Source organism: Arenibacter certesii DSM 19833 (assembly GCF_000429545.1).
GTDB classification, from domain to species: Bacteria; Bacteroidota; Bacteroidia; order Flavobacteriales; family Flavobacteriaceae; genus Arenibacter; species Arenibacter certesii.
In genome coordinates this window covers 115,343-219,463 of the sequence record NZ_AUCB01000004.1, presented here as the reverse complement: position 1 = coordinate 219,463, position 104,121 = coordinate 115,343, and the positions used below count along the sequence as shown (strand labels likewise).

Here is a 104,121-nt window from a genome sequence, read left to right as displayed (position 1 = left end):
TGTCGGCCATGGCGCTGGAAAAAGCGGCATAGGGACTAGCGATCCGAAACTTCGATGGGAAAGGTATGCCAGAACCTCACTAAAACGACCAAAAAGCCCTCTTAAACCGGACGAAAATCCACTTCGAAAATAAACCATAAAAAAAATCCCGGAAACATCGATGTTCCAGGATTCGTTCTGTCCAGTTTTTAGTGAAAATCGGCCTACTCCCGAATATCCCAATATAAGTCATTTATAAATTATATTTATCCCTTATTCTTATAAACAGGTGATAGAATAGGCTGGCCATTCCACTCCCTATTACTGCCCCAGTGAAAATATCTAAAGGAAAATGCACTCCTATATAGATTCGGCTATAAGCGACCACCATCGCCCAAACCACCAAGATTAATCCTAAAGCGCTATAATTTGTTCTTAACAATAGAATGAAGAAAGTTGCCACTGCAAAGGAGTTTCCGGCATGAGCGGAAAAATATCCGAATTGACCTCCACAGGAAGCTTTAACCAATCGCACCGATTCCCCTATTTCTAAATCGAAACAAGGCCGTAATCGTCCTACTCCATATTTAAAAAAGTTTGCAAGCTGATCGGTAGCCAAAATAAGTACTGCAATGCTGGCCATAACCAAAAGCAATTGCTTTATACCAAAAGATTTATAAGTAAGGAAGGCTAAAAATAAATAAAGAGGAATAGCGCTCCATTTACTCGTTATAAATAGCCAAAATCCATCCCATTGAGAGGTTCCCAAATGATTGAGGAAAAGAAACAACTCCTTGTCATACTTCACTAATTCTTCCAACATCTTTTTTATTCTTCGTACCTAAAGATTTCCCTGTCGTAAAAGGCTGTTGCTGCTTCAATTAAGTTTACCGATTCCTCTTCCAGTTCTTTTTCATCTTCCTTGTCAAAGTCCTCCAACCATTCCACTTCATCATTTTCTAAATTGATGATAAATCTAGGATATTCGGTATGTATTATAAAAATAGCGGTAGGATAATCAGTATTATCGCCTAACAAAAATTTAGGGAATTCCATAAGTTTTATTGTTTAGTATAGGTATATCCTTCCTTAATCAGATCAAGAATATACAATTGTTTTTATGCTTTATTTTGGACTAAAATATCCTTGGTCTGTATTAATTTTCTGGTCAAATAATTAAATCGAATATACAACATTATAGCAGATGCAGTAAGTCCCACCAACAATCCAATCCATATTCCAATACTACCTAGGTGGGTATAAACTCCTAGATAAAGGCTGATTGGGAAACCAATAAGCCAATATGCCACAAAAGTAATCATAGTAGGCACCTTTACATCTTGTAAACCACGCAAAGCTCCCAGTACAACTACTTGCACCCCGTCTGAAATTTGAAAAAATGCCGCAACAAAAAGCAACTGAGCAGCCAACTTAATAACCTCTGTGTTGTCCTGTATATTAGCCATATCACCAACATCCAAATAAATGGTAGGCAACCAATCTTTTAAAAGGATAAAAGAAATAGCGAAGACTACCTCCAATAAAAAGGTAAGTAGAAATATGGATTGGGCAATACGCCTTAATTCTTTAAACGAACCCAGTCCCTTTTGGTTTCCTACCCGTATCATAGCAGCGACACCAAGCCCCATACCCACCATAAACGTCATGCTACTTAAGTTTAGTGCAATCTGATTTGCAGCTTGGGCATTTTTACCCAGAACACCACTAATCCAAACGGCAGCGGTAAAAATAGCTACTTCAAAAAACATTTGCAGCGCCGAAGGAAAACCGAGATCTATGATTTTTTTCATCACCTTTTTCTCTATTTTCCTGAAATTGATACCGGTTACATACTCTTTAAACTTCTCTTTTCGCTTAATAAGTACCCACAAAAATATAACCATGACCACTCGGGAAATCAAGGTCCCTATAGCCGCACCTACAATTCCCATTTTTGGAAAACCAAAATTACCAAATATGAGTAAGTAGTTAAGTACAATGTTTACCACATTGGCAATTACTGTAGCATACATAGGATAGGTAGTCTGTGATAGTCCTTCGGAAAATTGTTTTAGTGCCTGAAAAATAATCATGGGCACTAAGGAAAAAGCAACGAGGTCTAAATATGGCATTGCCAATTCTACAACTTCTACAGGCTGCTTCATCATGTACATTAGCGGTTTGGCCAAAAGTATAACTCCAAAGAGTCCAAGCCCCATAATGGTACACAGCACCAAGCCATGTTTTAAAGCACTTTTCCCATCAGCCGTATTATTGGCCCCATCGGCCTCAGCTACTAATGGGGTTATGGCAGTAGAAAATCCTATTCCTAAGGACATAGCGATAAACACAAAGCTATTCCCAAGCGAAACCGCAGCAAGCTCTGCTGTTCCCAACTGGCCTACCATAATATTATCAGCAAACTGGACAAAAGTATGCCCCAGCATTCCCAAAATAACCGGAAAGGATAACATTAAGTTGTACTTAAACTCCTTTGTATATTTCTGTAGCAAGACTTATTTTTTTTAAAGGGGCAAAGATAAAGTATCCGAACCGAATTTTAGGTACAGAATACCTCAATAGTATATTACAAATAAATTAAAAGCAGTATCGCCAAACCAACCCCCGTCTGGAATTGAAAGAGGCAACACTAAGAAATACTAATAGAAAGATTTTATAATAGATATTGGGCTTTAAACCGTTTTAGCCTCTTCCCAAAAAACATCCATTTCATTCAAGGTCATATCTCTTAAAGCTTTACCCTGCTCTTTGGCCTTGCCTTCTAAATATTGAAACCGTTTAATAAATTTTTTATTGGTACGTTCCAGCGCATTTTCGGGGTTGATTTTTAGAAATCGAGCATAATTGACCATTGAGAATAGCACATCCCCAAATTCGGCTTCCATAGCATCTTCGTTATTATTGCTTACCTCCTCCTCAAATTCTTTCAACTCTTCTTTAACCTTCTCCCATACCTGTTCTGGCTTCTCCCAATCAAAACCAACTCCGGCTACCTTATCTTGAATACGGCTAGCTTTCACTAAAGCGGGCAATCCTTTGGGCACTCCTTCCAAGACACTTTTCTTCCCTTCCTTTAGCTTTATATTTTCCCAGTTCCGTTTCACCTCCTCTTCGTCTTGTACTTGAACATCACCATAAATATGTGGATGCCTGTTGATCAATTTATCACAGATCTCATTGGCCACATCAGCAATGTCAAAATCCTTTTTCTCACTACCAATTTTAGCATAAAAAACAATATGCAGCAGTACATCACCGAGCTCCTTTTTAACTTCCTCTAAATCGTTGTCCAATATCGCATCACCTAATTCATATGTTTCCTCGATAGTAAGATGCCTAAGACTTTGCATGGTTTGCTTTTTATCCCATGGACATTGCTCTCGCAACTCATCCATAATAGTCAACAATCGATCAAAGGCCTGCAACTGGGTTTCCCTGGAATTCATAAAAATAGCTTTTTCACAAAAATACAAACTCTCCACGGGATGAGACTTCCGTAATCCCGAGTTTTTTGGCTAACTTTAGAGGATTAACACCAATAAACTACCTAATAAACAAAGCTTGTAAAGAACTACAAACTTAATTGGGCCAATTAAGCTATTGAATGTTGAAAGTAAGATCAATAAATACAATTTATAACCATTTTAAATATTGAAGAATCCTATGACCGCTACAAACCATCCCACTTTAAACTTCTTGTTGGGAATTTCCCTATTAGTAAGCTTATCCTGTAAATCTCAGGAAACACCTTTAATTGCAAATGGGGCCGAACTCAAGGTAGTGTCCGACACCTATTCATTTACGGAAGGGCCAGCAATGGCACCCAATGGAGATATCTATTTTACCGATCAGCCTAACGACCGTATCGTAAAATGGTCTGCCGCTAATAACTCCGTCTCTGTTTTTATGGAACCATCAGGGAGATCTAACGGTCTTTATTTTGATAACGAGGGTAATCTTTTGGCGTGTGCCGATGAAAAAAATCAGTTATGGCAAATAGATACCAGCAATAAAGAGGTTACGGTTTTAATAGATGATTACAAGGGTAAAAAATTAAATGGCCCAAATGATCTCTGGGTAGATAAAAAAGGTGGAATTTATTTTACCGACCCCTACTACCAGAGAGATTATTGGAAAAGAACCGAAATGGAACTAGAGAAACAGCAGGTGTATTACTTGTCACCGGACAAAAAAAATATATCCGTTGTAGCCGATGACTTAGTACAGCCTAACGGGATTATAGGTAGCGCTGATGGTAAGACACTCTATGTCGCGGATATAGGTGACAAAAAGACCTATTCTTATAAGATGAATACCGATGGTAGTTTAAGCGATAAAACCTTATTCACAAATCTAGGCTCCGATGGGATGACACTAGACAACAAGGGAAATGTATATCTTACAGGCAAGGGAGTTATCGTATTCAATAAAAAGGGAGAGAAAATTCTTCATATCCCTATAGACCAAAATTGGACGGCCAATGTCACTTTTGGAGGAAAGGATCAAAAAACCCTTTTTATTACGGCGATGAACACCGTTTACACCCTGGATATGAATGTATCAGGGGTCCGCTAAAAGCTATCCAATAACTCATAAAAAAAAGGAACAAAACACCATATATCCAAATAATATGAATACCACCAAACGCCTGTTCCCTATCCTAAGTTTTTTGTTGTTTTTTGGCTCCTTGGCATTCGGGCAATCCATTATCAAGGAGGCGTCCAATGCTGTTATTGCTGGTGTTGACAAAGAAAGATTACACAGATATGATAAGTTCTTACAGAAAGAAATTGAGGAAGAAAGAATTCCAGGAGCCGTCTCATATATTATTAGAAAAGGAGAGGTAATTCACAAAGCGGCCTATGGTTATAGCAGTATGACGGATAGTTCTCCCATTAAGCAAGATCAACTCTTCCATATTATGTCCATGACCAAGCCCATTGTAACCGCGGCCTTTATGATGTTGTATGAAGAAGGATATTTCTCATTAACCGACCCAGTATCCAAATACCTCCCTCAATTTAAAAATATACGAGTAGCAAAAAACGTAGAACAGGGCGTTAAAGGGGAGACTGTCCCGGCAAATAAAGAAATTACCATTAACCACCTATTGACACATACCGCTGGGTTCTCACATGGGTTAGGGGGAACAACTTTAGATAATGACTATGTAAAGGCGCTTTACTCAGAGCCTCATAAAAACATTGAAAGTAGCGTAAATGCAATGCTAAAATTACCTTTAGTAGGACAACCAGGGGAACAATGGTACTATAGTGCTTCGCCGGATGTACTCTCACTCCTTATAGAACACTTTAGTGGATTGACCACCTCTGAATTTCTAAAAACACGTCTCTTTGAACCCTTAGAAATGGAAGATACAGGATACAACATATCCCAGGATAATCGTTACAGATGGATGCCTGTCCACAGTATTGATAAAAATGGGAAACTTATAAATTCTCCCAACCAATTGCCTATAGAGGGTAATACTATCTACGGCGGCACCCATGGTCTTTTTTCTACCGCTTCAGACTACATGAAATTCTGCCAGATGTTGCTCAATAAGGGGGAGTATAATGGCAAACATTTGCTAAGTCCCAAAACTATAGAAATAATGACCATGAATCAGGTAAGCGATCTTTATCAGGCTCCTGGACAAGGTTTTGGACTTGGTTTTGGAATTACTACAAACTTGGCAGACAGTAAAAGTTTAGGGTCTGTTGGACAGTATTATTGGAGTGGCGCTTATTGCACTTATTTCTTTATTGATCCCAAAGAGGAGCTTGTGGTTATTTTAATGAGCCAATTACAGCCTTACAATAACTATTATGGTGAAAAAATGAGACAGATGGTGTATCAGTCCCTTGTACAAGAGTGACCTTAAATACTTTAAAATAAATCATATTTTACCGACTATTAACGATAAAAATAAATACCAATAGCACACCTCTGGTGTTCCCTGTCGAAATTTGTTTGTCAATTCCTACGATATAATTAATTTAACCTTTAATTTTCACGAATTTGAAACCTCGATTCTATCTTCTTTTTTTATTATCCGCAATTGCATTTGGCCAAAATAATTGGGCTTACAACAACGAAGTTCAGGCCCTTAAGGCAAAATACGATACTATATGGGATAGTAGCAAAGAGACCACTGTTTTTACAGGAAGTTCCAGTATAAGAATGTGGAATAACCTTGAATCGATGTTTCCAGGACATCAAATAGTAAACACCGGGTTTGGAGGATCCCAAGCTACCGACCTATTACAACATCTAGAAGAATTAATTCTGCGCTTTAACCCTAAGAACGTCTTTATATATGAAGGCGACAACGATATCGTCTCAAATAAAAGACCTAAACAAATTATTGAGACCACTGAGCAAATAATAGCCAATATAAAAAAAGAAAACAAAAACGTTCAAATCATCCTCATCTCCGCCAAACCCAGCACTGCCCGTTGGAACTATAAAAGAAAGTACAAAAAATTGAATAGAAAATTTAAAAAACTAGCGCGTAAAGAAGCTGGAGTGGAATATGCTGATGTGTGGAATGCCATGCTAAATGGAAAGCATGTTAGGCAAGATATTTTCATAAAGGACGGATTACATCTAAATGAAAAAGGATATGACCTGTGGTTCTCTGTAATCGCTCCCATTATGAACAACGAGAATACGAACACCACTAAATAAATAATAACTTTTATCAACACATATATATTATGAAAATAACTTCTCTTCTTAAATCAATTCTGATTCTCACGGCAGTCTTAGCAATTACAGCATGTGAACAGAAAAAAAAGAAAATCATCGATTTTCCCAAAACCGATTTGGCCAAGGAAAATATGATTCCCAAACCGTTGAAGATAAATGCAACTAACAGTGCTTTTGGGTTGGACCAAAACACCGTTATACACACTTCACCAGATTCAGAAGATTTACATGCAGTGGCACAATATTTATCCGATAAAATAAAATGGCATACACAATTGGACCTTGTAGTAAACAACATGTCCAGTTCATCTTCCGATAGGGTCATTTTAATTAAACAATTGGAAGGAAGCGATAACACCAATAATGAAGCATACGAACTAACCATATCTCAAGATTCCGTTATTTTAAGTGCAACCACCGCTGAAGGTGCCTTTAGAGGCGTACAGACTCTTAGACAACTTATTCCCGAAATTAGCAATGACACCCTTTCTGATACTGAAATGTGGCTAATCCCCTCAGGAGAAATTGCAGACCATCCTAATTTTGAATACCGGGGTTCTATGTTAGATGTGGCACGACACTTCTTTAACGTGGAAGACGTTAAGAAATATATAGACCTTTTGGCCTATTATAAGATGAACACACTACACTTACACCTCACGGACGATCAGGGATGGCGAATTGAAATAAAGTCTTGGCCAAAACTTACCGAAATTGGTGGAAGCTCTGAAGTAGGTGGTGGTCCCGGCGGATTCTATACCCAAGAGGATTATAAAGACATAGTAGCTTATGCTGCCAAACAATACATAACCATCATCCCTGAAGTGGATATGCCAGGACATACCAATGCGGCGTCCCTAGCTTACCCCTTTCTTAACGGAAATGGAAAAAAGATAGAACCCCATACTGGGATAGAAGTAGGCTTTAGCACTTTTGACACCAGGAAAGATACAGTTTACGCTTTTATAGACGATGTAGTTAGGGAGATTTCTGAAATAACCCCCGGCCCTTATTTCCATGCAGGAGGGGATGAAAGTTTGGTTACAAAGAAAGCGGACTTTAATTATTTTATTTCCAGAGTGGATAAAATTGTCAAAAAATATAACAAGCGAATGATAGGTTGGGATGAAATAGTCCATGCCGATATTGACACTACCGCTATAGCCCAATTTTGGAGCAACGAAGAGAATGCCAAGATTGCCGTTGAAAAAGGAATGAAAGTTATCTTGGCTCCTGGTAAAAAGGCATATTTAGATATGAAATATGACACCGTTTCCCAGTACGGTTTGCATTGGGCAGGTTATATCCCTGTAGATACTGCCTATATTTGGACTCCAGAAAAGTATATTAAGGGAATTAATAAGGAGCACATCTTGGGAATAGAAGCGCCACTTTGGTCAGAGACTATTACTAATATGGAAGAGTTGGAGTATTTGGCCTTTCCTAGGGTAATCGGGCATGCAGAACTTGGATGGAGTACCGAAGAAAATAGAAATTGGGAAGATTATAAAGTTAGAGTAGGGAACCAGGCCCCATACCTAGATAAAATGAACGTAAAATATTACCCTTCCAAGTTAATAGATTGGAAAAAAAGTAAACACACTTACAAAACAATTTTAAAAGATTAGAGCCTTCAAATAATAAAGGTTAGTTGGAAAATATACGCACCTAAAAGTTCAAGATAACTAAAAAGCCAATAAATCCATTGCGATTTATTGGCTTTTCTTTAAGTCTTAAATCAATACTCATTTAAAGAAATTAAAAGTGAAAACACTCATTGTAATTCCCTTAAGTGCAATCCTTAACGCAGCATATTAACCATTAACCACAAATAATAGACGTGTAGCTTATCTAATTAAAAAACTGTGGTTTCTACTATAATCACAGTGAACTCCTAATAGGTTGTACCAGATAAAGATAATGACCTGAACTACTTCCATTCAAAATCGCCATTTTCAATAGACCAATCATTCCCAAAAAATCCAGCACTTTTGATGCCTGAGGTTCCTTGGTCCAAAACAGTTTCATCGAATAGTAAGAAATCTGGGAAAGTACTTCCGTTTACCAAGTAGTGATTGGCATAAGCAGCTTTCATCCCAGCTATACCTGTAGCGGTAACTACTCCCACACTTGCGACATCACTATCTTCTCTTGGAACAATAAAATATAGGCCCCAATTACTTCCTGTTAAATTTCTACCATCAAAATCAAGCATATTATTAGCCACTTGAACCGGACTATTTTTCAATAATTTCCCCCAAGCAGCATTATTGCTTTTATTGCCGTATACCACTACATTGCGGTTTGGATAATCTGTTGGGGAAAAGTCCGTATCCGCAATCAACTCAATATTACCATTTGCCTTATACCAAAAAGTGTCCGCATCAAATCTTGCCTTATTATAATACCAGTCATTTTCTAATTTGGAGCCTTTAGTCCCATAAACAAAAATTACATTGTTTCTAAAAGCATCCTTAAAACCTCCGTTTCTATGGGGCCCTTTTTCAGTCCTGGAAGGTCTTGAAGCAACGCTCCAATTCCCGTTGGTATCCTTAAAAAATGTACTTTCTTTTAAGGCTATGGGAATTTCCGTACCATTGAGAACAATAGCATTGATCTCCCCTGGGACTTGTGAAAAATCTATTTCTATAAGGGAAACATTTTCAGTTTCTATTTTAAAACTGTTTTCCCATGAAAATTCAAACGAACTGATTTTAAAGGGAATTTGCTGCTGATGGATGGTGATAAAATGGGAAGTGGAAGAAACTCCTGGAGAGCCGGTACTAAACTCCAATTTTTTAATATCCTTTACTTCGGGAATAGTACGTCGTTTGAAAAAATTAAAAATGGGGTCCCAATCTACACTGTGATTCCCATACCAATGGGTTCCTCCGGGATATTCATAATAAGTAAAGTCTGGATGAAACTTCCCCAATCGCTCCCTCATATCCTGAGCTATGTGCGTAGGAACTACATTATCCTTTTCGCCGTGTAGCACATATACCCCATGGTGCAGGTAGTTCCTAATTAATTTTAAAGTCCTGGTTGGTGTCCCTGCCCGTTCGACGATGTTTTCTACTGTCGTGGGAACAATTTCAGTGCTCAACCGTTCAAACATTTTGGGGCTAACACCATATTTACTTCGCTCTTCTTCAGTGAGTGCCAAAATCCTATCCGATCTTCCGTTGCGATACATTAATAGATCAGGATATCCTGCACATGGTGCTATTGCCGCAAAATGGTCGGGGTAAGTAGCTCCCAAATACCAAGTCCCATGTCCTCCCATAGAGTGACCGGTCAGATAAATTTTACTTTCATCGGGCTTAAAGAGCTTTTTACTATCTGCCAACACCTCCATGGCGTCCATTCTCCCCCAGTCTTCCCATGCAAATCCAAATGGTCTTCTATTAGTAGGTGCAACCAAAGTTCCCCAATCTTTTTGTGTATAGGCATTGGCCTGGTTAACTGCCTCTACAGATGCTCCATGTACGGAAAGAAATAGTGCCGCCCCCTTTTGATCTTTCTTGGTATTGGGTGCCACACTATAGTATTGGACACTATGATCTATTGCACTTACAAAGGTTCTCTTGTGGTGCTTATATTTAGATTTCACATCTAGAAATAACGTCTCCTTAGAGACTATATCTTTATTTTTACGCTGTAAACTCAGATGTAGCTCCACTTTACCATCAACCTGACCCAAGTCGGAATTGGGAATGGAAAAAGGCATCTTATAAACGGTATAGGGTGGAATATCGGGGACAGCAGTAGAAAGCTCGGCTTTATTAACCTTAGCCACTATACTATGCTGTTTCACCCAATTCCCTGTAGCATTGATTACCCTAATGGCAGCTATATATTCTTTATTCTCCTCTTTTAGTAGATCGGGAACGGTTAAATCACGCGTCGTAAATTGCACCTCTGATTTGGGTTTTAATAGTCGCGCTCTGATCCTGGGGAAACGGCCTACTTTTAATACAAATGTATTATTCCCTTTTTCTAATTTCAGCGGAATAAGATTCCAACCAAAATCATAATGGTCACCCTCATAGGGATACCCATTTATTGAAACTACAGAATGTCCCGAGGCTTCGAACAATACTGTTTTTTCAGTGCTCGAATAATGTGTCAGATAAACATAACTAGATCTCAGACCTCTATCAGAAAAGCTATTTGTACTGTCTACCTCTATTGTGCGCCATTTCATTTCTTGACCTAAATAATCAATATCGAAAACCGCTCCCTCAGATACCTTCGTTTTTGGATTCATCAGAAACATGTTAAATACGCGGTCAACGGGAAATGTTGGCGATTCTCCGCCCAAAGTCGGAACTGATAGGGCTAAGCCCTTTTTAAAAACATGAACAACCTCTCCCTCATGGATGTCATCAACTTTTTCCTTGCCAAAATATTCCACAATATTTCCAGTACGTTGCTGGCCCAAAAAAATCAGAGGAATCATCAGGAATAAGACCAGAACAAAGGTGCTTTTTTTACATAATCTATTCATTGCATTCAAAAAATAAATCAATTAATATCATAATTTCCAGAATTCTTATGCCGTAGCACAACAATTTAAACCAATAGCGAAATACCGTAGCTAAAGGGATTAGCCTCCCTATTTGAGCAAGGAAATCTCCCCTATAAATTTACATGATTATCGAGCATAAAAAAACCTTCGAAAACGAAGGTTTTTTTATGCTTTTATTGAAAAATCAATTCTATTCTTTATCCTCAGAAGCTACTTTTTCCTCTTCTTCTGTAGCAAATTCAGTTATACCATGGTCATGCAACAAATTGTACCATTGAATAACTTTTTTAATATCGCTTGCATACACACGATCTTCGTCATAATTAGGCAACACTTCAAAAAAGTATTCCTCTAATTTTATTTTATCGTCCTTATGACTCACCGTAGTTTTCCCACCGTCTTCCTTTTCTTTTATCTTTTCAAAAATATCCTTTAGAGGTACTTCCTCCTCCAAGGTATAGATTGCAATTTCGGATAGAACACTTACATTGTTCTTAAAACTAACGGTAATTTTCTTACCATCTAATAATGATTCTGCTACAAATCCAGCACGTGTCTGGGTCAATAACTTATAAAGTCCTGGTTTTCCGGCTATGGATAATATTTTATTTAAACTCATCTGATATTTTAAATTTCAAGCGCAAATATTACACTTTTTGTTTATAAAAGAAATTGTTTTAACGTGCTTTTTTTTGAAGTGGGAAACGCATTCTGTAATCTACCTTTACTTTTCCCTTTGATATATTGGTCAGCCTGCCTTTTAATAATCTCTTTTTCAAGGTAGATAATTTGTCCGTAAACAAAACTCCTTCAATATGATCATATTCATGCTGGATTACCCTTGCTAGAAGCCCTTCATAGGTTTCTGTATGGGATTTAAAATCGGCATCCAAATAGGTAATGGTAAGAGTATCTTTTCTTGAAACATCTTCCCTTACATCCGGAATACTTAAACAACCTTCGTTAAAAGCCCATTCCTCACCGGTTTCCTCCACAATTTTTGCATTTATAAACACTTTTTTAAAGCCTTTTAATGCTTTCTGCTCTTCTTCGGACAGGTCCTCATCCTCAGAGAATGGAGTAGTATCTATGGTAAAAAGTCGTATAGGAAGTCCTATTTGGGGTGCTGCAAGTCCAACTCCAAACGCATTGTACATAGTATCCCACATATTGGCCAATAATTCATCCAAATTGGGATAATCTTTATCAATATCTTCTGCTACTTTTCTTAAAACGGGATCTCCGTAAGCTACTATAGGTAATATCATGCTACTATTTTCTATTTAAATATGCTTGAAGGATTAAGGTTGCACTAATTTCATCGATCAATGCCTTATTTTTTCTTTTTTGTTTCCCAATGCCGCTATCAATCATAGACTGTACAGCCATTTTTGAGGTAAACCGTTCATCTTGCCGGACTACCGGAATTTTAGGAAAAACCCCTTCTAGGGTACGCAGAAAAGGCGTAATGAACTCTTCCGACTCGGAGGGCTGGTTATTCATTTGCTTTGGTTCCCCTACTACAAATAGCTCTACATTTTCTTGTTCTACATAAGACCTAAGAAAATTCAAAAGTTCCTTGGTATTAATTGTAGTTAAACCCGAGGCAATTATCTGCAATTCATCCGTTACAGCAATTCCCGTCCTCACTTTTCCAAAATCCAAGGCTACTATTCTTCCCAAACTTATTTTTTCGCAAAAATAAACCATAAATTGTTATAAGTGTAAAAACGAAAGGTTAATTACAAAGTTGCCCCTATATTTGCCTAAAATTCAAAATACGACAATGACAGAATTAAGAAAAATCATAGAGAATGCGTGGGATAATCGTGATCTTTTAAAAGAGACCTCTACACAAGATGCTATCAGGGAAGTAATAGATTTATTGGATAAGGGAGAATTGCGTTGTGCAGAACCCACTAATGACGGGTGGCAAATAAATGAATGGGTAAAAAAGGGGGTAGTTCTCTATTTTCCGATTCAAAAAATGGAAACCTTGGAAGCAGGAATCTTTGAATACCACGATAAAATGCCTTTAAAACGGGGCTATGCCGAAAAAGGGATTAGGGTGGTTCCCAATGCTGTTGCCAGACATGGTGCGTATATTTCAGCCGGAACCATATTAATGCCAAGCTATGTTAATATTGGTGCTTATGTAGACGAAGGTACTATGGTTGACACATGGGCTACAGTAGGAAGTTGTGCTCAAATTGGAAAAAACGTACACCTTAGTGGCGGTGTAGGTATTGGAGGGGTTTTGGAACCCTTGCAAGCAGCTCCAGTGATTATAGAGGATAATGCCTTTATTGGATCTAGATGTATTGTTGTAGAAGGAGTACGGGTAGAGAAAGAAGCTGTTTTAGGTGCCAATGTAGTGCTTACCGCCTCTACAAAAATTATTGATGTTACGGGGGAAACGCCAGTAGAACGAAAAGGACTGGTTCCGGCCAGATCAGTAGTTATACCAGGAAGCTATACAAAATCGTTCCCCGCGGGCGATTTTCAGGTTCCTTGTGCATTGATAATAGGAACTAGAAAAGAGAGTACAGACAAAAAAACTTCTTTAAATGATGCCTTGCGTGAATACGATGTTGCCGTATAATGCTAACTTTGCATCATGAAAATACTGGTTGTACAACAAAAAATGATCGGGGATGTTCTTACTAGCACCATACTGTGCGAACATCTTAAGAAGAACATCCCCAACAGCCAGATTCATTATTTGATCAATACCAATACGGAACCAGTTGTAACCAACAACCCTTATATCGATCAGGTGGTACTATTTAAGCCCGAATACAGGGACAGTAAACTCGCATTCTATAATTTCTTAAAATCTATTTCAAAAGAGCGCTATGATGTAGTTATAGATGTTTACAGCAAACTAGAAAGCAATCTAATCACCTTATTCTCTGGTGCAGAAACCAAAATTTCTTACGAGAAGTGGTACTCAAAATTCATTTATACCCATACCCATATATATGTTAGATCTGGGGAAACTAAGGTAGGTCTTGCCATTGAAAATAGGCTTGCCTTACTAAGACCAATCCTCCCAGAAGTAAATTTTATTGTACAACCACCCCAAATTTATCTTACGCAGCAAGAAAAAGACGAAGCAAAAATTTTTTTAGAAGAAAAATCGGTAAATTTTTCTATTCCGATTTTAATGATAAATGTTCTTGGAAGTAGCGCCAATAAAACGTATCCCCTTCCTTATATGGCCCAGATGTTAGATGAAATTGCCCAGCAAGGAAAGGTTAACCTATTATTTAATTATATACCTTCTCAGCTGGAGGAAGTAAAAAAGGTATATGAACTTTGCGCTCCAGAGACCCAGGCCATGATTTTATTGGATGTATTTGCCCCCTCTCTACGCACATTTTTAGGGTTATTATCTCATTGCAACGCCTTACTAGGAAATGAAGGTGGTGCGGTAAACATGGCTAAAGCTTTAAACATTCCTGCATTTAGCATATTCTCTCCTTGGATTACAAAAGTAGCTTGGGAGACTTTCCCCAACAATAAAGTTAATATAGCGGTACACTTAGAAGATTTCCTCCCGCACCACTTGGAGGGGAAACCCGTAAAACAACGAAAGAAAGAAGCAGCAAATCTATACAACTACTTTGTGCCCGATCTTTTTACAGATCGGCTACAGCAATTCCTAGAAGCTGAAATTTTTACGCACTAACAGTATTTGATACTCGTTAAGGAGTATTTTCCATTCCTTTTTAAGCATATAGGCTGCCACCAATTTACCTTTTCCACCATTAGGCAGATCACAATCATCTATTAAAACGATAGAATTATCGTGCAGATTATCTTCAATAGCAACAAATTCATTTAAGTGGTGCACCTGACTTTTAATTTGTACTTCGGGATCATCATCATAATCATAGCTGTCAAGGTATATAAAATCTACCTGCTCCTCAAAATCACCCAAGAAGGCTACAGAATCTGAATGGTGAATTTGCACCACTTCATTTACACTTTGACTATTAATCTTCTCTTGGGACTTGGCAACAGATTTTTCACTGATATCCACCGAATGTAGAAAGGCGTTCTTTTGTTTCGCCCATTTCCCAAAAACTACCGTGGCGGCCCATTACTCTTAGCTCCTCGCAACCCTTCCCTAAAAGTACCCGTTTCTATAATTGTTTTTGCTGCAATCTTATTTAACAGTTCCATGGTTTTCCTAAAGGAATCCCTACGCTTTCTAAGATTGAACTGGAATGGCATAAACGGATATAAGGACTTATGCTTCATTAACTTCCCTAATAAAAACCCAAAAAGGCCTAACGCGCCAATAATTAAAATAATCTTCATAAATGAGGAGGGTAAAATTTTACTTAAATATAAGTAAACGCAAAGAATTCTATTTAACCTACATTAACACAAACTGTTTAATAAAATGTAAAGTGGCCGACAATTTCATATATCAGCGAATTAAAATTAACTTTGCCACACAAATCGAGCGATTCCTTATTGAAGTTAATGCAGTTAAATAAGAGCTATTTTACGTTACCTGTATAGCTAACTATAAGCAGCAGTATGGCGAGTATTGTTCTTGCCAGCAGTATAGACTCCAAACTTAGCAAGTCCCTGGATATCCATCTTATTGCAGCAAGGTATATGGATATTAATACAAAAGTGATGGAAAAAAATTGGAACAAAGATTACCTTGGGAAGAATTTTAAAAATTCTCCTGCACGGACCAATTAAACGCAACCGAAATAGATTCTTTACATCTAAATGCATGAAAGTAGATTTTAAGGGTAATTTCAGGAAAATCACTAAGCCATTACAACAATGAGGGTAATTCTATTTTGTGAAAATGTCGATTCCTATGGAGTTTTAGCACCCATTAGAGATATTCTTCAGGAAAAGAATCACACTTACCTATGGTATATATCCAATAATTTACTGGACAATTTCCCCTTTAAAATTGAAAATTTCACAGTTAGTATCTTAGACCTACAGATCTTTGAAAGTGATGTTATTTTTGTTCCGGGCCAGGAAGTACCATACTATTTAAGGGGATTAAAAGTCAATGTCTTCAACAATTTGAAAGGGAAAAGATGGGATAATTTTAAATCTAGACCTTATTTTGACCTTTACTTAACACAAGGCCCCTATTTTACGGAAAAGTTAAATCGATTAAAGAAAAAACATCAGGATTTTGAAGTCATTGAAACGGGATGGCCAAAAATAGATATATATTATAAGGAGAAGTCGAAGTACGATTTTGAAAAAAATGCGATACTGGAACAGTATCAAACGGACAAAATCATACTATATGTTCCAAGCGCCACCGCTAAGCATAGCTCGGCGCCACATTTAATACATGAAATAAAGAACTTAGCGAAAACAACTGGTTTTGTAGTATTCGTAAGGCTAAAAGAACAAATGGATAACCATTGGATTCAAGACTACGAGAAGTTAGCGATGAAGGTCCCTAATATTCTTATACGCCACGAAAAGGATATTGTAAAATGTTTTATTCAGGCTGATGTTCTTATAAGCGATACTTCACCCTATATTTATGAGTTTATACTTATGGATAAACCCGCAATCTCCTATAAGTATAGTTCTGGAAAGATCCTTTGGGACAATGCCCACAGTTATACCCAACTAACAGAAAAAGTACTACAGAATTTACAAGAAGACCCCTACGCTGCGGAGAGGAGCTATATTAGTATGAAACTCCATCCTTATAAAGATGGAGCATCGGCACAGCGAATGGTAGCTACTGTACAAGAGCACATTAAAACTAATGGAGTTCCCGAAAAACGCAACTTATCACTCTCCAAGAAGCTAAAAACTAACACCAAATTTGGAAAGCCCGTGAACCACCCTTTCAAAGGCAAAAAAACAGCTAAGATTTCCGCTGTCCTAATAACGTATAACGAAGATATCCATATCAATGCCGTTTTGGAGAACTTAAAATTTGCGGATGAGATTATTGTGGTGGACTCCAGTAGTACCGATGGCACTATTGAAAAAATTAAAAAACATCCTAATGTAAAATTAATTATTCGTCCTTTTGTTAACTATACTGATCAAAAAAGCTTTGCTATGGAGCAAGCTTCACACGATTGGATACTTTTTTTGGATGCAGATGAACGTCTGACGGATGCCCTAAGGAACGAAGTTTTACATACCGTGAACGCAAACCATGCAACCGCTGATGCCTATTATTTTTATAGGACATTTATGTTTAAGGATGAGGTCCTTAAATTTAGCGGTTGGCAAAGCGACAAAAATTATAGACTGTTCAAAAAGAGCAAAGTGCATTTTACCCAAGAAAGAATTGTCCATGAAACTTTGGTAGTAGATGGAAAATCCGATGTCCTAAAAAATAAATTGATCCACTACTCCTACAAGGATTATGAGGACTACAAGGATAAAATGATAAAGTATGGCAAAATGAAAGCGGTGGAGGAATTAGAGAAAAATTACGACCCTAATATCTATCATTTTGTATTCCGCCCCTTTTATAAATTTTTCAACCACTATATCATTAGATTAGGCATATTAGATGGTAAAAAAGGAATTATAATTTGTTACCTAAATGCGCTAGGGGTTTATGCCAGGTACAAAGAATTAAAAAAACTAAGAAAAAATAATTAATAGTACAATTATGGATGACATTCGCACCGAAATCAACCAATGTATAGAAGTCTTAGCCAACGGCGGATTAATCCTTTACCCTACTGATACCATTTGGGGAATTGGTTGTGATGCTACAAATGAGGCTGCTGTTGCCAAAGTCTATGCCTTAAAACAAAGGGTCAATACCAAAGCTATGATCTGTTTGGTAGGAAACGATTTTATGTTAGAACAGCACATCACTAAGGTTCCCGATCTGGCGTATGACATTATGGACTTGGCAACCAAACCTACTACCATAATCTATGATTCCCCAAAGGGAGTAGCCAAAAATTTGGTTGCCCAAGACAATACATTAGGTATTAGGGTTGCCACGGACACCTTCTGCCAGAACCTTATTAAAAAATTAAAAAAACCCATCGTTTCCACCTCAGCCAATATTGCTGGAGAAGCTACGCCAAGATGTTTTGAAGAAATCACTGATGAGATTTTAAAAGGTGTGGACTATATAGTAAATTTGGAGCGCGATAAATTAAAGACCACACCATCTTCCATTATCCTCCTAGGAAATGATGGTACGGTTAAAGTGATCAGAGAATAATAATGACGAAGACAAACCAAGAAGCAGCTTTAGATAATCCTATATTTTCCACTATTTCCAATGCCGCTAAGGAACTTTCCATAGATGCTTATGTTATTGGTGGCTATGTTAGGGACCACCTTTTAAATAGGGGGGTCCCAAAGGATATTGATATTGTTGCGATAGGTAGCGGGATAGAACTTGCCCATAAAGTAGCATCAAAATTACCAGGAAGTTCCGATGTTTCGGTGTTTAAGAATTTTGGTACCGCTATGGTCAAGCATAAAGATATTGAAATTGAGTTTGTTGGAGCCAGAAAGGAAAGTTATCACCGCGATAGTAGAAAACCAGTAGTGGAAGATGGTAGCTTGGAGGATGACCAAAAAAGGAGGGACTTTACCATTAACGCACTGGCTATCTCATTGAATCAGGATGACTATGGAAATCTCCTGGATCCTTTTAATGGGGTAGCGGATTTAAAAATAAAGCTAATCAGAACTCCCTTGGATCCCAATATTACCTATTCGGACGATCCTTTAAGAATGATGAGGGCTATTAGGTTTGCAACGCAATTAAATTTTACTATCCATCCAGATTCCCTAAAAGCAATAACTGACAACAAAAGTAGAATCAAAATTATTTCCAATGAGCGGATAGTGGATGAGCTGCATAAAATTCTTGCAAGCCAGAAACCGTCCATAGGATTTTCCATTCTACATAAATCTGGCCTACTCAAATATATACTACCCGAACTATTGGCATTGGAAGGAATAGAAGAGGTAGAAGGTCAACGTCATAAAGACAATTTTTGGCATACTTTGGAGGTAGTGGATAACATTGCTGAAAACACCGATAATGTATGGTTGCGATGGGCGGCATTACTACACGATATAGGCAAAGCACCAACTAAAAAATTTGACAAAAAAATAGGCTGGACGTTTCACGCACACGAATTTATAGGCGCTAAAATGGTCTATAAATTGTTTAAACGCTTGAGATTACCATTAAACGATAAAATGAAATTCGTTCAAAAAATGGTCCTTATGAGCTCTAGGCCAATCGTACTTTCCGAGGATTTTGTGACGGATTCTGCAGTCAGGCGACTTATTTTTGATGCAGGAGAACATGTAGAAGACCTTATGACCTTATGCGAGGCGGATATCACCACAAAAAACCCTAAAAAGCAAAGGAAATATAAAAACAATTTTAAAATTGTCCGTCAAAAAATTGAGGAGGTAGAAGCTCGCGACCACATTAGAAATTTTCAACCTCCAGTTAGTGGTGAGGAAATTATGGCGGCTTTTAACCTAAAACCTTCCAAAGAAATTGGAATTATAAAAGAAGTGATCAAAGAGGCCATATTAGAAGGGGAAATCCCAAATAATTATGATGATGCCTATGCCCTTATGTTGAAAAAAGGAGAGGAAATGGGATTAATAGCCCAATAGGCTACCATGGCAAATCCTTTTAAAAGTTATGATCCACTTTAGAAATAATAAAAGTGGACAAAAGAATGGTATATACAGTATTAAGAAACGCTTTCAATCTTTCAGATGCAGAATAATTTTATAAAAATTGCCAAGGTTGCTTTGGTTTTGGTTTATTTGGTCATTATAGCAGGGGCTGTGGTAAGAATGACAGGAAGCGGGATGGGCTGCCCAGATTGGCCTAAGTGTTTCGGATATTACATTCCTCCTACCGATATTTCTGAGCTGGAATGGCAGCCGCAAAGGGCATTTAAAAAAGGACAGGTCATCATAGTAGATGAAACCTTACAAGTAGCCAAGTCAGATTTCACTACTGCTGATAGCTTTCAGGACGACAATTGGTCCCTATACACCAAACACGACTATGCAGTATTTAATCCATCACATACCTGGGTAGAATTTATAAATAGGCTTTTTGGCGCTTTGGCAGGACTAGGAACCTTAATTATGGCAATAGCCTCCTTCCGCTATTGGAAAAGGAAGAAAAAGATTACTATCCTCTCCTGGGTAGTCGTATTTGCTATGGGTTTCCAAGCATGGCTAGGCGCCACAGTTGTGTACTCCGTACTTGCCCCTGCAAAAATCACCGTTCATATGGTAATGGCTTTGGTTATTGTGGGTATCATCCTTTATATTATTCATGCCGCAAATGAAAAAGTGAGGCCTAACAAACCGGACACACTGGCCAAAAATTTAATTTTCATCACCTTATTTGCCACCCTATTACAGGTAGTATTTGGAACTCAAGTAAGACAGTTTATAGACGAACAGATTATGGTGTATGGGGATAGTGCCCCAGAATTATGGTTAAGCAACCCCGATATTAATTTTTACATACACCGCTCCTTCTCCATAATCATAGTACTTTTAAACCTGTACCTCGCTTTTAGGATCACAAAGTATAATTTAGGATATTCTAAGATATATTGGGTTCTATTTATGTTGCTTATTGAAGTAATTACTGGGCTAGCAATGTATTTCCTAGATTTCCCTTTTTCCACACAAGCTATACACTTGGTCATGGCCTCCCTCCTATTTGGATTTCAGTCCTATTTAGCTTTGGAAGTCATAAATGCTTTTAAAACGAGGAAAACTTTGTAACTTTGCCACCACAAAAATATGGACGAGATGATATATAAAATAAGGGTAATTCTAGATGCAGAAGATGATATCTTTAGGGATATAGAAATAGAGGGATCTACTACCTTGGAAGAGTTTCATAATGCCATTACCCAAGCTTTTGGTTTTTTGGGGAATGAAATGGCTTCATTCTACACCTGTGACGAAGAATGGCACCAAGATGAGGAAATTGCCCTGTTTGATATGAGCGAAAGTGGCTCAGATGTTCGGTTAATGAGCCAGGTACTTTTGCAGGATGTGGTTACAGAATCTTCCACTAAGCTTATTTATGTCTATGATTTTTTGAGTATGTGGACCTTTTTTGTAGAATTGGCCGATATTGTAGAAAGAACAGACGGACAAATATATCCTAATATTCTTTTTAGTTTTGGAGAAATTCCAGATTCCCCACCAGAAAAGAAGTTTGAGGCAGACGAAAGCGAATTCGATTTTGACAATACCTTGGACAACTACGAAGACCTAGATTTTGATGAAAATTGGAATTAATTTTCCGCATTACCAATCCCTTTGTAATATGTTATTTACCCTAGAATCGACTTGGTGTTTTATTCCGGTCAGCGCTAGTGTGCGCTAATACTTAACCCTTAACAATAGTTTTATGATCAATTTATATACTACCCAGATTGAAACCATTTCCATACACCGTGTGGGAAATAAGAATAAGAGTGAGGGTGTTTTTTTATCCGAAGAACCGTTTGCCCTTAATGATGAAACTACTGGTCTATTAAAAGAATATTTCTTTAAACCATTTAGGGAGAAGGAAGAAAATTACTTCCATTTTTACAACGAAGTAGATTTTGAGTTCAACGAAATCTACAATATCGTAGACACTATTTTCAAGGATCCAAATACCCTCCACGAAAATTCTAAAAAAGTCGCTGCCCATTTGTTCGACCAGTCCAATCACCCACACATTAAAAGTGGTGAGCTTTACGTTACCTACCTTACAGATTTAATGTTAGATAATGTAAAGGTAAATGCAGTAGGAATATTTAAAAGCGAATTGAAGCATGACTTCCTTCAATTCCAAGAAAACGGTGCTAATCTAGATATATTGGTACAACAGGGAATTAACATCAATAAATTAGACAAAGGCTGCTTAATCTTTAATACCGAAAGAGAAGCAGGCTACAAAGTATTATCCGTAGATAGCAACCGTTACGACGCCAAGTATTGGTTAGAAAATTTCTTGGATGTAGAACCCTTATCCGACGATAACTTTAAAACAAAAAACTACTTGAAATTTTGTCAGAACTTTGCCAAGGACGTAGTCCTACCAGCGGAAGACAAACAACAAGAGGTTCTTTTTATGAATAGGGCCGTGAACCATTTTGCAAAAAACGATTCTTTTGAAGAGACCAATTTCTTAAACGAAGTGATGGAAAACCCGGAGCTTATCCCTGAGTTTAAGCACTATAAGGAAGAAAAAGGGCCAAAATACAGTATAGAGGATGTTGCTTCCTTTGATATTGTGAACAAAGCGGTTTCGGATGCACGAAAAAAGATAAAAAACGTTATTAACCTAGACACCAATATCCAGATAAAATTGGATTTCATCAACCCAGAATCTGCAGAAAAGTTTGTGGAAAAAGGCTGGGATGAAGAACGACAGATGTATTACTACCTTGTGTATTTCAACAAGGAACAGAAGAGCTAAGGACTGCAACAGAATAAGGGAAGATTTAAAACTTCCCTTATTCATTTAAATAGGTCTCATAAATCTGTAATACTATATTAGAGGATATTAGAACTTTATCTTATTTTCTAAAATCTGCTTCATACTAACATCCTCATAATTCCTTTTTACAAAATCCAACGCTAAGGCTAGCACTTCTCCCATCGACTTACAATCCTTAAAAGCGATATCACCTGTAAGGTCGTGTATATGTTGGGACAGCGCTTCTATATTTTCAGGAATCGAGATCTTGTCGGACTTACTAATTGAAATCAACCTCTTGATTCTATTACCGGAACTCAAAATTCTTTTTGCTACTATGGAGCGTTCTTCGATTTTATATTGATCCACGGAATTACGTTGTAGTTTATCTTTGACCAACATAACCATTAAATAGTTTTCCTTAAAAAACTGAGGTCGGTAAACCTTTAATTTACCTTCATAGCACTGCTGGTCAAAATCGATTGCCCGTATTCTATAGACCACATGATCAAAATCATGAGTAGGCACAATCACGTAATTATAAGAACGCATATCTCCCAAGAGTCGGATCATACAGCGCTCGTTAAACTTGACAAACTCCTTTGCCAACTGGGATTTTTCTGATTCCGTACACTTAGGTAAAAAGTCTTTAATAAACACATCACCTGGAATTCCAGCTATATGTTCCTCTATTAAAGTATCCTTATACACCAGAAAGTTTAAGTTATAAGGAGATAACATATGTTCTAGTTCTAGACCGTAAATTCTAGAAGCATCCGTCTTTTTTACATAAAAATAGGTGAAGTTATCATTAAGGACATTCCTAACCCTTATCCTAAACGGTTTAGAGTTCCCAAAGGTGCAAAAATCCACCGCATCTACATTTAAAAAGGGGAAAATACTATCACTCCCATCAGAATGCAAAATGGAATAAACTTTTTTTAGACTACTATCTATCTCCATCCTATCATACTCACTGTAAAAGACCCTCACCCAAAGTGTATCCTTATCATCAGCATCGTAAACCGCTACGGAGCCAGAGAACCTAAGAAGGTCATCATAGAAAATCGGAATTTCTGTTTTCCGACTGTAATGGGCTAAGTAAGCGTCCAACTTTTCGCTGACCGGAAAGGCCGGCTTTTTTTTGGACATTAATTTTTCTGACATAAGGTGTTATTTTATTTATCGTATTTAAAAGTTGTGCTGTTGTATATTTTAGCATGTTTTAATCCAATATACATAACCTACCCATCATTTAAAATTTAAAAATGATAAAAAGGGGATATCCAACAGCGATATTTTTGCTTTCCTCTCCTCTATAAAATATCAATATTTATGCAATTCTCAAATTGACTTTTTTTTAAAACCAAGATAGTATACCATGTCTAAAGTAGGCTAGAATCCTATTTGCGGCTTACATGAGTCGTAATTTGAACCCCTTTTCAAAAAAACGGTACAACAGTACCCATAAGACACAGGAACCGTGCCGTTTATACTATTTCTTAAAAGACCGTATTCCTAAATTAAATTTTGATGTAATAAACCCACGTTCAAACGTTTTAAAGCACTGCTGTACTATAAGTTAAAATGTAATTCTATATCCTATTATCTTAATTGACTCTCATCTACTTTACAACAACCATAATACGTACATGATGCACCCACTTTTACAAAAGCGGCTTACGTTTGTAGAATTACCTTCCAAAAGCATTACGTGTATTAATATTTAGAACCGTGATTACAAATAGAAGGAAGACATATAGGATGAATCCATAATTGAAAATCACATTATTTTCTTTACATTGTAACAAAACCACCAGTTGTTCGTCATCTAGCTACAAACCACTGAAAACCCACCTAATTTGGAAGCGATTTTAACTGTTACCAACCTGACCAAAAAATTTGGTTTTCTCACTGCTGTAAAAGACCTCTCCTTTACTATTGAAAAAGGAAATGTATACGGAATCCTAGGCCCCAACGGTAGTGGGAAGTCCACCACCCTTGGTATTGTACTGAATGTAGTAAACCCCAGTGGAGGTAGGTTCTCTTGGTTCAATGGTAGGCTTACTACGCATCAAGCCTTAAAAAAGGTGGGAGCTATTATAGAGCGCCCCAACTTCTATCCCTATATGACTGCCATTCAAAATTTGAAATTGGTCTGCAAGATTAAGGAAGTACCTAATGATAAAATAGAGGAAAAGCTGGAATTAGTAGGGCTCCTAGAACGTAAGAACAGTAAGTTTAGCACATATTCCCTAGGGATGAAGCAGCGTTTAGCCATCGCCTCTGCCCTACTTAACGATCCCGAGATATTAATCCTGGACGAACCCACCAACGGCCTGGATCCACAAGGAATCCATCAGATAAGGGAAATTATAAAAAAGATCGCTTCACAAGGTACCACCATTTTATTAGCTTCCCATTTATTGGATGAGGTTGAGAAGGTCTGTAGTCATGTTGTAATTCTCAGAAAAGGAGAAAAATTATATTCAGGACGCGTTGAGGATATGCTCGCTAGTTATGGCTTTTTCGAATTAAAATCGGACCAAACCGAAGCGTTGCTCGATTTTCTTGAAAAACATGCCAGTTTTGGTACAGTAAAGCATGAAAACGGGTTGATAAAAGTCATCCTAAAAGAAGAAATGGATGCTAAGACCCTAAATCAGCATTTATTTGAAAAGGGTATAGTTCTTTCCCATTTGGTAAAACGAAAAGAGAGCCTGGAAGAACAATTCCTTACCCTTACCAACAATACCCAAAAACAAGCTTAAACTGCCTAACCAATCTAAATTATGTTGCGATTATTACAGATAGAATTTATAAAGTTGTGGAATAATAGGGCCAGTAAAATCCTAATAATATCCTATTTCACCCTACTTTTATGCATGGCATTATTGGCGGCCATAAAGTTTGATATCGGTCCGGTTAAGTTCCACATTGCCGATCAGGGCGTTTTTAATTTCCCCTATATATGGCATTTGAACACTTGGATTGCTGGGGGATTAAAACTGTTCTTCGCCATTGTAATCGTCTCCATGATGGCCAACGAATACAGCAATAAGACCATAAAGCAAAATTTAATAGACGGACTTAGCAAGAAGGAATTTATTGCCTCTAAATTTCTTACGGTTTTTACATTCTCCCTAATCTCTACCCTATTTGTATTTCTAGTCTCCTTGGTTTTAGGGTTGATTTATTCCGATTACACGGAGATTTCTATAATTTTATCCGGTTTGGAATACCTCGTCGCCTACTTTTTTAAATTATTGGGTTTCTTTTCCTTCTGTCTTTTCTTGGGGATATTGGTAAAGCGATCGGCTTTTGCACTAGGCTTCCTAATTGTATGGTTTGCTATAGAGAATTTAGCCCTGCGATTTTTGGTATGGTGGTTGGCCGGAAGCGAAGCCTCAGCCACTTTTATGAAATACCTTCCGCTGGAATCCATGTCTAACCTCATCAAAGAACCTGTATCCCGATTTAAAGCAGTGCAGAGTGTAGTGGCACAAATGGGAGAAGAGTTTAACAAGGACTACAATGTACATTTCCATGAAATTTTGATAGTATTATGCTGGACGGCCATTTTTATTTACCTGTCTTATGCATTATTGAAGCGACGGGATTTATAGAATAGCCGCATTTCTTTTAGACTGCTAACACACTTTTGAGAAATTTGAGCCTAATAAAAGTATGTTTTAAACTTCGAAAATTAGTACCGCAACCATTACAGTCTTAAATTCTAGCTAAAGCGCAAAGGCTATTGGGCAGGTTTTAGTATTTTTAAAAAATGAAATTTAAAGTTGTTTCGGATTTTAAACCTACGGGCGATCAGCCGTCGGCAATTAAACAGTTACGGGAAGGTTTGGATACCGATGTCCGTTACCAGACCCTATTAGGTGTTACGGGATCTGGGAAGACCTTTACCGTGGCTAATGTAGTAGAAGAGGTGCAACGCCCTACTTTGGTGCTTGCCCATAACAAAACCTTAGCAGCCCAGTTGTATTCGGAGTTTAAACAATTTTTTCCAGAGAATGCCGTGGAATATTTTGTCTCCTACTACGATTACTATCAACCAGAAGCTTATATCCCCAGTAGCGGAACCTATATAGAAAAAGACCTTTCCATAAATGAGGACATTGAAAAGTTGCGATTGAGCACTACCTCCTCCCTACTCTCCGGAAGAAGGGATGTTCTAGTGGTAGCCTCCGTATCTTGTTTATACGGAATAGGGAATCCGGTGGAATTTAAAAAGAACGTAATTAACGTACATAAAGATCAGGTAATTTCAAGGACTAAACTCCTACATCTATTAGTACAAAGTTTATATTCTAGAACTACGGCCGATTTTAAGAACGGAAATTTTAGGGTGAAGGGAGATGTAGTAGACGTATTCCCCAGTTATTCTGACCATGCCTTTAGAATTCATTTCTTTGGGGATGAGATTGAAGAAATTGAGGCCTTTGATCCGCTCAAGAATAGGATTCTTGAAAAATACGATCAATTGACGCTGTATCCTGCGAATATGTTTGTGACTTCCCCAGATGTGCTCCAGAATGCCATTCACCAAATTCAGGAAGATATGGTGAAGCAGGTGGCCTATTTTAAGGAAATAGGAAAGCATTTGGAAGCAAAGCGCTTGGAAGAGCGTACCAATTTTGATTTGGAGATGATTCGGGAATTGGGCTATTGTTCTGGTATAGAAAACTACTCTAGATACTTGGATGGTAGGTTACCCGGTACTCGCCCGTTCTGTTTGTTGGATTATTTTCCTGACGATTATTTAATGGTGGTTGATGAGAGTCACGTTACCATTCCACAGGTACATGCCATGTATGGTGGGGATAGGTCTAGAAAAGAAAATTTAGTGGATTATGGATTTAGGCTTCCCGCGGCTATGGATAACCGCCCCTTGAAATTTGAGGAGTTTGAAGCGCTCCAGAATCAGGTGATCTACGTTAGTGCTACCCCAGCAGATTATGAATTGGAATTGAGCCAAGGAATCTATGTGGAACAGGTAATACGCCCCACAGGGCTGTTGGACCCTATTATTGAAGTGCGCCCTAGTTTAAACCAGATCGACGATCTTATTGAAGAGATTCAAATTCGAGTTGAAAAAGACGAGCGGACCTTAGTAACCACCTTGACCAAACGGATGGCTGAAGAATTGGCAAAATACCTCACCAGAATAAGTGTAAGGTGTAGGTATATACACAGTGATGTAGATACTTTGGAACGGGTTGAAATAATGCAGGACCTCCGTAAAGGCATATTTGATGTTCTTATTGGGGTTAACCTACTGAGAGAAGGTCTCGATTTACCTGAAGTCTCCTTAGTAGCTATTTTGGATGCCGATAAAGAAGGCTTTTTACGAAGCTCTAGATCGCTAACCCAAACCGTGGGAAGGGCGGCAAGACACTTAGAGGGTAAGGCGATTATGTATGCGGATAAGATTACCAAGAGCATGCAACAGACGATAGATGAGACCAATTACCGCAGGGAAAAGCAGACCAATTACAATACAAAGCATAATATCACTCCTACTGCTTTGAATAAAAGTTTGGACAGTGTGCTTGCGAAAAATTCGGTTTCTACCTATCACTTTGAAAAGGAGGGAATGAGAGCTGCAGAACCTGATATGATGTACTTGACACAGCCCCAAAAGGAAAAGATGATAAAGGAAAAGCGGAAGGCTATGGAGAAAGCGGCCAAAGAGCTGGATTTTATGCAAGCCGCTAAATTGCGTGACGAGATCAAAGCTTTACAAGAACAGGAATAAACAGTCAGGTTGCATAATTTGTTATTATTTGCAGCAGGTAGTTTAATTATAAACCGCCAGAATAACAACCTAAGGCAGTTTCAGACCTTACTACAAGCGTTTAGTGCTGTTTGTGTAAATAGTATCACTAAGAGAATAAACTATTTAGAGTGACTTCTATGCGGTTTACACCTCTTATTTAACACCTACTTTCTTCGCTACGTTTAGAGCACATTATAAATTATCAAACCCCCAAATAGTAAGGCAATAGGCGCAATTATTTGGATGTATTTAGGTTTAAGGATATCGGCACTTTTCATTGCAAACTGATGATGGATTTTTCTTGGAACTACATAAAGCATCAGGGATGTGATCACCATAATCCAACCTAAAAGTTTAAACCCTATTGGAAGCTTAGAAGAGTCTGAGGTTACGATTAGGGAAACTGCTGGAATCAGCCGAAGGGTAATTTCCATATAGTTAATAACATTAGTACTCCCTGCTTTTCTTAATGTTAATCTTGCTTTTTGTGGATTAAACAGCATTAGGAGTCCAACTAACAATATAAAAGCTCCGAACAATACCACCACCCATTTTGCAGACTCAATAAGCATAGTTTCGGTTGGTATCAATGTTTGATTTGTTAATTGACGCTATTTGGCAAGTTCCGCTTTTTGATTTTCTATATACCTATTAAATTTCATTTCAGTAGTTTCTTCTCGACTTAACAGATTGATTGCTGCCCATAATCTATTCTTAGGAATATTGAAATCAAAACGCGAATGATTCCTAGCAAACCAATTTGCATCGCATGTTGAAAACCCTCCAGCATTTTCAAACTTCTTACGTATTCCATAATAATAAGCATCACCTTTTCCTACGTTTTCAAGATATAACATATACTTACTAAATGGTTTGATGTACAATTGTGGGAAATTTTTAAGATTTCTATAAACAGTATCCTTAATTCTTATCATGACGATGTCTCTTTCAAATCGCCATACGGTGGACAACTGAAGGGAATCTAGACTTTTTAAAAATTCATATTTTGCGTCTTCTCTAAATGGAATCTTATTTGGCGCTTGTTTAATTCCTTCAAAATAAAAATGATAGGCTTCATTGATATCGGTTGAGTGTCCATATTCTAAAACCATTTGGTCCACGTACTGAACCATCGCATTTAGACCATTTATTTCGATATCCTTAAAAACTTTGGTAAACGCCTTATCGCTTCTTAAGTCAGTTTTATTTTGACTAACCAATTGCGTGTTACTTAACAATAATAACAAAAGCACAATTATACTCTTCATGGTTTTAAATTTTGGTTTGGTTTGGTTGTGGTAGAAGGTCTTCTTACAAGCTTATTTTATCAGTAAGAAAATACTACTGCAATAAAAATAGTGATTTTATTACATAGTAGTAATATTTATAACAGGGTTGTTTGCTTTAATGTTTCTATTGATAATCTTGGAACCTCAACCACAAAGACATGGACCTTTTAGCACGAGTTTAGAGTCGTCAAACAAGGAAAACCATTTGGATATTATCCCTGCCGTGAAGTACTGAATATGGCATTTGAAGGTGGTGTTGTTAATATGTCATAACTAAAGGCACGGCGATCCTCTTAACTCACAATAGGGCTACAAATGTGGGGTTCGCTATGGGACCAAGGGCTTGTTATATTCGTATTGCTAAAATGAGTTTCCGAATAGGTTCGACCCCCTTTTTGGAGTGCTGAAATAGGGTCCGAATCCTAAGCCAGCCTAATTTTATTCATCATATCAAGGGGCTATACAAGGACACTGATGTTATAAGGCAGTATTATACTCCTTTCTTTTTCGGATTTTGTCGATTAGAGAACAAGGATATGATTTCAATATTTTCATTATAAACCCTATAACATAGATTATTGTATTTTTCAACAACGGCTTTTCGAATCCCCAATTTTCTGTTGAAGAAGGGAATAGTTCAGGAGTTTTAGATAATAATTCAATGGTGTGTTCGGGTTTTGCAGAAAAATTTCTCAACTCTCGTTCAGTCCAATTGGTTTCCAAATATTTAATAGTCTCTTCTAGTGCGGTTAGCGCGTGATCAGTCCATAAAATTTTATAGCCACTTCTCATGGGCATTCTTTGCGGTTGAGTGAGAAGTTAGTTTTCCGTCATTGGCATCTTGCATTCCTTTCTCAATAGATTCTTTTTCGAGCGAAGCTATCTCATCCCACCAATCAGTACTTTCTTCTTCTCTCAACTTCATCAACTTATCAATTAAAGACATATCGTTCAACGTTGAAAGCCACTGAATCAATTCGATTTTCTAATTTTATAGATTTATATCCATATTATCAAAGTTGCTAATTTAGTGTAATATCCCAATCTATCCTGAATGCTAAATCATTAATCATAGCTAATGCATAAAGTAAGTTTTTGATATATATTTTGCATCCTATATAATATAGGTCTTTTAGTTAATTAACTTAAATAATATGGCATCTAGATGCTGGAATTCTTATATACCATACCTAACGGCACGCTTATCCTTCTTATATACAAAATAAGGGGATATTATGGAACAAAAGGCTTTCAATATACTAAAACGAATGCCCTCAATAGTTTGGCCACCATTTTGGAATACTGGAATAGAGTCCAATTTCTAATTGATCCCAAATTGCCCGTTGGTAAAAGGGTCTAGGTAGGTACTTTTCGTAAACCTATCAATATATGTTAGGCTTACTATTGTAAGGTAGGCCGACTTATTTTTTTAATTCAATTCTGACTCAATTTGTCTAAGCTCTGCCAATAATTGTTTTCTAGCTTCCATATCATTAACATTCTTTAGCTTTTTGGAGGTCACGATATAGTTATGCTTCTTTCTAAGAAAGGATTCAGAACTTTCAAATGCTTTCAACCAATCAGTAAAATCGGAAAGTTCTTTTTGATCTGAATTATAGTTAAAATGCTCAGCAAATTCCGGAATTGCCCAATTGGAATATTCATATTTTTCAATTGGAACTATTTTTCTGCCAAAGTATTTATCAAATAGGTATGAATTGGCAAAGAATACTTGATAAGCCTTTTCCTCCGCTCCTTTCAGATTTTTTGTTTTAAAGAGAATTATAAGCCATTCAAATAGGAAGTTGGGCATTCCCATATCATCATTAAAATTCTTATCAAACCATCTCAAATAGGTCAGACCACCTTTGTAATCCTGAATTTTTATAAAGAGTTCAGGCGGCATATATCTTAAACCACGACTATCGTCGAACCCACCATACTTTCTTTTCTCCGCAACCAAAGTAGCTCTAATACTTCTTATTTTGGTTTTAATTTTTTCGATTTGTCTTGGTGTCATAATATTTACGAGTATCCATTTGTTTCTCCAGGGCCTCTATTTCCTACAATAAAATAGAAAGATCGTGAACGGATTCTTAGAAACGGTAAAAGGCGTGTCTAACGTGTTGTAAAGGAGAACCTTTATTGCTGCTTATTGTGCTCCACCCAAAGTAGGTCCGAGGTATTATATCCAATATCCTCAGCAATCTTTAGATAGTTGTTTTTTATATTTTTGGGGAGTTGGGTCTCCCGAGAAAGGATCCATAAGTATTTTAGGTTTTTCCCTGCTACCATCGCATACTTGTACTCCTCATCCAATGCAATAACATTGTATCCAGAAAAAAATGGCCCAAAAAAGGATACTTTCAGCTTGGCAATGGTATCTTCCCCAATAAACTTAGCTTTCCCAATTGCTTGGGTCCACTCTTCCTTCTTGGTATTATACCCCTGATTATCCACCTTAATGGTACCATCGTCATTTAAAGAATAGGTTGCGGTGGTATTGTTCAGATTCCTTTCAAACTTAAAATCCAGCCTAGCGATCTCATACCATTGGCCCAAATATTTTTCTTTGTCAAAAGGTTTCACTGCTACTGCCCCTTTAGGTATAGTAGCACAAGAGAAAAGTCCCATCATCATAATGCTTATTAGTGGTATGTAAATAAGTTTAGTAATTTTCATAGTTGTGAAGTTAGCGATTGCAGTCCTTAAACCGATTTATAGTAAGCCTCCTGAATCCAATCTTTTAGTTGCGCATCAATATCATCCAAACCAAATAGCTGTACTCTATGGGTGCACATAGTACCAAAAGGACCAGAATTTTCTAGCTTTTCCGTGGTAGGCTTATCCTTGAGCTTAAGTCCTAAATCGATTCTTGTTTTGGTCGCCGGTTTAATCAATACAAATTGTCGCTTCCGTACAATGCTAACACTTCCTTTTTTGGGTGTTATTGTTATATCAGCGCCCAACGTTTTAATATAGGTAATGAGTTTTTCATAAATGGGAAATAAATGCTCCTTGCCTTTATACTGACTTACCACAAGGTCTTCATAAGTGCTATCTTCTTCCTTGGAAAGTGTAACAATAGTATTGGCAAATCCGTGGGTAACCTGATACTCCGCCTTCAAATAATTTACCCCTTCTGTATGTTTGGCAAAGGATTTTTCTTTTAGTATTTTTTTCCATTCCCCTAAAGATTTGCCTGTTTTCTCAGGCATATTGTCAATCATGGTTTGTAGCGCTTTATCCATAGTAGTATATTTTATTTTTTAGAAGCGATATACTCATCTACAAAGTCCTCCAACACATTTAGTGGGATAGCACCTTGGGAAAGCACTACTTCATGGAATTCTCTAATATCAAATTTATCTCCTAGAGCTTCTTTTGCTTTTTCGCGCAGTTCTACAATTTTTAACATCCCAATCTTATATGCTGTTGCTTGACCTGGCATTACTATATGCCTTTCTACCATTTTAATGGCATCTAACTCCGCATTTGGGGTATTTTCCGTATAATATTTAATACCCACTTCCCGGGTCCATTTTTTGCTGTGAATGCCTGTGTCCACTACTAATCTACATGCTCTCCATAATTCCATAGCTAAACGCCCAAAATCTGAATAAGGGTCGGCATAGAAGCCCATTTCTTTTGGAATTAACTCGGAATACAATCCCCATCCTTCAGAGTATGCGGTATAACCTCCAAACTTTCTAAACATGGGTACTTCTTCTAATTCTTGCTGAATTGCCAATTGCATATGATGCCCAGGAATTCCTTCGTGATAGGCCAAGGCTTCCATTTGATAAGAGGGCATAGATTCCATATCATATAGGTTGGCATAATAGATTCCCGGTCTGGATCCATCAGCTGCAGGACGACTATAGAATGCTTTTCCTGCCGATTTTTCTCTAAATGGCTCTACTGCTTTTACCATGATATCTGCTTTTGGCTTAGATATGAATATTTCATCCAATCGCGTTTTCATAGTTTCTATTAATCGCACTGCTTCCTTGATATACGCTTCTTTCCCAGATTTGTCCTCGCTATAATAAAATTGAGGGTCCGTTCTCATAAACTGAAAAAAGTCTTGCTGTGTTCCTTCAAAATCTACCTTCTTGCGAATAACTTCTATTTCCCCATGGATCCTAGCCACTTCACTCAAACCTATTTCGTGAATTTCATCTGCTGTTAGATCGGTTGTGGTTGTTCTTTTAAGCGCATTGTTATAGAATGCCTCTCCATCGGGGAATTTCCACGCACCGTGATCGGAATTTGCTCTTTCCTTTTGTTCATTCATAAAAGAAATCAAAGCAGTATAAGCTGGTTTTACTGAAGTTAATAACGCTTGTTTTGCTTCAGTTTCCAATTTGGACCTGGTCTCAGCATCTAGATCTAACTTGTCTATCTTATTCAGGAAATCTTCCATTAAGGTACTTGGTTCTTCACTAGAATCAAAAGGTCCTCCAATCAGTATATTTTCCGAATCCACTATCACCTTATCAAATACAAATTTTGGCGGCACCACCCCAATGGCTTCACGTTCTTTTAAATTTGCTACCAATTGGTAGAAAAACGTTTTAAAACCATTTAACCTAGATATATAGGCTTCAGCATCCTTAATATCATCAATCCGATGCATATTTATCAAAAATGCTGGCTTATCTGCTTGCGCTCCAAACATCTGATTTACGGGGTAATTGTGTAGTCTGTACTTATAATCCGCAATATGGTTTTCTACATTTTGCTTATAGAGATTATAACTTAACAATACGTCCTCTGAAAGTGCCTCTACATTAACCGAATGTATTAACCAATTTAGATGTTCCTTGTTCATTTTTAGAATTTCTTCTTCTAGAGCAGGAGAATTATCATTCAATTTTCCGTAATCCTTCTTAATTCCAAGTCTTGTTTGAAACTCCGGATACCTATCTACTCTATCATCAAAACTTTTCTGTAGGAAGTCGTAAACTTTCTTAGATTCTACAGCAATTTCCTTTTCCGTAACTATTTTTACTCCTTCCTCTTTACAAGAAATGAATAAGGCAACAGCACAAAAAGTCAATAAGGATTTTAAAAACAATTGGCTCATAAGGTATCTATATTATCGTTTGGGGTTTTTAAAACAGATGGGGACGTCCACGTATAGGAACTAACACCTTTAGTTAATTTTGACTAAGATAAGATTTTTAACAAACATCATAGTTTGTTTAAACTATCAGGAAAATAGAAGGTGGATTACTACTGAACCGTATAAAAAAAGGAAGGCGCTTTAATTGCTTAAAGCGCCTTCCCCAACTAACCAACCAAACTATGAAAACCTTCCCTGAGAACAGGGAAATTCAATCTAAACTTATGCTACTGTAATTGCTCTTTTAGGTTTTGGCAAAGCTTCTTCCTTCTTAGGCATTACAAATTTTAAGATTCCGTCTTCGTAAGAGGCATCAATTTTATCTAGGTTTACCGTTTCAGGCAACGTAAATACACGTTTAAAGGAACTGAAAGAGAACTCTCTTCTAGTGTAATTATCCTCATTCTTAGTATCCTCGGTTTCAACCTCAGAAGAAATGGTGAGAACTTCGTTATCGATCTCTACTTTAAAATCTTCTTTTTTCCTTCCTGGAATAGCCATTTCCAACTCAAATCCAGTTTCGTTTTCCTTTACGTTAACTGCAGGTGTATTGTGATTAAAACTATCCATACCACCAAACCAATCCGGTCTTAAAATTTCATTCATTAAGGATGGAAAAACAACGTTATTTCTTTTTACTATACTCATGATCTTTATTTTTTAATTAGACTTATTTTTTCTTTTGTTCATGAGGATAATTGCAAAACCTATACCAGCGCCAAAATACTGCCGTTATGTCGGTTTTACAGGTATTGTTAGCGACATAATGTCACTTAACAGTGAGGACAGGAGATAAAATAGGGCAAATAGGATCTATAAAGCTGCGCTTTAGTTATAGTGCGCTTTAAAAATGTTGATCAATACATTCGGTGGAACCACCTTATTGGGATAATTGTGCATTACTTTAAGCACCTGATCGATAGCGGTATGCGGCAATCCGAATCGCAATCCGATATTATGGAGCCTTTCCACTTCAGTTGAAGTTTGCTCCTCATCTACATTCATTAATAGCACCAAGCGGTGAAACTGCAGAATCCGCTCTCCCTCTGAGCGGGGCACCACTTTTTCCACTTTGTTATGAAATAGCGCATTAAAGGTTTCTTTATCTACCCCCAATTGATTAGCAACCTGCACTAGAAATTGATACTCAGCATCTTTAATGGCTCTATCTGCTTTAGCAAAAGCAATCATTTCTGTTAAGAGGCTCAATTTCTCTTTCTGCGTATTCATACATGAATGTTTTATTCTAAATTACATTAAATATTTTAGTAAAAACGGCCAATACCATTGTAAAATAAGAAACAGATGGCTGTTGAGTTTATTTTTTGTAATATCTTGCCAAAAAATTACAGCATGACCAATAACGATATTCTAAAAAAGTTGCGGGTAGCCCTAAAGCTTCGAAATGATGAGATAGTAGATATTTTAGCTCTAGTAGATTTTAAAATAACTAAAAGTGAGTTAGGTGCTTTTTTTAGAAAGGAAGACCACCCCAATTATGTGGAGTGTGGGGATCAGATTTTAAGAAATTTCCTAAACGGCATGGTCATTCACTACCGCGGAACTAAAGAAAACCCTATAGACCCTGAAACTAGCTTACCAAAACCGGTAACATCCGCCCAACCTAAGGCACACAAAGCTGCAACACCACCTTCTTACAAAGACAAACAGAAGCGTAAAATAGATCAAGACATTTCACCCGTTAGATATAAGAATAAAAAAAAGTCCTGAGAATCATTCAGGACTTTTTCTAACAACAGATTATATTAACCTTTAATCCTAACGGGAATCTTATAGGTTATCCCCATCTCATAATCGGAGCACTCTACTTTAATGTAATTAAGCCTACCCTTTACATAGGATTCCAACGCCTCTTCATTAGTCAGCACAGAAAGTACCACCATTTCCTTTTCAGAATTTACTGTAAAATACACTACACCGCTCATCTCTGCATCCAATGGAACCCTAAGTGCATTATTGGATAATAATTCCTTAATTTGCTGTGACAAAGATTTAGCAGGTTTATCGTCTAAACGACTATTCGCAGAAATACTACCGATAGAAAGTAGCATTACAGCTACAAGAATTAAATTAAATTTTCTCATGATGATTGTTTTTTAGATTGATGAAAAATTGTTTAACGTATTGATTAGATACACATAAGAGACGCGGATCATAAAAAATTGTTACGCCTGTTATTTATTTTAACAAGTATTTAACACAAAGTAAATAGGCATAAAAAAAAGCAGTTCCAAATTGGAACTGCTTTTTAAATATGTTGAATATTAAAATTCTTAGGCTAAAACCTCCTTTACCTTATCAGCGGCCTCTTGGAAAAGAACGGCAGAATGAACAGCCAATCCTGAGTTATCCAAAATCTCCTTTGCCAATTCGGCATTGGTACCTTGCAATCTAACAATGATTGGAATTTTGATTGCATCTCCCATATTCTTATAGGCATCAACAACTCCTTGTGCTACCCTATCACAACGTACTATTCCTCCAAAAATATTGATAAGGATACATTTTACAGCTGAATCTTTTAGAATAATCCTAAAGGCTTCTTCCACTCTTTTTGCATCTGCAGTACCACCTACATCCAAAAAGTTTGCAGGTTCACCCCCGGCCATTTTAATTAAATCCATAGTAGCCATAGCCAATCCAGCTCCGTTTACCATACATCCAACGTTACCATCAAGATCCACATAGTTAAGACCTACTGCACGTGCTTCTAATTCTATTGGGTTCTCCTCTCTAAGATCCCTCATTTCGGAATACTGCTTTCTTCTATATAACGCATTATCATCAATAGCTACTTTTGCATCTACTGCCATAATCTTATCATCCGAAGTCTTTAAAACTGGATTTATCTCGAACATACTTGCATCACTTTCCATATACGCTTTGTATAGGCTAGACACAAATTTTGTCATTTCTTTAAATGCGGTTCCTGAGAGGCCTAAATTAAAGGCAATCTTTCTAGCTTGAAAAGGAAGCAATCCCGTTGCAGGGTTTATTTCTTCCGTAAAAATAAGGTGTGGAGTACTTTCTGCTACTTCCTCAATATCCATTCCGCCTTCGGTTGAATACATAATCATATTCCTACCGGTTGCTCTATTTAGCAAGACGGACATATAAAATTCACTGGTCTCGCTATCTCCGGGATAATAAACATCTTCTGCTACTAAAACCTTATGCACCTTTTTCCCTTCTGCAGAAGTTTGTGGGGTCACAAGGTTCATTCCAATAATGTTTCCTGCGATCTCCTCAACCTCCCGTAGGTTCTTGGCTAGTTTAACACCGCCACCTTTACCACGCCCTCCAGCATGGACCTGAGCCTTTATTACATGCCAGCCGGTCCCGGTTTCCTGCGTTAATTGTTTGGCAGCCTCTACAGCTTCCTTTGCATTATGTGCAACAACTCCGCGTTGAATACGCACTCCAAAACTTGCTAAAATCTCTTTTCCCTGATATTCGTGAAGGTTCATAAATTATAGGTATCTATTTGTTACGTTGCAAAAATAGCAAACGCAACGGATTTACCCTAATTAAATAAATCAGAAAACATTAAGGTTATAGTTTAAGTCAAAATACGCTACACAATACCACACAACTAGCACATTTTAAGAATGTTATATTCTAAACCAATTACAGCAATAATTTTTTAAAATTTAAAACTCTTGAAATCCAATGGGTCAAAGCTTTTAAAATGACCATTCATTCCAATCATTTCCTTTGCCCGATCTACCTGTACCAAAACCTGGATCATATTACGCAAATGTGCACGTAGAAACCGAAGACGCTCACTCTCATAATCCATTTGAAGCAACAGGTATTCCTGAGCTAAGGATAAACCAATTTTATGTACCCATAAATGCAGATCCAGATTTCCAGTATCGTTAACCAAAACAGCTGTACCCATTAACTCATACAATTTGGCCACCAATTGGAGTACCTCTATTATATCCGCATCCGACCCATCTTCATGGTACGCTAAAAATGAAACCCCTCCCCCAGCATACTTCTTAAGGTGCACCGTATTTTGAAAGGAATTAATTTTAAATACCCTTAGAGCGCTACAAACTATATCTAGCTTTCCATCAAGATACGTCTTTCTTATACCCTCCAATTTCATTTCCGTCCCAACTTCAATCTTCTCTGAGATATAGACGGGGGTGCCAAACAATCTATCCCCTCCTTTAACATCGCTGATCAATTCCTTGTAGCGATCTTCAAAAATATGTAAGTGAACCGTTTCACCTGGGAAAAAGATCGACTCTAAAGGAAACATTGGCAACCACATACTTTTTATTTTTTATAAACTCCCTCCCTTAGAGCAGAGAGAGCGAAACTATATATTGTTTTAAATATAACATTCTGTTACATTATTCTAATATACCATAATATTTTTGCTATCTAACGAGAAGTAGTCTAGATTTGCTTAAAATTCAGATAAAATGCAACGAACTGATCTATTAAAGATAGCAAAAACTTACGGGGATCCAGTATATGTTTACGATTCGGAGAAAATAATTTCCCAATTCCACCGATTGACCAATGCATTTAAAGGTGTAAAAAAATTACAATTAAATTATGCCGCCAAAGCGCTTTCCAACATAACTATTTTAAGGTTAATGAACAGCTTGGGCAGTGGATTAGATACCGTTTCCATACAGGAAGTCCGACTTGGATTATTGGCCGGATTTAAGCCCAGCGATATTATCTATACGCCTAATGGGGTATCTTTAGAGGAGATTGAAGAAGCTTCCGCATTAGGGGTTCGCATAAATATTGACAACTTATCTATCTTGGAACAGTTTGGCAGCAAACATCCTAATGTTCCTGTTTGCATTAGGATTAACCCACATGTTATGGCAGGTGGAAACTCCAATATATCCGTAGGACATATCGATTCCAAATTTGGAATTAGTATCCATCAAATTCCACATTTGCTCCGTATTGTTAAGTTGACAAACATGAACGTTAATGGGATACACATGCATACCGGGAGTGATATTTTGGATATTGATGTGTTTTTATATGCTTCAGAAATTTTGTTTGAAACTGCCAAGAATTTTGACAACTTAGAGTTTATCGATTTTGGCAGTGGCTTTAAAGTTCCTTACAAAGACGGTGATATTGAGACCAATGTAGAAGAATTGGGCAGCAAATTAACCCAACGTTTTAACGCATTCTGCAAGGAGTACGGAAGAGAACTTACGCTGGCTTTTGAACCAGGAAAGTTTTTGGTTAGTGAAGCTGGATTTTTCTTGGCAAAAGTGAATGTGGTTAAACAAACTACTTCTACAGTATTCGCTAGTGTAGATTCTGGATTCAATCATTTAATCCGACCTATGCTTTATGGTGCAACTCATTTTATAGAGAATATTTCCAATCCAAACGGACGTGAACGGTACTACTCCGTCGTAGGTTATATCTGTGAGACGGATACATTCGCTAGCAATAAAAGGATAAAAGAGATTAGCGAGGGCGATATTCTTTGCTTTAGAAATGCTGGTGCCTATTGCTTTACCATGGCCAGTAATTACAACTCTAGATATAGACCTGCAGAGGTGCTTTGGCATGAAGGTAAGGCGATATTAATAAGAGAACGCGAAACTTTTGAGGACTTAATTAAGAACCAAGTAGATGTAAAAGAGTTATTTGCTCCTGCTCCTGAAAAAGCGACTGCAAAATAAATCTTGATTTTTTCCGTTAGGATGTCAATACTAACGCGACAAAACACAAAAATAAGTTTGACTATGGTAAAAAGATCCGTTTACACCTTTATCGCATTATTCAGTTTAGCCCTAATCCCATATAGTGGTACGGCTCAGACTGTAGAATGGATGAGCTGGGAAGAGGCCGTAAAACTGGCAGAAACTGATAAAAATCCAAAGAAAATATTTGTTGACGTCTATACCGATTGGTGCGGATGGTGCAAAAAAATGGATAAGGACACGTTTCAAGACCCTAAGGTTGCAGAATACATGTCCCAAAAATACTATATGGTAAAACTTGATGGGGAGCAAAAAGACCCCATAGAATATAAAGGACAGACTTTTAAGTTTGTTGCATCTGGGAAAAGCGGGTACCACGAGTTTGCAGCTGCTCTAATGCAAGGAAAACTAAGCTATCCCACCACCATTTTCTTGGATGAGAAAGTAAATATGCTATCTCCAGTTCCCGGATATCAAAAACCAGAACCCTTCTTAAAAATCGCCAAATATTTTGGTGAGGATATCCACAAAGAAAAAGATTGGCAAGCGTATAGCAACGAAACCAAATAACTACAATACCTACAAACATAAAATATAAAAAGCCCCTTCTTGGGGCTTTTTATATTTTATACAAGTGATTTTTTACAACTTATCTGCTGTAGTTTGGAGATTCCTTGGTAATGGTTACATCATGTGGATGACTCTCATTAATACCACTAGAGGTAATCTTAACAAATCTTCCGGTATCCTGTAAGGTGGCAATATCCTTTGCCCCACAATAACCCATTCCTGCACGCAGACCGCCAATAAATTGATGGATACTTTCATACAAATCACCTTTATAAGGAACACGACCTACAATACCTTCCGGCACCAATTTCTTAATATCGTCTTCTACATCTTGGAAATAGCGATCCTTACTCCCTTGTCTCATGGCCTCAACAGAACCCATTCCTCTATATGTCTTATACTTACGACCTTCATATATAACGGTCTCACCAGGAGATTCCTTTGTTCCTGCCAATAAAGAGCCTAACATAACCGAATCGGCACCAGCAGCGATAGCTTTAGGGATATCACCAGTGTATCGGATCCCTCCATCTGCTATAACAGGAATGCCACTTCCTTTAATAGCCGCTGCAACTTCCATAACTGCAGAAAACTGAGGAAAACCAACCCCTGCAACCACTCTAGTTGTACAAATAGACCCAGGACCTATTCCCACCTTAACGGCATCTGCACCAGCATCAACCAAATATTTAGCAGCTTCAGCAGTAGCAATATTCCCCACAATAACATCTAAATCAGGAAATTTGCTTTTAACCAAGTTCAATACTTGGACCACCCCTTTGGTATGTCCGTGGGCAGTATCAATAATAACAGCATCGACCCCTGCAGCTACTAAAGCCTCTGTTCTATCTAGGGCATCAGCAGTAACACCTAAGGCTGCAGCAACACGTAGTCTTCCGTACTGATCCTTATTCGCTATTGGCTTCTGTGTTAATTTGGTAATGTCTCTGAAAGTTATAAGTCCAACTAACACATCGTCCTTATTTACAACGGGGAGCTTCTCAATCTTATGTTTTTGCAAAATATCTTCAGCCTGTTCCAAAGAGGTACCCTCTGCAACAGTAACTAGATTTTTATGGGTCATAACCTCCGATATAGGGCGTTCATTATCTTTCTCGAAACGAAGATCCCTGTTGGTCACTATTCCGATCAATTTACCCTCAGCATCCACTATAGGGATACCACCAATGCTATAATCTTTCATATAGGCTTTGGCATCGCGAACACTAGAATTTAATGGAAGCGTAATAGGATCTAAGATCATACCGCTTTCTGCACGTTTAACACGTCGCACCTTTTCGGCCTGATCTTGAATGGACATATTTTTATGCAGCACTCCTATTCCTCCTTCACGGGCCATAGCAATAGCCATACGTGATTCCGTTACTGTATCCATAGCTGCGGAAACAATTGGAACGTTAATAGTAATGTTTCTAGTGAACTTTGTTTGAATGTTGACTTCCCGAGGAAGCACCTCGGAAAAGGCTGGTACTAATAGTACATCATCGTAAGTTAGACCTTCGCCAACAATTTTATCTAGGTGAGCTTTCATAGCAATTAGAGATTAATTGCGTGCAAATATACTACATTATGAAATAAAAATAATCACATATTTCATTTAATGACAGTGGAGGGTTTCAAAAACAGTTGATAAACCACTAGAATTGCCGATACACTAAAGGTGAGCGTCATTAAAAAACCAGAAAACATTACCACATATTTCATCCATAGCCATCCGGACCACATTAAATAGATACCGCCAAATGTTAACAACACAGAAATGAGCGGTTCTATAGTGAGAAACATCTTTAATTTATGTGGCAGTTTGGCAATCCATACCAATCCACCAAGAAGAAAAAAAATGAACGACATAGATAAGACATGGGTATGTATTATGGTCAGCATTTCCCTATCCCCTTTTTTAAATTTCATAATTTCCGCGTCGTCATTTTCCTCATTTCCCAAATAGTTTTCTACTAAACCACTACTAGAGGTAGAAGTGGCATTGGAAACAAACAGCAAGCCGGTATAAAACCCAATACTGAGTACCAGTACAAATGAACCTACAAACCACTTTATGCCAGTAGGCAAATTTATTAGCAAGCCGTTATAATTCATTAAAGCAGTTTTTTATTTTGAAGGATCCCTATAGTTTGCAACAAATTATCCATGGAATTTGTCATAGAGCGAACAGAAATAGTAGCACCAGAAATACCATCTATATTGGTAGTATGATCTACCCTATCCTTTCCAGATTTCCCTATAAACTGCTGCAACCACCTTTTACTACCTATCTCACCACCATATTCTTCCCGATATACTAAAACTTTGGAGTGTACTACCGTTAAATTGGCATCAAACACGACCAAATAATCAAATATCGCCGTTTTGCTAGGCGCATTTCCCACATAAAAATATCCAATAAGCCTTGAGCCTTTTTCCAGTTTAAAGAAATTATCAGTTGTAATTTTTGTAGGGAGTGATCTATTGGTTGCATCGGGTATAGAAACGGGTTTCATTGCGATATTCTCAATCTCGAAAACCTTCTCTATCTCCTTCTCTACTCTTTTTTGTAGCTGCTTTGGAAGTCCGCTTCCCATTAAGAGCATACTAATTAATAGGAATAGACCCGTTGTTTTAATTCGGTTTATCATGCGTCAAAAATACTAATTTAGAATCATTTTTAATAATAATCTGAACACAGAGTAATAGAAAAATAATTTATTCTCTAAGTGAGATTTGAATGTCCCTACGCTCACTTGCCATTTCCGATGGGGCGGGCGTGGTTTTGAAATCGTAGTCACTCGCCCTGTATTTTATGGATTAACTACGAGGTAATTGACTAACATCAAGCGTTAGCATTAGCTTCCGCTAATAACGAGCAGAAAAAAATTCCGATATCAGTCTCAAAAAAGTGACCCTATCGGAATTTAATGTCGTTAAAATAAAATTGACAACAATTACCGAATACTCCTGCTTTTAAAACCAAACACCTATCCCAAGATTTAATCGATTCTTTACGTCATCTCCTGAAAGTGCATTATCTCTAAACTGATAATCCCCTTTCAAAACCACACCGGGTGCAATATGATAACTTAGTCCCGCAGTAACATCGGTTCTATCGTAAGCTTTATTTTTAACTAAACCACCGGCAGTATCGGCATGGGTATTATAATTTTCATATCTAGTAAAAACATATAATTTCTGCTCCTTATCAGTAGGCAATAAATTATAGGCTCCTTCTATATAATAACCTTGCAATGCACTACCTAAATCTTTACTGGTTAAGGCATTATATTTATCGGTATCGGAAAGAGAAGCATGGATAAACTGTCCTCTCGCTGTAAAACGTTCGTAAGTATAGCGTGCATCCAAGCCATACATTGCTATCCCGATGTTGGCACCCTCCAGATTCTCTACGTTATCTGCCGCTTGGGTCTTACCGAAATAGGTAGAAAATCCAAGTTTAAGTCCCAGTATACCATAGTAATCTATTTTTGTAGAAAAGGTAGGACTATCCACTGTAGATTTTATCCCCTTTTGTCTTCCTCCACGTAAACCATTAGATCCTTTTAGAAAACCGGAAACGCCACCCTCTCCATCAAACTCGGTAGATTTAAATCCGTTAAAAATATAAGCCTGGTATCCTATTGATAGGTTATTTAACTTACCACTAACTCCAACACCAATCTCCCTCCATGTGGTAGGAACAATTACATTATCTAGTGCTGGGCGCTCTACCCCATTAAAGGTTGTAGGCTCATGGTGCTCATTAATAATACCCATAGGAACCAACATTAAACCTCCCCTAAGGTTAACATTATTGGCAACGTTGTAGTTTACAAAAGCCTGCTCTACATATACCTCCTCTACGTGCTCAAATTCGATTTCAGTAAAAAATTGGGTTTTATCATTGAAACGATACCCTAACATAAGCACCAATCGCTGTATGTCTAATTCGCCATTATCACCTTCCGGTTGGTTGTATGAAATTTCCCCATAACCACCTAGCGTTAAAGCTGAACCATCAGCACTGGATTGTATACGCGGCGCTCCACCTATATTATTTTGTGGAGTTTGAGCTATTGATTCGCTCTTTGTTTGCCCTAACATAGTAGCACTAAAAATTAAGGCTAGAAAATAAATAGATGATTTCATAAAAGACTATCTTTATTTAGACTGATTATAATTAATAAAAAACAGGTGCAAATATAAACTCAGAATAAATTCTCACAAACATTATTTAAAATAATTCTAAATAAAGTTTAAAATTTAATATTTATAGCCTCTCTGAAGGTGGTAAACACTAATGATATTCGGCAAAAAGATCTGATGCCTTATTGAAGGCTGCCTCAAAAGCCATCCAATTTACTTTGGTCTCCATCTTAGCACTGGTGAAATAGGAAAGTATTTTTTCTGTGGGCATATTGCCGGTAAGTTCATCCTTGGCCATAGGACAACCTCCGAATCCCTGTACCGCACCATCAAACCTTCTACAACCCGCCTTAAAAGCGGCGTTTACCTTTTCGTGCCATTTAGTAGGAGTAGTATGCAAATGCGCACCAAATTCAATTTTCGGGAACTGAGGGATTAAATGCGAAAACAGATAATCGATTACTTCGGGAGTAGAAGTCCCTACCGTATCGGAAAGAGAAAGGATCTTTACGCCCATACCCGATAATTTCTCGGTCCATTCCCCAACAACTTCCACACTCCAAGGATCTCCATAAGGATTACCAAACCCCATAGAGATATAGGTAACCACCTCTTTCCCATTACGATCTGCAATGTTTAGGATTTCTTGTAGGGTCACTACAGACTCAGCAATAGTCTTATGAGTATTCCGCATTTGGAAGTTCTCAGAGATAGAAAACGGATATCCTAAATAATTAATATTATCATGTTGGGCAGCATCTTCGGCGCCCCTTACATTAGCAACAATCGCTAAAAGCTTGGATTGGGTACGAGAAAGGTCCAATCGATGTAATACCTCAGCAGTATCCTGCATTTGCGGAATTGCTTTAGGAGATACAAAACTTCCAAAATCTATGGTATCAAAACCGCAGTTCAGTAAAGCTTGAATATACTTCACTTTTTTCTCTGTAGGTATAAATGTTTTGATGCCTTGCATGGCATCCCTTGGACATTCTATTATTTTAATGGTGGTGTTGGACATGCTCTATAAAATAGCTTCCTCAAAATTACTATTAATTATCTGATATCAATAGATAAATACCGATCCCTGTAAAAACGATGATTTGTAGCCATTTTAATACCTTCCCTAAATTCTTATTCTTAGTAATATAATCTGAAATTGATCCGGATAGTACCGCAATCCCACTGAAAATTACAAAAGAAACCCCCATAAAAATAAATGCAAGGACATAAAATTGAACTACCGTGCTTATTGAGTCACTAAATAAAAAACCAGGAAAGAAAGCCAAGAAAAATATTCCGACTTTCGGATTTAGCACATTCATAATAAATCCCTGTTTAAATAATCCACTCAAAGTTTTCTTATTTCCAGATTCTCCCGAAAGTTCTAATTCATCCGGACTTCTAAAAACCATATAAGCCAAGTAAAACATATATACAGCGCCAAATAACTTAATCCCAAAAAATAAATAATCGTGCTGTTTAATTATGGCTGAAACCCCAAAAGCCAGTAGCGTGGCGTGCACTAAGCATCCTGTCATTAATCCGGCTACAGTAGCAATACCATATTTCTTACCGTTCGTGATGCTTTGTACCAAAACGAATATATTGTCGGGTCCGGGAGAAATTGCCAATGCCGCAGTAGCAAACATAAAAGCGATTAATATATCGTAGTTCAATGCATTTCTGGTTTAGGCATTATAAAACATTATGGTTTTTGGGTATTAGAATGATAAAAATTCCTGATATTAGTACATCAAAAATAATACAGATCCTTTAAAACCAAAATTAAATGAAAACAATTATATCCCTGAGCAGTTTAGCTCTCATCTTAGTATTGATGAGTTTTACAAATCTAACCCCATTGCACAATTCAGAAACACTAGAAATGAAGACTATAGAAAAAAAGGACAGCCTTTTGCGGCATGTTGTATTGTTTAAATTTAAGGAAGGGACTTCCAAAGAGGATATTGCAAAGGTAGAAGCCGCCTTTTCGGCATTACCTCAAAAAATATCCCAAATTAAGGATTACGAATGGGGTCTTAATAACAGCCCAGAGGGCCTCAACAAGGGATTAACTCATTGCTTCCTCCTTACATTCAACAGCGAAGAAGACCGCGCTATATATTTACCACATCCGGATCATAAAGCATTTGGCGCCATTCTCACGCCTCATCTTGATGATGTAGTGGTAGTAGATTACTGGACCAACTAATAAATATTATGGTAAACTATTAAGACAAGCTTTAACTACCTCTAATGGTTATTCTTATTGAGAATAGCTTTATTGATTCGTTTTATCAATCCTGGGCCCTCATAAACAAAACCTGTCCATAATTGAATTAGGTCTGCCCCAGCTTCCAGCTTTTCCAAGGCATCTTTTGGGGAATGGATTCCACCTACCCCAATAATAGGGAAGGCTTTGTTGCTCTTTTCAGACAAAAATCGGATTACTTCAGTACTACGCTTTGTTAATGGTTTTCCACTTACTCCCCCATTCTCGTTTACAAGTCTTGGCTCCGATTTTAGATTATCTCTAGAAATGGTTGTATTGGTAGCAATTACCCCATCAATAGCAGTTACTTCAACTATTTCAATAATATCCAACAATTGATCATCGGTTAAATCTGGCGCAATTTTCAGTAAAATAGGTCGTTCTTGCGTTTTCCTTTTCTTTGCCAAAACACTATTTTCCGTCTTTAGTGCTTTCAATAAAGCTGTTAGGGGTTCTTTATCCTGCAGTTCCCTTAATCCCGGAGTGTTGGGGGAGCTTACATTCACCACAAAATAATCTACGTCATTAAATAATGCTTCTAGACAAATTAGGTAATCCTTTACCGCTAAAGTATTGGGAGTCAGTTTGTTTTTTCCAATATTACCACCAATCAAAACCCGGTGTGATTTTCGCAAATTCTTAACCGCTTCTTCTACGCCTAAGTTATTAAAACCCATTCTATTGATGATAGCCCGATCATCCTTTAAACGAAATAGCCTTTTCTTAGGATTGCCATCTTGTGGCTTGGGAGTAAGGGTCCCTATTTCTACAAATCCAAATCCAAAATCGGATAACTCGTTATACAATTGCGCATTCTTATCAAAACCGGCAGCTAGGCCCACCGGGTTTTTAAAGGTAAGGCCAAATAATTTACGTTCCAGCCCAGGGTCATCCATGCTATAGATACCTCGGAATAAACCGGAAAGACCAATCTTGGAACAAAAACGAACCATACTAAAAGTTAGATGGTGAACTTTTTCCGGATCTAATCGAAATAATATGGGTCTGATGATATGTTTGTACATAAAAACGAATTTGCACAAAAATACGAACTACCTCTAGTAAAATCCCGTATTTACTCTTAAATTATTAACATGTCCCTACTACGTTAATTTACAGGTTTCTCTATAGGCTGCCTAGATACTTCACGGCAAAGGGAAAGGTACCTTTGATATTGTTTTTCATTGAATAAAGCCAATAGCTTTCGATCGTATCTATAAAAAAGTGCTTTAATTTTCTCTTCTATAACCTTATGCTTAACCTCTAGAGCCTTTAACTCCTCCGGTGTACTTTGGGGATGCTTTTCAAAAAGGTCCGTTCTTTCCTCATCCAATAATTTGGCCTCTACTCCCACTGCCACTTGAAATTCTTCCAATTTTGACTTCTGCTCAACATTAAGCTGAAAAACCTGTACAACAGTATCCATATTAGAAACCCCAATACCTAGGCTACAATCTTGCTGCGCATTTATAGTATACATAAACCCAAGTCCCGTTAAGAACGTAAAAAAAATATTTTTAAACATTACATTTTATTAATCGTTATGTGAATATACAACTGAAATAATACGATAAAATTATATCCTCCTAGAGATTTTTAAGTTCTAATCCTATGGTCCGACTTTCTTTATTACAGCACAATGAACGAAAAAGTAACATTAATTAAAGAATCTTGAACCCCCACCTATCTTTCTAACAATTACCATTAACACCCTTTAAAAATGGTATTCCCATAAATGCAAATAAACCGTACTTTTGAAAAAAAATTTTATTATGCAACATATTATTGACCGATTTATAAGCTATATCATTATCGATACGCAAAGTGACCCTAACTCAAATTCCACACCTAGTACAAAAAAACAGTGGGATTTAGCTCATAAACTGGTAGAAGATTTAAAGAAGATTGGGATGGAAGAAGTTGTAATTGACAAAAACGCTTATATTATGGCTACGCTTCCCAGTAATATTGACGAGAAGGTACCGACCATAGGGTTTATAGCACATTTTGATACCTCTCCAGATTTTTCGGGCACCAATGTAAATCCCCAGATTGTTAAAAATTACGATGGTGGTGATATTATCCTCAACAAAGAAGAAAACATAATACTTTCCCCAAGTTATTTTGACGATTTATTACAATATAAGGGAAACACTTTAATAACCACTGATGGCACCACATTGTTAGGTGCAGATGATAAGGCTGGGATTACGGAGATTGTGACCGCTATGGAATATTTAATTCAGCATCCAGAGATTAAGCATGGAAAAATAAGGGTTGGTTTCACTCCAGATGAAGAGATAGGAAGGGGCGCCCATAAATTTGATGTTAGCGCTTTTGGCGCTGATTGGGCCTACACCATGGATGGAAGCCAAATTGGAGAATTAGAATATGAAAACTTTAATGCCGCAGGTGCGAAAATAAGCATTAGCGGAAAAAGCGTGCATCCGGGATATGCTATTGGAAAAATGGTAAATGCGGTACTGATAGCCAGTGACTTTATCAGCATGCTACCCAAAGATGAAGTACCACAAAGGACCACGGCCAGAGAAGGATTCTTTCATGTTCATCACCTAAGCGGAGAAATAGAAAATGCAGAAATAGAATTGATTGTACGGGACCATGATTTAGAAAAATTTAATCAGCGTAAAGCCTTATTACAAGAGATTACCGAAAAATTGAATTCTACTTACGGACCTTATGTCTCATTGGAAATTAAAGACCAATACTATAATATGAGGGAGAAAATAGAGCCAGTAATGCATATTGTGGATATTGCCGAAAAAGCAATGGAGGCCCTAAACATAACCCCAATTATTAAACCTATACGAGGTGGCACCGATGGATCTCAATTAAGTTTTATGGGCTTACCATGCCCCAATATATTTGCAGGAGGACATAATTTTCACGGTAAATATGAATATGTACCTGTAGAAAGTATGCAAAAAGCGGTTGAAGTGATCGTGAAAATCTGTGAACTTACCAGTGACCTCAAACTGGATAACCAACTGAAATAGCCAGATCAGTAGGACTTAAACTCTTATAAATGGAAAAATCAAAAAAATAGAGGCATATTACGCAAAGGATCAGCCTTTTACATCTGGAATTACCGCTTTAAGGGAATTGGCACTTAAAACCGAATTGATAGAAGATTATAAATGAGGATGTCCCGTTTACACTATAGAAAACAAAAATGTGATAGGCATTTTAGCCTTTAAAAACTATTTTGGACTATGGTTTTATAACGGGATATTCCTATCCGATCCAAAAAAGGTTTTAGAGAATGCACAAGAAGGAAAGACCAAAGCCATGCGGCATTGGAAATTTACTTCTCTTGCGGACATAGACAACACTGGAATACTTGCGTATTTGGAGGAAGCTATTCTTAACCAGAGGCAAGGCAAGGTTCTGAAACCCGAAAAGAAAAAGCCTTTTACAATACCTCCCTTATTAAAACTCTCATTGAACAACAACCCAGAATTAAAAGCCAATTTCAAGAAGTTAACCCCTTATAAGCAAAGGGAATATTGCGAATACATTGATGAGGCAAAATAGGAAAAAACAAAGCGAACCAGATTAGAAAAATGTATCCCTTTAATTTTGAAAGAAATGGGATTGCATAATAAATATAAATAGTAGTATCGGTTAAGCTACCGCACACTCCAGATCGATAAATAAATATCTTAAAAGCGCTAATCCGATAATAACCAATACTACTATTTAATCTTATATAACACTACCTACCCGGTAATTCCCAACCGTTATGATAGTGTGCCTTGATTAAGGAGTTTGCCTGAGCATCGGAAAATTGGCCAGTATCTTGGTCCCAGTAAATTCGGTTTCCTGTCTTAAAGGCTACATTTCCCATATGGCAAACCATTGCAGCATCATAACCTATCTGTAAGGGGGCTTTTAAAAGAGAAGCATCCCTTGCCTTTACTGCTTCTATGAAATTTATGGTATGTTTATCCAATCCGCTTCCTTGATTTTGCTGTAAGGGTAGACTTTCCATTCTATCCTTCTCTGCAATTACCTCCCATCCATTTCTATCCAGTACAAGGGTGCCATTATTTCCAATAAAGGATATTCCGTGATTACGACCATAGTTACCACCATCTATTCCTGTGGCATGTTCCCACAAAATAGAAAAATCATCGTATTCATACACTGTTTGCAAAGTATCTGGGGTTTCAGCTGCGTCGTCTGGATACGCAAATTTACCACCTAGGGCCATAACGGATTTTGGGGTATTTGCTTTCATGCCATATAGGGCGTAATCCATAAGGTGCACCCCCCAATCTGTCATTAAGCCTCCCGCATAATCCCAGTACCATCTAAAATTAAAATGGAACCTATTGGCATTAAAAGGTCTCTTTGGAGCTGGACCTAACCACATATCATAATCTACCCCTGCAGGTGGTAACGTATCTGGCAAAACAGGGATAGACTTCATCCACCCTTGGTATGCCCATGCCTTGGCCAAACGAATTTGACCCAATTTCCCTGAATGTACAAAGTTAATAGCATCCACAAAATGAGGCTGACTCCTTTGCCATTGTCCTATTTGAACCATTCTATCACTATTCTTAACGGAATGGAGCATTAAATTACATTCTTCTATAGAATTGGCCAATGGTTTTTCACAATACACATCTTTTCCCGCATTTAAGGAATCCGACAGCTGTAAACAGTGCCAATGGTCAGGGGTACCAATGATGACCACATCTATATCCTTATTCTCCAGCAGTTTTCTATAGTCCTTATATAGTTCAGGCTTTTTAAATCCGGCTTTTTCTAAATCTACGGCTCTTTTTTGTAGCACTTCATTATCTACATCACAAAGCCCCACTATGTGTACCTCATTAATTTTAAGCATGGATGACAGGTCACTAAAGCCCATCCCCTTACACCCTATTAAGCCAACCCCAATTTGATCATTGGGGCTTACTTTTTTTCTCATAGCCGCTAACAGATCTATAGGAAAAAGGAAGGAAGCTCCTGCCCCCATAGCCATAAGTGAACTGTTTTTTATGAATTTTCTTCTATTATGCATCATGGTCTGTTGGTTTTTGTTGCCATGAATATACAAAATAGAAACAAAAAAAGCATCAACTGTGAGTTGATGCTCTTATAATAATTGTAGTGTGAAGTTTTATTTCTTCTCTGGCTCGTTCATTTTTTTGCTCATTTCCATAGAAATAGCAGATCGATCGAACTTAATTTTACCGGCCATGGTCTCGATTACACAGGAAAAATCCTTATCGTTCAAGTCGGCAATTTTACCATGCATACCACTTTTGGTAACTACTCTATCGCCTCTTTTTAATTCGGCGGCAAATTTCTTCTCTTGCTTATTTCTCTTTCTTTGCGGGGCAATCATAAAAAAATACACCACCACAAACATCAAGATTAGCGGAAGATATGGATATTGTTCTAACATAATTTAATAATACTTATTTAACAGGACCTACTGGACCGGCTCCTTTTGGGGTTATAAATGCTTTAATTCTAAGCGTCTCATTACCTTTACTTGTATTGGTAACAACGTTTATAGTTTTGGTAATCTGATTTTGTCCTGCACCATTAAACTTCACCAACATCTCTCCAGTTTCACCAGGTAAAATTGGAGTATTTTTGGGGTATTCAGGAACAGTACATCCGCAGCTACTAGTGGCATCGGTAATAATTAAAGGACCTTCACCAGTATTTTTAAAGGTAAAAATAGTCTCTTGTGGGGCATTTTGTTCAATTGTACCAAAATCGTGCTCTACCTTATCGAATTCCATTACGGGAACTTTTTTTGCAGCAGCATCTCTTTCCACAGCTACTTCAACATTTGCAACATTGATTTTACTCGAGGCAGCTTCCTTACAAGAAGTTACTGCAAGAACAGAAACGAAGCTAAGGGTAAAGAAAATTCTTTTCATAATATAAATTTTTAATTTGCGCAAAATTAAGGAATATTTAATTACAATAGACCCCTACCCAATTTATTTAGCTTTCCATCCTCCCTATATTCCCTAACCAATTTATCTAAAACCCCGTTAATAAAAATACTGCTCTTAGGGGTAGAATACTCTTTGGCAATCTCTAAAAACTCGTTAATGGTAACTTTTTCGGGGATAGAAGGGAAGTTTAAAAGTTCACAAATTGCCATTTTTAATAAAATCGCATCAATATCGGCAATACGGTCTTTATCCCAATTGGGGGTTTTCCCCTCTATTTCCTTTTCCCACTTGGCATTGTTCAAGAGCGTCTTCGTCAATAGACGTTTGGCATATACCATATCTTCTTGATCTTTTAATAAAGCAGGCAAGAAATAGGATGGTGAACTATCGATCTTTACTTTTTTAAACAATTTTAAAAGAAAGGTATTTACAATAGGAATATCGTCTACCCATGTAAGTTTGTCATCCTCAAAATAATCATAGATTTTTTCATTGGGCGCAACAATATCACGAAATAGCTCTATGATCAATTTTTTATCCTCATCATATGAGTTTTGTGGATTGGCCATATATTTAGCATAAAGATCACTTTGCATCATCTCTTTATAGATGATTTTCACGTATTCTTCATTTAAATACCAATTATTCAATTTCCTCCTGTTTAACTCGTCCTGCAAGGATATGTTCTCAGAGATTTGTAAAAGAACCCTATTATTTATGAATTTCTCTTTGTTGGGATATTTGTCGGAGGCGTTTGCCAAGTATCTTTTTGAAGATAGCTGCTCTTGTTCTTTGGCCCTTTCATGTAATTCTATAAACAAGCTTAACATTAAAAGGTAAAGCGTATACATATTATCTATGCTTGCTTTTAAAAATTTTTCTTGTTTATCAAGGGAGTCATCCTTTGATTGGGTCAACGCATAGATACATTGCATAACTTTAACCCTAATGTGCCTTCTTGTGAGCATTTTTAAAGAACTTTAATGAAATAATTAAATTTTCGGATACAAAAATAGTATTATATTTTTTAACTATAACTACGTTTTAGCGTATTATCTTATGCCTTTTATAACTTTTGGTTTAGATACAAAAAACTATCTTTGACAAATTACTATTACTTAACAAGATATTCCCGTCTCTACTCGGATGAAAGAACTAAAACATCTAAATAAATATTTTAAGAAATACGGATTAAAACTGCTCATTGGCATTTTCATCACTATTGTAGCTCGTGTATTTCAACTGGTGATGCCTTCCTATGTAAATAAATCCATAGAGGTAGCAGAAAATTACCTGAAAAATGAAATTATTCTAACGGAAGCTAAGAGTTTACTTTTAGAGTACATTCTAATTATTGTTGGAGCAGCACTGCTATCTGGATTTTTTACCTTTCTGATGCGTCAGACCATAATAAACATATCCAGGTACATTGAATATGATTTGAAAAATGAAGTTTTTGACCATTATCAATCACTAAGTCTGAATTTTTATAAAAAAAATAGGACAGGGGATTTAATGAATAGGATAAGTGAGGATGTTAATCAGGTGCGACTTTATGGTGGACCTGCAATTATGTACGGAATACAGACTTTAACCTTATTTGTTTGTCTGGTGCCGCTAATGTTTATAAAAGCGCCCACTTTGGCCATGTATGCTCTGTTGCCATTACCCATCCTATCTGTTCTTATTTATCAAATCAGTAAAATTATTCATAGGCGAAGTACAATAGTACAAGAGTATCTCTCCACTTTATCCACATTTACCCAAGAATCATTTTCTGGGATTTCGGTAATTAAGGCTTATGCCTTAGAACCCAAGATAAATCATGAACTGGAGACCCTTGCCCTAGATGGTAAGACAAAAAGCATGGCTTTGGCAAAGGTAAATGCCTGGTTTTTCCCTTTAATGATCTTATTAATCGGTATCAGTAACATCTTCGTAATTTATATTGGAGGACAACAATACATAAACGGTGAAATAGAGTCGATCGGAATTATTGCAGAATTTATCCTTTACGTAAATATGTTAACCTGGCCAGTTGCCGTTGTTGGTTGGGTTACGTCCATAGTACAAAGAGCAGAAGCCTCACAAAAAAGAATCAATCAGTTTTTACAAGAACGGCCTAGCATCGTCAATACGGTTACGGAAGAAACTGAAATTGGTGGAAAAATAGAATTCAAAAATGTAACCTTTACTTACGAGGACACCAATATTGTTGCCTTAAAAAACATTTCTTTCACCATTAATAAGGGAGAAACAGTAGCCATCTTAGGAAAAACAGGCTCTGGCAAGTCAACCATCCTTGACCTAATCGCCAGATTATACGATATAGACTCGGGTGAAATTCTCATAGATGACATACCTATTAAGAAATTAAATCTAAATAGTCTGCGTAAATCTATTGGTGCAGTACCTCAAGATGCTTTTCTGTTTTCAGATTCCATCAAAAACAATATAAAATTCGGAAAACAAGATTCTACTGATGAAGAAATTATTGCAGTGGCCAAAAAAGCAGTAGTGCACGAGAATATAATGGGCTTTAGCAAGCAATATGAAACCGTATTAGGGGAAAGGGGCATTACCTTAAGTGGCGGACAGAAACAAAGGATCTCTATTGCGCGAGCATTAATAAAAGAACCGAAAATTTATCTTTTTGACGATTGCCTATCTGCTGTAGATACGGAGACCGAAGAAGAAATCCTAAATCAACTTAAAAAAGAATCGGAAGACAAAACTACACTAATCGTTAGCCATAGGGTGTCCTCAGCAAAAAATGCTGACCGGGTTTTAGTGTTAGATGGCGGAAAATTACTACAAGAAGGAACCCATGAAGAATTGAATTCCAAGGATGGCTACTACAAAGAACTTTATGCCAATCAACTTTCTGAGAAAGAAAAATAGAATTTTGTTGTCCAATTAGGTTTTTTTTCACACTTTTGACAGATATACTTATGTAAAACAACTATAGACTAGACGAAATGAGCGAAAAAGATTTAATGGATCAAGAAGAGATTTACTCGAAAGTATTACGGGCTGGAAGAAGAACTTACTTTTTCGATGTTAGGAGTACCAAAGCAGGGGATTATTACTTAACCATTACTGAAAGTAAAAAGTTTACCCACGATGATGGTTCCTTTCATTACAAAAAACATAAAATTTACCTATACAAAGAAGATTTTGCTGCCTTTAAGGAAAATTTGGATGAAATGATGACGTATATAATCGATGCCAAAGGTGAGGAAGTAATTTCTGAGCGTCACCAGAAAGACTATAAGAAAGAAGAATTTGACGATAATAGCACCACCTCTTCTACTGACAGTTTTACAGATGTAAGTTTTGATGATATTTAATTTTTAATTTCCTGTACTAGATTTAACGGCTCCTACATAATGGGGCCGTTTTCTTTTTATACTATTATGAAATCCTACATCCAAACTATGAGAAGTTTTCTATTTATATTGTTGTTTGTGTCCTTCTGTACCATGCATAGCCAAGAAACCGCATCGCTGGATTATTATCTACCCCTAGATATTAGCTATGACCCCAACATTCCCAAACCAAAAGACATTATAGGCCACGAAGTTGGGGAATGGCATGTTACCCACAACAAACTACTGTTTTACATGAAGGCATTGGCAGCTTCTAGCGATAGAATCTCCATAGAAAACAGAGGCACTACCTATGAGGGCAGACCATTAATTTTATTACCATAACCTCCCCACCAAATCACGGCAACTTGGAACAAATTAGAAAAGACCACCTTCGTTTAACGGAAACGGGATCAGATACCCTTAATTTGGACAATATGCCCATAGTGGTTTATCAGGGCTTCTCCATACACGGAAACGAACCTAGTGGCTCCAATGCTGCATTAGCTTACGCATACTATTTGGCTGCAGCAAATGGTCCGGAAATTGAAGACACCCTAAAAAACACGATAATTTTATTAGATGCTTCCTATAATCCAGACGGTTTGCAACGATTTGCTTATTGGGCCAATACCAATAAGGGGAAAAATATAGTATCGGATGTAAATGAAAGGGAGTTTCATGAGGTGTGGCCTGGAGGACGTACCAATCACTATTGGTTTGATATGAACCGCGATTGGTTACCCGTACAATTACCGGAAAGCAGGGCGAGAATTACAAGTTTTCATAAGTGGATGCCGAACATACTTACAGACCACCATGAAATGGGAACAAACTCAACCTTCTTTTTTCAACCTGGAGTACCCAGTAGGGTACACCCCCTAACCCCAAAAATCAACCAGGAGTTAACTGCCGAAATTGCTACCTACCATGCTAAGGCGTTGGATAAAATCGGCTCATTTTATTATTCCGAAGAGCGTTTTAACGATTATTTTTATGGCAAGGGATCCACCTTTCCCGATATCAATGGAAGTATTGGTATTTTATTTGAGCAAGCAAGTTCGCGTGGTCATGCGCAGGATTCCGACAATGGGTTACTCACCTTCCCCTTTACTATTCGTAACCAATTCACTACCGCACTATCTACCATTGAAGCAGCTAGGAAAATGCGGACTAAAATTTTGGATTATCAACGACAGTTTTATCAAGATGTAAACACGGAGAACAAGAAAAACAAAGTAAAAGGAATTGTTTTTGGAGACAGTAAAGATGCTGCTAAAGCTTGGCATTTGGCAGAAATATTAGATTTACAAAACATAACATTCCATGAGCTTTCCCATGATATTACCGTAAATGGAAAATATTTTAGAAAGGGCTATAGCTATATAGTTCCTACTGATCAAAAAAAATGCAAGGCTCGTAAAGGCCATGTTTGAAAAGAGGATCCCTTTCACCGATAGTATTTTTTATGATGTATCAGCATGGACGTAACCATTGGCATTTAATTTAGACTATTCTGAATTAAACGCTACCTCCGCGGCGGGAAATTTAGTAACGAAACTTTCTCCCTTATCCTCCAAAGTAGATCAGCAAAGTTCCAACGCCTATCTATTTGACTGGAACGAATACTACTCCCCTAAAGCTTTAAATAAAATTTTGAACAAAGGGCTTGGGGCCAAAGTCGGTAAAACGCCATTCATGGTAGAAGGTAAAAGTTTTGATTATGGTGCAATAATGATTCCCGTTCAAAATCAATCCCTAAACCCAGCTGAAATATACAACTTCTTAAATTCTGTGGCCAATGAGAGCAAAATCCCTATGTTTTCAGTAGGCACAGGACATGCTACTGGAATAGACTTGGGTAGCAGTGATTTTATCCCTTTAGAAAAACACCGCGTTGCTCTTTTGGTAGGGAGTGGAGTTACCTCCTATGATGCTGGGGAATTTTGGCATCTATTGGATCAACGCTACGATTTTAGTCTCACCAAAATAGACACGGATTATATTAATAATGTAGACCTTTCCGTTTATACCTCCATTGTTATCCCCAATAGGAGTGGCGGTAAATTCTTGGACGAAAAAGGAACTGAGAAATTAAAACAATGGGTAAATAACGGAGGCACACTTATCGGATATCGCAATATGGCCGACTGGTTTTCGAAGAACGAATTCATGAAATTAAGCCTGAAAAAGGATACCCTAGTTGCTAAAAATATTTCTTATGAACAAAAAGGAGACTTCCTTGGGGCCCATGCCACGGGAGGTGCAATTTTTGAAGCTAAGCTAGACCGTAGCCACCCTATAAATTTTGGCTACAAGAACAGCCATGTCCGTTATTTAGAAACACCAACATTTACATAGAGGCAGATAAGAACAGTTATAACAACCCAATTCAATACACCCAAAACCCACTCTTAAGCGGATACATTTCTGATAGAAACCTAGAATTGATCCAAAATAGCGTACCCTTTCAGGTTCAACGCTCCGGTAAAGGCCGAGTTGTACTATTTACTGATAACACAAATTTTAGAGCTTTTTGGTTTGGAACCAACAAATTGGTAATGAACGCAATTTTCTTCGGCAAGATGATGTAGATTTCGTGAACAGCAGCATTGGGGTCGTTTTATTATTTTATAAAGAAATATAAAAGTCGACCCTAATTTATTTAGAAAATAGTGGCGCTAGGATTTTTACCCATATCAGATTAATCAAAATATGAACGACTACTACAGAAAGGGCCAAATTTACACTGAAAATATATGCTAGGATTACCGTTAGTAGAAAATAAAATAGCGGATAACATAAAAGAAATACCATAAACCTCACCGTACTAAGAAATTCCAACTCCCCCACTTTAGGGCCAATGACCTTGGACCAAATCAGGTAAATTGGGAAATTAATTATGTTGAACAATACTTTTCCAATACTGTAAATTTCTGAAGTATTGATTTTTGGGCCAACGGGATCTGGTGTATGGATATAACTATCAACCGCCTTATTAGCAACCTCGGGGTTTAAAAAATCTAACCCTAGCTTTTCTAAGTGGGAAACTATTTTATCATATTCTATATCATTATCAATATGGGTAGTAAGGGTGGTTAATTCTTGGTGCACTTCCTTTTTCAACCTGGTAACCGATTCTTTAATTTCCTGTTTATTGTAATAATCCAATACACGAATGTTCTTACCGTAATAAAGGGACACCAGATCGGGAAAGGTTGCCGCATCCTTATAATTCATCCCTAATGGGACCAAACGCACATCTAATTGAGGATTTTCCTCCAGAGCCGCAAACAAAAATCGAGTAAACCCTTTACTTACCGGGCGCACCTTCCGTTTTAGGGAATGGTTGCCTTCTGGAAATATTAGTATAGCCTCCCCACGCTGCAATAGCTGACTACAACGCTCAAAGACAGCTTCATTCTGCTTTAACGACTCCTTACCATCTCGAATCCTATAAATGGGAATCATCTGCAGATAATTAAAAAACATTCTAAGAATAGGATTTTTAAAGACATCGGACCTCGTGAGGAAATAAATCTTTCTTGGACTATGTGTAGCCACCAACAATGCATCTAAAAGCGCATTCTGATGATTCGACAGGAAAAGTAGGGGATTGTCTTTTGGAATTTGGTTTATCCCTTTTATCGATATCTTAGAAAAATACATCCATAATGCCGCTCTTACACCTATCCACATTAAAAAATACCCCAATTTCCTCAAGCCAATTCCTTTTTATCCAATTTATCAATAGGTTTAAAGCTCCAAAAACTAGCCACTGCCAATCCAGATATGATATGCCATACCCCCCAAAACGCAGCTAATAGCGCCATGCCGCCCATACCATCAAAAAAAGTGAAGATCAATAGTAAACCCAGTCCGGAGTTTTGGATTCCCGTTTCTATGGCCAAGGTTCTTTTGTTGGCCTGAGAGAGTCCCATAATATTTGCAAAAGAATAACCAGTAACAAAAGCGAGGAGATTATGAATCACAACGATCCAAAACACGTAGAAAACATAATCCATAAAAATATCCCGGTTATTGAACAGGGCAACAACTATTAGAACTACAAAACATATTATGGAAACTAATTTTAGAATTTTTGCCAGTTTTGAAGCCAAATTAGGTCTTATATGATTTAAGTACATTCCCAAAACCAAGGGCAATCCAAGCAATAAAGCTACTAATTTTACCATTTCCCAAGGAGATATGGCCACCTCTTTTAAAATAATGGCAGTTGGACTATATAACGACCCCCATAACTGAAGGTTAATTGGTGTCATCACCACGGCCAGTAGAGTTGCTACGGCGGTTAAACTTATGGACAAGGCCGAATTTCCTTTAGCTATATGGGTAATAAAATTGGAAATATTTCCGCCCGGGCATGCCGCTACCATAAACATACCGAGCGCAATACTGGGAATGGGAGAAATTAATAACACCAAAATAAAAGTTACGGCTGGCAATAGCACAAACTGACTGAACACTCCTACAAAAAGAGGTTTTGGCTGCAGCCATAAGCGTTTAAAATCATTTAAGGAAATGTCTAGGGCTATTCCGAACATGACCAATCCCAATGCAATATTCATCACCCAGAGGGATTGCTCAGTAAAGTCTATATGCAAACTATCTATAGCGCTTATCGTCAAGTATTAGGAAATTTTAAGCCCGTTAATGACCTTGGCCTCTGGCTGCAACAAGATAACGTCGTCCCCATCAACTGCGCCTAATATAAGACATTCACTCATAAAATTAGCAATTTGTTTCTTTGGAAAATTAACGACAGCTATCACTTGCTTTCCCAATAGTTGTTCTGGGGTATATCTAAGGGTAATTTGTGCCGATGTCTTTCTGACTCCTAACTCACCAAAATCGACCCATATCTTATAAGCTGGATTTTTAGCTTCTACAAAATCAGAAACCTCCATAATAGTACCCACCCTCATTTCTATTTTGGCAAAGTCTGCCCAATTTATGGTTTCGCTCATTTTATTTCCCTTAAATTATCCATAATCTGTTACTTATACATTCTGCTTAAGTGACCTATACTGGTGTCACGGATCCCTTTATCGATGCCATCTAGATGGTCCTTTTCTGAAAAGAATTCTAATTATACAAATTAAAATTTATACCTTCACCCACCTATTCAACTTTTTATTCCCTACCCTACTTTCAGATTAGGTTAAATTCCAGGAGAATTTTTAAAATAATGCGGTCATAACCACTAAATAAGATTAGATATTGCTTTTATCAAGCTATAATTTATCATGCTAAGGCAAGTTGATCACCGTGGTTTTTAATTGCAATTAAATTTGATTACTTTTATCCTTAAAGCACACTATAATTAAAGCACATTATTCATGGCAAATACTCCTAGTAATATGTTGCCTTTGGGCACTATTGCACCAGATTTTAATTTATTTGACCCCACCTTAAATAAAAAGGTTGCCCTACAACAATATAAAGGAGCAAAAGGAACTGTTATTATGTTTATTTGCAACCATTGTCCCTTTGTTAAGCATATAAATCCGGAACTTTCCAAAACAGCAATTGAATTTGAACCCCTAGGAATTTCTTTTATAGCAATTTCCAGTAATGATGTAGAGAAGTATCCCAGGGATTCTCCAGACTTAATGAAGTTGGTCAGCAAGGAGCAGAATTACACTTTCCCTTACCTATACGATGAGACACAGGAAGTTGCCAGAGCCTACGATGCGGCATGTACGCCTGATTTTTATTTATTTGATGCTGATTTAAAATTAGTATACCGTGGTCAATTTGATAATTCTAGACCTGGAAATGGGTTGGCCGTTACGGGAGACGATTTAAGGGATGCGATGAACAACCTACTCCAAGGGGCAAAGATTAATACTGTTCAAAAACCCAGTTTAGGCTGTAATATTAAGTGGAAAGCTGATTAAGAGGTTCCATTTTAGTTTCACTCTTTTTCTATATTCCGATTATTTTTGTATGGGTTTTATTCAAAAAACAGGGGAGCTTAATAACTCCCCCTTTCAAGTCATCGAGGACCTGTAAATATATCTACCATCCCATACGTTGAATTAATCCACTAATATGGGCCAAATGATGATTTCCGTGCCAAGCGTACCTACCTATACTTTCCATTAAGCTTACCTCCAAATTTCCTTTGGGATGAATGTAGACCTTGGACAGCTCTTCCTTGGACAAACCTCTTAATAGGTATATCAATTTTACGTGGAGCGCTTTAATGTAATCCAAAGAAAATTCTATTGGTGCATCTTGAGCATCGAACAAATTACTCCATTCCTTTTCATAATATGGTTTAATTACCGGTCTGTCTTCTGTTAGAGCCCATTTAAACCTCGTATAACTATTATGATGGCTATCCGCTATATGGTGGATCACCTGCCTCACCGTCCACCCTCCTGGCCGATATGGTGTATTTAATTGTCCATTGTGTAAAGGAAGCACTAAATCCTCCAAACGAGTTGGCAATGCTTCTAGTTCCGATATCCAATCAGAAACAATCATATCATCTACAGCATGCGTGTAAACAAAATGACCGATGGGATATCTCAAATTTTCCAACAACTTATCTTCCATGTAATAAAAGTACTATTTAAAGTGATAAAAAATATAGATATCCTGAAAACTATAATAAAAAAACACAAACTATAATTCAAATGGGTAAGCGGAAGTAAATAACTACCGACTTGGCCGAACCTTTTAAAAAGCAGTTAAATTTTTAATACTTTTTTAACCTTTTTTAAAAGTCGATTCAATTATAATCTACTAATTTTATAGGATATTAATTTTAACCAAAAAAACCAGTAGAAAATGGCTACAATAAGATTGGGCGATTTAGCCCCAGATTTTACAGCGGACAGTTCCGTTGGAATGATTAATTTATATGATTATTTAGGTGATTCATGGGGAATTCTTTTTTCTCATCCTGCCGATTTCACCCCTGTTTGTACTACAGAATTAGGTGCAGCTGCAAATTTCAAAGATGAATTTGATAAGCGAAACGTGAAAATGATAGCGCTTAGTGTAGATAGTGCTGCCTCACACGCAGAGTGGATAAAAGATATTAACGAGACCCAAAATACGACTGTCAATTTTCCAATTATAGCAGATGAGGATAAAAAGGTTTCTACATTGTATGATATGATTCATCCCAATGCAGACAGCAATTTAACGGTTCGTTCTGTATATATTATTGCACCGGACAAGACCGTTAAACTAACCCTCACCTATCCTGCCTCTACCGGCCGTAATTTCCACGAGCTATTGCGAGTGATAGATTCACTACAGTTAACGGAATACCACAAAGTGGCAACTCCGGCAGACTGGAAGCATGGTGAGAAAGTAGTAGTGAGTCCCGCAATCAACACGGAGGACGCCAAGAAATTGTTCCCAAAAGGAGTTGAGGAAATAAAGCCTTATTTAAGGCTTACTCCACAGCCAAACTTATAACATCGATGTTTTAGCATTTTGGTGTTTACATCAAAGCCTTCAGGTATCTGAAGGCTTTGATTAGTTACATAGGTTACAGAATTATATGCGTCCAAAACAATTTATCTAATACAGATCACGTAACCGTACAATCGGACAAAGAACCATCCTATTATCTTCCACCATATACTATGTTTTAATTTTCAACGCTAAATCGTAGTATTCTCAAAAAATACCGTATACGGATTTTCACAAATAAATACGGTGGCAACCCTCTAAGAATAGACAAAAAAGATCAGTTTTACTTATATGTAAATTATCATTATAATTAAAGAACGACGCGTCTATTACCAGAAAGGGGGTGTGAAAAATAAATATAACTATCAAAAAACCACATCTTTAAATAATTATGCCCTATATTTGCTACTAATATAATTTTTTTAATTTTTTATAATGAATAAAGGAACAGTAAAATTCTTCAACGATTCTAAAGGTTTTGGTTTTATCACTGAAGAAGGCTCAAGCGAAGATCACTTTGTACACATTTCTGGTTTAATCGATGAAATTCGTGAAGGTGACGTTGTAGAATTTGAATTACAACAAGGTAAAAAAGGATTGAACGCGGTAAACGTGAAAGTGATTTAATAATTACGATACAACTTTTTTTTGAAGATAGAAACCCGTCCCCATGGATGGGTTTTTTTATACGTACTACCAAACAACACTCAGAAACAACTTTACAGATTGTCTTAATCTCTCTAAGTACCGCTGTTTTTATAGGAAAAATCACATTACAATGTAATACTTCCTTATTTAACGCAACCTTTAGGCCCTGTTTGCATCTACCCTAATATATTAACAGCCCCCGCTTAAAAGCTTAGATTATGACCATTTTCTTCACTATTTTATTATCGTTATTGGTAATCAATATTGCTCTGTTGTTATTGAGCCTAAACAAACCTAAAGAACAATAAATAGAAATTCTTAGTATTATACTATCTTTCTTATTTATTGGGACAATTTCGCGACAGCTTGGATAGGGTAGCGATTTATTGACCCACAGCATATTTTCTATCAGTTTCTACCAATAATAAAAGGCCCTACTGATTAGGGCCTTTTTATTTTTTCTCCTCCTTATTTGACTAGTTATTCAGACTAACTGACACCCATAAGTTCTACATCAAAAACAAGAGTAGCATTTGGAGGAATAACTCCTCCTGCACCAGCGCTCCCATAAGCTAGGCTAGATGGAATAACAAATCTTGCCTTATCTCCAACCTTTAATAGTTGAATACCTTCGTCCCATCCTGGGATTACTTGACCAACTCCCAATTGAAATGTAATTGGCTCTTTTCTCTTATAAGAAGAATCAAAAACCTGTCCGTTCAACAAGGCACCTTCATAATGGACAGAAACATTTTCTCCGCTTTCTGGCTTGGCACCATTTCCTTTTTGGATAATTTTATACCTAAGGCCACTTTCAGTTTCTTCAAATCCTGCAGCTACTTTATCCAATTCAGCAGCCACTTTTCTTTTTTCTTCTGCCAGTCTTTTTTCCCTAGAGCCTTCAAATGTTCTAAATGCCTCTATTGCATTCCAATTTTGAGCATCTTCCCCTACTCTCTCAATGGTCAGGGTTTCTATCTTATCTCCTTGTGAAATACTATCTACCACATCCTGACCTTCTACAACATGACCAAAGACTGTATGCTTATTATCTAACCAAGGTGTAGCCACATGGGTAATAAAAAATTGGGTTCCATTGGTCCCAGGTCCAGCATTTGCCATAGAAAGCACTCCTGGACCATCATGGGTAAGTTCTGGATGAAATTCATCATCAAACTTATAGCCACCGTCTCCAGTACCAGTACCTAATGGACATCCCCCTTGAATCATAAAATCTGGAATAACCCTATGGAATTTTATTCCGTCATAATAAGGCTTTCCTTGTGGTTTAACGCTATTCTCCAAAGTACCCTCTGCCAATGCCACGAAGTTCCCTACGGTTCCCGGAGTTTTGTCATGGGTAAGTTTTACTAGTATCTCTCCTTTCGAAGTATTGAATTTTGCATATATTCCGTCTTGCATATCACTGTTTTTATATGAAGGACAAAGGTAGTATTTTGTTTTGGAGTATAAAACAGTTCCCGTTTTCAAAAAGACCTCATATACACCCAATAAAAAAGGGAGCTCATAAAGCTCCCTTACATGTTCTAATCTTTATGATTATTACCAAATTCTCACTCTTTTCTCGGGTTCCAAATACATGGCATCACTAGGTGTTATATCAAACGCTTCATAGAAAGCATCAATATTAAGTAGCGGCTGAGTGGCTCGGTATCTGCCTGGAGAATGCGGATCTGTCCTCACTTGTGTACGAAGTGCCTCCTCTCTAGAAAGTGTACGCCATATGGTTGCCCAGGACATAAAAAAGCGTTGTTCTGGGGTAAACCCATCTATATTCTCTGGTCTTCCATTTTCTTTAAAATACTGCTGTAGGCCATCATATGCTCCCAATACACCACCGAGGTCTCCAATATTCTCTCCTAGGGTAAATTTGCCGTTAATGAATACGCTGTCCAGCACTTCAATTTTATCGTACTGATCAGCCAGAGCCGTACTGCGCTCGGTAAACCTCTCCAAATCCTCTTCGGTCCACCAGTTTACCAAATTCCCGTTAGCGTCAAACCTAGAGCCGCTATCATCAAAGGCATGTGAAATCTCATGACCAATTACTGCTCCGATCCCACCATAGTTTACTGCTTCATCTGCCAGATAATCATAAAATGGGGGTTGTAGGATGGCTGCTGGAAAAACAATCTCATTGTTCAAGGGATTAAAATAGGCATTAACTGTCTGCGGAGACATTCCCCATTCTGTTTTGTCTACAGGCTCACCAATTTTGGAAATATTTTTGGCAGTTCCCCATTTCTGGACGGCAATCACATTATCAAAATATCCTTTATCCTCTGTAACTTCCATGTTAGAGTAGTCTTCCCATTTGTCAGGATATCCTATTTTAACGGTAAATTTATCTAACTTTTCTATCGCTTTTACCTTAGTAGAATCGCCCATCCAATCCAATTGTTTAATTCTCGCTTGAAAAGCGGAAATAATATTGGCAATCATAGACTCTGCTTTTTCTTTGGCTTCTGGAGGAAACATTTCATCCACATATAATTGCCCCAGAGCTTCGCCAATTGACCCATTAACCATGGCAAGTGCTCTTTCATCGGCAGGTCTTTGTTCTTTATCTCCTCTTAAATATTTACTATAAAATCCCCAACTAGTATCTTCTATTGGAGTGGTTAGTTTTGATGCAGCACTATTTAATGTACTCCAGCGCACCAAAGTTTTAATATCCTCCAAAGAATTGGTTTTCAAAAACGTATTTAGTTCCTGAAAATATTTTGGTTGGGTAACAAGAAGTGTATCCACCTGCTTTTTAATTTCCATATCGGACATCCATTTCTTAATATCAAAAGCTGGAAATAAAGCTTGGGTTTCGGCGATTGATTTAGGATTATTAAAGTTCCTAGCATCTCTGCTTTCCACTTTATCTAATCGCGGTTTTGCCAATGCCGTTTCCATAGCTAAAATGGTATTAGCAGCAACCTCAGCGGTAGCTTCATCATCACCTAGAAATTGAAGCATTTTAATGATATAATTTACATATTCTTCCCTTATCTCTTTGGATTTATTGTCTTGCTCCAAATAGAAATCACGATCGGGCAATCCCAACCTGCTTGGTGAGATATAGGTTGCGTTCATAGCGCTATTGTTAAGATCTGCAGAAGCATATAGCCCAATAAAGGGGGAGGACGCCGCTGGATCTTTAACCAATAGGGTTTGTAGCTCTGTTAAATTTTTAATATTGGCTATGGCATCCAAGGTAGGCTGTAAAGGACTTATACCCATCTCATTACGCTTGGTTGTGTCCATTTTGGAATCGAACAAAAAAAGTGCCTTTGCCTGATCCGTATCCGCTGCATATTTTTTACTTTCCTTCGCCCTGGCAATTATTCCAAGAACATTTTCATCCGTAGATTTTCTAAGAACACTAAATCCACCCCAACTAGAACGGTCGTCGGGAATTTGTGTTTCCTTCATCCAGGTTCCGTTTACATAATCATAAAAATTAGTTTTAGGGCTCACGGTAGTGTCCATATTGGCCAAGATTATTCCTCTTGGCTCATCTTTTGCCGTATTAGAAGGGGTCTCTTTACAGGAGTTCATTACCGCCATTCCGATTACAGCAACTAAAAATTTGTTTTTCATTTGAGTTGTTTTTTTCAGTAGCCAAAATTACTTAAAAAGATGGGATCAGTAATAATGGGATCAATTATTTGAATTATTGAGCCCGTAGGTATCAAAAAGGTATACTAGGCTGGCCATTGCGGCAGCGCCAAGTTCCAGTTCTCGTTTATTGATATGCTTAAAAACATCGTTCTCCGAATGATGGTGATCAAAATAACGTTGTGAGTCTGGCCGCAATCCTGCCAAAACTATTTTGTCCTTTTTTAACGGACCAATATCAGCACCGCTAAAGCCCTGTTCAAAGAAATGGACCATGTAGGGTTCAAACAATTTCTTCCACCCCAATACCTTAGCAAAATTCCCTTGATCGGTATCAAAAGTAAAACCCCTTGGTGAAAATCCACCAGAATCACTTTCCAGTGCAAAAATATGATTTTCCCTTTTTTTACCAGCCTCGGCCGCATAAGTGGTAGCTCCCCTTAATCCATTTTCCTCATTCATATATAAAACCACGCGAATAGTGCGTTTTGGCTTATATCCCGTAGCTTTCAACAATCGTAACACCTCCATACTTTGCACAACACCTGCGCCATCGTCATGAGAGCCATCACCCAAATCCCAAGAATCCAAATGCGCACCAACCACCATAATCTGATCGGGATAAGTACTACCACGAATCTCCCCAATAACATTATAGGATTCTACATCTGGCAGCGTTTTACAATTTTGTCTAAAGAAGAACTGAATATCGGGATTCAGTTTAAGCGAGGTACTTAATAGTTCCGCACCATTGGTACTAATAGCGGCTGCAGGAATTCTATTTTCCAATGGGATATCCCCGTAACTCATAGCTCCGGTATGAGGGAAATCATCCAGTCGTAACGTTAACGACCTTACAATAACGCCAACAGCTCCATATTTAGATGCTTCCACTGCCCCAGAGTACCTTTGGTCTGCCACTTTTGCATAGGCATCAAAAGTATAGATAATAGTAGGGTCCATAGGTTTGTTAAAAAATACGATCTTCCCTTCTATTTCGGATGTTCCTAGTGCTTTAAGTTCCTCAATGCCCTGCACCTCAACCACCTTGGCCTTAATCCCACTCATTGGGGTAGCTACAGATCCTCCCAATGCCCGCACAGGCACGTTATTGGTAAATCCCGAACTACTTTCTAGATAGGCAAACTCAGGTATTCCCCTGACCCATTTTGGCACTTTCACTGGCTGCAACATAACTTTATCCAACCCTAGGGAATCCATGATGGACTTAGTATAGCTAACTGCTTTTTCAGCTTGTATGGACCCTGAGAGTCGTGCTCCAATTTGATTGGAAAGATAATTTAACCAAGTATACCCCTTGCCATTGGACAATGCTTCCTTGTAGATTTCCCTTATTTGTTTTTCATCTTGTTGTTGCGCGTAGATAGGGATGGTGATTAAGAGTACTACTATCCAAAAATATTTCATTCGCTTTCCAATTGTTTTTTATAATTTTCTAAATTAGCCTTTATTTTGCTATTGAGTTCAGGCTCTTTTATGTCTATATATTTTTTTAGTTCCTCCAGTAATAAAGATGCTACAATTACCCTAGCCGCCTTCTTATTATCTGCAGGAATTACGTACCACGGTGCATGTTCCTTTGAGGTTGTATTGATTGCTTCCTCATAACAGGCCTGATAGTTATCCCATAGAAGTCGCTCTTCCAAATCTCCAGGGGAGAATTTCCAATTTTTCCTTTTTAGTTCCAATCGCCTCAATAATCGGTGTCGTTGTTCTTCTTTAGATAAATGAAGAAAGAATTTAAAAATGATGGTCCCGTTTTCTGCAATATGCCGCTCAAAGTTATTTATTTGCTCAAACCGTTTATCCCAAAACTTTTGATCTACATCTGCCACAGCATGTATTCCAGGAATGTTTTCACGCAAGAGATACTCTGGATGTACTCTTGTTACCAATACATTTTCATAATGGGTACGGTTAAACACGCCAAATTTTCCTTTAGCGGGCAAGGCAATATAATGTCGCCACAAATAATCGTGCTTTAGCTCCAAATCTGTTGGCACCTTAAAACTGTGCACGACTACCCCACGCGCATTAAAATCTTTAAACACCTCACGGATCAAACTGTCCTTACCAGCTGTATCCATCCCCTGTATGCAAATAAGCACACTATATTTAGCATGGGCATAAAGTGTATCCTGAAACTCACCAAGATCTACCCTTACATTTTTTAATTCCTTTTTTAATTTTTTATTGGAAACATCAAAATCGTCATGGGTAGCAATTGATTCTAGCTTAATTTTATCTGTTACTCTATAGGTCGATGACGTTATATTTTTCATAAAGTATAGTTATGGCTCAAAAATTGAGCGGTTAGAAATACAAAATATATAAATTATTCTGATATCCTAGTTGATTCCTATTAAAAGAAGCAGTGCAAGATCCCATAATATATTGAATGCCAATAAACATCATCTAATAAAACAATACTATAACTCCCTATTATAATTATTCTTTATGTGCAACTACTCCATCAACTTTATCGGGAAACGGAGGTTAGCAATTTAGCCGCACTGCCAATAGAGAACCTTCAGCAAATCAGTATAAACTCTTCGAAATGGCCACCAAGTAAACTGTTATTTTAAGCAACATACACCATAAAAGCACGGCTTGTCGAAAAAATAAGGCGATTTCATGCGCTAAGGGTATCTTTATATTGTTATTCAACCCGAATCTTACAGATTTTTCAAAATCTTACTTTATGAAAACCTTATTTCCCTTTTTTTGTGGATTAGTAATAGTGTTTTTCTCTTCCTTTACGTCTGATAAACAATGTATTTATGCGCGCTCCAACATTCAACATATCCAGATACAGACAGAAAAGGCAATTGCAGCTGAAGACCTAAATATGGCTAAATTCTTTGCCTATAGGGCCCTTACTGCGTTAGAAAAATCTAAATCCAATTTAAATGAATGCGGTTGTAAACAAGCGATAAGTCTTATCACAGCGGGTGCAGACCATTTAAAGAACGCCACAAAAACCACTACTATAAACAGTTCCTTGATATTATTAGACAAAGCTTTGGTCTACATTATTGAGGCAGCGGATGCTGTAGAACAGCATGATACCCATTCCTCCAATTATAACAATGAGGTACTGGCATTGAACACCACTGAATCCATCGAAATTGAACGAAATCTAGGGAAAATTGACAGTGAAGAATTAAAAAAAAGGATAGACTTATCCCTAGTTCAATTTAAGGAGTCCTTGGACCAGATAGTACGATCTGTAGATTGTAAAGAAGCATATAATTACGCTATGAACGTTTATGAGCTATGTGATAAGCAACTTTTAAAACCTAATTTAAGCGATGGAAAAAAATACTATCACCTTAAAACCAAGGAAATTACTGCCCAGGCTTTATTGGAAATTGGAGATTGCAAAGAATAACCTCTTGGCCGAATATTTTTTTGTGATCTAGCAGCAATTTATATTATTTCCGCAATGTTGAGCTAAGTAAAAAAGGTACATAAACCCATACGTGTTTTGTACCCTTTTAATTTATCCCGGAATGGTAAAGTAGTTATTTACTAGCGAACATTTTCACATTTTCTTCAGTTACTTCACTTCCTCCAAGTATAATAAGACGTTCCACTACATTTCTTAATTCCCGGATATTTCCAGTCCAATCATAACCTTGTAGCAGACTAACGGCCTTTTTAGAAAATATTTTCGCAGAACTACCATGTTCTTCAGCAATTTTTTTAGCAAAATAATTTATTAGCAAAGGAATATCTTCCCGCCTTTCATTTAGGGATGGAACCTTGATTAAAATTACCGCCAATCTATGGTAAAGGTCTTCCCTAAACCTGCCTTCGGAAATTTCTTTTTTGAGGTCTTTATTGGTTGCGGCCACTACCCTTACATCTACTTTTATATCTTTGTCGGAGCCAACTCTAGAAATTTTGTTTTCCTGCAATGCTCTAAGCACTTTTGCTTGTGCAGATAAACTCATATCACCTATTTCATCAAGGAAAATAGTTCCATTTTGGGCGGCCTCAAATTTACCGGCCCTATCTTTAACCGCAGAGGTAAAAGCGCCTTTAACATGTCCAAACAATTCACTTTCGATCAATTCGGAAGGGATGGCTGCACAATTGACCTCGATCATGGGGTAAGAACTACGCTCACTTTTCTCATGTATCCAATGGGCCACCAATTCCTTACCTGTCCCATTAGAACCGGTAATAAGTACTCTGGCATCTGTAGGGGCAACTTTCTCTATGATATCCTTCACCATATGAATCTCCTTGCTGTCCCCAATCATTTCGTAGTTTTTACTCACTTTTTTCTTTAGGATCTTATTTTCTACTACAAGTTCCTTACGATCCAGCGCATTGCGCACTGTAGTTAAGAGTCTGTTTAAATCGGGGGGCTTAGAAATGTAGTCAAATGCCCCCAAACGCATAGTATTCACTGCGGTATCTAAATCTCCGTGACCCGATATCATAATAAAGGGAATTTCGGGTTTTATTTTTCTCACCGTTTCCAACACCTCTACCCCATCTAACTTGGGCATTTTTATATCACAGAGCACCAGGTCAAAATCGTCTTTCTTTATTGCTTCAAGCCCTTTTTGTCCGTCTTCGGCTTCCTCTACAATATAGCTGTCATTTTCCTCAGACAGAATTTTTACCAATACTCTTCTAATTGAAGGTTCATCTTCAATAACCAAAATTCTTGCCATTACTTTAATTTAAATTCCTATTCTAAAACCAGTCCTAAAATAAAAACTAGGCTCGTCGTTCAATGTAAAAATATCATTTCTTTCTTTATCCCTTAGCACTCCATCCTGAAACAAAGTATGGCCAGCGTATCCATAAAGGAACATGTTTTTTGCCACAGTATATTGGTATCCTAAAGTTGCTAAAGCCACCGAAGTAGATATAGACGAGGCTAAACCAGAATCTGAACTGATTATAGAACTTTGTAGGTTTACATAATATCCGTCCAAGATAAATTCTGTCTGTAACATATGTTTATCATTAAAATGATACTTCATACCACTTTTTGGAGCGCCAACCACGTAGGTCCAGTTGGGATGAAAACGTTTTTCGTAATATATTACGGGAAGCGGTATCCTAAGGGCTACTGTAGAGTTATAGGCAATTCCTAACACTAGACGAGTGGGCTTATCGGCCAATGGCTTATCCATTATAGCTCCCACGGTTGCGTTAATAGAAACATCCCCCTTCTCTAAAGGTCTATTAAGGGTAGAAGAGATACGGGGCGTAAGTACACCTACAAAACGCCAATCTGTATTATATTGGTGTATATAGGCCATATTTAAATCTGCGACATGAAAAGTTTCATCTACTACATCATTAAAAGGCTCCTCCCTTCTTAAATTGAAAGCCATCCTATTGTACTCTACACCCAATACAATATTATCATTCTCTCTCACCTTGATGGGAAGATTACCCACCAATTTTATTCTTGAAAGCTTCGCCTCCGCACTATTTCTGGGCATTAACATATATTCTAACCTAAAAATATCTGGAGTTTGTGCCGATGCATAGTTGCTAAAGAACACAATTGCAAGGATGGCACACCTCCTCCTCCATCTTAATTTCATTATTCTTATAGGTATCAAGGAATTGGAAAAGAATTTAAGTTGATCCATACTAATATTTCAGCCATTTAAATATATCCTTGTACGATGGCTTTTTACCGTACATTAGGATTCCTACCCTATAAATTTTAGCTGCCAACCATACAATTCCAATGAAGGTAACAACTAGCAGTGCAATAGAGACCAACAATTCCCATACAGGAACTCCCCCTTCCCCTATCCCACCAGGAAGACGCATGAGCATAACGATTGGGGAGGTTAGCGGAAATAATGAAAATCCCACAGCAATTGGACCGTGTGGGTTATTAAAAACGGAAAAGAACCCCACATAAATAGCCAACATTAAAGGAAGAATAATTGGAAATATGAACTGTTGTGTATCTGCTTCATTGTCTACTGCTGCACCTATTGCCGCATATATAGAGCTATAAATCAAATAACCAAGAATAAAATATATCATAAAAAATGTGATCAACATTGCCCATGGTATTTTAAAAAGTTCATTGGCGTACAACTGCATTGTAGTCTCCGAATTAGCAAAATTCGCAGCTCCTCCAATAAGTCCGGGCGTGTTTTCTGCACCTGAATTGAGTGCTGAAGGGTCTATTCCAAAAATAAAAACTAACATCCCTAGCAACAAGCTCGCAGAAATTATCCATATTACAAACTGTGTGATACCCGCCAAGGAAGTGCCAATAATCTTACCCAGCATCAATTGAAAAGGCTTAACGGAGGAGATAATTACCTCTACTATCCTGCTTGTTTTTTCCTCAATAACGCTTCGCATTACAAATCCGCCATATATTATGATAAACATCATAATTAGGTAACCAAACCCACCACCGATAAATGCTTTAATTTCATTGATACCTTTCAGATTCTGTTCTCCTGAAAAAGTAGTCGTATTTATTTCAAAACTCAGGTCCAACTTATTAAAATCGGATGCAGACACCCCTAGGTCCTGCAATCTTTCCATACGCAATCTATTTTCAAAAACCGATTCCAAATTAGTCACTACGGAAGAACCAGGAGCATCTTTGGTATAAAAAACAGCATTTTCGGCTACCCTTTCCAGGTTTGGTGCGTTTGGAATGTACAGTAGCCCATATAAACCCATTTTAATAATGGAGTCCTTGGCCGCTTCCAAATCCACATCCCTAAATTTAACATAGGAAGTATTATCAGTACCCTGAAAGTCCGTAGAAAAATAGTCGCTCTGATTTAACACTCCAATTACCCTTGTTTCATTATCATTGACTTTGGTCAGATAAACGATTAAGGCTATCATGCCTACCATAAGAATGGGACTCAGAAAAGTCATGACTACAAAGGACTTATTACGCACCTTGGCTAAATATTCCCGCTTAATGATGAGTCCTAATTTACTCATATTGGCTGCTTATTTTGAACTGTTTTAATAAAAATGTCATTTGCTGATGGAATAGTTTCCGTGAAGTGATTTACGTTGGCCTTCCCAGATAAATGGGTTAAAAAGGCACCAGTATCATTTGAAGGTAGTTGTACCGTAAAATTTAACTGTTGGCCGTTGTCTACATACTCAGAAGATAGAATCTGAAATTTATCCTTTAGATCATCTAGTATGCCATTAGAACTATGGAGTCCTAACCCAACCTTATATATATTGTTTTTATAGGCATTCTTTATATCACTAAGCTTACCATCCAGTAATTTTTCGGACTTATGGATCAGCGCTATATACTCACATAGTTCTTCCACCGACTCCATTCTATGTGTAGAGAAGATAATGGAAGTTCCGTTTTCTTTAAGTCGTAGAATTTCATCTTTAATAAGATTAGCATTAATAGGATCAAAACCACTAAAAGGCTCGTCAAATATTAATAGCTTAGGCTCATGTAATACGGTAACAATAAACTGAATTTTTTGGGCCATCCCTTTGGAAAGCTCTTGGATTTTTCTGTTCCACCAATCCCCGATCTCCAATCGCTCAAACCAATATTTTAATTTGGCTTTGGCTTCAGATTTGGACATACCCTTCAGTTGGGCGAGATATAAGGCCTGTTCGCCAACCTTCATACTTTTATAGAGCCCTCTCTCTTCCGGCAGGTATCCAATCATTGAGATATGCTTCGCTTCCAGAGGCTTACCATCAAAAATTATAGTGCCCTGGTCTGGATAGGTAATCTGATTGATAATTCGGATAAGAGTAGTCTTTCCTGCTCCATTGGGCCCCAATAGACCATAAATACTATTCTTAGGGATTTCCAATGATATTTTGTTAAGGGCTATATGGTTACCATATTTTTTAGTAACCTCATTAGCGACCAATATATTATTCATTTCAACTATTTCCTCAAAGATATATAATTGCTGCAGAAATGGGTGATAGGAAATTTATAAAATGTTCCTTACTATCCTTTTTCAGCATTTTTAACATAAGGAAGAATAAGATGAAAAAAGGGGATTACAAAAACAAAACCCACCCTTAACGAATCAAGGATGGGAAAAAAATTGCTATGAAAAAGAAGATATTGGTTTCCCAATATCCTTTCAAATATACATTTTAATTTTTAAAGTACTCTTTATGAAAACATATCCTTTACCTTTTCAAAAAAGGATTTATCGGATCTTTCTGGCCTAGGCTCAAAATTCTCATTGTTTTGCATACGCTCAAAGAACTCTCTTTGTTCCTTATTCAGTTCTTTAGGGGTCCAGACATTTACATGCACCAATAAATCTCCGCTTCCATAACCACTAAGGCTAGAAATACCTTTCCCTCTTAGTCTTAATATTTTTCCGGATTGAATACCAGCCTCTAATTTTATCCTCACTTTACCGCCTACCGTATCAATTTCCTTAGAGGTGCCCAAAACTGCATCTGAATAACTAATATACAGATCGTAATGTAGGTTGTCTCCTTCCCTTTTTAGGGTTGGATGCTCTTCCGTTTCAATAGCAACCAAAAGGTCTCCCGGTATACCATCTCCTGGCGCATCGTTACCTTTATTAGGAACTTTTAGTTGCATTCCTTCCTCTACTCCTGCCGGTATGTTGATGCTTACTGTTTCTTCCGAAACTTTTAATCCTTGAGCATCCGCATCACTTGGTTTAGAATCTATGATTTGCCCACTACCACCACACGCACTACAAGTAGCTGCAGTTTGCATTCTACCTAAAATAGTGTTGGTGATTTTGGTTACTTGTCCCCTACCTCCACAGGTACCACAGGTTTTATAAGTTACTCCCTCGGCTTGGACTTTCCGTTTTACTTTAACGGTTTTTTCTACACCATTAGCAATTTCCTCTAGGTTAAGTTTCACACGGATTCTTAAATTGCTTCCTTTGGACCTTCTTTGACCTCCTCCGCTAAATCCTGAGAAACCACTAAAACCACCGCCACCAAAAGCACCGCCAAAAATGTCTCCGAACTGACTGAAGATGTCATCCATATTCATTCCGCCGCCGCCAAATCCGCCGCCACCTTCGAATGCTGCATGTCCGTATTGGTCATAACGCGACTTCTTATTAGGGTCACTTAGCACCTCATAAGCTTCGGCCGCCTTTTTAAACATTTCTTCCGCCTTGGCATCCCCGGGATTTTTATCCGGATGGAACTCAATTGCTTTTTTACGATATGCTTTTTTTATTTCGGCTGCGCTTGCATTTTTTCCAATGCCTAAAATATCATAATAATCCTCCTTCATACTCTGTTTTTAATTTCCTACGACAACTTTAGGATGACGAATTATCTTATCGCCCAGTTTATACCCCTTTTGAATTACGTCTATTATTTTGCCTTTTAATTTCTTATCTGGAGCGGGAACTTGCGTTACGGCATCATGAATTTCTGCATCAAAATCATCCCCTTCTTTTACCTCTACTTCCAAAAGTCCTTTACTTTTAAGTGTTTCTCTTAGCTTATTATTTATAAGCAACACTCCTTGATACATTCCATCATCGTCTGATTTTGAAATTTCAGCTAAAGCCCTATCAAAATCGTCCATTACTGGCAACAATGACAAAATTACCTCTTGTCCGGCTGTTTTAAACAAGTCCATCCTTTCCTTAGAGGTGCGTTTTTTATAGTTTTCGAACTCGGCAAAAAGACGTAAAAACTTATCTTTTTCCTTTCCCAGATCTTCCTTAAGTTGTTCTTCTACACTTAATTCCTCTCCCAACTCCACTTCTGATTCAGCCTCTTGATCTACTTCGTTCTGATCCATATTTTTCAAGACTTCATCTTCCATCTCTTTTGCTTTATTTTCCTTGCTCATTTAATTTACATTTATAAACTACCGAATTTGAATTAGCAAAAGTACTGCCAAATCTTATAAAATGTCATATTGTCATAAAACTTTCCTCACTATGTGTGATTATCATGCAATAACGCTTGCCAACCTGTTCCGTTCAGGTGTGGTTATAATATTCATCAGCATTTTTTGCACCCTATTTCATGGGCTTATAACTACAAAAAATCCGCCAATGGCGGATAGGAACTACTGACTTATTCTTCTTAAAATTTTAAGTTATAAATTCTTCCTGATAGGTTGAATCCGAGTCACAATTTTGTTTTTCATTGTAAATTTCTCCTAGAGCCCTACATATATTAGCGTATCCAAAATTGAATCCAGTTGCTTCAATTTTTTTACTGCTTACACGCTGACTAGCAAATAGTAAATAAGACATATCTCCTAGCGCTAACTGCAATGCCACTCTTGGTACGTTAGGTAAGAATAAGGGCTTCTTTAAAGCTTTCGCTATCTCTTTGGTGAGCTTAGCATTACTTACCGGATTAGGGCCAACACCATTATAGACACCTGTTAGCTCGGCTTCCACTATATGTAAAAATATTGCTGCAAGATCTTGAACATGAATCCAAGATTGCCATTGTTTTCCAGAACCAAGGGAAGCTCCTAAGTAATATTGAATTGGCTTCGCCATTTTTGGTAAGGCACCACCGTTACTAGACAAGACCAGCCCGGTCCTAACCTTGGCGACTGCAATATTAAATTTCTCAAATTTATCTGCTTCCTCTTCCCAAAGACTTACAACTTCTCCCAGAAAGCTATCATCCACTCTTTTATCTTCTTCGGTATAGTAGTTGGAAGGGGAATTTGGATAAATTCCCATGGCAGATGCCGATACCATAATATCGATAGCATGTTCATCCAGGTTTTCCAAGGCACCAGCGAGGGTTCTTAACGAGTCTAACCTACTAGAGCGTATCTTTTCTTTATTTCTTTTGGTCCAACGTTGGGCTATACTTGCTCCCGCAAGATTTATAATTGCACTGACTCCGGAAAAGCAATTAGAATCTATTTCGTTCTTAGACGGATTCCAATAAAACCCTTTATATCCTTCTTCAGAAACAATTTTCTTTTTGCTAGTAGTTAGATAGTTCACCTCAATACCCCGCTCCTTGCACAGTTTTGTGATTTCAGTACCTACCAAACCAGTTGCACCTGTAATTAAAATTCTCATAGCCTATTCCTAAACTTTCGCTAAAGGTATAGGTTTTTGTTCTTGGAGGTTCTCTATTTAGTTTAGGTTTAACAGTCTAAACCCCGTAATTGTTAAGGTTTCCCTAATACAAAACCAAGATTATCCCTATTTAGTTGCACGTAGCATTTCCCTTTTCCCTGGAGGACCAGGTAACCTTTCCACGGTAAAACCCACTGATTGCATGGCGCGCCTTACTGCACCTTTTGCCGCATAGGTCACCAAAACTCCTTCTACCTTTAGTGCATTATACATCGCAAGAAATATTTCCTCCGTCCATAGCTCAGGTTGTACCCTAGAACCAAAAGCATCAAAATAAATAAGATTATATTCCTCAGATTCCGAGATGTCCCTAAAATCCATTTTCCGCTTTAAAAGTCGAAAGTTATCTGACACCTCATGTAGAGCACCCCAACTGGTTTCGTGCATTTTTAGATAATGGGGCTCAAATTTTTCTGCATTCAACGCTTTACTATAATCCAATAGGGCTAGCTCTTCCATTTTTACAGGGAAGGCCTCTACACCATTATAGGTGATTTTAAGTCCAAATTTTTCCGCTTCCAAAAAGGTTATAAAGGCGTTTAGACCAGTACCAAATCCAATTTCTAAAATAGCTAGACCTTGGTCTTGAAAAAGAGAGAGCCCATTTTTTATAAATACGTGATACGCTTCCTGAATGGCCCCGTGAGTGGAATGGTACTGTTCGTTCCAGTCCTCTATTTGAATGGTTTTTGAACCATCTGCTGTAGTAATTATTTTTCTTTTCACCTTATTATTTTAACAACACCCCGTCTGCCACAAAGGAATAGGTTTTTTTAGGCTGTATAATTTGAGCAATTTCCTCTTTGGTCTTTCCCCCATCCTCAGCAAAATGTCTTTGTTCCTCCACACTCATCTCCTCTACAAAAGCAAGACCATTTACCACCACCTCTCTTCCTTCAATATCCTTAGGCATAAAAAAGCCATAATCTTTAAACTTCACCATCACTTCATTGTCCTGCCCCAACTGTAATTTCATCCAACACCCTTTAGACTTACAAACCTCTTTTACAATGGCAGAAAATTTAGTGGAAAGAGTATCTAAAAGTTGCATTTTTTGATATTCCTCGAACATTATTTTGTGATTACTGGCATCTTTATCGCCTATTTGAGCACCAAATACCTCAACGTTCACCGCTGTTAAAGGCTCCGGTTGTGGTTTCAGAGATTTTGCCCCTTGCTTACAACCAACAAAGACAACAAAAACCATTATTAAAATGTTAAAATATTTCATTATTATCAGTTTTTAAAACGACTAAACAAAATTGGTTATTTTTAGTTGAAAAACGAAGTACCAGTGCTGTTTATTGTTTAATTTTATTCCTTTAAACATAAAGTGCTATGCAAACTATTTCAGACACTATAAAAGTTGAGAAGGTTAAGACTTCCAAGATTGACAAAGTAGATTTTAATAATTTAGCGTTCGGCAAAGTACTCGCAGATCATATGATGGTATGTGACTACAAGAACGGGGCATGGGAAACACCAAAAATTGTTCCTTACCAACCAATCACCTTAGATCCATCAGCCAAAATCTTTCACTATGGGCAATCTGTTTTTGAAGGAATGAAAGCGTACAAGGATGCCGATAATAAGGTGTGGTTATTTCGCCCTTTAGAAAACCAGAAGCGTATCAATATCTCGTGCAAACGTCTTGCTATCCCAGAAATTCCTGAAGACTACTTTATGGAGGGATTAAAAGCCCTTTTAAAAGTAGATCACAAATGGATACCCACTGCCGAAGGCAGCTCCTTATATATTAGACCATTTGTCTTTGCCTCGGGCAATGGATTTCATGCTTCGCCTGCCGATGAATATAAATTTATTATCGCCTGTGCTCCATCCGGTTCATATTTTGCTGGGAAGGTAAAAGTATTGATTGAGGAAAAATATTCCCGATCCGCTAACGGAGGTGTTGGTTTTGCTAAAGCAGGTGGTAACTATGCTGGGCAATTTTACCCTACACAACTGGCTGTAGAAAAAGGGTATAACCAAGTAATTTGGACCGATGATAATACGCATGAATATATAGAAGAAGCCGGTGCGATGAATATCTTTATTAGGATTAACGACACCTTGCTTACTAGCCCTACAAGTGATCGTATTTTAGATGGGATTACTAGAAAAAGTTTAATCGAAATTGCAAAAGACGAAAACATTAAGGTAGAAGTGAGGCCTATTACCGTAAAAGAAGTGATAGAAGCCTCTAAAAATGGAAGCCTAAAAGAAATGTTTGGTGCTGGTACAGCTGCTGTCATCTCCCCCATTTCAACATTTGGGCACAAAGATCAAGATTATGACTTACCGGAATTAGAGAACAGCTACGCCTCTATTCTGAAAAAAAGAATTACGGACATTCAGTATAACAAGGCAGAAGATAAATTTGGCTGGAGATACCAAGTAAGTATCTAAACCTCAAATTTTTAATACTTAAATATCCTTCCATAGGAAGCATTAATATAATACCTAAGTAAAAAATAAAAATTGACTAAGCCACTCTTTTCACATTAAGAGTGGCTTTTTATTTTCCATAGAAACAACATCCAATTAGTAAGCCTCTTTAGGTTTATTAAGAATAGCAGATATGTTTGGCTCAACAAAATTAGGACCCTTCAATACTTTTCCATCTTCCCTATACACTGGTCTGCCATCTTCCCCCAATTTACTCATATTACTTCTTTGTATTTCCTCAAAGACCTCCTCTATCTTATATTGCATTCCGTGCTCCAATATGGTACCACATAAAATATACAGCATATCCCCAAGTGCATCTGCCACCTCCACCAAATCGTTATTGTTGGCAGCCTCTAGGTATTCCCTATTTTCCTCATCCATCAGATTAAAACGAAGCTTATTCTTTGCGGCCCCCAGATTCGCCTTCATTTCCTTAGACACACCTAATCCAAAAGAATTATGGAACAATTCTACAGCATTTAGTTTACGTTGCATTTGTATGAGTTATTTAGATTAGATTTGCATAAAAATATGAATATGTTCAGTACGGGACAATTAATTTTTGCAGCCCTTTTCTTTATTTCATTCGTCATTATTATTATATATTCCTATCAAAAAGACAAAACTCTTCATCATAAGTATTACAAGGGCGTTAAATGGGTAGGACTTTTCTTCTTATTATTTGTTTTAATGCTGTTTATTATTAAGTTTTACAATAAAAATTAACTCTTTTCCAAAGATTTCCATATAAATCGACTTTCAACCATCATTTTAATCTTTTCCACCCCTACCTATACTAAAACGAGTAATTTTACGTTATATATCTAAATCCCAGTTGAATGGTCACTTTTTTTAGTATATTTTCTGTTTTGATTGTCCTAAACATCCTATTGTTTTTATCGAGTTTACACCACCACTCCAAAAAGAGTAAAAATTCTGCAAAAAACATTTCGAAGTCGACACCAATAATCTTTCCTCTAAATATAATAGAAGCGAAATATAAAAAGGCAGTATAATTTCTTTACTTGTAACATCTACCTTTCCCTTTTCATTCCTTAATTAAAAGAAAACTCGCTTCTCTTAAATCCCTCCATTTTAAAGATAAAGTTCTACATATGCACTTAAAGGCTCTTTTTTGATACCATGAACAGCTGAGGTACGCCATTTTTTTAGTTACTTTGACAACCAAATGAAACAAATGACCGGATGAAACAACTTATACTTGTATTCTTAGGGGGTGGCACTGGTAGTATTTTAAGGTATTTAACTAGCAAGGCGTTAAATGGTTCCTTCCAAAATTTTTATCTAGGGACTTTTTTAGTAAATATTATAGGATGCCTATTGATTGGTTTTATTCTTGGCCTTTCCGCAAAGAATGATTTACTGACACAAAATCAGGCACTCCTTCTAACTACAGGATTCTGCGGAGGTTTCACAACTTTTTCCACTTTTGCCTTGGAGCAGCAGACTTTCTTAAAAAACGGTGATTTCTTAAATTTCACCTTTTATACAGTAGCAAGTATTCTGGTAGGGATTTTAGCGGTAATGTCCGGCTTCTGGCTATCCAGGGCTTTTTAGATTTAGCTACTCCAAAAATACCTTTTTCACCAATTAGATTTATGAAGGTGCCTCACCCTGGTTCCTAAACCACCTATCCCATCAACATCTTTTCAAAGCAGTTACCCATCAGTACTATATCAGAGCGTCTATATATGCGATATCCTAAAGTTAAGCCCGTAAAGAAAACTACTGATAAAGTATGAACGACCACCTAATCGGAGCGGGCAGGCCCTGCTGTTCGGAACGGACAAGCACACGTTGGAATATTCAAACTTCAATTAGTGGGTAATTAGAATTTCAAACTTCCTATAATAATTGGACAAATAGCTATAAGTAGACATACTTACTTCCTTAAAAGGATCAAAAGACTAGTTGATAAAAACTTATAAAAATAACCCTATCTGAAGAATTTCCTTATCAAATCATCACGTTGACTTTTCTTTATTCAACAAATCACGCATAGCAATGCATTTACTTCAAAAATAAGGGTAAATCACTTTCAACAATCAATTCACATTATAAAAATAATTACAATATTTATACGTACCCCCTAAATTATAGGGGTGCATTTTAAATATTTTGCATAAATAATACATTATACCCCATTTTTAAATGGGGGTATTTGGTTTTAAATTATTTTTAGAAAAAATTAACAATTCTAACATGAAGAAAATCGAAGCAATTATTCGGAAATCAAAATTTGACGATGTCAAAAAAGCGTTGCATCAAATTGAAGTCAATTTTTTCAGCTATTGGGATGTTACGGGGGTAGGAAATGAAAAACAGGGCCACGTCTATAGGGGAATTTCCTATAGCACCACGGACATTCAACGCCGATATCTATCCATTGTAGTATCGGACGAATTTATGGAAAGAACGGTCAATACCATCTTAGAAACCGCTTACTCCGGCAATGTTGGCGACGGGAAGATATTTATCTCGGAAATCCAAGAAGCTTATCGAATAAGAACCAAGGAACGCGGATCAGCAGGCATCAACTAAAAAAAATAAAACAAAAAACAAAGACAATATGGACGTAGGACTATTTACAGCAAACAATATATGGATGATGATTTGTACGGCACTCGTATTTTTTATGCATTTAGGATTTTCATTATTGGAAATTGGCTTAACAAGACAAAAAAACACAATCAATATTTTATTCAAAAACATATTTATCATATGCTCAGGACTTATACTATACTATTTTATAGGATTTAACCTAATGTACCCCGGTAGTTTTAATGGGTTTCTAGGCTTTGCAGGTTTTGGCTTAGATGCACCCATATTAGCAAACGGCAGTTTGGATCTCAGCTACAATGAAGGATATACTTATTGGACAGATTTCCTTTTCCAAGGTATGTTTGCAGCTACCGCTGCTACCATTGTATCCGGGGCAGTTGCCGAAAGGATAAAGCTGGGGCAATTTATGCTATTCACCGTCATATATATTGCTTTCATATACCCTATAGTTGGATCGTGGCAATGGGGAGGCGGATTTTTATCTACCCTTGGCGGAGAAGGTGCTGGTTTTTACGATTTTGCGGGATCTACTTTAGTGCATTCTGTGGGAGGTTGGGCCGCTTTAATGGCAATTTATGTATTAGGCCCTAGAATAGGCAAGTTTAAGGAAGATGGATCGCCCAATGCAATACCAGGCCATAACATACCTTTGGCTACTGCCGGTGTGCTCATCTTATGGTTAGGCTGGTTTGGATTTAACGGAGGGTCCGTTTTATCTGCAGATCCCGCCACCACTTCCATTGTTCTAGTCACTACTTGTCTTGCTGGTGCCGCAGGTGGAATAGGATCGTTTATACTTTATTATTTCCGATACAAGAATTTTGACCTAACTATGATGCTGAATGGAATTTTGGGCGGATTAGTAGGAATTACCGCAGGAGCAGATTTAATGTCGCCTTCAGAAGCTATCCTTATTGGGTTAATAGCAGGATTCGTAATAATATTTGGAGTTGCCCTAATAGACCGCCTAAGATTAGATGATCCCGTTGGAGCCGTAGCAGTGCACCTAATATGTGGTATCTGGGGAACCCTTGCCGTAGGTATTTTTGGAGCCAAGGCCGGAATGACACAATTTCTATATCAACTTTCAGGAGTTGCTATCATTGGCCTGTTCTGCTCTCTTATGGCTTTTATAATTTTAACAACCATTAAAAAGACTTCTGGAATAAGGGTTTCTACCGAAGAGGAAGAGGAAGGTTTAGATATACACGAACACGGAATGTATGCCTATGCAGATTTTAGAATGAATCAACATGAATAACCACCTGAGGAAAAATGACAACGGAGCGTTTTACAGAACGCTCCGTTAATAACCATTCCCTATTAATCAAATAATTTATTTGCACATCCCTACCAGGATATAAACTATTAAAATTATGAAAATGATTGTACACACAAATTACGGAAAATATTTCCTAACATTCCTATTCACCCTGCTATATACAGCAATATTTTCACAGGATAAAGATTCCGAAACCAATAAAATCTCCCTAACCGGAAGTATAGATACCTACTTCCGAGTTAACCTCAACGGAGATAATAGTTTTAATGAGGCATCCGGACTCCCCAATGCTGCCCCCGGTAGTTCTTTTGCAAATTTACCAGGCTTTGCCTTAGGAATGGCCAATGCCATAATAAGTTACGAAAGAGAAAAAGTAGGTTTTGTTGGAGATCTGGTTTTTGGTCCGCGTGGGACCGATGCCATTTTTGCCTCCCCAATATATTCCGCAACCGGAAATATAGTTAACCAACTATATGCGTATTGGAAGGTACACGAATCGATAAAATTAACACTCGGAAATTTTAATACCTATATGGGGTACGAGGGAATATCCCCAACGGCAAATTTTAATTACAGTACTTCCTATTTATTTTCTTACGGCCCCTTTTCACATACTGGCCTAAAAGTAGATATTGCTTTATCGGAGAAATTCAACCTTATGTTAGCAGTTATGAATCCTACCGATCAAACAGAGTTAAATCCCACAGGTAAATATGCCTTGGGCGCTCAATTGGCGTATGACGGGCAAAATTTAAATATACTAACCGAAGACGGAGCCTATGAAATTGATTTTACTGGTGGTTTTAATTTATCTGATCAGGTATATCTAGGATTAAACGCCGCACTATATGATAATGATGGATTAGGCTTTGCAGGAGTAGCCATCTACCCTCAATACATCACTTCAGATACGGTTTCCCTTGGACTAAGAGCTGAATATTTCTCTGAAATCGGCGATTATGGAGCAATAGGCACGGGATTAGAGGATACAGAGGTATTTGCGCTAACATTAACAGGAAGTACCAAAATAGGAGACTTAACAATTAAGCCAGAATTGAGGCTGGATAGTGCCACTGAAAAATCGGTTAACTTTCAAAATAAAGACTTACAACCCCAAAAGCATTTATCCTCCTTTGTCCTTGCCGCTATCTATGTTTTTTAGGACAGGGTTAAACTAGATGCCTACTACAAAAAAAAGGTCCGATCATTTAAAATGATCGGACCTTAAAATACTTTTATTTATCAAATGCCTTTACTCCTGCTCTAATTGGAGTATCCAATCTATTTTGTTTAGGCACTACCGGACACGAGTATTTGGCGTTATAGGCACAATATGGATTATAAGCCATGTTAAAATCCAATAGTATAGTATCCCCTTTCGGAATTGCCAAATCCAAATACCGACCGCCTTCATAGGTTTCTTCCCCATTCGTGAGATCGGAAAATGGCAAGAAAAGATAATCCTTAAAATTAGCTTGTTGCCTTAATTCTGTGTTCTGATACACTTCTAACTCATGCTCTTTCCCATTAAGCTTAAAACTGATTTTGGCATAAACCACCTCTTCGGTCCTATCACCTGTAGTTGTGGGCATTAAAAATGGCAAGGCTTCAGGAGTTCTAGTAATTCTAGCCATAACTTGATAGGTACTGTCTGGAGCAAAAAAATCTAGGCTAGCAAAATTCTTTCTATAGCGATCTGGTAATGGAGAAGTTTCCGGGTTTTTAAACTCCGCATTTAATTTTGCTTGAAATTCATAAACATCGGATAGGCTCCCTGCATTGGAAATTAATTCATTTGCCGGTTGTTTATCGTGATATCTCTTAGTTTCCTTACAGCTCAACACCAATAACAACACCACCAAAATCATCCTAAATCGCCACATAGTTCTTTTTTTTATGCAAAAATACACTTCTTTCTCGCTTTATTAAATTCCCCATCAAATATCCATACCAATCATACTCCTTTATTGGTTTTAGGGGATACCTCATAAGCTATTTAATAATCCACATCCCAAAAATTGGTAAGCACTAGTTAATAGACAACGATTTTAAAAAGCATAACAAAGGCCTCGTTTTTCCGCATTGATAAAATAAAGAACCTTACTACAGCAATACCCTCCTTAGTAAACCAATGGAGCATACTCTTCCTTAACAATGTATTACTCCTCAATAACTTCGTAGCGAGCCTTCTTTAGGTATTTCTCCACTACCTGATTAAATTCCGGGGTAATTCTCAAGAGGCCCGTATCATCAAGCTGATATAGCTTTGTTTTATCGGTATACCCATTCTTCAATAATTCCTCCAAATAAAATAAAGAAGTACCAAAATCCTCTATTCGTGCACTATTCGAAATAATTTTCAAATAATAACTATATTCCATTGGCTGCGTAACTGTTTTTAGCATCCAAAGAAGGCTTAAGGCATCATAATCAATTTCTTGATCAGCCTCTAAAATATCAATATTGTCTTCTATAAGCGCATTAATAAACCCGAGTAGCCGCTTACCCATTTGTTGCTCAGCAAGGATTTTAGAGTTTTCATATTTTTTAAGCTCCTCCATTTGATAAATCCACCATCCAATATTCTTATAGTTGTAAGTAGCAATATCCTCTCCTAAATAATAAATATAATCATCCTTAAGAAAGGATTCTTTTAACATAGCATTACTTTCATGACGCCTCATGGCCTTAAAGCCCTTATCCTTTTTAATTCGTTTTTTTATTGTTTTTAACGTATCCGTCTCCCTAAGAGAACCAAACACATCTTGCATACCCTCTAAGAAGTCATCAGCTTCTAATAGTTTATACGAATTAATTAAACTACCAAGTTCCGATAAGTTCTTTTTATAGGTATTATTGATATACAGACTATCCTTATCAATGTGCCCTTTTGCCATAGCAGACAAGGTCCATCTTTCCATTGCATTTTTAAAATATTTACTTTCTGGCCATTTGTGACCACCATCAAATGTCATTAAATTGTTGGGTATTTTAAGTTTATCGAATCTTGCTTTGGTTGCCAACATATTTTCATAGGCAAAATCTTCCCTTCCGATAATTCCAATAAAATAAAAGGATTGGTTGCCATCCATTACTTCCAAGTTTGGAAATATGGCACCACTGGCGACAACACCGGACACCCCTCTAATAAATAGGGGCACCATACTGGCAAATTGTCCGCCTTCCGAAAATCCACCAGCATAGGTTCTATTTTTATGAATTGGCAAAAGCTTAACCACGGCATTGAAAACTCTGCCCGCAATCATAATATTTTGCGAGGTAGATAGGGTATCGCTCAGATTATTAGGCGAAGCCAAAATATAACCCTGATCCTCTGCAGCCTCCCTAAACATACCTAATGCTTGCTTTCCCCTTCCTTCCATATCAAAAACAAAGAGGACTGGCCAATTCTTATCCACATTAAAAGTGGTAGGTAGAAATAGGGAGAAACTCTCGGATATAGAATCCTTCACCGAGATAGAATCCATTACTACCCCCTTCTTTAAAGCAAATTCCTGCGCATTAGCGCCTAAAACCGCTCCTAATAATAATAATATCGTAAATTTCCTCATAGACAAGATGGCATCAATTATCTAGCCAAGTTATTAATTACTACCAATTAGGATCACTATCACACTATTCCTGATCCAAGATATTTCAAAAAAGGGCGCAAATTCACGCCCGATTTACCGTATTAAAGAAAACAATAAATACTGCAACATCAAAACCAAAAAGGGGATACATACAAAACTTTTTAAAACAACACTTCACTGCAAATTAATTCTTTTTTATCCTACTTCTTCCTTGGTTGATCAATTTTGTTAGACGTCGGGAAACTACTTTTCTCCTTAACGGATATAAGCCGAATAGCTAGCCAGATATATTAGGCTTCGGTTGAATATAAAAGCCCCTACCTTAAACGCTAAATACCCCTTATTTTTAGCATCTTAAGACTAAAGAACTTAGTATGCCCTATAAAATTGAATACTTAGTACGAATCTTATTAGCTATCACTTTTTCTAATGGGCGCATTAGAAACTACATCGGACAACACAATATGAGTTCTAGTTTCCCCGTATTGAATAAGTTTATCAATAAATTTTTCCAAATGAAATTGGTCTTTTAACACCACCATCATAATTATATTCTCATTACCAGTAATCCGGTAACAGTTAACTACTTCCTCAAATGAGTGGACCGCTTCTAAAAATGGCTTTAATTTCCCCATAAAGGCCCGCAAAGTAATAATCGCTTTCAGCTGATATCCTGTATGAGAATGGGATACGACGGCTTTGTATCCTGAGATTATTCCGATGTCTTCCATCTTCTTCACACGCTCACCTACTGCTGGGGCAGTTAAGCCAACTTTTCTACCAATATTCGCGAAAGATTCACGAGCATTTTCTTGAAGGGATTTTAAAATCTTCCAATTAAGGGCGTCTATTTTTGCTTTCAAAGTAAAATTGATTAATAATATTTGTTTTCAATAGCTAAATTACGCTTTTACCATACAAACCAAATCTATTTTCTGTAAATTCAATGTAACTTTATGATATAAAAGCTGTTGTACTTAAAATGCCATACAAAAACCTTAGTTCGATTCCAATTTATCGTAAATCTCTGGATCTCTTACAGATGAGCAGGGAAATTGCGTCTTATGTTTCGCATAACAAGGATTTATTAAAATTATATCAATCTAACAGTTTACGCGATAATATTGCCGATTCCCTACTTACAGATTCCATCCTTATACCTCAACAAATTGCCGCTGCCGAACAATCAGAATCCTATGCGGTAAGGATGAGAAGCGCCACCTTTATTAATATTATCATCAAGAATATTAATTCCTATTGCATAGGCTTGGAAAAAGATGGAGTAAAGGAAAAGGAATATCTAAATCTTCTCCGCAAGGAAGTTAAGAGCTTTAGAAGAATGTACAAGGTCTGGAGACGATCCATGAGGCACTAAGTTTGCTGTTTCAAATTTTCCATAAAGGTATATTTACGTAGCCCTACGCAAAGCGACTACTTGTGTTAATTATGGGGTATATTTAATTTTACGCGCCTACAAAAACCAATCTGATCCTTTTAAAACCATTGATTTGAACAAAGGCGTATTATAAGGAGCTAAACTGAATAATAAAATTGAATACCCTTATTTAATTTTGCCAAAAACTTCCACAATGCCTCCGTCAATCATCATAATTAGCTGGAATTCCGCTTCCTGTTTCAAAATATAAGTCATCCCATTTTACATATTCCTTCTATATTGCCCCCCCACCTCAAACAAGGCATGGGTGATTTGGCCCAAGGAGCAGTATTTAGTTACCTCCATTAGACTTTCAAAAATATTTTCGTTTTTAACGGCTACTTTCTGCAAGGATTCTAATTTGGATTGAACAAAGTCCTGATTCATTTCATGCAAATTATTTAGAGTCTGAATTTGATCTTGTTTCTCCTTTTCAGTAGCTCTAATTACTTCTGCAGGTAGCACCGTTGGGGAGCCTTTGGAACTTAAATAAGTATTAACTCCAATGATAGGGAATTCTCCATTGTGCTTTAAAGTTTCATAATACAGGCTCTCCTCCTGAATTTTAGAGCGTTGATACATCGTCTCCATTGCACCTAACACTCCTCCTCGCTCTGTAATCCGGTCAAACTCCAACAATACGGCTGCTTCCACTAAATCGGTTAGCTCCTCGATTATAAACGAACCCTGCAAAGGATTTTCATTTTTAGCGAGTCCTAATTCTTTATTAATAATTAATTGTATGGCCATAGCTCTACGAACAGACTCCTCTGTAGGCGTTGTTATTGCCTCGTCATAAGCATTGGTATGCAGCGAGTTACAATTATCATAAATAGCATACAAAGCTTGTAATGTGGTCCTAATATCGTTAAAATCGATTTCTTGGGCATGTAGACTCCTACCAGAAGTTTGAATGTGATATTTTAACATCTGTGCCCTAGGATCTGCTCCATATTTTATTTTCATTGCCTTTGACCATATCTTTCTAGCTACTCTCCCAATTACAGCATACTCGGGATCTATTCCATTGGAGAAGAAAAAAGAAAGATTGGGACCAAACTTATTTATATCCATTCCCCTACTTAGGTAATATTCCACATAGGTAAATCCGTTGGCTAGCGTAAAGGCAAGTTGCGTAATAGGATTAGCACCCGCTTCGGCAATATGGTATCCAGATATGGAAACTGAATAGAAGTTACGAACTTGATTTTTAATAAAATATTCTTGTACATCACCCATTAACCTTAGGGCAAACTCCGTGGAAAAAATACAGGTATTCTGGGCTTGATCTTCCTTTAAAATATCGGCCTGCACTGTTCCTCTAACCTGCTTTATGGTCTTTTGCTTTATATCATTATATACATCCTGAGGCAAAACCTGATCACCAGTCACCCCTAAAAGCATTAATCCCAAACCATTGTTCCCTTTAGGTAAAGTGCCATGATATTTAGGCCTTAACTCTTGCTTTCCATGAAAAATGGCTTTAATTTTCTTTTCCACTTCTTCTTGCAGGCCGTTTTCCTTAATATACTTCTCACAATTTTGATCTATGGCAGCATTCATAAAATACCCCAACAACATAGGAGCAGGTCCATTTATCGTCATGCTTACAGAGGTCATTGCATCACTTAAATCGAATCCGGAATACAGCTTTTTGGCATCGTCCAAACAACATACAGAAACACCGGCATTCCCAATTTTGCCATAGATATCGGGCCTTCTATCGGGATCGCTCCCGTAGAGGGTAACCGAATCGAAAGCCGTGGACAATCTTTTTGCAGGCAAACCTAGGCTAACATAATGAAATCGTCTATTGGTTCGTTCTGGGCTACCTTCCCCCGCAAACATTCTTGTGGGATCTTCCCCTGCTCGCTTAAAGGGATATAATCCTGCTGTATAGGGGAATTGCCCTGGTACATTTTCCTGAAGCCTCCATACAAGGAGATCTCCCCATGCTTTATATTTTGGAAGTGCAATTTTAGGTATTTGGGATTGCGAAAGCGAGGTGGTATGCGTGGCCATTTTAATCTCTTTCCCTCTCACCTTAAAAATATATTCTGGCTTTTTATACTGTGATACCGTATGCTCCCAATCTAGTATCATTTTCCAATAATGTGGATTCAAATTCATCTTTAACGAATCAAACTGAGCACACAATAAGCTGATAAACTGACTTTTATCCTCATCTTCTATCAGTTGATACACTTTTTCTAATGCAATTCCCGTATCAGAAAGAATCTCATTATTATCTTCTGGCGCATCCGAGCCTAAAACGGAGATTATAGTCGTAAAAATTCCATATAATTGCTGTGCCAGGTTAGATTGTTCCTTAGCATTAAGATCATATTGCCTGTTGCTTTCTGCAATTTCCGACAAATACCTTGTTCTAGCAGGAGGAATAACAAACAACTTTTCCTCATTCCCCTCTGTTAACACAAAGGAAGATTTTAAGGACGTTTCTGTCTTTTCTGCCAGGGTAGTCATTATGGAATGGTATAATCTATTCATCCCTGGATCATTAAATTGCGATGCTATAGTTCCAAAAACTGGAAGTTCTTCGTGTTTAGCCTCCCATAGGCCGTGGTTGCGAACGAATTGCTTTCTTACATCCCTAATTGCATCCAAGGCTCCTCTTTTATCGAACTTATTAATAGCCACTAGATCAGCAAAATCCAACATATCAATTTTCTCCAGTTGGGTTGCCGCACCAAACTCGGGCGTCATTACATAAAGAGACACATCGCTATGCTCTGTTATGGCAGTATCAGATTGTCCAATTCCTGATGTTTCCAAAATAATAAGATCAAACTTTGCACCCTTTAGCACCCTCACAGCTTCATCTATGTGCTTAGACAGCGTTAAGTTAGATTCTCTTGTTGCCAAAGAACGCATATAAACCCTTGGATCATTGATTGAGTTCATCCGAATACGATCTCCTAAGAGGGCCCCTCCCGTTTTCCTTTTAGAAGGATCCACCGATATTATCCCTATAGTCCCATCGGAGAAATCCATTAGAAATCGCCTTACCAGCTCATCTACCAAACTAGATTTACCTGCTCCTCCTGTTCCAGTAACTCCCAAAACAGGAACCTGTTTATCATTCCCGTTTAATATAGCTGCGTGCTTCTTAAATTCGGCATTTCTATTTTCTGCAAGACTGATTAGTCTTGCTATAGTTGAGAAATCTTTCTCCTTTAAAAGCTGTTTTAATTGAATAGGATCCTGAGTCCTTAAATCCGGGGTAGGAAAATCACTTTGCTCCACTAAATCATTAATCATCCCTTGAAGCCCCATAGTTCTGCCATCGTCAGGAGCATAAATCCTTGTAATTCCGTACTCCATTAACTCCTTAATTTCTTCTGGGAGGATAACACCTCCTCCACCACCAAAAATTTTAATATGGCCCGCCCCATGCTCCATTAGGAGGTCGCGCATAAATTTAAAGTACTCATTATGTCCGCCTTGATAGGAGGTAATTGCAATAGCGTTTACGTCTTCTTGAATAGCACAGTCTACAACTTCTGACACACTCCTATCATGCCCCAAATGAATAACCTCTACCCCAGTGGATTGGATTATCCTTCGCATCATATTTATTGCCGCATCATGCCCATCAAACAAGGAAGCAGCCGTAACAATACGCACTTTATTGATAGGTTTATAGGTGGACTCTTTTTTCATTTTTAACTTTTTTATGTACTAAATTCAAGTGATTTATAATTTCAACGATTTGGCTAATAGCTTAATTTAACATTAAAACATGATTAACCCTTCATTAATCTATTCGCAATACCAGAGCACCAAATCTTCCGCAATTTAATGAAATCGCAAAAATAATGACCCCAATATTACAATATTATAAAAACAGCTATAATACGCGTCTTTTCCTTTTCAAAATCCTAATTTTAGTGCTTAAAATTTACATACTTGAAAACAACCATTCTTATTCACTGCCCCGATCAATCGGGAATTATTAGCAACGTTACTGGTTTTATCCATAAAAATGGAGGAAATATTATTTACATAGATCAGCATGTAGATAAGGAGGCTGGAGTATTTTTCATGAGATTGGAAAGTGATTTTGAAAAGAACATACCCATAGTCCAAAGCTTAAAACAGCGCTTTGAGAAAGAATTAGCCCTTCCTTACCAAATGGAATGGAGTCTACATCTAGGATCCACAAAACCAAGAATGGCCCTTTACGTTTCTAAATACAATCACTGCCTTTACGATTTGTTAAGTAGATTTCATTCTGGTGAACTTTCGGTAGAAATACCTTTTATATTAAGCAACCATGCCGATCTAGCATATATTGCTGACCAGTTTAACATTCCATTCCACCATATTCCCTATTCAAAAGAAAATAAACTAGCAGCAGAAGAAAAACACATGAGCCTTTTGGAAGATTATAAGATAGATTTTATAGTGCTTGCACGGTATATGCAGATAATTACTCCCAAGATAATAGCCCGTTTTCCGAATAAAATAATCAATATCCATCATTCGTTCCTTCCTGCATTTGCAGGTGCTAAGCCTTACCATGCTGCATTTCGCAGAGGGGTGAAAATTATAGGTGCCACTAGTCATTATGTTACAGAGGAATTAGACGCAGGCCCCATTATAGAGCAAGATGTAACCCGGGTCACCCACGCCCACAGCATAAAAGACTTTATCTCTAAAGGACGAGACTTGGAAAAAATTGTACTTTCGCGAGCAGTAAAGCTACATATCGATAGAAAAACGATGGTTTACAACAATAAGACGGTGATTTTCTCATAGTTATACTATAGCAACCATTGTAGTTCAAAAAATAATATAATAGAGATAAGAAGCTTACCTATCTACGGAAAAGGTGAAGAAAAATCAGTTATCCTTCCGAAATCTGTGAGTAAAGCAAGTGAAACTAATTTATAATAAAGAAATGAGAAGAATATTAATATTGTTAGTCGTATTTCAATTTTTAGGATGTGCAGAATTACAGCAGGTAGTAAATCAAATGCCCCAGGCAGGCACAATTGGAAATAATGAAATTGCCCTTGGTCTAAGGGAAGCATTGGATATGGGCATTCAGAAACAAGTAAGTAAACTCACCCAAACCGATGGTTTTTACAAAAATGAAATGGTAAAGATTATGCTACCCCAAGAGTTACAAAAAGTAGATAAGACACTAAGGGATATTGGACTTTCTAATTTAGCAGATGAGGGCCTAAAGATATTAAATAGGGCAGCTGAAGATGCAGTTAAAGAAGCGACCCCAATATTTGTAGATGCGGTAAAAGGGATTACGTTCGCCGATGCCAGGAATATTTTATTGGGCTCAGACGATGCGGCCACACGGTACCTTACACAGGCAACACAAAACCAACTTTATGATAAATTTAATCCAGTGATAAAACAATCCTTTGAAAAGGTTGGTGCAGACAAGATCTGGAGCAACCTGATTAATAGATACAACGCTATCCCTTTCACTAGTTCTGTTAACCCAGATTTAACGGATTATGTTACTCAAGAGGCCCTAGAAGGGGTATATTCCATGATTGCATTGGAAGAAAAAGAAATTAGAACCAAAACCGCCTCCAGAACTTCTGCCGTTCTTAAGCGCGTTTTTGCCTTACAGGACCAAAGAAACTAAACTTCTTACTAACCAACTTACATTTGGGTATAAGTCAAAAATCAATCCTTAGCTCTACTAGTCCTGGTTTTATAAATTAATTTGCAGCAAAAGATATAGATAATAAACCGCTTTTAACAGGTGTAGATTCACCCTATACTGCTATTAAATAAAAGAGATCCAAAAAACACTTGTCCTGATACATCATGAAAAAGTCTATTTAGTTGTTTTATATAAATAAAAAATGATGAACCCTATTTAAAAAGGTTCACTCAGCTCCCTCTGCAATATTAAACAAGTAAAATTAATTTTAATAGGCTACTAAAATTTGTGATGGGGACCCATACCAGAATCTATATTTTCCATTTGTCAGGGGAATTGTAATTTATAATTCCCCAAACCATGTATATTCATCTCGTAAAAAGATAGCGGCAAGTTCAATTATTTATATGCAATTTTATGCGTTTCTTTGCATGCAATTTATGGCCATAAAGAATTTTATCATAAGCATTATTATTTGTATGCAGCTGCTATTAAGTTCATCCGCATGGTCAAACATGCCAATATCGAACCCTGCAGATTGCACACCCATTACTAATGGTCAAATAACTTCAGTAATTATAGAAAACCTAACTGCTGAGGAGTGTTTTGAACTAGGCAAATGTGAATACCTCCATAAAAATTTCAGCACCGCCTATACCTTTTTTCTATCTGCTTCCCTAAAAGGGCATAAGAACACCCCTGTTTTTAATACGTATTTTGCAGCATGCAAAGCTTCTCTAGATTCCTTGCAAAGCACCAAAAAAGAAAGTTTTGACTATTTAAAAACACAAAACAACATTACCGATCAAATTGTTATAGACAAACTGGATCAAAGAAATCAGGACTTTAAAAACAACCACAACTACCTATTACTCAATCACCTAGTTAATTATTTGTTCCTTACCATATCGGTCGCCGGGTTGTTTATAGCCTTTAGGCTATTATACAAATACCGGAAGAAAGCAACGCATACGATATATTTAGCCATCTTTATGTTAGGAGTCTCTACAATGGTATTAGAACACGCCATGTATTGGCTACAAGACTTTGACTATAACCCAAAGGTATATTTCTTTAAAATTCATTATTACCTATGGGCCCCCTCTCTATATCTATATATTCGTAAAAAATTAACTATCGAACCAAAGACGGCTATAAATGAAATCTTAAGACATTACGGTCTATTCTTTATTTTCTGCATCTTACTTTTAATGGCTGTCAATACAGAAACTACTATTCCCACGTCAAATTTCAAACAGCTTATTACGTTGATTCTACAAAGTCAATTTATCAAATCGATTCATTGCACATTTTATCTAATCTTACTAATTCGACTTTATTGGGAATACAAAAATATACTTAGCCCTTCTAACAATAAATGGTTAATGCTTGCTATTACGTTTTTAGCATTGTTAATGCTAATATTGTATTCTAGAACCCTATACAGTTCTGACTACGATTTTAATTACATCTCCATATATTTTACTGCAATAGCACTTTCGCTCTTTATTTGCCTTTACAGTTTTATGCTATACCTAAAGCCAGATATTATCACCAAGACTGAGAACCTAACGGAAACTGGAATGGATACTGAAAGTGATGTTAAATACAAAAATTCGGGACTAACAGAGGCCATGACAAGTACCTTAAAATCCCAATTGGTAAACTTGATAGAAACCAAAAAAGTATATTTGGACAACGGAATTACTTTGGAAAAATTGGCCAAGGAATTAAACACGGACCGATATAGTATATCACAAGTGATCAACCAAGAGTTTGGCAAGAACTTCTATGAATTTATAAATGACTACAGGGTACAGGAGGCAGTCAACATCATCGAAAATAATAAAGGCAAAATAAAATTGGTAACTGATCTTATTTACGAATCTGGGTTCAACAATAAGGTGTCATTTTACAAAGCGTTTAAGAAACGTAAAAAAACAACTCCCACTCAGTATATTAAAGAGAAATATAAAGATAAGGAATAGGTAGAATTATATATACACAACACCTCTCAAAACAAACTGATTCAACTATTCAAAACACAGAACACACGTTCAGAATAACTTCATCACCCCTTATCCTGTTGCCCTTATTTAAATTTTCGTAGTCAACACTTATATTTAGAACTGACTCTAATCCTAAATATTGAGGGAAGCATCCTTGGATTAGATAGGCAAAACGCAACCAATATCGAATAAATAACCTAGTTGCAAAGCCCCAAAAACTAACGATTAAGCATTCTTTTGCTATAAAAATGTTCCACAAAAGCTTACTACACACAAGATTTAATTCATGTTGGTTGGGATTCATCAGCTGATAAAATTGAAGCAATAATTATCCAAAAATGGGTAGCTTTGAATAGCACCTCTTCCATTGAATTGTGGATTGAAAAACCAGGACCGGGTATCCTGCAGGTTTACCTATCCCTGCAGAATCAGAGGGTGTACGTCCAGTAAGACTACTATACCCAGCATCTGAGGTTGCTAGAAACAAAAAATAATGTTCCTACGCGAAATGTTGGTGACACCTTTACAAGTAACCCATTTTGGAAATAAAATATCAAACGATAAAAAATATAATATATAAAATAAATTACAGAGCTGTCGCCACTGCCGCACTGTTTATGGCTTCATGCGATACCCTTCTCGAACAAGACGAAACTGATTTCGGTCAAGGACCTATATTAGTTCAGTTCGAAAAAACTAAGACAGAACTAAACATCATTAAGGATCCAGAAAACACGCCTATTGATTATGAAGTTCCTATCACTTTTTTTGGCGGAAAAAATGTCCCATTAGATAGAGATGTTGATGTAACAATTGCAACCAGTCCTGATTCCGAGGCTAATGAAGGGGAGGAATTTGAATTAAACCTAACCACCTACACTATTCCTGCTGGGGAAACTTCTGTGATTGCGAGTATAAAGATCCTAACTGAAAAACTAGTTCCCTTTGAATTTAAGAATATCGTTTTAGAAATCACAAACTCATCAGAATCAGTATCAGATGTAAACAGCACAGCTATTACTCTTAAAGCTCTTGATTCCAATACCCTGGCCGGAACTTATACTGTTGAGGTGGGTAAATATTGGAACTCAGGGAATTATAACTCAAGTTTTCCTGGTAGAACCTTTGTAATTGCCGCTATTGCTCCGGGGTTATACAGACATGAAGGTATCGCATTTTGGCCCGATGGAAACGATTTCTATTTTACAGTTGATGAAGAAACTGGGGTTATTAGTGTCTTGGATAAAGATCCGGATAGAACACCAACCTTACTTAATGGATCTCCGATCATGAACTGTGCTGGAGGCCAATTTGAAATGGCACCTTGTACTGATGAGACGAAAAAAGCAACTTTAAAAGACGATGGCCATCATTTGGTTGAACTAACCACCGGTTATTTCAGAGGTGCAGGAGCAACTCGTGAATCTTTACAAAAACTCGTTAGGCTATAGTCGGCACGCTTCTATACTTAGATTATTAAATGAAATTAAAACCGTCCATCCTATCTTGGACGGTTTTTTTATTCAAAACATACCATCACACAAATAACAGCTAATATAAAGAAAGAAATCATCCACTCAAGAACCAAGACTCTCACCTATAGAAAGCACCCATTAATAAATCTTATTTGAAGCTAACAACTTATAAGCACGACTCCTTTGCCTAAGCAAGAGTAAAAAATTTACAATATGAACTAATTAGCTACCATTGATCAAATACAATTATTTCTCTTGATTATGTTTTCCTATGAAAACTGAAGATAAATTTCCGACTAGGATATTCACTCTCTGCGCATTCATTAGGGGCACTCTCTAATACCATTTCTCCCCTATAGCCGTATTAAATCTAAATTTTTAACTTATAAGAAAAATCGCTTTAAACCATATTTAAAATTACCCTCCCTAACTAAGTCAGGAAGACAGAAAAGAATATATTCATGATTGAATAATGCATTTTACACAAACCTCTATTCTGAAAAAAAATAGTCATAACCCTGATAGAATTATGCAACAAAAATAGAAATACGCCCTTTTAGGACAACAACATCACGACAACATCTTCAATCGTAGATTAATCAGTAATTTGAAAGGGCTATAAACGAAGCTACTCATGCTATAAAAAACAAAATAAAGTTGCATTCCACCCTATTTTCAACTCCTAAAATTTAGATAAAAATAACATTTGCCTGGTGATAATTTTAACTAATTATTAATAAAATTGTGTTTTAATCATAGGTGCTGAAAACCGTAAAACGGTGTTGAACAATCGTTTTTATCGACCAAAAAGGACCAAAAACCACTAAAACAACCACATATTTTACTATCCTATTCACTTCACAACTTGATATATAACGTATTATTTTTCAACATTTTACAAATACAGTAAACGTTAATTAAAATCGGCTCTACTTTACTTTAGGTCGGGATTGATGCTTATTCTATTCTACTATGGTTAATTTGCCAATTGGCTTTATTGCCTATGAGAAGGAAAATCACAAATTTGTTAAAATTTGTGATGATTTTTAGAACGTTTGGCAGCCGTTAAAAACCCAATTCTCAAGTCCTTTAAAGTCAACAAACTCAAATTAAATCTTTAACTAACACAAATTAATTTCTATGAAAATTAAGTATGTTTTATTCTTAAAACTTTTCTTAGTGACATTGATAATGATGGCGCAAGAAAAAGCAATTACCGGGACGGTAACTGACAAGGATGAATTACCCCTACCAGGAGTATCTATCGTTGTATCGGGAACAACTAGCGGTACGCAAACCGACTTTGACGGGAATTACACCATTAATGCTAAGCAAGGCGATGTATTAAGGTTTAGTTACATTGGTCAAACAACCGTTACTGTAACGGTAGGCGCATCAAACACCATTAATGTAGAAATGGAAGAGGATGCACAAGCATTGGAAGAAGTTATCGTTGTAGGATACGGTACAACTACCAAACAATCTTTTACTGGTTCGGTAAAACAAATTGATGCTGAGTTATTGGAGCGTAAGAGTGTTTCCAATATATCACAGGCGCTAACCGGTGAATCTGCTGGGGTAAGGGTTATTAATACCTCCGGACAGCCAGGTGAGGCGGCAACTATCAGAATTAGAGGTTTTGGATCGGTTAATGGTAACAGAGATCCTTTATATGTGGTAGACGGCGTTCCTTATAATGGTAATATTAATGCCTTAAATCCTAGTGATATCGAATCTACCACTATCTTAAAAGATGCTTCTGCAACTGCAATCTTTGGTGCACGTGGTGCCAACGGTGTAGTAGTAATAAACACTAAAAAAGGTAGAAATGGAAACAATTATATTGAAGTAGAGACCAAAACAGGACAAAACTTTAGTTTGTTACCAAGATATAGCACCATTCAATCCCCCGAGCAATATATAGGATTAAGCTGGGAAGGACTTAAAAACAGAGGAGCAGCGTTTGGTCGTGATGAGGCAGCAGCAATGCAATATGCAAACGACAGACTATTTGACTCCCGTTCTGGAGGTATAAGCTCTAAATACAATATGTGGAATGTAGCTGATGGCGCGGAGCTAATAGACCCAGCAACTGGTTTAGTTAAAAATGGAGTTACCCGTAAATACAACCCAGAAAACTGGGAAGATTACGCTTTTCAACCTTCTAGCAGATTGGAAGCTAACTTGAAAATAAGTGGTGGTAATGAAAGAACTAACTATTTTAGCTCTATTGGGTATCTAAACGATACAGGATATTCTATAAACTCTGATTTTGAGCGTTATTCTGCTCGTTTAAATGTAAACCACAAGGTAAAAGACTGGTTAGACGGTTCAATGAATTTGGGCTATACCGTATCTGAAACTAATAATGGTGGTCAATCTGAAGATTCAGGAAGTGTTTTCTGGTTTGTAGATAACATCCCTTCTATTTACCCACTATATTTAAGAGATGGAAATGGTAAAACCATGCCTGACCCTTACTACGGTGGCAACATTTATGATTACGGCCAAGGAAGAGGTTTTGGAGCCTTAACCAACGCTATATCTGACGCTTACAACAGCGTTGAGAATAGATTTAATCATGAAATTAACTTCAATACTTCTTTAAACGTTAAGTTCACAGATAATCTTACTTTAGAGAATAGATTTGGTACGCAGTACTACAATAGCTCTTTTGACGGCCAGAATGGTCCTTTCTACGGCCCTAGTGCTACTAGTGGAGGTTCTATCTTCAAAACCAAAACCGAAGTTTTTTCTTACAACATGTTGAACTTATTACGTTTTAAAAAGCGTTTTGATAGGCACAGTTTAGAAGCATTGGTAGCTCATGAGAACAACTCGTGGGAAAGAAAGTATCTTTCTGCCTACAAAACGAAGCTAGTAGATCCTTTTGGAACCGAATTAAACAATGCGGTAGTTTCTTCTCCTGCAACTTCTTACACTAGAGATTACACACTGGAAAGTTATTTTGGTCAAGTAAATTATGACTATGACAACAAGTATTTCCTTTCTGGAACGGTTAGACGAGATGGATCTTCTAGATTCTTGAACAACAAATGGGGAACATTTGGTTCTGTTGGTTTTGCTTGGGCAGTTACCAACGAAAACTTTATGCAAAATCAAGATTTCTTAAGCAATTTGAAGCTTAAAGCGAGTTACGGTCTAATTGGTGAGCAAGGTGGTGTTGGGTACTATCCAGGATACGATCTTTTTGATGTTCAAAACCTCAATGATGAAGTTTCGTTAATTTTTGACACTAAGGGAAATCCAGATCTAACCTGGGAGACTTCTAAGATGTTCCAGACTGGAATTGAATTCGGAATTGGAAGCGTATTAGATATTGCTGTTGATTACTACATTAAAAACACGGACGACTTAATTTTTGACAGAAGAAATGGTCCATCACTTGGATATGCTCTTATTAAAGTTAACGATGGTGCTTTGCGTAATAAAGGTTTGGAATTTGATATAACTGCACATTTGGTTAAGACTGATGATTTCTATTTGGACTTTACGGTAAACGGAGAGTTATTAGACAATGAGTTGACCAGAATGCCAATTGAACCAGCTACCGGTGAAGAAAAGGTTATAGATATTGATGGCAGATTTGGAAGATCTAATGGTCATTCTTTATATGACTTTTATACCCGTGAGTATGCAGGAGTAAATTCTGACACAGGAGTAAGCACTTGGAATGTGTATTACTTTGACGAAAACAATGATGGTGAGTACCAGGCAAGTGAGCGAGTTGCTTCCATGGCAGATTATGCGGCTGAGTTCCCAGAAAGAGCAAACAGCTTAGCAATGACTACAACTGACACTTATTCACAG

The 104,121-nt window shown here is 37.3% G+C and carries 97 protein-coding genes and 2 pseudogenes (1 of these 99 running past the window's edge); 41 read left to right on the top strand and 58 right to left on the bottom strand.

Annotation, left to right across the window (positions count from 1 at the left end; all coding sequences use genetic code 11):
* Positions 1–232: 232 nt before the first annotated feature.
* From G466_RS0102040 to mazG, 4 genes are all read right to left on the bottom strand, one after another.
* Complete coding sequence (locus G466_RS0102040) at positions 233–802, bottom strand: phosphatase PAP2 family protein (protein WP_026812146.1); 570 nt, start codon at positions 800–802, stop codon at positions 233–235.
* 5 nt (positions 803–807) lie between these two features.
* On the bottom strand, positions 808–1,035 hold the full coding sequence (locus G466_RS0102035; RefSeq protein ID WP_026812145.1) for a hypothetical protein: 228 nt from the start codon (positions 1,033–1,035) through the stop codon (positions 808–810).
* A gap of 62 nt (positions 1,036–1,097) precedes the next feature.
* Positions 1,098–2,492, bottom strand: coding sequence for an MATE family efflux transporter (locus G466_RS0102030; protein WP_026812144.1), 1,395 nt, complete (start codon positions 2,490–2,492; stop codon positions 1,098–1,100).
* Positions 2,493–2,672: 180 nt separating this feature from the next.
* Positions 2,673–3,446: a nucleoside triphosphate pyrophosphohydrolase gene (gene mazG / locus G466_RS0102025; protein ID WP_026812143.1), complete on the bottom strand. Its 774-nt coding sequence runs from the start codon at positions 3,444–3,446 to the stop codon at positions 2,673–2,675.
* A 217-nt stretch (positions 3,447–3,663) separates the two neighbouring features.
* Between mazG and G466_RS0102020 the strand changes: the two genes are divergently transcribed.
* The 4 genes from G466_RS0102020 to G466_RS0102005 all read left to right on the top strand — a co-directional run bounded on the left by G466_RS0102020 (position 3,664) and on the right by G466_RS0102005 (position 8,339).
* A complete protein-coding gene (locus G466_RS0102020; RefSeq protein WP_026812142.1) occupies positions 3,664–4,575 on the top strand; it encodes an SMP-30/gluconolactonase/LRE family protein in 912 nt (303 codons plus the stop codon).
* A gap of 55 nt (positions 4,576–4,630) precedes the next feature.
* On the top strand, positions 4,631–5,878 hold the full coding sequence (locus G466_RS0102015) for a serine hydrolase domain-containing protein (protein ID WP_026812141.1): 1,248 nt from the start codon (positions 4,631–4,633) through the stop codon (positions 5,876–5,878).
* 143 nt (positions 5,879–6,021) lie between these two features.
* The gene (locus G466_RS0102010; RefSeq protein ID WP_026812140.1) at positions 6,022–6,690 is read left to right on the top strand and encodes a GDSL-type esterase/lipase family protein; all 669 of its coding nucleotides are present in this window, start codon (positions 6,022–6,024) and stop codon (positions 6,688–6,690) included.
* A 29-nt stretch (positions 6,691–6,719) separates the two neighbouring features.
* The gene (locus G466_RS0102005) at positions 6,720–8,339 is read left to right on the top strand and encodes a family 20 glycosylhydrolase (RefSeq protein WP_026812139.1); all 1,620 of its coding nucleotides are present in this window, start codon (positions 6,720–6,722) and stop codon (positions 8,337–8,339) included.
* Positions 8,340–8,641: 302 nt separating this feature from the next.
* Here the strand turns inward: G466_RS0102005 and G466_RS0102000 are convergent, their stop codons facing one another.
* The 4 genes from G466_RS0102000 to ruvX all read right to left on the bottom strand — a co-directional run bounded on the left by G466_RS0102000 (position 8,642) and on the right by ruvX (position 12,925).
* Positions 8,642–11,221 carry a carboxylesterase family protein gene (locus tag G466_RS0102000; protein WP_229797147.1) on the bottom strand — a complete coding sequence of 860 codons (2,580 nt, stop codon included), beginning with the start codon at positions 11,219–11,221 and terminating at the stop codon, positions 8,642–8,644.
* 211 nt (positions 11,222–11,432) lie between these two features.
* The gene (locus G466_RS0101995) at positions 11,433–11,861 is read right to left on the bottom strand and encodes a DUF5606 family protein (RefSeq protein WP_026812137.1); all 429 of its coding nucleotides are present in this window, start codon (positions 11,859–11,861) and stop codon (positions 11,433–11,435) included.
* 58 nt (positions 11,862–11,919) lie between these two features.
* Positions 11,920–12,510: a peptide deformylase gene (gene def / locus G466_RS0101990; RefSeq protein ID WP_026812136.1), complete on the bottom strand. Its 591-nt coding sequence runs from the start codon at positions 12,508–12,510 to the stop codon at positions 11,920–11,922.
* A gap of 4 nt (positions 12,511–12,514) precedes the next feature.
* The gene (gene ruvX / locus G466_RS0101985) at positions 12,515–12,925 is read right to left on the bottom strand and encodes a Holliday junction resolvase RuvX (protein ID WP_026812135.1); all 411 of its coding nucleotides are present in this window, start codon (positions 12,923–12,925) and stop codon (positions 12,515–12,517) included.
* 103 nt (positions 12,926–13,028) lie between these two features.
* Here ruvX and G466_RS0101980 point away from each other — a divergent pair, with 103 nt between their 5' ends.
* The gene (locus tag G466_RS0101980; protein WP_026812134.1) at positions 13,029–13,844 is read left to right on the top strand and encodes a 2,3,4,5-tetrahydropyridine-2,6-dicarboxylate N-succinyltransferase; all 816 of its coding nucleotides are present in this window, start codon (positions 13,029–13,031) and stop codon (positions 13,842–13,844) included.
* 15 nt (positions 13,845–13,859) lie between these two features.
* Positions 13,860–14,933 (top strand): glycosyltransferase family 9 protein, encoded by a 1,074-nt coding sequence (locus G466_RS0101975; RefSeq protein ID WP_026812133.1) that lies wholly within the window; start codon positions 13,860–13,862, stop codon positions 14,931–14,933.
* Here the strand turns inward: G466_RS0101975 and G466_RS0101970 are convergent.
* Both G466_RS0101970 and G466_RS0101965 read right to left on the bottom strand, forming a co-directional pair.
* Positions 14,907–15,287, bottom strand: a complete 381-nt coding sequence (locus G466_RS0101970; RefSeq protein WP_026812132.1) for a hypothetical protein — start codon at positions 15,285–15,287, stop codon at positions 14,907–14,909. The genes G466_RS0101975 and G466_RS0101970 overlap by 27 nt on opposite strands.
* Positions 15,288–15,331: 44 nt before the next feature.
* Complete coding sequence (locus tag G466_RS0101965) at positions 15,332–15,568, bottom strand: hypothetical protein (protein ID WP_026812131.1); 237 nt, start codon at positions 15,566–15,568, stop codon at positions 15,332–15,334.
* Between the two features lie 225 nt (positions 15,569–15,793).
* Here G466_RS0101965 and G466_RS23720 point away from each other — a divergent pair, with 225 nt between their 5' ends.
* From G466_RS23720 to G466_RS0101925, 7 genes are all read left to right on the top strand, one after another.
* Positions 15,794–15,964, top strand: coding sequence for a hypothetical protein (locus G466_RS23720; protein ID WP_157373787.1), 171 nt, complete (start codon positions 15,794–15,796; stop codon positions 15,962–15,964).
* 87 nt (positions 15,965–16,051) lie between these two features.
* Positions 16,052–17,872 (top strand): glycosyltransferase, encoded by a 1,821-nt coding sequence (locus G466_RS24640; RefSeq protein ID WP_034234377.1) that lies wholly within the window; start codon positions 16,052–16,054, stop codon positions 17,870–17,872.
* 10 nt (positions 17,873–17,882) lie between these two features.
* On the top strand, positions 17,883–18,452 hold the full coding sequence (locus tag G466_RS0101945) for an L-threonylcarbamoyladenylate synthase (protein ID WP_026812130.1): 570 nt from the start codon (positions 17,883–17,885) through the stop codon (positions 18,450–18,452).
* Positions 18,453–18,454: 2 nt separating this feature from the next.
* Positions 18,455–19,879 (top strand): CCA tRNA nucleotidyltransferase, encoded by a 1,425-nt coding sequence (locus G466_RS0101940; RefSeq protein ID WP_026812129.1) that lies wholly within the window; start codon positions 18,455–18,457, stop codon positions 19,877–19,879.
* Positions 19,880–19,984: 105 nt separating this feature from the next.
* Positions 19,985–21,019: a COX15/CtaA family protein gene (locus G466_RS0101935; RefSeq protein ID WP_026812128.1), complete on the top strand. Its 1,035-nt coding sequence runs from the start codon at positions 19,985–19,987 to the stop codon at positions 21,017–21,019.
* A gap of 27 nt (positions 21,020–21,046) precedes the next feature.
* The gene (locus G466_RS0101930; protein WP_026812127.1) at positions 21,047–21,544 is read left to right on the top strand and encodes an IS1096 element passenger TnpR family protein; all 498 of its coding nucleotides are present in this window, start codon (positions 21,047–21,049) and stop codon (positions 21,542–21,544) included.
* A 112-nt stretch (positions 21,545–21,656) separates the two neighbouring features.
* The gene (locus G466_RS0101925) at positions 21,657–22,715 is read left to right on the top strand and encodes a nucleoid-associated protein (protein ID WP_026812126.1); all 1,059 of its coding nucleotides are present in this window, start codon (positions 21,657–21,659) and stop codon (positions 22,713–22,715) included.
* Positions 22,716–22,802: 87 nt separating this feature from the next.
* Here the strand turns inward: G466_RS0101925 and G466_RS0101920 are convergent, their stop codons facing one another.
* On the bottom strand, positions 22,803–23,882 hold the full coding sequence (locus G466_RS0101920) for a hypothetical protein (RefSeq protein ID WP_026812125.1): 1,080 nt from the start codon (positions 23,880–23,882) through the stop codon (positions 22,803–22,805).
* 695 nt (positions 23,883–24,577) lie between these two features.
* Between G466_RS0101920 and G466_RS0101915 the strand changes: the two genes are divergently transcribed.
* The 3 genes from G466_RS0101915 (at position 24,578) to uvrB (ending at position 28,488) form a co-directional block, all read left to right on the top strand.
* Positions 24,578–25,486, top strand: a complete 909-nt coding sequence (locus tag G466_RS0101915) for an ABC transporter ATP-binding protein (RefSeq protein ID WP_026812124.1) — start codon at positions 24,578–24,580, stop codon at positions 25,484–25,486.
* A 21-nt stretch (positions 25,487–25,507) separates the two neighbouring features.
* Positions 25,508–26,341: an ABC transporter permease gene (locus tag G466_RS0101910; RefSeq protein WP_026812123.1), complete on the top strand. Its 834-nt coding sequence runs from the start codon at positions 25,508–25,510 to the stop codon at positions 26,339–26,341.
* Positions 26,342–26,499: 158 nt separating this feature from the next.
* Positions 26,500–28,488, top strand: a complete 1,989-nt coding sequence (uvrB, locus tag G466_RS0101905) for an excinuclease ABC subunit UvrB (RefSeq protein WP_026812122.1) — start codon at positions 26,500–26,502, stop codon at positions 28,486–28,488.
* A 203-nt stretch (positions 28,489–28,691) separates the two neighbouring features.
* On the opposite strand, the gene G466_RS0101900 is transcribed toward uvrB, so the two are convergent.
* The 10 genes from G466_RS0101900 to G466_RS0101850 all read right to left on the bottom strand — a co-directional run bounded on the left by G466_RS0101900 (position 28,692) and on the right by G466_RS0101850 (position 36,156).
* Complete coding sequence (locus G466_RS0101900) at positions 28,692–29,099, bottom strand: hypothetical protein (protein ID WP_229797148.1); 408 nt, start codon at positions 29,097–29,099, stop codon at positions 28,692–28,694.
* A 21-nt stretch (positions 29,100–29,120) separates the two neighbouring features.
* Complete coding sequence (locus tag G466_RS0101895; protein WP_026812120.1) at positions 29,121–29,777, bottom strand: hypothetical protein; 657 nt, start codon at positions 29,775–29,777, stop codon at positions 29,121–29,123.
* Between the two features lie 498 nt (positions 29,778–30,275).
* Positions 30,276–30,590, bottom strand: coding sequence for a hypothetical protein (locus G466_RS21265; RefSeq protein ID WP_051315491.1), 315 nt, complete (start codon positions 30,588–30,590; stop codon positions 30,276–30,278).
* A complete protein-coding gene (locus G466_RS24355) occupies positions 30,574–30,723 on the bottom strand; it encodes a hypothetical protein (RefSeq protein WP_229797149.1) in 150 nt (49 codons plus the stop codon). Before G466_RS24355 ends, G466_RS21265 begins: the two co-directional genes overlap by 17 nt.
* A gap of 504 nt (positions 30,724–31,227) precedes the next feature.
* On the bottom strand, positions 31,228–31,818 hold the full coding sequence (locus G466_RS0101875; RefSeq protein ID WP_026812118.1) for a hypothetical protein: 591 nt from the start codon (positions 31,816–31,818) through the stop codon (positions 31,228–31,230).
* Positions 31,819–31,940: 122 nt separating this feature from the next.
* A complete protein-coding gene (locus tag G466_RS0101870) occupies positions 31,941–32,480 on the bottom strand; it encodes a lipocalin family protein (RefSeq protein ID WP_026812117.1) in 540 nt (179 codons plus the stop codon).
* A 26-nt stretch (positions 32,481–32,506) separates the two neighbouring features.
* Positions 32,507–33,049, bottom strand: coding sequence for a DUF4287 domain-containing protein (locus G466_RS0101865; RefSeq protein WP_026812116.1), 543 nt, complete (start codon positions 33,047–33,049; stop codon positions 32,507–32,509).
* An 11-nt stretch (positions 33,050–33,060) separates the two neighbouring features.
* Positions 33,061–34,887 (bottom strand): DUF885 domain-containing protein, encoded by a 1,827-nt coding sequence (locus G466_RS0101860; RefSeq protein WP_026812115.1) that lies wholly within the window; start codon positions 34,885–34,887, stop codon positions 33,061–33,063.
* Positions 34,888–35,148: 261 nt separating this feature from the next.
* Positions 35,149–35,574 carry an Hsp20/alpha crystallin family protein gene (locus G466_RS0101855; RefSeq protein WP_026812114.1) on the bottom strand — a complete coding sequence of 142 codons (426 nt, stop codon included), beginning with the start codon at positions 35,572–35,574 and terminating at the stop codon, positions 35,149–35,151.
* A gap of 180 nt (positions 35,575–35,754) precedes the next feature.
* Positions 35,755–36,156, bottom strand: coding sequence for a TerB family tellurite resistance protein (locus tag G466_RS0101850; protein WP_026812113.1), 402 nt, complete (start codon positions 36,154–36,156; stop codon positions 35,755–35,757).
* Positions 36,157–36,279: 123 nt separating this feature from the next.
* Here G466_RS0101850 and G466_RS0101845 point away from each other — a divergent pair, with 123 nt between their 5' ends.
* Positions 36,280–36,657, top strand: a complete 378-nt coding sequence (locus tag G466_RS0101845; RefSeq protein ID WP_026812112.1) for a DUF1456 family protein — start codon at positions 36,280–36,282, stop codon at positions 36,655–36,657.
* A gap of 35 nt (positions 36,658–36,692) precedes the next feature.
* Here the strand turns inward: G466_RS0101845 and G466_RS0101840 are convergent, their stop codons facing one another.
* The 3 genes from G466_RS0101840 to G466_RS0101830 all read right to left on the bottom strand — a co-directional run bounded on the left by G466_RS0101840 (position 36,693) and on the right by G466_RS0101830 (position 39,229).
* A complete protein-coding gene (locus G466_RS0101840) occupies positions 36,693–37,031 on the bottom strand; it encodes a hypothetical protein (protein ID WP_026812111.1) in 339 nt (112 codons plus the stop codon).
* Positions 37,032–37,220: 189 nt separating this feature from the next.
* Complete coding sequence (gene sucC, locus G466_RS0101835) at positions 37,221–38,414, bottom strand: ADP-forming succinate--CoA ligase subunit beta (protein ID WP_026812110.1); 1,194 nt, start codon at positions 38,412–38,414, stop codon at positions 37,221–37,223.
* 176 nt (positions 38,415–38,590) lie between these two features.
* Positions 38,591–39,229: an LON peptidase substrate-binding domain-containing protein gene (locus tag G466_RS0101830; RefSeq protein ID WP_034234374.1), complete on the bottom strand. Its 639-nt coding sequence runs from the start codon at positions 39,227–39,229 to the stop codon at positions 38,591–38,593.
* A 154-nt stretch (positions 39,230–39,383) separates the two neighbouring features.
* Between G466_RS0101830 and lysA the strand changes: the two genes are divergently transcribed.
* A complete protein-coding gene (lysA, locus tag G466_RS0101825; RefSeq protein WP_026812108.1) occupies positions 39,384–40,625 on the top strand; it encodes a diaminopimelate decarboxylase in 1,242 nt (413 codons plus the stop codon).
* 63 nt (positions 40,626–40,688) lie between these two features.
* Positions 40,689–41,216, top strand: coding sequence for a thioredoxin family protein (locus G466_RS0101820; RefSeq protein ID WP_026812107.1), 528 nt, complete (start codon positions 40,689–40,691; stop codon positions 41,214–41,216).
* Positions 41,217–41,295: 79 nt separating this feature from the next.
* On the opposite strand, the gene guaB is transcribed toward G466_RS0101820, so the two are convergent.
* From guaB to G466_RS0101790, 6 genes are all read right to left on the bottom strand, one after another.
* Positions 41,296–42,768 carry an IMP dehydrogenase gene (gene guaB, locus G466_RS0101815; protein ID WP_026812106.1) on the bottom strand — a complete coding sequence of 491 codons (1,473 nt, stop codon included), beginning with the start codon at positions 42,766–42,768 and terminating at the stop codon, positions 41,296–41,298.
* Positions 42,769–42,830: 62 nt separating this feature from the next.
* Complete coding sequence (locus G466_RS0101810) at positions 42,831–43,334, bottom strand: hypothetical protein (protein ID WP_026812105.1); 504 nt, start codon at positions 43,332–43,334, stop codon at positions 42,831–42,833.
* The gene (locus tag G466_RS0101805) at positions 43,334–43,870 is read right to left on the bottom strand and encodes an FMN-binding protein (protein WP_034234372.1); all 537 of its coding nucleotides are present in this window, start codon (positions 43,868–43,870) and stop codon (positions 43,334–43,336) included. The genes G466_RS0101810 and G466_RS0101805 overlap by 1 nt, the downstream gene beginning before the upstream one ends.
* 325 nt (positions 43,871–44,195) lie before the next feature.
* Positions 44,196–45,374 (bottom strand): hypothetical protein, encoded by a 1,179-nt coding sequence (locus G466_RS0101800; RefSeq protein ID WP_026812103.1) that lies wholly within the window; start codon positions 45,372–45,374, stop codon positions 44,196–44,198.
* 148 nt (positions 45,375–45,522) lie between these two features.
* Positions 45,523–46,392: a hydroxymethylglutaryl-CoA lyase gene (locus G466_RS0101795; RefSeq protein WP_026812102.1), complete on the bottom strand. Its 870-nt coding sequence runs from the start codon at positions 46,390–46,392 to the stop codon at positions 45,523–45,525.
* A gap of 31 nt (positions 46,393–46,423) precedes the next feature.
* Positions 46,424–47,050: a LysE family translocator gene (locus G466_RS0101790; RefSeq protein ID WP_026812101.1), complete on the bottom strand. Its 627-nt coding sequence runs from the start codon at positions 47,048–47,050 to the stop codon at positions 46,424–46,426.
* 113 nt (positions 47,051–47,163) lie between these two features.
* Between G466_RS0101790 and G466_RS0101785 the strand changes: the two genes are divergently transcribed.
* Positions 47,164–47,586, top strand: coding sequence for a Dabb family protein (locus tag G466_RS0101785; protein ID WP_026812100.1), 423 nt, complete (start codon positions 47,164–47,166; stop codon positions 47,584–47,586).
* 41 nt (positions 47,587–47,627) lie between these two features.
* Here the strand turns inward: G466_RS0101785 and G466_RS0101780 are convergent, their stop codons facing one another.
* The gene (locus G466_RS0101780; RefSeq protein WP_026812099.1) at positions 47,628–48,671 is read right to left on the bottom strand and encodes a quinone-dependent dihydroorotate dehydrogenase; all 1,044 of its coding nucleotides are present in this window, start codon (positions 48,669–48,671) and stop codon (positions 47,628–47,630) included.
* A gap of 83 nt (positions 48,672–48,754) precedes the next feature.
* Positions 48,755–49,171, bottom strand: coding sequence for a hypothetical protein (locus tag G466_RS0101775; RefSeq protein ID WP_026812098.1), 417 nt, complete (start codon positions 49,169–49,171; stop codon positions 48,755–48,757).
* Between the two features lie 247 nt (positions 49,172–49,418).
* Here G466_RS0101775 and pepT point away from each other — a divergent pair, with 247 nt between their 5' ends.
* From pepT to G466_RS24630, 3 genes and pseudogenes are all read left to right on the top strand, one after another.
* On the top strand, positions 49,419–50,663 hold the full coding sequence (pepT, locus tag G466_RS0101770) for a peptidase T (protein ID WP_026812097.1): 1,245 nt from the start codon (positions 49,419–49,421) through the stop codon (positions 50,661–50,663).
* A gap of 157 nt (positions 50,664–50,820) precedes the next feature.
* Positions 50,821–51,018 (top strand): annotated as a pseudogene (locus G466_RS24635) (DUF1801 domain-containing protein); the annotation flags it as partial.
* Positions 51,016–51,201 (top strand): YdeI/OmpD-associated family protein, encoded by a 186-nt coding sequence (locus tag G466_RS24630; protein WP_308427479.1) that lies wholly within the window; start codon positions 51,016–51,018, stop codon positions 51,199–51,201. The pseudogene G466_RS24635 and the gene G466_RS24630, both read left to right, overlap by 3 nt.
* Before the next feature lie 181 nt (positions 51,202–51,382).
* On the opposite strand, the gene G466_RS0101760 is transcribed toward G466_RS24630, so the two are convergent.
* The 4 genes from G466_RS0101760 to nusB all read right to left on the bottom strand — a co-directional run bounded on the left by G466_RS0101760 (position 51,383) and on the right by nusB (position 54,562).
* The gene (locus G466_RS0101760; protein ID WP_205622014.1) at positions 51,383–52,699 is read right to left on the bottom strand and encodes a Gfo/Idh/MocA family protein; all 1,317 of its coding nucleotides are present in this window, start codon (positions 52,697–52,699) and stop codon (positions 51,383–51,385) included.
* 99 nt (positions 52,700–52,798) lie between these two features.
* Positions 52,799–53,086, bottom strand: a complete 288-nt coding sequence (gene yajC / locus G466_RS0101755; protein ID WP_026812095.1) for a preprotein translocase subunit YajC — start codon at positions 53,084–53,086, stop codon at positions 52,799–52,801.
* Positions 53,087–53,099: 13 nt separating this feature from the next.
* Positions 53,100–53,573: a DUF1573 domain-containing protein gene (locus G466_RS0101750; RefSeq protein WP_026812094.1), complete on the bottom strand. Its 474-nt coding sequence runs from the start codon at positions 53,571–53,573 to the stop codon at positions 53,100–53,102.
* Between the two features lie 41 nt (positions 53,574–53,614).
* Positions 53,615–54,562 carry a transcription antitermination factor NusB gene (gene nusB, locus G466_RS0101745; protein WP_026812093.1) on the bottom strand — a complete coding sequence of 316 codons (948 nt, stop codon included), beginning with the start codon at positions 54,560–54,562 and terminating at the stop codon, positions 53,615–53,617.
* A gap of 178 nt (positions 54,563–54,740) precedes the next feature.
* Between nusB and G466_RS0101740 the strand changes: the two genes are divergently transcribed.
* The 3 genes and pseudogenes from G466_RS0101740 to G466_RS21250 all read left to right on the top strand — a co-directional run bounded on the left by G466_RS0101740 (position 54,741) and on the right by G466_RS21250 (position 59,556).
* Positions 54,741–56,495 carry an ABC transporter ATP-binding protein gene (locus tag G466_RS0101740; protein WP_026812092.1) on the top strand — a complete coding sequence of 585 codons (1,755 nt, stop codon included), beginning with the start codon at positions 54,741–54,743 and terminating at the stop codon, positions 56,493–56,495.
* Positions 56,496–56,572: 77 nt separating this feature from the next.
* The gene (locus tag G466_RS0101735) at positions 56,573–56,944 is read left to right on the top strand and encodes a PUR family DNA/RNA-binding protein (RefSeq protein ID WP_026812091.1); all 372 of its coding nucleotides are present in this window, start codon (positions 56,573–56,575) and stop codon (positions 56,942–56,944) included.
* An 87-nt stretch (positions 56,945–57,031) separates the two neighbouring features.
* A pseudogene (locus G466_RS21250) lies at positions 57,032–59,556 on the top strand (M14 family zinc carboxypeptidase).
* Between the two features lie 67 nt (positions 59,557–59,623).
* On the opposite strand, the gene G466_RS0101725 reads toward G466_RS21250, so the two are convergent.
* From G466_RS0101725 to G466_RS0101715, 3 genes are read right to left on the bottom strand one after another with little or no spacing between them, the layout of a single operon-like run.
* Positions 59,624–60,685: a lysophospholipid acyltransferase family protein gene (locus tag G466_RS0101725; protein ID WP_051315490.1), complete on the bottom strand. Its 1,062-nt coding sequence runs from the start codon at positions 60,683–60,685 to the stop codon at positions 59,624–59,626.
* Entirely contained in the window at positions 60,682–61,611 is a 930-nt protein-coding gene (locus G466_RS0101720) for a bile acid:sodium symporter family protein (RefSeq protein WP_026812089.1), read from the bottom strand. The genes G466_RS0101725 and G466_RS0101720 overlap by 4 nt, the downstream gene beginning before the upstream one ends.
* Positions 61,612–61,614: 3 nt before the next feature.
* Entirely contained in the window at positions 61,615–61,950 is a 336-nt protein-coding gene (locus tag G466_RS0101715; RefSeq protein ID WP_026812088.1) for a tRNA-binding protein, read from the bottom strand.
* Positions 61,951–62,322: 372 nt separating this feature from the next.
* Here G466_RS0101715 and G466_RS0101710 point away from each other — a divergent pair, with 372 nt between their 5' ends.
* Positions 62,323–62,883, top strand: a complete 561-nt coding sequence (locus G466_RS0101710) for a thioredoxin family protein (protein WP_026812087.1) — start codon at positions 62,323–62,325, stop codon at positions 62,881–62,883.
* A gap of 121 nt (positions 62,884–63,004) precedes the next feature.
* Here G466_RS0101710 and G466_RS0101705 read toward each other — a convergent pair whose 3' ends face one another.
* The gene (locus G466_RS0101705) at positions 63,005–63,547 is read right to left on the bottom strand and encodes a YfiT family bacillithiol transferase (RefSeq protein WP_026812086.1); all 543 of its coding nucleotides are present in this window, start codon (positions 63,545–63,547) and stop codon (positions 63,005–63,007) included.
* A 234-nt stretch (positions 63,548–63,781) separates the two neighbouring features.
* Between G466_RS0101705 and G466_RS0101700 the strand changes: the two genes are divergently transcribed.
* Entirely contained in the window at positions 63,782–64,420 is a 639-nt protein-coding gene (locus G466_RS0101700) for a peroxiredoxin (RefSeq protein ID WP_026812085.1), read from the top strand.
* Positions 64,421–64,852: 432 nt separating this feature from the next.
* Positions 64,853–65,044 carry a cold-shock protein gene (locus G466_RS0101695; protein ID WP_026812084.1) on the top strand — a complete coding sequence of 64 codons (192 nt, stop codon included), beginning with the start codon at positions 64,853–64,855 and terminating at the stop codon, positions 65,042–65,044.
* Between the two features lie 510 nt (positions 65,045–65,554).
* On the opposite strand, the gene G466_RS0101690 is transcribed toward G466_RS0101695, so the two are convergent.
* From G466_RS0101690 to G466_RS0101675, 4 genes are all read right to left on the bottom strand, one after another.
* Positions 65,555–66,487, bottom strand: a complete 933-nt coding sequence (locus G466_RS0101690; protein ID WP_026812083.1) for a peptidylprolyl isomerase — start codon at positions 66,485–66,487, stop codon at positions 65,555–65,557.
* A gap of 141 nt (positions 66,488–66,628) precedes the next feature.
* Positions 66,629–68,677, bottom strand: a complete 2,049-nt coding sequence (locus G466_RS0101685) for a M13 family metallopeptidase (protein WP_026812082.1) — start codon at positions 68,675–68,677, stop codon at positions 66,629–66,631.
* A 60-nt stretch (positions 68,678–68,737) separates the two neighbouring features.
* Positions 68,738–70,123, bottom strand: a complete 1,386-nt coding sequence (locus G466_RS0101680; protein WP_026812081.1) for a M20/M25/M40 family metallo-hydrolase — start codon at positions 70,121–70,123, stop codon at positions 68,738–68,740.
* Positions 70,120–70,998: a PPK2 family polyphosphate kinase gene (locus G466_RS0101675; protein ID WP_026812080.1), complete on the bottom strand. Its 879-nt coding sequence runs from the start codon at positions 70,996–70,998 to the stop codon at positions 70,120–70,122. The genes G466_RS0101680 and G466_RS0101675 overlap by 4 nt, the downstream gene beginning before the upstream one ends.
* Positions 70,999–71,417: 419 nt before the next feature.
* Between G466_RS0101675 and G466_RS0101670 the strand changes: the two genes are divergently transcribed.
* Positions 71,418–72,107, top strand: a complete 690-nt coding sequence (locus G466_RS0101670) for a hypothetical protein (protein ID WP_026812079.1) — start codon at positions 71,418–71,420, stop codon at positions 72,105–72,107.
* Positions 72,108–72,240: 133 nt separating this feature from the next.
* On the opposite strand, the gene G466_RS0101665 is transcribed toward G466_RS0101670, so the two are convergent.
* From G466_RS0101665 to G466_RS0101620, 9 genes are all read right to left on the bottom strand, one after another.
* On the bottom strand, positions 72,241–73,404 hold the full coding sequence (locus tag G466_RS0101665; RefSeq protein ID WP_026812078.1) for a sigma-54-dependent transcriptional regulator: 1,164 nt from the start codon (positions 73,402–73,404) through the stop codon (positions 72,241–72,243).
* A 9-nt stretch (positions 73,405–73,413) separates the two neighbouring features.
* Complete coding sequence (locus G466_RS0101660) at positions 73,414–74,340, bottom strand: DUF6268 family outer membrane beta-barrel protein (RefSeq protein ID WP_051315488.1); 927 nt, start codon at positions 74,338–74,340, stop codon at positions 73,414–73,416.
* A 1-nt stretch (position 74,341) separates the two neighbouring features.
* On the bottom strand, positions 74,342–75,679 hold the full coding sequence (locus tag G466_RS0101655; protein WP_026812076.1) for an ABC transporter permease: 1,338 nt from the start codon (positions 75,677–75,679) through the stop codon (positions 74,342–74,344).
* Positions 75,676–76,608 (bottom strand): ABC transporter ATP-binding protein, encoded by a 933-nt coding sequence (locus G466_RS0101650; protein ID WP_026812075.1) that lies wholly within the window; start codon positions 76,606–76,608, stop codon positions 75,676–75,678. Before G466_RS0101650 ends, G466_RS0101655 begins: the two co-directional genes overlap by 4 nt.
* A 242-nt stretch (positions 76,609–76,850) precedes the next feature.
* Positions 76,851–77,972, bottom strand: a complete 1,122-nt coding sequence (gene dnaJ, locus G466_RS0101640; RefSeq protein WP_026812074.1) for a molecular chaperone DnaJ — start codon at positions 77,970–77,972, stop codon at positions 76,851–76,853.
* Positions 77,973–77,981: 9 nt separating this feature from the next.
* A complete protein-coding gene (locus G466_RS0101635; protein ID WP_373296581.1) occupies positions 77,982–78,491 on the bottom strand; it encodes a nucleotide exchange factor GrpE in 510 nt (169 codons plus the stop codon).
* Between the two features lie 298 nt (positions 78,492–78,789).
* Positions 78,790–79,749, bottom strand: a complete 960-nt coding sequence (locus G466_RS0101630) for a TIGR01777 family oxidoreductase (protein ID WP_026812072.1) — start codon at positions 79,747–79,749, stop codon at positions 78,790–78,792.
* A 126-nt stretch (positions 79,750–79,875) separates the two neighbouring features.
* On the bottom strand, positions 79,876–80,535 hold the full coding sequence (mnmD, locus tag G466_RS0101625; RefSeq protein WP_026812071.1) for a tRNA (5-methylaminomethyl-2-thiouridine)(34)-methyltransferase MnmD: 660 nt from the start codon (positions 80,533–80,535) through the stop codon (positions 79,876–79,878).
* Between the two features lie 4 nt (positions 80,536–80,539).
* The gene (locus tag G466_RS0101620) at positions 80,540–81,040 is read right to left on the bottom strand and encodes a DUF4920 domain-containing protein (protein WP_026812070.1); all 501 of its coding nucleotides are present in this window, start codon (positions 81,038–81,040) and stop codon (positions 80,540–80,542) included.
* Positions 81,041–81,147: 107 nt separating this feature from the next.
* Here G466_RS0101620 and G466_RS0101615 point away from each other — a divergent pair, with 107 nt between their 5' ends.
* Positions 81,148–82,218, top strand: a complete 1,071-nt coding sequence (locus tag G466_RS0101615) for a branched-chain amino acid aminotransferase (RefSeq protein WP_189356643.1) — start codon at positions 81,148–81,150, stop codon at positions 82,216–82,218.
* A 135-nt stretch (positions 82,219–82,353) separates the two neighbouring features.
* Here G466_RS0101615 and G466_RS0101610 read toward each other — a convergent pair whose 3' ends face one another.
* On the bottom strand, positions 82,354–82,755 hold the full coding sequence (locus G466_RS0101610; RefSeq protein ID WP_026812068.1) for a pyrophosphohydrolase domain-containing protein: 402 nt from the start codon (positions 82,753–82,755) through the stop codon (positions 82,354–82,356).
* Between the two features lie 711 nt (positions 82,756–83,466).
* On the opposite strand from G466_RS0101610, the gene crcB reads away from it, so the two are divergent.
* The 4 genes from crcB to G466_RS0101585 all read left to right on the top strand — a co-directional run bounded on the left by crcB (position 83,467) and on the right by G466_RS0101585 (position 87,287).
* Positions 83,467–83,838: a fluoride efflux transporter CrcB gene (crcB, locus tag G466_RS0101600; RefSeq protein WP_026812066.1), complete on the top strand. Its 372-nt coding sequence runs from the start codon at positions 83,467–83,469 to the stop codon at positions 83,836–83,838.
* A gap of 645 nt (positions 83,839–84,483) precedes the next feature.
* Entirely contained in the window at positions 84,484–84,822 is a 339-nt protein-coding gene (locus tag G466_RS0101595) for a P-II family nitrogen regulator (protein WP_026812065.1), read from the top strand.
* Positions 84,823–84,850: 28 nt separating this feature from the next.
* Positions 84,851–86,104, top strand: coding sequence for an ammonium transporter (locus G466_RS0101590; RefSeq protein WP_026812064.1), 1,254 nt, complete (start codon positions 84,851–84,853; stop codon positions 86,102–86,104).
* A 121-nt stretch (positions 86,105–86,225) separates the two neighbouring features.
* Positions 86,226–87,287, top strand: coding sequence for an outer membrane beta-barrel protein (locus G466_RS0101585; protein ID WP_308427477.1), 1,062 nt, complete (start codon positions 86,226–86,228; stop codon positions 87,285–87,287).
* Between the two features lie 73 nt (positions 87,288–87,360).
* Here G466_RS0101585 and G466_RS0101580 read toward each other — a convergent pair whose 3' ends face one another.
* The 3 genes from G466_RS0101580 to G466_RS0101565 all read right to left on the bottom strand — a co-directional run bounded on the left by G466_RS0101580 (position 87,361) and on the right by G466_RS0101565 (position 90,581).
* Positions 87,361–88,008 (bottom strand): DUF1684 domain-containing protein, encoded by a 648-nt coding sequence (locus G466_RS0101580; RefSeq protein ID WP_026812062.1) that lies wholly within the window; start codon positions 88,006–88,008, stop codon positions 87,361–87,363.
* A 276-nt stretch (positions 88,009–88,284) separates the two neighbouring features.
* Positions 88,285–89,697 carry an alpha/beta hydrolase gene (locus tag G466_RS0101570; protein WP_026812061.1) on the bottom strand — a complete coding sequence of 471 codons (1,413 nt, stop codon included), beginning with the start codon at positions 89,695–89,697 and terminating at the stop codon, positions 88,285–88,287.
* 431 nt (positions 89,698–90,128) lie between these two features.
* Complete coding sequence (locus G466_RS0101565; protein ID WP_157373786.1) at positions 90,129–90,581, bottom strand: Lrp/AsnC family transcriptional regulator; 453 nt, start codon at positions 90,579–90,581, stop codon at positions 90,129–90,131.
* A gap of 179 nt (positions 90,582–90,760) precedes the next feature.
* Here G466_RS0101565 and G466_RS0101560 point away from each other — a divergent pair, with 179 nt between their 5' ends.
* Positions 90,761–91,093, top strand: a complete 333-nt coding sequence (locus G466_RS0101560; protein WP_240488296.1) for a hypothetical protein — start codon at positions 90,761–90,763, stop codon at positions 91,091–91,093.
* A 282-nt stretch (positions 91,094–91,375) separates the two neighbouring features.
* On the opposite strand, the gene G466_RS0101555 is transcribed toward G466_RS0101560, so the two are convergent.
* Positions 91,376–94,834, bottom strand: a complete 3,459-nt coding sequence (locus G466_RS0101555) for a methylmalonyl-CoA mutase family protein (RefSeq protein ID WP_026812058.1) — start codon at positions 94,832–94,834, stop codon at positions 91,376–91,378.
* A gap of 246 nt (positions 94,835–95,080) precedes the next feature.
* On the opposite strand from G466_RS0101555, the gene purU reads away from it, so the two are divergent.
* The 5 genes from purU to G466_RS0101525 form a co-directional block, all read left to right on the top strand.
* On the top strand, positions 95,081–95,932 hold the full coding sequence (gene purU / locus G466_RS0101550) for a formyltetrahydrofolate deformylase (RefSeq protein ID WP_026812057.1): 852 nt from the start codon (positions 95,081–95,083) through the stop codon (positions 95,930–95,932).
* 142 nt (positions 95,933–96,074) lie between these two features.
* Positions 96,075–96,785: a DUF4197 domain-containing protein gene (locus G466_RS0101545; RefSeq protein ID WP_026812056.1), complete on the top strand. Its 711-nt coding sequence runs from the start codon at positions 96,075–96,077 to the stop codon at positions 96,783–96,785.
* A gap of 536 nt (positions 96,786–97,321) precedes the next feature.
* A complete protein-coding gene (locus G466_RS0101540; protein WP_169720728.1) occupies positions 97,322–98,794 on the top strand; it encodes a helix-turn-helix domain-containing protein in 1,473 nt (490 codons plus the stop codon).
* A 560-nt stretch (positions 98,795–99,354) separates the two neighbouring features.
* Entirely contained in the window at positions 99,355–100,266 is a 912-nt protein-coding gene (locus G466_RS0101530; RefSeq protein ID WP_157373785.1) for a hypothetical protein, read from the top strand.
* Between the two features lie 1,164 nt (positions 100,267–101,430).
* Positions 101,431–104,121, top strand: the 5' portion of a protein-coding gene (locus G466_RS0101525; RefSeq protein WP_026812052.1) for a SusC/RagA family TonB-linked outer membrane protein. The gene runs 522 nt beyond the window's last position; 2,691 of the gene's 3,213 nt are visible here — the first part of the coding sequence; it begins with the start codon at positions 101,431–101,433; its stop codon lies beyond the right edge, outside the window.

What these genes read in the sequence shown, in the direction of transcription:
- pepT (WP_026812097.1), top strand. Translation starts at nt 49,419, where the DNA reads ATGCAACATATTATTGACCGATTTATAAGCTATATCATTATCGATACG.
- G466_RS0101965 (WP_026812131.1), bottom strand. Translation starts at nt 15,568, where the DNA reads ATGAAGATTATTTTAATTATTGGCGCGTTAGGCCTTTTTGGGTTTTTA.
- G466_RS0101980 (WP_026812134.1), top strand. Translation starts at nt 13,029, where the DNA reads ATGACAGAATTAAGAAAAATCATAGAGAATGCGTGGGATAATCGTGAT.
- G466_RS0101555 (WP_026812058.1), bottom strand. Translation starts at nt 94,834, where the DNA reads ATGAAAAAAGAGTCCACCTATAAACCTATCAATAAAGTGCGTATTGTT.
- G466_RS0101855 (WP_026812114.1), bottom strand. Translation starts at nt 35,574, where the DNA reads ATGAGTATAGTAAAAAGAAATAACGTTGTTTTTCCATCCTTAATGAAT.
- G466_RS0101805 (WP_034234372.1), bottom strand. Translation starts at nt 43,870, where the DNA reads ATGATAAACCGAATTAAAACAACGGGTCTATTCCTATTAATTAGTATG.
- G466_RS0101545 (WP_026812056.1), top strand. Translation starts at nt 96,075, where the DNA reads ATGAGAAGAATATTAATATTGTTAGTCGTATTTCAATTTTTAGGATGT.
- G466_RS0101925 (WP_026812126.1), top strand. Translation starts at nt 21,657, where the DNA reads ATGATCAATTTATATACTACCCAGATTGAAACCATTTCCATACACCGT.
- G466_RS0102040 (WP_026812146.1), bottom strand. Translation starts at nt 802, where the DNA reads ATGTTGGAAGAATTAGTGAAGTATGACAAGGAGTTGTTTCTTTTCCTC.
- G466_RS21265 (WP_051315491.1), bottom strand. Translation starts at nt 30,590, where the DNA reads ATGAGAAGTGGCTATAAAATTTTATGGACTGATCACGCGCTAACCGCA.
- G466_RS0101920 (WP_026812125.1), bottom strand. Translation starts at nt 23,882, where the DNA reads ATGTCAGAAAAATTAATGTCCAAAAAAAAGCCGGCCTTTCCGGTCAGC.
- G466_RS0101945 (WP_026812130.1), top strand. Translation starts at nt 17,883, where the DNA reads ATGGATGACATTCGCACCGAAATCAACCAATGTATAGAAGTCTTAGCC.
- G466_RS23720 (WP_157373787.1), top strand. Translation starts at nt 15,794, where the DNA reads ATGGCGAGTATTGTTCTTGCCAGCAGTATAGACTCCAAACTTAGCAAG.
- G466_RS24640 (WP_034234377.1), top strand. Translation starts at nt 16,052, where the DNA reads ATGAGGGTAATTCTATTTTGTGAAAATGTCGATTCCTATGGAGTTTTA.
- G466_RS0101795 (WP_026812102.1), bottom strand. Translation starts at nt 46,392, where the DNA reads ATGTCCAACACCACCATTAAAATAATAGAATGTCCAAGGGATGCCATG.
- G466_RS0101595 (WP_026812065.1), top strand. Translation starts at nt 84,484, where the DNA reads ATGAAGAAAATCGAAGCAATTATTCGGAAATCAAAATTTGACGATGTC.
- dnaJ (WP_026812074.1), bottom strand. Translation starts at nt 77,972, where the DNA reads ATGAAGGAGGATTATTATGATATTTTAGGCATTGGAAAAAATGCAAGC.
- G466_RS0101865 (WP_026812116.1), bottom strand. Translation starts at nt 33,049, where the DNA reads ATGGATAAAGCGCTACAAACCATGATTGACAATATGCCTGAGAAAACA.
- G466_RS0101875 (WP_026812118.1), bottom strand. Translation starts at nt 31,818, where the DNA reads ATGACACCAAGACAAATCGAAAAAATTAAAACCAAAATAAGAAGTATT.
- G466_RS0101850 (WP_026812113.1), bottom strand. Translation starts at nt 36,156, where the DNA reads ATGAATACGCAGAAAGAGAAATTGAGCCTCTTAACAGAAATGATTGCT.
- nusB (WP_026812093.1), bottom strand. Translation starts at nt 54,562, where the DNA reads ATGCTCACAAGAAGGCACATTAGGGTTAAAGTTATGCAATGTATCTAT.
- G466_RS0101930 (WP_026812127.1), top strand. Translation starts at nt 21,047, where the DNA reads ATGATATATAAAATAAGGGTAATTCTAGATGCAGAAGATGATATCTTT.
- G466_RS0101700 (WP_026812085.1), top strand. Translation starts at nt 63,782, where the DNA reads ATGGCTACAATAAGATTGGGCGATTTAGCCCCAGATTTTACAGCGGAC.
- G466_RS0102020 (WP_026812142.1), top strand. Translation starts at nt 3,664, where the DNA reads ATGACCGCTACAAACCATCCCACTTTAAACTTCTTGTTGGGAATTTCC.
- G466_RS0101995 (WP_026812137.1), bottom strand. Translation starts at nt 11,861, where the DNA reads ATGAGTTTAAATAAAATATTATCCATAGCCGGAAAACCAGGACTTTAT.
- G466_RS0101570 (WP_026812061.1), bottom strand. Translation starts at nt 89,697, where the DNA reads ATGAGGAAATTTACGATATTATTATTATTAGGAGCGGTTTTAGGCGCT.
- G466_RS0101975 (WP_026812133.1), top strand. Translation starts at nt 13,860, where the DNA reads ATGAAAATACTGGTTGTACAACAAAAAATGATCGGGGATGTTCTTACT.
- G466_RS0101690 (WP_026812083.1), bottom strand. Translation starts at nt 66,487, where the DNA reads ATGCAAGACGGAATATATGCAAAATTCAATACTTCGAAAGGAGAGATA.
- G466_RS0101665 (WP_026812078.1), bottom strand. Translation starts at nt 73,404, where the DNA reads ATGGCAAGAATTTTGGTTATTGAAGATGAACCTTCAATTAGAAGAGTA.
- G466_RS0101620 (WP_026812070.1), bottom strand. Translation starts at nt 81,040, where the DNA reads ATGAAATATTTTAACATTTTAATAATGGTTTTTGTTGTCTTTGTTGGT.
- G466_RS0101820 (WP_026812107.1), top strand. Translation starts at nt 40,689, where the DNA reads ATGGTAAAAAGATCCGTTTACACCTTTATCGCATTATTCAGTTTAGCC.
- G466_RS0101735 (WP_026812091.1), top strand. Translation starts at nt 56,573, where the DNA reads ATGAGCGAAAAAGATTTAATGGATCAAGAAGAGATTTACTCGAAAGTA.
- G466_RS0101870 (WP_026812117.1), bottom strand. Translation starts at nt 32,480, where the DNA reads ATGAAAATTACTAAACTTATTTACATACCACTAATAAGCATTATGATG.
- sucC (WP_026812110.1), bottom strand. Translation starts at nt 38,414, where the DNA reads ATGAACCTTCACGAATATCAGGGAAAAGAGATTTTAGCAAGTTTTGGA.
- G466_RS0101940 (WP_026812129.1), top strand. Translation starts at nt 18,455, where the DNA reads ATGACGAAGACAAACCAAGAAGCAGCTTTAGATAATCCTATATTTTCC.
- uvrB (WP_026812122.1), top strand. Translation starts at nt 26,500, where the DNA reads ATGAAATTTAAAGTTGTTTCGGATTTTAAACCTACGGGCGATCAGCCG.
- mazG (WP_026812143.1), bottom strand. Translation starts at nt 3,446, where the DNA reads ATGAATTCCAGGGAAACCCAGTTGCAGGCCTTTGATCGATTGTTGACT.
- G466_RS0101895 (WP_026812120.1), bottom strand. Translation starts at nt 29,777, where the DNA reads ATGAAGAGTATAATTGTGCTTTTGTTATTATTGTTAAGTAACACGCAA.
- G466_RS0101585 (WP_308427477.1), top strand. Translation starts at nt 86,226, where the DNA reads ATGATTGTACACACAAATTACGGAAAATATTTCCTAACATTCCTATTC.
- G466_RS0101800 (WP_026812103.1), bottom strand. Translation starts at nt 45,374, where the DNA reads ATGAAATCATCTATTTATTTTCTAGCCTTAATTTTTAGTGCTACTATG.
- G466_RS0101695 (WP_026812084.1), top strand. Translation starts at nt 64,853, where the DNA reads ATGAATAAAGGAACAGTAAAATTCTTCAACGATTCTAAAGGTTTTGGT.
- G466_RS0101775 (WP_026812098.1), bottom strand. Translation starts at nt 49,171, where the DNA reads ATGTTTAAAAATATTTTTTTTACGTTCTTAACGGGACTTGGGTTTATG.
- G466_RS0101830 (WP_034234374.1), bottom strand. Translation starts at nt 39,229, where the DNA reads ATGTGGTTGCCAATGTTTCCTTTAGAGTCGATCTTTTTCCCAGGTGAA.
- crcB (WP_026812066.1), top strand. Translation starts at nt 83,467, where the DNA reads ATGAAACAACTTATACTTGTATTCTTAGGGGGTGGCACTGGTAGTATT.
- G466_RS0101710 (WP_026812087.1), top strand. Translation starts at nt 62,323, where the DNA reads ATGGCAAATACTCCTAGTAATATGTTGCCTTTGGGCACTATTGCACCA.
- G466_RS0101715 (WP_026812088.1), bottom strand. Translation starts at nt 61,950, where the DNA reads ATGAGCGAAACCATAAATTGGGCAGACTTTGCCAAAATAGAAATGAGG.
- G466_RS0101680 (WP_026812081.1), bottom strand. Translation starts at nt 70,123, where the DNA reads ATGAAATATTTTTGGATAGTAGTACTCTTAATCACCATCCCTATCTAC.
- G466_RS0102035 (WP_026812145.1), bottom strand. Translation starts at nt 1,035, where the DNA reads ATGGAATTCCCTAAATTTTTGTTAGGCGATAATACTGATTATCCTACC.
- G466_RS0101635 (WP_373296581.1), bottom strand. Translation starts at nt 78,491, where the DNA reads ATGGATCAGAACGAAGTAGATCAAGAGGCTGAATCAGAAGTGGAGTTG.
- G466_RS0101785 (WP_026812100.1), top strand. Translation starts at nt 47,164, where the DNA reads ATGAAAACAATTATATCCCTGAGCAGTTTAGCTCTCATCTTAGTATTG.
- G466_RS0101610 (WP_026812068.1), bottom strand. Translation starts at nt 82,755, where the DNA reads ATGCAACGTAAACTAAATGCTGTAGAATTGTTCCATAATTCTTTTGGA.
- G466_RS0101675 (WP_026812080.1), bottom strand. Translation starts at nt 70,998, where the DNA reads ATGAAAAATATAACGTCATCGACCTATAGAGTAACAGATAAAATTAAG.
- G466_RS0101750 (WP_026812094.1), bottom strand. Translation starts at nt 53,573, where the DNA reads ATGAAAAGAATTTTCTTTACCCTTAGCTTCGTTTCTGTTCTTGCAGTA.
- G466_RS0101840 (WP_026812111.1), bottom strand. Translation starts at nt 37,031, where the DNA reads ATGAGAAAATTTAATTTAATTCTTGTAGCTGTAATGCTACTTTCTATC.
- G466_RS0101810 (WP_026812105.1), bottom strand. Translation starts at nt 43,334, where the DNA reads ATGAATTATAACGGCTTGCTAATAAATTTGCCTACTGGCATAAAGTGG.
- G466_RS0101740 (WP_026812092.1), top strand. Translation starts at nt 54,741, where the DNA reads ATGAAAGAACTAAAACATCTAAATAAATATTTTAAGAAATACGGATTA.
- def (WP_026812136.1), bottom strand. Translation starts at nt 12,510, where the DNA reads ATGATATTACCTATAGTAGCTTACGGAGATCCCGTTTTAAGAAAAGTA.
- G466_RS0101705 (WP_026812086.1), bottom strand. Translation starts at nt 63,547, where the DNA reads ATGGAAGATAAGTTGTTGGAAAATTTGAGATATCCCATCGGTCATTTT.
- G466_RS0101580 (WP_026812062.1), bottom strand. Translation starts at nt 88,008, where the DNA reads ATGTGGCGATTTAGGATGATTTTGGTGGTGTTGTTATTGGTGTTGAGC.
- yajC (WP_026812095.1), bottom strand. Translation starts at nt 53,086, where the DNA reads ATGTTAGAACAATATCCATATCTTCCGCTAATCTTGATGTTTGTGGTG.
- guaB (WP_026812106.1), bottom strand. Translation starts at nt 42,768, where the DNA reads ATGAAAGCTCACCTAGATAAAATTGTTGGCGAAGGTCTAACTTACGAT.
- G466_RS0101845 (WP_026812112.1), top strand. Translation starts at nt 36,280, where the DNA reads ATGACCAATAACGATATTCTAAAAAAGTTGCGGGTAGCCCTAAAGCTT.
- G466_RS24355 (WP_229797149.1), bottom strand. Translation starts at nt 30,723, where the DNA reads ATGAAGTTGAGAGAAGAAGAAAGTACTGATTGGTGGGATGAGATAGCT.
- G466_RS0101630 (WP_026812072.1), bottom strand. Translation starts at nt 79,749, where the DNA reads ATGAGAATTTTAATTACAGGTGCAACTGGTTTGGTAGGTACTGAAATC.
- G466_RS0101560 (WP_240488296.1), top strand. Translation starts at nt 90,761, where the DNA reads ATGAGCAGGGAAATTGCGTCTTATGTTTCGCATAACAAGGATTTATTA.
- G466_RS0101655 (WP_026812076.1), bottom strand. Translation starts at nt 75,679, where the DNA reads ATGAGTAAATTAGGACTCATCATTAAGCGGGAATATTTAGCCAAGGTG.
- G466_RS0102015 (WP_026812141.1), top strand. Translation starts at nt 4,631, where the DNA reads ATGAATACCACCAAACGCCTGTTCCCTATCCTAAGTTTTTTGTTGTTT.
- G466_RS0101910 (WP_026812123.1), top strand. Translation starts at nt 25,508, where the DNA reads ATGTTGCGATTATTACAGATAGAATTTATAAAGTTGTGGAATAATAGG.
- G466_RS0102005 (WP_026812139.1), top strand. Translation starts at nt 6,720, where the DNA reads ATGAAAATAACTTCTCTTCTTAAATCAATTCTGATTCTCACGGCAGTC.
- G466_RS0101685 (WP_026812082.1), bottom strand. Translation starts at nt 68,677, where the DNA reads ATGAAAAACAAATTTTTAGTTGCTGTAATCGGAATGGCGGTAATGAAC.
- G466_RS0102000 (WP_229797147.1), bottom strand. Translation starts at nt 11,221, where the DNA reads ATGAATAGATTATGTAAAAAAAGCACCTTTGTTCTGGTCTTATTCCTG.
- G466_RS0101590 (WP_026812064.1), top strand. Translation starts at nt 84,851, where the DNA reads ATGGACGTAGGACTATTTACAGCAAACAATATATGGATGATGATTTGT.
- G466_RS0101760 (WP_205622014.1), bottom strand. Translation starts at nt 52,699, where the DNA reads ATGCATAATAGAAGAAAATTCATAAAAAACAGTTCACTTATGGCTATG.
- G466_RS0101660 (WP_051315488.1), bottom strand. Translation starts at nt 74,340, where the DNA reads ATGGATCAACTTAAATTCTTTTCCAATTCCTTGATACCTATAAGAATA.
- lysA (WP_026812108.1), top strand. Translation starts at nt 39,384, where the DNA reads ATGCAACGAACTGATCTATTAAAGATAGCAAAAACTTACGGGGATCCA.
- G466_RS0101935 (WP_026812128.1), top strand. Translation starts at nt 19,985, where the DNA reads ATGCAGAATAATTTTATAAAAATTGCCAAGGTTGCTTTGGTTTTGGTT.
- G466_RS0101860 (WP_026812115.1), bottom strand. Translation starts at nt 34,887, where the DNA reads ATGAGCCAATTGTTTTTAAAATCCTTATTGACTTTTTGTGCTGTTGCC.
- G466_RS0101540 (WP_169720728.1), top strand. Translation starts at nt 97,322, where the DNA reads ATGCCAATATCGAACCCTGCAGATTGCACACCCATTACTAATGGTCAA.
- G466_RS0101670 (WP_026812079.1), top strand. Translation starts at nt 71,418, where the DNA reads ATGAAAACCTTATTTCCCTTTTTTTGTGGATTAGTAATAGTGTTTTTC.
- G466_RS0101780 (WP_026812099.1), bottom strand. Translation starts at nt 48,671, where the DNA reads ATGTACAAACATATCATCAGACCCATATTATTTCGATTAGATCCGGAA.
- G466_RS0101650 (WP_026812075.1), bottom strand. Translation starts at nt 76,608, where the DNA reads ATGAATAATATATTGGTCGCTAATGAGGTTACTAAAAAATATGGTAAC.
- G466_RS0101615 (WP_189356643.1), top strand. Translation starts at nt 81,148, where the DNA reads ATGCAAACTATTTCAGACACTATAAAAGTTGAGAAGGTTAAGACTTCC.